This window comes from Pseudomonas sp. B21-041, assembly GCF_024748675.1.
Taxonomy (GTDB): domain Bacteria; phylum Pseudomonadota; class Gammaproteobacteria; order Pseudomonadales; family Pseudomonadaceae; genus Aquipseudomonas; species Aquipseudomonas neuropathica.
On the sequence record NZ_CP087175.1, the window covers coordinates 5,299,045 to 5,400,000 of the forward strand.

General features: G+C 59.2%; 91 protein-coding genes, 4 tRNA genes, 3 rRNA genes, 2 pseudogenes and 1 riboswitch (2 of these 101 cut by a window edge). Of the genes and pseudogenes, 50 read left to right on the top strand and 50 right to left on the bottom strand.

Annotated features, from left to right (window positions below):
• On the bottom strand, nucleotides 1–149 hold the 5' portion of the coding sequence (locus LOY43_RS23495; RefSeq protein ID WP_095050645.1) for an acyl-CoA dehydrogenase family protein. It extends 988 nt beyond the left edge of the window; only the first 149 of its 1,137 coding nucleotides appear in the window; it begins with the start codon at nucleotides 147–149; its stop codon lies beyond the left edge, outside the window.
• 250 nt (nucleotides 150–399) lie between these two features.
• On the opposite strand from LOY43_RS23495, the gene LOY43_RS23500 reads away from it, so the two are divergent.
• Nucleotides 400–1,296 carry a GlxA family transcriptional regulator gene (locus LOY43_RS23500; RefSeq protein ID WP_175555647.1) on the top strand — a complete coding sequence of 299 codons (897 nt, stop codon included), beginning with the start codon at nucleotides 400–402 and terminating at the stop codon, nucleotides 1,294–1,296.
• 196 nt (nucleotides 1,297–1,492) lie between these two features.
• Here the strand turns inward: LOY43_RS23500 and zapE are convergent, their stop codons facing one another.
• The 3 genes from zapE to LOY43_RS23515 all read right to left on the bottom strand — a co-directional run bounded on the left by zapE (nucleotide 1,493) and on the right by LOY43_RS23515 (nucleotide 4,687).
• Nucleotides 1,493–2,587, bottom strand: coding sequence for a cell division protein ZapE (gene zapE, locus LOY43_RS23505; protein ID WP_095050644.1), 1,095 nt, complete (start codon nucleotides 2,585–2,587; stop codon nucleotides 1,493–1,495).
• A gap of 90 nt (nucleotides 2,588–2,677) precedes the next feature.
• Nucleotides 2,678–4,033 (bottom strand): tryptophan--tRNA ligase, encoded by a 1,356-nt coding sequence (locus LOY43_RS23510; RefSeq protein WP_258708808.1) that lies wholly within the window; start codon nucleotides 4,031–4,033, stop codon nucleotides 2,678–2,680.
• 24 nt (nucleotides 4,034–4,057) lie between these two features.
• On the bottom strand, nucleotides 4,058–4,687 hold the full coding sequence (locus LOY43_RS23515) for an alpha/beta hydrolase (protein ID WP_095050667.1): 630 nt from the start codon (nucleotides 4,685–4,687) through the stop codon (nucleotides 4,058–4,060).
• Nucleotides 4,688–4,831: 144 nt separating this feature from the next.
• Here LOY43_RS23515 and LOY43_RS23520 point away from each other — a divergent pair, with 144 nt between their 5' ends.
• On the top strand, nucleotides 4,832–5,266 hold the full coding sequence (locus LOY43_RS23520) for a YhcB family protein (protein ID WP_095050642.1): 435 nt from the start codon (nucleotides 4,832–4,834) through the stop codon (nucleotides 5,264–5,266).
• Between the two features lie 226 nt (nucleotides 5,267–5,492).
• On the opposite strand, the gene LOY43_RS23525 is transcribed toward LOY43_RS23520, so the two are convergent.
• Entirely contained in the window at nucleotides 5,493–6,230 is a 738-nt protein-coding gene (locus tag LOY43_RS23525; RefSeq protein WP_095050641.1) for an OmpA family protein, read from the bottom strand.
• A 117-nt stretch (nucleotides 6,231–6,347) separates the two neighbouring features.
• A complete protein-coding gene (locus tag LOY43_RS23530; protein WP_220556975.1) occupies nucleotides 6,348–6,992 on the bottom strand; it encodes an MBL fold metallo-hydrolase in 645 nt (214 codons plus the stop codon).
• A 116-nt stretch (nucleotides 6,993–7,108) separates the two neighbouring features.
• Between LOY43_RS23530 and LOY43_RS23535 the strand changes: the two genes are divergently transcribed.
• From LOY43_RS23535 to LOY43_RS23545, 3 genes are read left to right on the top strand one after another with little or no spacing between them, the layout of a single operon-like run.
• Nucleotides 7,109–9,037, top strand: coding sequence for a protein kinase domain-containing protein (locus LOY43_RS23535; protein WP_258708809.1), 1,929 nt, complete (start codon nucleotides 7,109–7,111; stop codon nucleotides 9,035–9,037).
• A 24-nt stretch (nucleotides 9,038–9,061) separates the two neighbouring features.
• Complete coding sequence (locus LOY43_RS23540) at nucleotides 9,062–9,736, top strand: VWA domain-containing protein (RefSeq protein WP_095050638.1); 675 nt, start codon at nucleotides 9,062–9,064, stop codon at nucleotides 9,734–9,736.
• Between the two features lie 3 nt (nucleotides 9,737–9,739).
• A complete protein-coding gene (locus LOY43_RS23545) occupies nucleotides 9,740–10,546 on the top strand; it encodes a PP2C family serine/threonine-protein phosphatase (protein ID WP_220556977.1) in 807 nt (268 codons plus the stop codon).
• Between the two features lie 52 nt (nucleotides 10,547–10,598).
• On the opposite strand, the gene LOY43_RS23550 is transcribed toward LOY43_RS23545, so the two are convergent.
• The 5 genes from LOY43_RS23550 to LOY43_RS23570 form a co-directional block, all read right to left on the bottom strand.
• Nucleotides 10,599–13,331: a LuxR C-terminal-related transcriptional regulator gene (locus tag LOY43_RS23550; RefSeq protein ID WP_095125775.1), complete on the bottom strand. Its 2,733-nt coding sequence runs from the start codon at nucleotides 13,329–13,331 to the stop codon at nucleotides 10,599–10,601.
• Between the two features lie 175 nt (nucleotides 13,332–13,506).
• Nucleotides 13,507–14,871 (bottom strand): DUF1329 domain-containing protein, encoded by a 1,365-nt coding sequence (locus LOY43_RS23555; RefSeq protein ID WP_258708810.1) that lies wholly within the window; start codon nucleotides 14,869–14,871, stop codon nucleotides 13,507–13,509.
• A gap of 27 nt (nucleotides 14,872–14,898) precedes the next feature.
• Complete coding sequence (locus tag LOY43_RS23560) at nucleotides 14,899–16,788, bottom strand: DUF1302 domain-containing protein (protein WP_016985157.1); 1,890 nt, start codon at nucleotides 16,786–16,788, stop codon at nucleotides 14,899–14,901.
• Nucleotides 16,789–17,125: 337 nt separating this feature from the next.
• Nucleotides 17,126–18,808 (bottom strand): fatty acid--CoA ligase, encoded by a 1,683-nt coding sequence (locus LOY43_RS23565; RefSeq protein WP_220556978.1) that lies wholly within the window; start codon nucleotides 18,806–18,808, stop codon nucleotides 17,126–17,128.
• Nucleotides 18,809–18,954: 146 nt separating this feature from the next.
• Nucleotides 18,955–20,139, bottom strand: coding sequence for an MFS transporter (locus LOY43_RS23570; protein ID WP_095050633.1), 1,185 nt, complete (start codon nucleotides 20,137–20,139; stop codon nucleotides 18,955–18,957).
• Nucleotides 20,140–20,223: 84 nt separating this feature from the next.
• Here LOY43_RS23570 and LOY43_RS23575 point away from each other — a divergent pair, with 84 nt between their 5' ends.
• On the top strand, nucleotides 20,224–20,988 hold the full coding sequence (locus LOY43_RS23575; protein ID WP_258708811.1) for a helix-turn-helix transcriptional regulator: 765 nt from the start codon (nucleotides 20,224–20,226) through the stop codon (nucleotides 20,986–20,988).
• A gap of 117 nt (nucleotides 20,989–21,105) precedes the next feature.
• Here the strand turns inward: LOY43_RS23575 and LOY43_RS23580 are convergent, their stop codons facing one another.
• Nucleotides 21,106–21,735: a LysE family translocator gene (locus LOY43_RS23580; protein WP_093441294.1), complete on the bottom strand. Its 630-nt coding sequence runs from the start codon at nucleotides 21,733–21,735 to the stop codon at nucleotides 21,106–21,108.
• Between the two features lie 91 nt (nucleotides 21,736–21,826).
• Between LOY43_RS23580 and LOY43_RS23585 the strand changes: the two genes are divergently transcribed.
• The 3 genes from LOY43_RS23585 (at nucleotide 21,827) to LOY43_RS23595 (ending at nucleotide 24,659) form a co-directional block, all read left to right on the top strand.
• Nucleotides 21,827–22,792 (top strand): 2-hydroxyacid dehydrogenase, encoded by a 966-nt coding sequence (locus LOY43_RS23585; protein WP_095050631.1) that lies wholly within the window; start codon nucleotides 21,827–21,829, stop codon nucleotides 22,790–22,792.
• Between the two features lie 32 nt (nucleotides 22,793–22,824).
• Nucleotides 22,825–23,823, top strand: coding sequence for a class I SAM-dependent methyltransferase (locus tag LOY43_RS23590; protein ID WP_095050630.1), 999 nt, complete (start codon nucleotides 22,825–22,827; stop codon nucleotides 23,821–23,823).
• Between the two features lie 40 nt (nucleotides 23,824–23,863).
• Nucleotides 23,864–23,986: riboswitch (yybP-ykoY riboswitch) on the top strand.
• Nucleotides 23,987–24,074: 88 nt separating this feature from the next.
• A complete protein-coding gene (locus LOY43_RS23595; protein ID WP_077574495.1) occupies nucleotides 24,075–24,659 on the top strand; it encodes a TMEM165/GDT1 family protein in 585 nt (194 codons plus the stop codon).
• A 124-nt stretch (nucleotides 24,660–24,783) separates the two neighbouring features.
• Here the strand turns inward: LOY43_RS23595 and LOY43_RS23600 are convergent, their stop codons facing one another.
• Nucleotides 24,784–25,602, bottom strand: coding sequence for a M48 family metallopeptidase (locus tag LOY43_RS23600; RefSeq protein WP_093441307.1), 819 nt, complete (start codon nucleotides 25,600–25,602; stop codon nucleotides 24,784–24,786).
• Nucleotides 25,603–26,953: 1,351 nt separating this feature from the next.
• On the opposite strand from LOY43_RS23600, the pseudogene LOY43_RS28955 reads away from it, so the two are divergent.
• Together LOY43_RS28955 and LOY43_RS28960 are read left to right on the top strand one after the other, a co-directional pair.
• Nucleotides 26,954–27,151, top strand: a pseudogene (locus LOY43_RS28955) (HAMP domain-containing protein); the annotation flags it as partial.
• A 111-nt stretch (nucleotides 27,152–27,262) separates the two neighbouring features.
• Nucleotides 27,263–28,006 carry a methyl-accepting chemotaxis protein gene (locus LOY43_RS28960; protein ID WP_408980847.1) on the top strand — a complete coding sequence of 248 codons (744 nt, stop codon included), beginning with the start codon at nucleotides 27,263–27,265 and terminating at the stop codon, nucleotides 28,004–28,006.
• A 206-nt stretch (nucleotides 28,007–28,212) separates the two neighbouring features.
• On the opposite strand, the gene LOY43_RS23610 is transcribed toward LOY43_RS28960, so the two are convergent.
• From LOY43_RS23610 to LOY43_RS23620, 3 genes are read right to left on the bottom strand one after another with little or no spacing between them, the layout of a single operon-like run.
• Nucleotides 28,213–28,836: an SOS response-associated peptidase gene (locus LOY43_RS23610; RefSeq protein WP_095050627.1), complete on the bottom strand. Its 624-nt coding sequence runs from the start codon at nucleotides 28,834–28,836 to the stop codon at nucleotides 28,213–28,215.
• Between the two features lie 36 nt (nucleotides 28,837–28,872).
• Nucleotides 28,873–29,133, bottom strand: a complete 261-nt coding sequence (locus tag LOY43_RS23615; RefSeq protein WP_007912819.1) for a putative signal transducing protein — start codon at nucleotides 29,131–29,133, stop codon at nucleotides 28,873–28,875.
• Nucleotides 29,134–29,142: 9 nt separating this feature from the next.
• On the bottom strand, nucleotides 29,143–29,325 hold the full coding sequence (locus tag LOY43_RS23620) for a CPXCG motif-containing cysteine-rich protein (protein ID WP_095050626.1): 183 nt from the start codon (nucleotides 29,323–29,325) through the stop codon (nucleotides 29,143–29,145).
• A gap of 142 nt (nucleotides 29,326–29,467) precedes the next feature.
• On the opposite strand from LOY43_RS23620, the gene LOY43_RS23625 reads away from it, so the two are divergent.
• Nucleotides 29,468–30,631, top strand: coding sequence for a 1-acyl-sn-glycerol-3-phosphate acyltransferase (locus tag LOY43_RS23625; protein ID WP_176471301.1), 1,164 nt, complete (start codon nucleotides 29,468–29,470; stop codon nucleotides 30,629–30,631).
• Nucleotides 30,632–30,719: 88 nt separating this feature from the next.
• Here the strand turns inward: LOY43_RS23625 and LOY43_RS23630 are convergent, their stop codons facing one another.
• The gene (locus tag LOY43_RS23630; protein WP_093441332.1) at nucleotides 30,720–30,998 is read right to left on the bottom strand and encodes a hypothetical protein; all 279 of its coding nucleotides are present in this window, start codon (nucleotides 30,996–30,998) and stop codon (nucleotides 30,720–30,722) included.
• A 193-nt stretch (nucleotides 30,999–31,191) separates the two neighbouring features.
• Between LOY43_RS23630 and LOY43_RS23635 the strand changes: the two genes are divergently transcribed.
• Nucleotides 31,192–31,398, top strand: a complete 207-nt coding sequence (locus tag LOY43_RS23635; RefSeq protein WP_095050666.1) for a hypothetical protein — start codon at nucleotides 31,192–31,194, stop codon at nucleotides 31,396–31,398.
• A 314-nt stretch (nucleotides 31,399–31,712) separates the two neighbouring features.
• Here the strand turns inward: LOY43_RS23635 and LOY43_RS23640 are convergent, their stop codons facing one another.
• Nucleotides 31,713–32,297: a YajG family lipoprotein gene (locus tag LOY43_RS23640; RefSeq protein ID WP_007912832.1), complete on the bottom strand. Its 585-nt coding sequence runs from the start codon at nucleotides 32,295–32,297 to the stop codon at nucleotides 31,713–31,715.
• Between the two features lie 204 nt (nucleotides 32,298–32,501).
• On the opposite strand from LOY43_RS23640, the gene LOY43_RS23645 reads away from it, so the two are divergent.
• Entirely contained in the window at nucleotides 32,502–32,735 is a 234-nt protein-coding gene (locus LOY43_RS23645) for a hypothetical protein (protein ID WP_007912834.1), read from the top strand.
• Between the two features lie 710 nt (nucleotides 32,736–33,445).
• Nucleotides 33,446–34,954, top strand: a complete 1,509-nt coding sequence (mqo, locus tag LOY43_RS23650; RefSeq protein WP_095050624.1) for a malate dehydrogenase (quinone) — start codon at nucleotides 33,446–33,448, stop codon at nucleotides 34,952–34,954.
• Between the two features lie 163 nt (nucleotides 34,955–35,117).
• Here the strand turns inward: mqo and LOY43_RS23655 are convergent, their stop codons facing one another.
• The 3 genes from LOY43_RS23655 to LOY43_RS23665 all read right to left on the bottom strand — a co-directional run bounded on the left by LOY43_RS23655 (nucleotide 35,118) and on the right by LOY43_RS23665 (nucleotide 36,668).
• Nucleotides 35,118–35,405, bottom strand: a complete 288-nt coding sequence (locus tag LOY43_RS23655; protein ID WP_095050623.1) for a PA4642 family protein — start codon at nucleotides 35,403–35,405, stop codon at nucleotides 35,118–35,120.
• A gap of 63 nt (nucleotides 35,406–35,468) precedes the next feature.
• Nucleotides 35,469–35,948 carry a hypothetical protein gene (locus tag LOY43_RS23660; protein WP_095125783.1) on the bottom strand — a complete coding sequence of 160 codons (480 nt, stop codon included), beginning with the start codon at nucleotides 35,946–35,948 and terminating at the stop codon, nucleotides 35,469–35,471.
• Nucleotides 35,949–36,110: 162 nt separating this feature from the next.
• Nucleotides 36,111–36,668 carry a hypoxanthine-guanine phosphoribosyltransferase gene (locus tag LOY43_RS23665; protein WP_008086142.1) on the bottom strand — a complete coding sequence of 186 codons (558 nt, stop codon included), beginning with the start codon at nucleotides 36,666–36,668 and terminating at the stop codon, nucleotides 36,111–36,113.
• Nucleotides 36,669–36,832: 164 nt separating this feature from the next.
• On the opposite strand from LOY43_RS23665, the gene upp reads away from it, so the two are divergent.
• Nucleotides 36,833–37,471 carry a uracil phosphoribosyltransferase gene (upp, locus tag LOY43_RS23670; protein ID WP_007912842.1) on the top strand — a complete coding sequence of 213 codons (639 nt, stop codon included), beginning with the start codon at nucleotides 36,833–36,835 and terminating at the stop codon, nucleotides 37,469–37,471.
• Nucleotides 37,472–37,473: 2 nt separating this feature from the next.
• Nucleotides 37,474–38,748 carry a uracil-xanthine permease family protein gene (locus tag LOY43_RS23675; protein WP_077574503.1) on the top strand — a complete coding sequence of 425 codons (1,275 nt, stop codon included), beginning with the start codon at nucleotides 37,474–37,476 and terminating at the stop codon, nucleotides 38,746–38,748.
• Between the two features lie 115 nt (nucleotides 38,749–38,863).
• On the opposite strand, the gene hemH is transcribed toward LOY43_RS23675, so the two are convergent.
• Nucleotides 38,864–39,889 carry a ferrochelatase gene (gene hemH, locus LOY43_RS23680; RefSeq protein ID WP_095050621.1) on the bottom strand — a complete coding sequence of 342 codons (1,026 nt, stop codon included), beginning with the start codon at nucleotides 39,887–39,889 and terminating at the stop codon, nucleotides 38,864–38,866.
• Nucleotides 39,890–39,902: 13 nt separating this feature from the next.
• Complete coding sequence (locus LOY43_RS23685) at nucleotides 39,903–40,805, bottom strand: TIGR01777 family oxidoreductase (protein WP_095125784.1); 903 nt, start codon at nucleotides 40,803–40,805, stop codon at nucleotides 39,903–39,905.
• A 197-nt stretch (nucleotides 40,806–41,002) separates the two neighbouring features.
• Here LOY43_RS23685 and LOY43_RS23690 point away from each other — a divergent pair, with 197 nt between their 5' ends.
• The 12 genes from LOY43_RS23690 (at nucleotide 41,003) to LOY43_RS23745 (ending at nucleotide 51,135) form a co-directional block, all read left to right on the top strand.
• Nucleotides 41,003–41,989, top strand: coding sequence for an NAD(P)/FAD-dependent oxidoreductase (locus tag LOY43_RS23690; RefSeq protein ID WP_095050619.1), 987 nt, complete (start codon nucleotides 41,003–41,005; stop codon nucleotides 41,987–41,989).
• Nucleotides 41,986–42,201, top strand: coding sequence for a TIGR02450 family Trp-rich protein (locus LOY43_RS23695; RefSeq protein WP_093441373.1), 216 nt, complete (start codon nucleotides 41,986–41,988; stop codon nucleotides 42,199–42,201). Before LOY43_RS23690 ends, LOY43_RS23695 begins: the two co-directional genes overlap by 4 nt.
• A gap of 219 nt (nucleotides 42,202–42,420) precedes the next feature.
• Nucleotides 42,421–43,383, top strand: a complete 963-nt coding sequence (locus LOY43_RS23700; protein WP_095050617.1) for a DUF523 and DUF1722 domain-containing protein — start codon at nucleotides 42,421–42,423, stop codon at nucleotides 43,381–43,383.
• Nucleotides 43,383–44,324: a MerR family transcriptional regulator gene (locus LOY43_RS23705; RefSeq protein ID WP_095050616.1), complete on the top strand. Its 942-nt coding sequence runs from the start codon at nucleotides 43,383–43,385 to the stop codon at nucleotides 44,322–44,324. The genes LOY43_RS23700 and LOY43_RS23705 overlap by 1 nt, the downstream gene beginning before the upstream one ends.
• 20 nt (nucleotides 44,325–44,344) lie before the next feature.
• On the top strand, nucleotides 44,345–45,790 hold the full coding sequence (gene phrB / locus LOY43_RS23710; protein WP_177409287.1) for a deoxyribodipyrimidine photo-lyase: 1,446 nt from the start codon (nucleotides 44,345–44,347) through the stop codon (nucleotides 45,788–45,790).
• Nucleotides 45,783–46,205 (top strand): nuclear transport factor 2 family protein, encoded by a 423-nt coding sequence (locus tag LOY43_RS23715; RefSeq protein WP_258708813.1) that lies wholly within the window; start codon nucleotides 45,783–45,785, stop codon nucleotides 46,203–46,205. The genes phrB and LOY43_RS23715 overlap by 8 nt, the downstream gene beginning before the upstream one ends.
• On the top strand, nucleotides 46,202–46,984 hold the full coding sequence (locus tag LOY43_RS23720) for an SDR family oxidoreductase (RefSeq protein ID WP_093441397.1): 783 nt from the start codon (nucleotides 46,202–46,204) through the stop codon (nucleotides 46,982–46,984). The genes LOY43_RS23715 and LOY43_RS23720 overlap by 4 nt, the downstream gene beginning before the upstream one ends.
• Nucleotides 46,981–48,228: an NAD(P)/FAD-dependent oxidoreductase gene (locus tag LOY43_RS23725; protein WP_095050613.1), complete on the top strand. Its 1,248-nt coding sequence runs from the start codon at nucleotides 46,981–46,983 to the stop codon at nucleotides 48,226–48,228. The genes LOY43_RS23720 and LOY43_RS23725 overlap by 4 nt, the downstream gene beginning before the upstream one ends.
• A complete protein-coding gene (locus LOY43_RS23730; RefSeq protein WP_095125790.1) occupies nucleotides 48,225–49,040 on the top strand; it encodes a DUF1365 domain-containing protein in 816 nt (271 codons plus the stop codon). Before LOY43_RS23725 ends, LOY43_RS23730 begins: the two co-directional genes overlap by 4 nt.
• On the top strand, nucleotides 49,027–50,292 hold the full coding sequence (locus LOY43_RS23735; RefSeq protein WP_093441411.1) for a cyclopropane-fatty-acyl-phospholipid synthase family protein: 1,266 nt from the start codon (nucleotides 49,027–49,029) through the stop codon (nucleotides 50,290–50,292). Before LOY43_RS23730 ends, LOY43_RS23735 begins: the two co-directional genes overlap by 14 nt.
• Nucleotides 50,285–50,776 carry a DUF2878 domain-containing protein gene (locus tag LOY43_RS23740; RefSeq protein WP_095050611.1) on the top strand — a complete coding sequence of 164 codons (492 nt, stop codon included), beginning with the start codon at nucleotides 50,285–50,287 and terminating at the stop codon, nucleotides 50,774–50,776. Before LOY43_RS23735 ends, LOY43_RS23740 begins: the two co-directional genes overlap by 8 nt.
• A 53-nt stretch (nucleotides 50,777–50,829) precedes the next feature.
• Nucleotides 50,830–51,135: a YkgJ family cysteine cluster protein gene (locus LOY43_RS23745; protein WP_077574517.1), complete on the top strand. Its 306-nt coding sequence runs from the start codon at nucleotides 50,830–50,832 to the stop codon at nucleotides 51,133–51,135.
• Nucleotides 51,136–51,267: 132 nt separating this feature from the next.
• On the opposite strand, the gene LOY43_RS23750 is transcribed toward LOY43_RS23745, so the two are convergent.
• The 6 genes from LOY43_RS23750 to hemA form a co-directional block, all read right to left on the bottom strand.
• Nucleotides 51,268–51,786, bottom strand: coding sequence for an acyloxyacyl hydrolase (locus LOY43_RS23750; protein WP_095125792.1), 519 nt, complete (start codon nucleotides 51,784–51,786; stop codon nucleotides 51,268–51,270).
• 111 nt (nucleotides 51,787–51,897) lie between these two features.
• The gene (gene murI, locus LOY43_RS23755) at nucleotides 51,898–52,689 is read right to left on the bottom strand and encodes a glutamate racemase (RefSeq protein WP_258708814.1); all 792 of its coding nucleotides are present in this window, start codon (nucleotides 52,687–52,689) and stop codon (nucleotides 51,898–51,900) included.
• Complete coding sequence (locus tag LOY43_RS23760; RefSeq protein ID WP_095125793.1) at nucleotides 52,682–53,437, bottom strand: molybdopterin-synthase adenylyltransferase MoeB; 756 nt, start codon at nucleotides 53,435–53,437, stop codon at nucleotides 52,682–52,684. The genes murI and LOY43_RS23760 overlap by 8 nt, the downstream gene beginning before the upstream one ends.
• On the bottom strand, nucleotides 53,431–54,261 hold the full coding sequence (prmC, locus tag LOY43_RS23765; protein ID WP_095050607.1) for a peptide chain release factor N(5)-glutamine methyltransferase: 831 nt from the start codon (nucleotides 54,259–54,261) through the stop codon (nucleotides 53,431–53,433). The genes LOY43_RS23760 and prmC overlap by 7 nt, the downstream gene beginning before the upstream one ends.
• Nucleotides 54,262–55,344 (bottom strand): peptide chain release factor 1, encoded by a 1,083-nt coding sequence (prfA, locus tag LOY43_RS23770; protein ID WP_095050606.1) that lies wholly within the window; start codon nucleotides 55,342–55,344, stop codon nucleotides 54,262–54,264.
• On the bottom strand, nucleotides 55,341–56,627 hold the full coding sequence (hemA, locus tag LOY43_RS23775; protein ID WP_007951716.1) for a glutamyl-tRNA reductase: 1,287 nt from the start codon (nucleotides 56,625–56,627) through the stop codon (nucleotides 55,341–55,343). Before hemA ends, prfA begins: the two co-directional genes overlap by 4 nt.
• Before the next feature lie 182 nt (nucleotides 56,628–56,809).
• Between hemA and LOY43_RS23780 the strand changes: the two genes are divergently transcribed.
• The 8 genes from LOY43_RS23780 to ychF all read left to right on the top strand — a co-directional run bounded on the left by LOY43_RS23780 (nucleotide 56,810) and on the right by ychF (nucleotide 63,731).
• On the top strand, nucleotides 56,810–58,534 hold the full coding sequence (locus LOY43_RS23780) for a tetratricopeptide repeat protein (RefSeq protein WP_095050605.1): 1,725 nt from the start codon (nucleotides 56,810–56,812) through the stop codon (nucleotides 58,532–58,534).
• A gap of 3 nt (nucleotides 58,535–58,537) precedes the next feature.
• Nucleotides 58,538–59,155 (top strand): lipoprotein insertase outer membrane protein LolB, encoded by a 618-nt coding sequence (lolB, locus tag LOY43_RS23785; RefSeq protein ID WP_095050604.1) that lies wholly within the window; start codon nucleotides 58,538–58,540, stop codon nucleotides 59,153–59,155.
• A 3-nt stretch (nucleotides 59,156–59,158) separates the two neighbouring features.
• A complete protein-coding gene (gene ispE / locus LOY43_RS23790; RefSeq protein ID WP_095050603.1) occupies nucleotides 59,159–60,010 on the top strand; it encodes a 4-(cytidine 5'-diphospho)-2-C-methyl-D-erythritol kinase in 852 nt (283 codons plus the stop codon).
• Between the two features lie 36 nt (nucleotides 60,011–60,046).
• A tRNA-Gln gene (locus LOY43_RS23795) sits at nucleotides 60,047–60,121 on the top strand.
• Nucleotides 60,122–60,166: 45 nt separating this feature from the next.
• The gene (locus LOY43_RS23800; RefSeq protein WP_003171603.1) at nucleotides 60,167–61,108 is read left to right on the top strand and encodes a ribose-phosphate pyrophosphokinase; all 942 of its coding nucleotides are present in this window, start codon (nucleotides 60,167–60,169) and stop codon (nucleotides 61,106–61,108) included.
• A 141-nt stretch (nucleotides 61,109–61,249) separates the two neighbouring features.
• Complete coding sequence (locus LOY43_RS23805; RefSeq protein ID WP_095050602.1) at nucleotides 61,250–61,852, top strand: 50S ribosomal protein L25/general stress protein Ctc; 603 nt, start codon at nucleotides 61,250–61,252, stop codon at nucleotides 61,850–61,852.
• 171 nt (nucleotides 61,853–62,023) lie between these two features.
• The gene (gene pth / locus LOY43_RS23810) at nucleotides 62,024–62,608 is read left to right on the top strand and encodes an aminoacyl-tRNA hydrolase (RefSeq protein WP_008079560.1); all 585 of its coding nucleotides are present in this window, start codon (nucleotides 62,024–62,026) and stop codon (nucleotides 62,606–62,608) included.
• Nucleotides 62,609–62,630: 22 nt separating this feature from the next.
• On the top strand, nucleotides 62,631–63,731 hold the full coding sequence (gene ychF, locus LOY43_RS23815) for a redox-regulated ATPase YchF (protein WP_007912904.1): 1,101 nt from the start codon (nucleotides 62,631–62,633) through the stop codon (nucleotides 63,729–63,731).
• A gap of 182 nt (nucleotides 63,732–63,913) precedes the next feature.
• On the opposite strand, the gene LOY43_RS23820 is transcribed toward ychF, so the two are convergent.
• On the bottom strand, nucleotides 63,914–65,131 hold the full coding sequence (locus tag LOY43_RS23820) for an MFS transporter (RefSeq protein WP_095050601.1): 1,218 nt from the start codon (nucleotides 65,129–65,131) through the stop codon (nucleotides 63,914–63,916).
• Between the two features lie 104 nt (nucleotides 65,132–65,235).
• A complete protein-coding gene (locus LOY43_RS23825; protein WP_156685514.1) occupies nucleotides 65,236–65,373 on the bottom strand; it encodes a hypothetical protein in 138 nt (45 codons plus the stop codon).
• 198 nt (nucleotides 65,374–65,571) lie between these two features.
• On the opposite strand from LOY43_RS23825, the gene LOY43_RS23830 reads away from it, so the two are divergent.
• The gene (locus LOY43_RS23830) at nucleotides 65,572–67,629 is read left to right on the top strand and encodes a methyl-accepting chemotaxis protein (RefSeq protein WP_095050600.1); all 2,058 of its coding nucleotides are present in this window, start codon (nucleotides 65,572–65,574) and stop codon (nucleotides 67,627–67,629) included.
• A 115-nt stretch (nucleotides 67,630–67,744) separates the two neighbouring features.
• Nucleotides 67,745–67,821: transfer RNA gene (locus LOY43_RS23835), tRNA-Met, on the top strand.
• 334 nt (nucleotides 67,822–68,155) lie between these two features.
• Here LOY43_RS23835 and LOY43_RS23840 read toward each other — a convergent pair.
• The 3 genes from LOY43_RS23840 to LOY43_RS23850 form a co-directional block, all read right to left on the bottom strand.
• On the bottom strand, nucleotides 68,156–68,380 hold the full coding sequence (locus tag LOY43_RS23840) for a SymE family type I addiction module toxin (protein WP_034156047.1): 225 nt from the start codon (nucleotides 68,378–68,380) through the stop codon (nucleotides 68,156–68,158).
• 79 nt (nucleotides 68,381–68,459) lie between these two features.
• Nucleotides 68,460–68,852: a helix-turn-helix domain-containing protein gene (locus tag LOY43_RS23845; protein WP_258708815.1), complete on the bottom strand. Its 393-nt coding sequence runs from the start codon at nucleotides 68,850–68,852 to the stop codon at nucleotides 68,460–68,462.
• Nucleotides 68,853–69,042: 190 nt separating this feature from the next.
• A complete protein-coding gene (locus LOY43_RS23850) occupies nucleotides 69,043–70,143 on the bottom strand; it encodes a M14 family metallopeptidase (RefSeq protein ID WP_258708816.1) in 1,101 nt (366 codons plus the stop codon).
• A gap of 259 nt (nucleotides 70,144–70,402) precedes the next feature.
• Here LOY43_RS23850 and ggt point away from each other — a divergent pair, with 259 nt between their 5' ends.
• Complete coding sequence (ggt, locus tag LOY43_RS23855) at nucleotides 70,403–72,235, top strand: gamma-glutamyltransferase (protein ID WP_220556991.1); 1,833 nt, start codon at nucleotides 70,403–70,405, stop codon at nucleotides 72,233–72,235.
• An 80-nt stretch (nucleotides 72,236–72,315) separates the two neighbouring features.
• Here ggt and LOY43_RS23860 read toward each other — a convergent pair whose 3' ends face one another.
• The 5 genes and pseudogenes from LOY43_RS23860 to LOY43_RS23875 all read right to left on the bottom strand — a co-directional run bounded on the left by LOY43_RS23860 (nucleotide 72,316) and on the right by LOY43_RS23875 (nucleotide 76,552).
• Nucleotides 72,316–72,948 carry a LysE family translocator gene (locus LOY43_RS23860; RefSeq protein WP_095050595.1) on the bottom strand — a complete coding sequence of 211 codons (633 nt, stop codon included), beginning with the start codon at nucleotides 72,946–72,948 and terminating at the stop codon, nucleotides 72,316–72,318.
• A gap of 75 nt (nucleotides 72,949–73,023) precedes the next feature.
• Nucleotides 73,024–73,623: a flavin reductase family protein gene (locus LOY43_RS23865; protein WP_095050594.1), complete on the bottom strand. Its 600-nt coding sequence runs from the start codon at nucleotides 73,621–73,623 to the stop codon at nucleotides 73,024–73,026.
• 182 nt (nucleotides 73,624–73,805) lie between these two features.
• Nucleotides 73,806–74,366, bottom strand: a complete 561-nt coding sequence (locus tag LOY43_RS28965; protein ID WP_371748318.1) for a methyl-accepting chemotaxis protein — start codon at nucleotides 74,364–74,366, stop codon at nucleotides 73,806–73,808.
• Nucleotides 74,346–75,263, bottom strand: a pseudogene (locus tag LOY43_RS28970) (PAS domain-containing protein); the annotation flags it as partial. The pseudogene LOY43_RS28970 and the gene LOY43_RS28965, both read right to left, overlap by 21 nt.
• Entirely contained in the window at nucleotides 75,239–76,552 is a 1,314-nt protein-coding gene (locus tag LOY43_RS23875) for an MFS transporter (RefSeq protein ID WP_258708818.1), read from the bottom strand. The pseudogene LOY43_RS28970 and the gene LOY43_RS23875, both read right to left, overlap by 25 nt.
• 348 nt (nucleotides 76,553–76,900) lie before the next feature.
• On the opposite strand from LOY43_RS23875, the gene LOY43_RS23880 reads away from it, so the two are divergent.
• From LOY43_RS23880 to LOY43_RS23905, 6 genes are all read left to right on the top strand, one after another.
• Nucleotides 76,901–78,319 carry a short-chain fatty acid transporter gene (locus tag LOY43_RS23880; RefSeq protein WP_007912940.1) on the top strand — a complete coding sequence of 473 codons (1,419 nt, stop codon included), beginning with the start codon at nucleotides 76,901–76,903 and terminating at the stop codon, nucleotides 78,317–78,319.
• A gap of 188 nt (nucleotides 78,320–78,507) precedes the next feature.
• Nucleotides 78,508–80,205, top strand: coding sequence for a molecular chaperone HscC (locus LOY43_RS23885; RefSeq protein ID WP_095125800.1), 1,698 nt, complete (start codon nucleotides 78,508–78,510; stop codon nucleotides 80,203–80,205).
• A gap of 11 nt (nucleotides 80,206–80,216) precedes the next feature.
• Nucleotides 80,217–81,944, top strand: coding sequence for a J domain-containing protein (locus tag LOY43_RS23890; protein WP_258708819.1), 1,728 nt, complete (start codon nucleotides 80,217–80,219; stop codon nucleotides 81,942–81,944).
• Between the two features lie 98 nt (nucleotides 81,945–82,042).
• Nucleotides 82,043–83,737 carry an acid phosphatase gene (acpA, locus tag LOY43_RS23895; RefSeq protein ID WP_258708820.1) on the top strand — a complete coding sequence of 565 codons (1,695 nt, stop codon included), beginning with the start codon at nucleotides 82,043–82,045 and terminating at the stop codon, nucleotides 83,735–83,737.
• Between the two features lie 119 nt (nucleotides 83,738–83,856).
• Nucleotides 83,857–85,029: a hypothetical protein gene (locus tag LOY43_RS23900; protein ID WP_258708821.1), complete on the top strand. Its 1,173-nt coding sequence runs from the start codon at nucleotides 83,857–83,859 to the stop codon at nucleotides 85,027–85,029.
• 180 nt (nucleotides 85,030–85,209) lie between these two features.
• Complete coding sequence (locus LOY43_RS23905; RefSeq protein WP_095125804.1) at nucleotides 85,210–85,734, top strand: SET domain-containing protein-lysine N-methyltransferase; 525 nt, start codon at nucleotides 85,210–85,212, stop codon at nucleotides 85,732–85,734.
• Between the two features lie 8 nt (nucleotides 85,735–85,742).
• Here LOY43_RS23905 and can read toward each other — a convergent pair whose 3' ends face one another.
• The gene (gene can, locus LOY43_RS23910; RefSeq protein WP_007912954.1) at nucleotides 85,743–86,387 is read right to left on the bottom strand and encodes a carbonate dehydratase; all 645 of its coding nucleotides are present in this window, start codon (nucleotides 86,385–86,387) and stop codon (nucleotides 85,743–85,745) included.
• A gap of 141 nt (nucleotides 86,388–86,528) precedes the next feature.
• On the opposite strand from can, the gene LOY43_RS23915 reads away from it, so the two are divergent.
• Nucleotides 86,529–86,933, top strand: coding sequence for a hypothetical protein (locus tag LOY43_RS23915; protein WP_016983591.1), 405 nt, complete (start codon nucleotides 86,529–86,531; stop codon nucleotides 86,931–86,933).
• Between the two features lie 120 nt (nucleotides 86,934–87,053).
• Here LOY43_RS23915 and rimI read toward each other — a convergent pair whose 3' ends face one another.
• On the bottom strand, nucleotides 87,054–87,506 hold the full coding sequence (gene rimI, locus LOY43_RS23920; RefSeq protein ID WP_007912963.1) for a ribosomal protein S18-alanine N-acetyltransferase: 453 nt from the start codon (nucleotides 87,504–87,506) through the stop codon (nucleotides 87,054–87,056).
• Nucleotides 87,499–88,248 (bottom strand): energy transducer TonB, encoded by a 750-nt coding sequence (locus LOY43_RS23925; RefSeq protein ID WP_093441537.1) that lies wholly within the window; start codon nucleotides 88,246–88,248, stop codon nucleotides 87,499–87,501. Before LOY43_RS23925 ends, rimI begins: the two co-directional genes overlap by 8 nt.
• Before the next feature lie 244 nt (nucleotides 88,249–88,492).
• Between LOY43_RS23925 and mksB the strand changes: the two genes are divergently transcribed.
• From mksB to mksF, 3 genes are read left to right on the top strand one after another with little or no spacing between them, the layout of a single operon-like run.
• Complete coding sequence (gene mksB / locus LOY43_RS23930; RefSeq protein WP_007912967.1) at nucleotides 88,493–89,770, top strand: Mks condensin complex protein MksB; 1,278 nt, start codon at nucleotides 88,493–88,495, stop codon at nucleotides 89,768–89,770.
• Complete coding sequence (gene mksE / locus LOY43_RS23935) at nucleotides 89,760–90,461, top strand: Mks condensin complex protein MksE (RefSeq protein WP_007912968.1); 702 nt, start codon at nucleotides 89,760–89,762, stop codon at nucleotides 90,459–90,461. Before mksB ends, mksE begins: the two co-directional genes overlap by 11 nt.
• Entirely contained in the window at nucleotides 90,458–93,298 is a 2,841-nt protein-coding gene (gene mksF / locus LOY43_RS23940) for an Mks condensin complex protein MksF (RefSeq protein WP_258708822.1), read from the top strand. Before mksE ends, mksF begins: the two co-directional genes overlap by 4 nt.
• 184 nt (nucleotides 93,299–93,482) lie before the next feature.
• On the opposite strand, the gene LOY43_RS23945 is transcribed toward mksF, so the two are convergent.
• From LOY43_RS23945 to LOY43_RS23980, 8 genes are all read right to left on the bottom strand, one after another.
• Nucleotides 93,483–95,786, bottom strand: a complete 2,304-nt coding sequence (locus tag LOY43_RS23945; protein WP_095125807.1) for a PqiB family protein — start codon at nucleotides 95,784–95,786, stop codon at nucleotides 93,483–93,485.
• Nucleotides 95,779–96,402: a paraquat-inducible protein A gene (locus LOY43_RS23950; RefSeq protein ID WP_095050584.1), complete on the bottom strand. Its 624-nt coding sequence runs from the start codon at nucleotides 96,400–96,402 to the stop codon at nucleotides 95,779–95,781. The genes LOY43_RS23945 and LOY43_RS23950 overlap by 8 nt, the downstream gene beginning before the upstream one ends.
• Nucleotides 96,389–97,048 carry a paraquat-inducible protein A gene (locus LOY43_RS23955; RefSeq protein WP_095050583.1) on the bottom strand — a complete coding sequence of 220 codons (660 nt, stop codon included), beginning with the start codon at nucleotides 97,046–97,048 and terminating at the stop codon, nucleotides 96,389–96,391. The genes LOY43_RS23950 and LOY43_RS23955 overlap by 14 nt, the downstream gene beginning before the upstream one ends.
• A 149-nt stretch (nucleotides 97,049–97,197) precedes the next feature.
• A 5S ribosomal RNA gene (gene rrf / locus LOY43_RS23960) occupies nucleotides 97,198–97,313 on the bottom strand.
• Between the two features lie 151 nt (nucleotides 97,314–97,464).
• Nucleotides 97,465–100,358, bottom strand: a 23S ribosomal RNA gene (locus tag LOY43_RS23965).
• Between the two features lie 246 nt (nucleotides 100,359–100,604).
• Nucleotides 100,605–100,680, bottom strand: a tRNA-Ala gene (locus LOY43_RS23970).
• 30 nt (nucleotides 100,681–100,710) lie between these two features.
• Nucleotides 100,711–100,787, bottom strand: a tRNA-Ile gene (locus LOY43_RS23975).
• An 81-nt stretch (nucleotides 100,788–100,868) separates the two neighbouring features.
• A 16S ribosomal RNA gene (locus LOY43_RS23980) occupies nucleotides 100,869–100,956 on the bottom strand (it continues 1,449 nt past the right edge of the window).
• The 16S, 23S and 5S rRNA genes sit together here with 2 tRNA genes alongside, the layout of an rRNA operon.

Consider the following 100,956-nt stretch of genomic DNA (forward strand, 5'->3'; position numbering starts at 1 on the left):
GCCTCCCCGGCCTTGTTCCAGAGTTTGCGGTCGATATGGCCTTGTTTCTCCCATTGCGCATGGAACGGCACCGCCTCTTTTTCGAGGAAGGTGCGGACGCTGTCGCGAAACAATTCGTGCTCGGAGCTGAACAAGGTTCTGGGGATCATGCGGCACCTTTCTTTGTTGTTGGAGGGAGATGGCCTTCAGAGACTAAGCCTCCCCTCTGACACAGGACACTGGACACATCCGACAAAAAATAAGACGATCCAGCCGTCTGGTGACCACTTTCCCTTATAAAAACAAAACAAAAGTTGAATTATGTCCAAGCAAGTCTCCACGCCCTTGCGGCGCGTCAGCATCCTGGCAATCGACCGGGTTTTCGCCTCCACTCTCATGCAAGCCAAGGATTTCTTCCATCTGGCCAGCCTGCGTTATGGCAAACAACTGGGCCACGGCCTGACTCCAGCGTTCGAAACACGCTTGGTCAGCCCCGACGGCAAACCGGTGAACAGCTTCAGTGACGTGGTAATGCCGGTCGACGGTGGCCTGGAAAACGCCGACGTCATTATCCTCCCGGCGTTCTGGGACGATTTCGACACGTTGTGCGGCCGTTATCCGCAAGTGTTGCCCTGGCTGCGTGAACAGCACGCCCGTGGCGCGGTGTTGTGCGGTGAAGCCACCGGGGTGTTCTGGCTGGCCGAGGCCGGCCTGCTCAACGGCAAGGAAGCGACCACCTACTGGCGTTTCTTCAATGCTTTCGCCGAGCGCTTTCCCAAGGTCTATCTCAATCAGGACAAGCACCTGACCGATGCCGACAACTTGTATTGCGCCGGCGGTACCACGTCAGCCTGCGACCTTTACATCTACTTGATCGAGCGTTTCTGTGGGGCCAATGTCGCGCAAGCCGTGGCCCGCGACATTCTCTATGAAGTGCAGCGCAGCTATGCGCCAGGACGCATCGGTTTCGGTGGGCAGAAGCTGCACCAGGACGTGATCATCCTGCAGATCCAGCACTGGCTTGAAGAGCATTTCGCCGACAAGTTCCGCTTCGAAGACGTCGCCCGCGAGCACGGCATGAGCATCCGCAACTTCATGCGCCGCTTCCAGACCGCCACCGGTGACAAGCCACTGCATTACCTGCAACGCCTGCGTATCGAAACCGCCAAGGGCCTGCTGTCCGGCAGCCGCAAGAGCATCAAGACCATCAGTTATGAGGTCGGTTACGATGATGCGAGCTTCTTTGCGCGGCTGTTCCGTCAGCACACCGAGCTGTCGCCGAATCAGTATCGACAGCAGTTTCAGCAGGCGGCATAGCCCCCCGAAGCAAATACAAAACCTGTGGGAGCTGGCTTGCCAGCGATAGCGGTTTGTCAGTGAAATAAATATCACCTGACACGACGCCATCGCTGGCAAGCCAGCTCCCACAGGGATCGCAGTCCGCTCGAATTTTGCTTCAGCGCATAAAAAAGGGCCTGCAATTGCAGGCCCTTTTTCTTTGCCGAAAATCCGCTTAAGGCTTGTGCGCCCGCGATAGGAATTCGTGGGACTGCATTTCCAACAGTCGGCTCAGCGTGCGCTGGAACTCGAAATTCAGACGGCCGCCGGTGTACAGATCCTTCAACTCGACTTCAGCCGAAATGATCAGCTTCACGTTACGGTCGTAGAACTCGTCGACCATGTTGATGAAGCGGCGCGCAATGTCGTCAGTGGTGACGCTCATCTGCTCGACACCGCTGAGCAGCACGGCGTGGAAGATCTTGCCCAGTTCGATGTAGTCGTTCTGGCTACGCGGGCCGTCGCACAGTTCACGGAAATCGAACCACGCCACGTCGTCACATGTGCGCAACGCACGGATCTCGCGGTTTTCGATGATCAGCACATCGTTCTCGACTGCGGCGGTGCACTCCGGCGTCAGCGCGCGGAAGCTCTTGCGCAGGCTTTCGTGAGCAGCTTCGTCGAGCGGATAGTGGAACAGCTCGGCTTGTTCGAGGTGACGCAGACGGTAGTCGACGCCGCTGTCGACGTTGACGATCTCGGTATTCTGCTTGATCAGCGCAATCGCCGGCAGGAAACGCGCACGTTGCAGACCGTCCTTGTACAGGCCGTCCGGAACGATGTTCGAGGTCGCGACCAGGGTCACGCCGTTCTTGAACAGTTCTTCCATCAGCGTGCCGAGGATCATCGCATCGGTGATGTCGGAGACGAAGAATTCATCGAAGCAGATCACCCGCGACTCAGTCGCAAAGCGCTTGGCGATGATGGTCAGCGGGTTTTTCTCGCCGCCGAGGGTTTTCATTTCTTCGTGCACACGCTTCATGAAACGGTGGAAGTGAGTGCGGGTCTTTTCCTTGAACGGCAGTGCTTCGAAGAAGGTGTCGACCAGGTAAGTCTTGCCGCGACCCACGCCGCCCCAGAAATACAGGCCCTTGACCGGCGTCTGATCCTTTTTGCCGAACAGTTTGCTCAGCAGACCCGGCTTGTTCTGATCGGCGGCGATCAGATCCTCGTACAGACGCTGCAAATGACGCACGGCAGTTTCCTGCGCGGCGTCATGGAAGAAGTCCGGGCGTTTCAGATCAGCTTGGTATCGTTCTAGGGGCGTCATAATTCGTTAGCAAGGCAACAAAAACGGGCCGTCACTGTAGCGACGGCCCGTGGGAATGGCAATCGGCCCTTGGTCGGACCGTGCCGCCGATTAGTCCTGAACCGGGGTCAGCGCGACGCGCAGAGCCTCGATGGCCGCATCTCGCGCAGCAGTGTCAGCGAATGCCGGGCTGTCGCCAACGCACTCGCCCTCCAGCCAGACGCTGAAGCTCAGGTCTTCGCTGCGCACGTCCAGCGGCTGGCAGGATTGCAGCTGTTTGGTCACCTGGCCTGCGGCTTTGCCGTCGGCGAAGTTGCGCGATAGCAGCAGTTGCTCGCCATCGGCTGCCAGCAGACGGAAACGGAAACTACCGTCGTCTTCACGGAAACTGACGAAACGCGCGGCTTTCGCGGCTTTCTTCTTCGTGGTCGCGGCGACTTGCACCTGATTGACGAAGGAACGCAGGCCCACGGCTTCACGCAGTTCATTGAGGAACGGCGTTGCCACGGCACGGGCTTTCTTGGCGCCGATTTGCAGGATGTCTTCCAGGTCTGCCGGGCGCTCGATCAACTGGTGATACTTGTCGCGCGCTTCGCCGAGATCGTTGTCGAGCAACTGGAACAGACGGTTCTTCGCCTCGCCCCAACCCAGACCACCGAGCAGTTCGCTGCGGAACTCATCAGCCTGCGCCGGTGTGGCGAAGGCCTGGAACAGGGTGAACAGGTGCGAGTTGTCCGGATCCTTGGCTTCGCCTGGCGCTTTGGAGTCCGTGACGATCCGCGAAATCGCGTCCTTCATCTCTTTGGCGCTGGAGAACAACGGGATGGTGTTGTCATAGCTCTTCGACATCTTGCGACCGTCGAGGCCTGGCAACGTCGCCACGCTTTCTTCAATCAATGCTTCGGGCATGGTGAAGAACTCTTTGCCCTGACCAAACAGATGGTTGAAACGCTGGCCGATGTCGCGGGCCATTTCCACGTGCTGGATCTGGTCACGACCGACCGGCACCTTGTGCGCGTTGAACATCAGGATGTCTGCGGCCATCAACACCGGGTAGCTGTAGAGGCCCATGGTGATGCCGGCGTCCGGGTCTTCACCGGTTTCGACGTTCTTGTCCACCGAAGCCTTGTAAGCGTGCGCACGGTTAAGCAGGCCCTTGGCCGCGACGCAGGTCAGCAGCCAGGTCAGTTCAGGGATTTCCGGGATGTCGGACTGACGGTAGAAGGTCACGCGGTCGACATCGAGGCCACCGGCCAGCCAGGTCGCAGCGATTTCCAGACGCGAGCGCTGGATGCGCAGCGGGTCATCGCATTTGATCAAGGCGTGGTAGTCGGCCAGGAAATAGAACGAATCGGCATTGCTGTCGCGGCTGGCGAGGATCGCCGGGCGGATGGCGCCGGCGTAGTTGCCCAGGTGCGGCGTGCCGGTGGTGGTGATGCCGGTGAGGATACGGGTACGGTTCGTCATGGGTAATCGCTTGTCAGACTGCAATCAATTCGAGAGACGCGGCAGGATCAGATCCTTGAGATCGGTCAACTTGCCATGAAAAAAGTGTCCGCATTCTGCCACTTTCAGCAGCTCATGGGGGCGCTGGAGTTTTTCCGACCAGGCGTAGACCAGTTGCGGATCGATGACTTCGTCGGTTTCCGGCTGGATCACGGTGAGTTCGCCATCTTGTGGCAATTGATCCTGTTCGCTAAGACGCATCACCGCTGGCGCGACCATGAACAGGTGCTTGAGCTGCACGCCTTGGGCTTCGAGACGGCCGCCGAGACTTGCGGCAACAAATCCGCCGAAGGAGAAACCGAACAGGGTCAGTGGCAGATCCGGGTGTTTTTCACGCAGCCATGCAGCGGCAGCCTGAGCATCGTCGACCTCGCCGGTGCCCATGTCGTGGGAACCTTCGCTGGCGCCAACGCCGCGATAGTTGAAGCGCAAGGTGATCAGGCCGGCGTCGCGCGCGGTGCGCTGCAGGGTCGAGACGACCTTGTTGAGCATGGTGCCGCCCTGCACCGGGTTCGGATGGCAGATCAGCGCGATGCCGATTGGCTGCTCGTTATCCAGGTACAGAGACTCAAGTTGACCCACCGGGCCGTCAATCACTACAGGGGTTTCACGCATCAGCAAGGAAGGAACTCCGTGACCTCGAATCGGGTCGACTCGTCTAGCAAATTGTCTGTGCCAATCTATTGCGAGTGAATCGCGGTATACAGCGCAGGTTCGAGCCGTTAACGTAAAGCAAAGCCGTTTATAGAGGAAGGACTCGTGGAACACTCGCTCTTAGTTTGGTTGTTACCGACTCTTGCCCTGGTTGTGGGTGTCGCCATTGGATTCCTGATCGCGCGCGTTGCGCCGAACGCCGCGCCGAGCCGTACGCAGCGTCAACTGGATGATATCCAGGAGCGTTTCGACAGTTATCAAAACGAAGTGGTCACCCACTTCAACAGCACCGCGATGCTGGTCAAGAAGCTGACCCAGAGCTATCAGGAAGTGCAGGATCATCTCGCCGAGGGTGCCAATCGTCTGGCCCTGGACGAGCAGACCCGCCAGCGCCTGATCGCTGCCCTGCACGCTGACGCGGCAGTCACGCCACGTGAACGCCTGACGCCACCGCGCGATCAGGAGCCACCGCGAGACTACGCACCGAAGACCCCGAACTCGCCGGGCATGCTCGATGAGCACTATGGTCTGAAGAAGTAATCAGCCTTCGCTGAAAACAAAAAGCCCCCGGACAGTGATGTGTCCCGGGGGCTTTTTTGTGTCTGTAATCTTCGGTGTTTGTAGCAGCCCCTTCGCGAGCAGGCTCGCTCCCACAGGGGAATGCATTTCAAATGTGGGAGTGAGCCTGCTCGCGATGAGGCCATAACAGGCCAGACAAAAAAATGCCCGATCACAGGACCGGGCATTTCTTCATTCGGGCAAGCGCTTACGGATACTGCTGAACCGTACCCGGCTGCTGTTGCTGCTGACCACCATACTGCTGACCCGGAATCGCCTTCAGGTTGACTTCAACGCGACGGTTCTGCGCCCGGCCATTCACGTCACCGTTACTGGCAACCGGGTTATCCGGGCCGGCACCACGGGCGGAGAGGTTGGCACCGCTGACACCTTGCGAGGTCAGGTAGGTCGCCACGCTCTGCGCACGACGCTGGGACAGGTCCATGTTGTGCTGGCGGCTACCGGTGCTGTCGGTATAGCCAACGATCTCGATCTGGTTCTGGTTGAACTCTTTCAACGAGCCCGCGAGGTTGTTCAGCGGCTGGTAGAAGCTTGGCGCGATGTTCGCCGAATCAGTGGCGAACGTAATGTTGCCCGGCATGATCAGCTTGATCTGATCGCCTTGGCGCTGCACTTCAACGCCAGTGTTGGCCATGCTCGCGCGCAGTTTCTTTTCTTGCTGGTCGGCGTAATAACCGTAACCGGCGGCGGACGCACCCACCACCGCCGCACCGATCAAGGCACCTTTGCCGCGGTTGTCGTGACCGATGGCGGCACCGGCCAGTGCGCCGGCGAGTGCACCGAGGCCGCCGTATTTGGCGGTTTTGCTCATGCCTTGCGAGCCACCGTCGGCCTGGCCCTGATTGTCATACGGGTTAGGCGAGGCGCAGCCGGACAGCAAGGCCACGGCAGTAGCGACAATAATCAAACGACGCGTGGTGAACATGGAGAGCTCCTACTTTTTTTGCATTCTGTGGTGCAGCGGCCACTAAGTAATGGACCTGTGCGGGCGTTGGATCATGACAATGCACAAAAATTCCGCGGAGCACTCGTGACAAAATATTCAGGCGCGCACAAACGGGTTTTCGCGCATTTCATCACCCAGACGCGTATCCGGCCCGTGACCGGTCACCACGGTCGCATCCTCGTCCAGCGTATATAGCCGCTGCTTGATCGAACGCACGATGGTCGCCTGATCGCCGCCCCATAAATCCGTGCGCCCTACCCCGCGACGAAACAACGTGTCGCCGGCTATCAACAGCTTAGCCTCGGAAAACCAAAAGCTCATGGAACCGGGTGTATGTCCCGGCGTGTGCAGGGCAACACCGCAACCGCAGGCCAGTTCCTCATCGTCGCTCAACCAGCGATCTGGCGATGGCACCGGTGTGTAGGGCACACCGAACATCTGGCACTGCATTTCGAGGTTGTCCCAAAGGAATTGGTCCTCCTTGTGCAAATGCAGGGTCGCGCCGGTTTTTTCCTTCATCTGCCCGGAAGCGAGAAAGTGATCGAGGTGCGCGTGGGTGTGAATGATGCTGACGACTTTCAGGCCATGGGCATCAAGGCGCGCCATGATCAGGTCAGGATTACCACCCGGGTCGACGACGATGGCTTTTTTGGTGATCGGGTCGCCGATGATGGTGCAGTTACACTGGAGCGGACCGACGGGAAAGGTTTCGCGGATGAGCGCTGTGTTCGGGGTTTGCATGGTTTTGATCCTGATGCCAGGGCGTGCCACTGCGGTTGTGATGCGCAAAATTGATGGGGTATCCTCGCGCCGTGCCAATTTTGAAACAAGACGGCAGGAAGCCAATGCCCCACTCTATGGAACACGTGCTCGTCGATAAAAGCGTCCTTTTACTGGACCCGGACATTATCAACCGCATTCGCGCCAGGAATGGTTTGCCTTTTATCACCCATTCCGATCTTCTGAAGCTTCAGTCCCTGACCGAGGGAAAAGAGCAGGTCCACCGCAACGCACGGGATTTTTTTCGGTACTTCATCGGCAAACCGTCTCGGCCGCACCGTGCGCTCCCTAAAGGTACAGCGCTGCATCCCGGCGATCTGCTGGCCGAATGCTCGTTCAATGGCCAAGCGATCTTCGCGCTCAAACGCACGACCACGCCACTGGAGCAAAGCCCGTCGGGAGAAGTCGTCGACTTGTGCCGCCATTACGATCTGCTGCTACTGACATGCGACGAATCGCAGCTCGCGCAGTGCAAAGCCGCGCAGGCCAGAGCCCAGCGCTGGACCGGACCGGCACCCTCGCTACCACCTAAAAGTGCACCTGCACCTGCACCTGCACCTGCACCTGCACCGATCGTGCCTTTCGACATGCCGGCAACCCCGCTCCTCACTGCCGACATGGTTATTCGCAACCAAGGTGAACGTGTCGCGCAAGGCTCGGTGGTGACCACCTCGAGCGGTCGTCAATTGACCCTGGATAAAGCCATCAGCGCCGGCGGAGAAGGAACGATCCATGCCGTGGCTGGCAACGCAGAAGTCTGCAAGATCTATCACATTGAAAAACTCACGACCCGGCGCCGCGAGAAAATCAGCCTGATGGTGACGCGTAAAATCGCCGAACCCGGCATTTGTTGGCCGACCGAGCTGGTGTTCAATGCGCAAAAGGAGTTCGTGGGTTATGTCATGCCTCGCGCGGATGGCAGAACACTCCACAGCACGGTATTCGTCAAACAGGTACTGCTGAAGACCTTCGCGAAATGGACGCGGCGTGACCTGGTGAATGTCGCGACCGCCTTTTTGAAACAGGTGCACTATCTGCACTCGCTGAATATCATCGTGGGCGACATCAATCCGATGAACCTGCTCGTGACGGCAGACAGCAACAAGGTCTGGATGGTCGATACCGACAGCTTCCAGATTGGACATTTCCCCTGCGAAGTGGGCACGGTGCCGTTCACCGCGCCGGAAATCCAGGACGAAAAATATGGCGACTACCTGCGCACAAAAAATCACGAGCTGTTCGCCATCGCCACCATGCTGTTCATGATTCTGCTGCCAGGCAAACCACCCTACTCTCAACAGGGTGGCGGAACGGCTTCCGACAACATCAAGAACATGAACTTCCCCTACCGATTCAAAAAGGGCAGCGGCATCGGCCGGGCAAGCGTCGCGCCGGTGGGCGTCTGGCAGCATATCTGGAGTCATTTGCCGTATCCGCTTAAACAGGCATTCAGCAATACTTTCGAAGACAATCAGCGACGCCCCATCGATGACTGGCTAAAACTGCTGACTCAGTACGGCGAAGGGTTACGCAAAGGCAAACATTGCGATGATTTGTTTCCTGCCGCGTTTCATATCAAAGATCCCGTTGAAGACGTCTGTGGCAGTTGCAAAAAGCCCCACAAGGTGGCCAAGGACTGGTTTGAAAAAATGAAGGCGGCAGGCAAGCCGACCATATGCTCGGACTGCCAGAAAACAGCGAAACTGAAAAAACTGGCCAGTGAGAGCCAAAAGAAAATCGAGCAGGCCGGCCAGCGTGCGGCGCCACCTCCGGCGCCCATCGCGCCTCGCCCAACGCCGCCCCCGCCTCCCAAAGTGGCGGCACCGGCACCGAAACGTCCTGCGCCCGCGGCTGCACCTGCAACCGCTCGCCCGACAGCGGCAAGGCCGCCGCAGCAACCGACATCCGCTCGACCGCAACCCTATCGACCATTGCCAGTGCACGCGAGCAATCCGCAAAACATCGTTTTGCGCTGGTTCAAACGACTCTTGAAGCGTTGGCTGTAACGCTCACCCCACAAGGACAATTCCATGCCAGACAACTATCTCCTCAGTCAGGAAGAACTTGCTGAGAACCCGACCACACGCGTACCCGTCTGCCTCGTGCTGGATGTCAGCGGATCAATGGAAGGCGAACCTATTGCAGAACTGCACTCGGGCGTTCAGCAGTTTTTCGAAGCAATCAAGGACGATGAAATAGCGCAATATGCCGCTGAAATCTGCATCGTGACTTTTGGCGGAACAGCGCAGAAAGTCATGGATTTCGGCTCCATCAGCCGTCAGGACGTACCGCCGCTGGTCGCTTCCGGCATGACTCCGATGGGGCACGCCGTGGGCATCGCTCTGGATTTGCTGGAAGCGCGCAAAGAGGATTATCAACAGGCTGGCGTGGATTACTTTCAGCCGTGGATGGTTCTCATGACGGATGGCGAGCCGACCGATGACATTAGCGAAGCAGCCACTCGCGTCAGCGACATGATCAGCAAACGCAAACTGACCGTGTTCCCCATCGCAATCGGTAAAGCCGCGAACGTACAATCGCTGGCTCGATTCTCGCCGTCACGCCCGCCACTGCGCCTCAAAGGCCTGCGCTTCAACGAGTTTTTTGCCTGGCTGAGCAAAAGTGTTTCCCGTGCCTCACAGTCGACACCCGGTGACGCAGTGCCACTGGATATCAAAGGCATCGAAGCCTGGGGACAGGTCTGAGCCATGTCTGACCTCCCAGACTTCACCTGTAAAACCGCTTTCGCGTCGGTCGCGGGGCGCTCGCACCTGAAAACTCAAACACCTTGCCAGGACTATGTCGCGGCAAGAGAGTCCAACGGCGTGACCTGCATAGCCCTGGCTGACGGTGCGGGCTCCAGAGCCCGGTCGGACATTGGCGCCCAGGTCGCGGTCACCGCGACACTCGCCTACGTCTGCAAGAATTTTGAAAGCCTTTGGCAAAATATGGAAAAAATCCATGCGAAGGCAGCCCAGCGTCTGGTCAATCGCTGTCTGGACGCATTCAGGCGCAAATCCGCCAAGCACGGCGGCGACATCAACGATCTGGCGTGCACCCTGTCGTTCGTTGCTTACTCGCAGGGTCGCTACATGGCCGGGCACTTGGGCGATGGTGTCATCGCAAGCATTGATTCGGACGGGCAACTCCAGACTCTCTCGCCTCCAGAAAACGGTGAATACGCCAATACCACCTGGTTTCTGACTGACCCTAAAGCGATATCGAAGCTACGGTTGTACCGCGGCCACATCGACACGCCAACCGGCTTTGCGATCATGAGTGACGGCAGCGCAGAAAGCCTTTATCAAAAATCCAGCGGATTACCTGCACCGGCAGTCAAGACACTGCTGGGGTGGAATGCGACGCTGCCTGGGAAAAAATTCAAAGCTGTGCTGAGCGAGAACCTGCAACAGTCCATCGCCAGCAAAACTAGCGATGATTGCGCCTTGGGCCTGATGTCGATTCTTGAACGTGAGGGGTCGATAAACGGCGTGGACGCTGACGAAGCGAAGTAATCGACAACCTCTGGCCCAAGGTTCGCCTTGCGCCAGAGGCATCCAGCTCCGGTTACTGCAACACCCCCAATTCTTTCGCCCGGGCCACCGCTTGCGTGCGCCGCTCGACCCCCAACTTGCTGTTTATGTGGCTGGCGTGGGTTTTCACGGTATGCAAAGAGATAAACAACTGTTCGCTGATCTCCTGATTCGAACAGCCTTGGGCGATCAGGCGTAGTACCGCCAGTTCGCGGCTGCTGAGTTGCTCAGCCACTGCGCAATCCACAACCGGGCGAGACGTCGCTGGCGGGAAGTGATCAAGCAGTTGCTGTCCTGTGAGCGCCGGCGAAGTCTGCAATTGGCTTCGCAGCCAATTCTCGTGCCCCTTCATCAAGGCATCGAACGGCTGCAGCACGCCTCCGGCGGCTGCTTCCAGCGCCTGACCCAATGCCTTGCGCGCTTCAGGCTCGCGGCCACCTGCCAGCAACAGCGCCACCTTCTGCGTCAACGCCATCACACTGAGCAACTGCCGGCCGGTTTGCTGGCCGTTTTCATGCAACACGTTCAAACGCCCTTCGGCGAGCATCGGTTGCCCCTGAATAATGTCCAGCAACGCCTGTTGCAGTTCCACATGCAGCGGCAGTTGTGGATGGAACTCCGGCGGCGCAGCGGCGCGTTCGCCGGTGTAGGTCTGGCCCAATCGCGCCAGCCACGCTTCGGCCAGATCAGTACGGCCCTGCGCCAGCCATAGTTCACATTTGACCAGCGTGATCATCGCCAGGTAGTAGATCGGCGGCACGTCCCAGATGTGCATCAGGCGTTCGGCTTCGGCGAGTTCGGCAAAAGCCTTGGCGAATTCGCCACTGCTGCCGTCCAGACGAGCGATGACACAATGGCCGATCAATACGCTGATATCGCGACAGGCTCGTGCCTCGCTGATCCCGGCCAACAACCGCACGCGTGCCGCCTGAGGCTGCAAGCGCATGGCCAACAGAAAACCCTCATACAACGTCAGCCGAGCGCGCACCGCGTACAGACGTTGTGGCGACAAACCACGCAGTCGCTCAAGGCCCTGATGGACTTCATCGAGTGCGCGCAGGATTTCGCCACGCGATTGCAACACCCGTGCACGGTCGTAATGGGCCAAAGCTTCGAACAACGGATTGCCGACCCGCTGCGCCAGCTCCAGGGATTCGCGGTTAAGACCGCGTGCACGCCACAGATCGCCATCGGCAATGGCCAGATTGGACAAGGTCGATAGACACATCAGCCGTTGGCCATAACGTTTGGCCGGCAGGCTTTCCAGGGCCTCGGTGCAATATCTGATCGTCAGCTCACGGTGCCCACGCCCTCGAGCGATAATCCCGCTCAACGCCAGCCATTGCGCCAGCATCGACTTTTGCGCGGTAGCGGAAGGCGCCGGCAGGAAACGGCTCAGATGGCTGGACAACTCTTCGGCGGCATCGAGCTGACAGGCCAGCCCCAGCGCCCAGCTGTACAACACGATCAAGCGCGGGGTGCTGATCAACAGGCTGTCTGGCAGGTCCATTTTCCAGCGCAGCAGCATGCCGACGTTTTGCTCGGCCAGCAGTTGCTCCTCCGAGAGGTTCTGTACCAGATTTGCCGCAACATCCAGGTGACCGGCGCGCAACGCCTGCTCCACGGCTTCATCCAGCAGCCCTTGTGCGTTGAACCAGCGACAGGCACGCAGGTGCAGCGTTGCAGTCGGCACCATCGCCTGAGCAATCGGCCGACTGCGCAACAAATCCGAAAATAAATGGTGATAACGATACCAGTGACCGTGCTCGTCCAGCGGCACCAGAAAGACCTGATGGGCCAACAGGAAACGCAGGATCTCGGCGCTGTCGTGGGCTTCGCGAACGGCGTCGCACAACTCGCTGCAAAAGCGTTCCTGGGGGGCGGTGTCGTACAGAAAGGCTTGCACCTCGGCCGGCAGGCAGTCGATGACCTCTTCCAGCAGATAGTCGCGGATCAGCCCTTCCCCCCCGTTCAACGCTTGCGGTAGCGCCGCATCGCTGCCGGCCTCAGACACCGCGAGCAGCCAGAACCGCAAACCGGCGACCCAGCCTTCGCTGCGTTGGATCAGGTTTTCCAGCGCTTCACCGCGCAGCGAACTGCTGTGGCGATCGAGCAAGGTCAGGGCTTCGTCGTGAGTCAGGCGCAGATCCGCTTCATGCAACTCCAGCAACTGCCGTGACAGACGCAAGCGCGCCAGATGCCAGTCCGGACGCTGGCGGCTGGTGACCATCACCAGCAAGCCATCGGGCAAATGGTTGAGGAAAAACTGCAGGCAGCGATCGAGCACCGGGCCTTGCGCAAGATGGTAATCGTCGAGCACCAACAGCAGCGGCGCATCGGGATCGAGGTGCAGGGTCAGTTCATCGAGCAGGCCGTCGAGCCATTCTTCGAAGGCGAAGGGCTGATGGCGTTGGCGCATTTTCAGCAGGCCGAGTGCGCGACTGCCCAGTTGCGGAAAGTAGTCCTGCAAGCCTTCGAGCAGACGTTCGAGAAAGCGCCCCGGGTCGCTGTCGCGAGGACTCAGGCCCAGCCAAAGGCTTTGCCAGTGTGCCGGCAGACTCTGACAGAACTCCACCGCCAGCGAACTCTTGCCAAACCCGGCAGGGGCACTGACCAGCAACAGACGCCCACCGAGCCCGGCCTGCAGGCGCTCGCAAAGGCGTGGTCGCAAGACGTAGCCGTCGGGCAGCGGCGGGCGGAAAAAACGCCCGTCCAGTGCCGCGACGGCAACACTTGCGGGACCCGGAAGTGGGGACAGATCAGTCATGGCCGGCTCTTGTTCGAATTGCTGTTGGCGGCATTGCAGATGTCCGCAGACTAGCCTTAAACGAACCGGTTATGAAGGTTGCTGCTACAAATGGCTACAAAAAGGCTACACGCAAAAAAACGCCCCGAACCAGTCGGGGCGTTTTCACGAGGATGCGGCCTCGGGTTACAGCGGGTTAGCGAACGCCATCCTGACGCAGTGCGGCCGGGGTGAAGTCGCTGGTGGTGGCGGTGAAACCGAAGTCATACGCACTCTTCTCTTCGTTCTTCATGCCCAGTGCCAGATAGCGGCCGGACTGCAAGTCGTAGAGGGTTTCCAGGGCATACCACGGCACTTGCTTGTCGTAGTAGTTCTCGGCATGCGCTTCGGCGACGCGCCACAGTTGGCCGCGACCGTCGTAGTGGTCGATCACCGCTGCTTGCCAGGTGTCTTCATCGATGTAGAAGTCACGTTTGGCGTAGATGTGACGCTGACCTTCTTTCAGGGTGGCAACCACATGCCAGACGCGGCGCAGCTCGTAACGCGCCAGATCCTGGTTGATGTGACCGGCCTTGATGATGTCGGCGTACTTCAGTTTCGGATCGTCGAGCTTGTAGCTGTCGGAGGCGATGTAAATCTCTTTCTTGCCTTCGAGCTTCCAGTCGTAGCGATCCGGCGCACCGTTGAACATGTCGAGGTTGTCGGAGGTACGCAGGCCATCCGCCGCAGTACCCGGACCGTCATAGGACACTTGTGGCGCACGACGCACACGACGCTGGCCGGCGTTGTAGACCCACGCCGAACGTGGTTCCTTCACCTGATCGAGAGTTTCGTGCACCAGCAGCACACCACCGGCCAGACGTGCCGGCGCGGTCACTTTCTGCTTGAAGTAGAACAGGATGTTGCCCGGGTTCGCCGGATCGTAGTCCTTCATCTTGTCGCGGAACACGAACTGATCCTGGAAGTACACCAGGCTGTACGAGCCGTTCGGTTGCGGCGTGGCCTGAGTCACCAGACGAGTCACGCTGCCGCCGCGATAGCGGGTGATGTGGTTCCAGATGACTTCCACACCGGTTTTTGGAATCGGGAACGGTACAGCGGTATCGAAGTTTTCCAGACCGTTGCCGCCGGACACCAGGTTGGTGGTGGTGGCGTTTTTCTTGATCGCTGCGAACACGTCATCCGGCACGGTCGCACCACGATGGGACGGGTAGACCGGCATCTTGAAGGTGTCCGGGTAACGCTTGAACATCGCGTACTGACCTGGCGCCAGCTTGTCCTTGTACTTGTCGACGTCTTTCGCAGTGATGGTGAACAGCGGTTGCTCACTGGCGTATGGATTGGACAGGAAACCCTTGCTGTCGACCGAGCCGGCATTCTTCGGCAGCGGCTTCCACGCCGGGATGGAACCGTCGGCGTTACCGGCCATTTCAGCGCCCATCGGCGTCAGGCTCTTGCCCAGTTTGTCGGCTTCGGCAGCAGGCACGGCGGCCATGACGCCGGTCGCCAGCAGCGACAGGCCCAGAACACCGGCGTGGAACAGACTCTTTGTTATTTTCATAAATTCGTTCGTCCTGAAATGCAGTGCTTAGAAGTTCACACCGAAGCTGAGCGCAACAAAGTCGCGGTCATCCACAGTGGTGTACTTGCCGTCGAAGAAGTTGGTGTACGCCAGGCTCGCGGTGTAGGTGTTCTGGTATTCGGCATCGACGCCCAGGCTGACCGCTTTGCGACCTTCCTCGAAGTTGCCGCCAGGGCCTGGCGAGTAACCGCTGACGTCGTGGGACCAGGCCACGTTCGGCTTGAGGTTCACACCGGCGAAGACGTCGTTGTATTCCCAGATGGCGCGACCGCGGTAGCCCCACGACATCGAGGTGGTGAAGCCGTCGTTGTCGCAATTGCGGCTGCGGTTGTTCTGCGGTGAGCCCGGCCCGGCACCATTGATGGTGCTGGCGTTGAGAATATTGGCGCAGGTATTCACACCGCCAGTGGCCGGCAACTCACCCGGGCCGTACACCGGATCGCGGCCATAGCGCTTGTCGGAACGGCTTTCCAGCCCGCCGACGTAGGTCGCGCCGACTTCGCCGACGAGGGTCAGACGGCTGGCGCCCATGACCTGATCGAAGAAGTGCGTGAACGTGGTCTGGATCTGGGTGATTTCCTTGCGCTCGTAACCGTGCAGATCCTGACCCGGCACGCCATTGAGGATCGAAGCGTTGGTCAGTGCCCCGCCGATCGGACGCACACCGGCGAACAGGATGTCGGTGGAGTTCAGTTGTACCGGCGCGTTCGGACGGTAGCTGATCTCACCGCTCCACGCGGTACCGGTAGGCAGGGTGGTGGAGAAGCTCAGACCGTAGAGGCGAATGTCTTCAGGGTACTCAATGAAGTAATTCGAGTTGCCCGCGACCAGCAATGGCGCAAGTGCCGCAAACGGCCCCGGCAGCGCGCGCGCGGTGTTGTAGACCGATTGCGGAGCACCGGTGGCGCTGAAGATCGGCGCACGGCTGTGGTAGTTCATGAAGTAGGCGCCGAACTCGGTGTCCAGCGGTTCGTACATGTACTTGAAGGACGCGCCCCACTGGCCGCTGTCACGGGCATCACGATCCGGACCGCGGCGCACCAGAACGCCTTCTTCGTTGACGTTGACACCGTTGGCCGCCAACGGCCCCAGGGCGATGGCCGGGATTTGCGAACGCTTGTTCAGCACGCGCAGGTTGTCGTTGCAACCGTCGGCAACGATGTCTGGCTGCGAGAAGAACGTGCCGCAGTTATCGACGACGGTCTGGTCCCATTCCAGCTGATAGAACGCTTCGGCCGAAAGGTTTTCGGTCAGGCTCTGGGACACGTAGAACATGTTGACCGGGATCAGGCCTTCCTTGATCTCGGCGCCCGGACGACGGAACGCGGAAACGTCGATCGGGTTGATCGAGTTGATGCCGCCACCGATGAAGGTACTTTCACCCCAGCTCACCACCTGCTTGCCCAAACGCACGGAGCCCGGCTGATCGGCGATCGCGTAGTTGTGGTAGACAAAGGCGTCGAGGATCTGCCCGCCGGACGACTTGGCGCCCTCTTTGCGGCCCGAATCGCTGATGTCCTTGAACTCGCGGCTTTCGTCCTTGAGTTCGAAGTCGTACCAGTATTTGCCACGGACAAACACGCCGGTGTCGCCGTACTTCAGTTCAAGGTCATGAATGCCCTTGAAGATTTTCGAAAAGGTTTCACCGCTCTTGAAGTTGGCGTGACCGTCATCGGACGTTTGCGACAGGCCGTGGCCGCCGTTGTTGACGCCGATGAGGTTCTTGTTCGGGCTCTGAGTAGACCAACTGGCACCGATCGACAGGGATGAGTCGAACTGGCCTTCGATTTCACCGACGTTGAAACTGACGCCGAATGCGGGCCCGGCGAGCGAAGAGGCAAGACTGACTGCCAGAGGCAGTTTCGCCCGGCGCCAGAACTGGTTTACTGAGGTCATCGACGCTACTCCATGTGCATTATTGTTATGGCAGTGAGTACTTTTAAAAACGCCTGAAGGACCGGGTGCCAGAGACAACCCGAAATCACTCCAAAAATGCATCGCCCCGTTTTGTGCGTGTGCCCCGTTCTTAAAAATCCTTGAGCGGACTATAGCCAGCAGGTGGTACTGCTTGATCCCTCTAAAGTGTGATTTGCAGCTGCCAACCACTCTGGAACAGTCCTTTCGCCAGTCCGACGCATGTCGGCACGGCAAGGATGGCTGATTTTTTCGATTTCACAAGCCAAGCGCTTGCTTGGTGGGTCTGGCGCGCCGGTTTCGGCGCGCCAGCAGACACTCAAAGTGTCGAGAGGAAGGTGCTGTTGTTGGCCTGCCATTCGGTGATGTCGAGGCGGATGCGCTTCTTGTCGAGCTTGCCGACACTGGTCTTGGGAATTTCGGTAACAAGGGCGATCTGACTCGGGATCGCCCACTTGCTCAGGTGCCCCAATTCCACGAACGGCTTGAGGTGTTCCTTGAGCTCGCGTGCCCCGATCACATGCCCTTCACGGATTACCAGCAAGGCAAACGGACGCTCGCCCCACTGCGGATCGGCGATGCCCACCACTGCTACTTCGCGTACCGCAACGTGACGGCTGATCAGGTCTTCGAGATCCAGCGAAGAGATCCACTCGCCGCCGGTCTTGATCACATCCTTGATGCGGTCGCGGATGTCGATCACGCCCATGCTGTCGAGTGTGGCAACGTCGCCGGTGTGCAACCAGCCACCAGCCCAGAGCTCGGCGCCCTTCTGCGGTTCGTTGAAATAGCCTTCGGTGAGCCATGGCGCACGCAGTACCAGTTCGCCCTGGGTCTCGCCGTCGGCCGGGAGAAAGTTACCCTCGGCATCGACAATCGCCGCTTCCACCAGCGGCCCCGGCACGCCGGCCTTGATCCGGTAGGTGGTGCGTTCGTCTTCAGTGCCGGCCATCAACTCATCATTGAGGTGCGCACAGGATACAAGCGGCCCGGTTTCCGACATGCCGTACGCAGCGGTGAGCTGAATACCCCGCGCCTTGGCGGTTTCATACAAGGTGCGATTCAGCGCGCTGCCGCCGATGACAATTTTCCAGCCGCCGAAATCGGTGCCCTGCGCGCCTTTGGCGTTGAGCAGCATTTGCAGGATGGTCGGCACGCAGTGGGAGAAGGTAACCTTCTCCTTGCGCCACAACTCGACGAGAAACTCCGGATCGTAGCGCCCCGGATAAACCTGTTTGAGGCCAAGCATGGTCGCCACATACGGCAGGCCCCAGGCGTGTACATGGAACATCGGTGTGATCGGCATGTACACGTCGTTGGTGCCGAGCAGGCGCACGCTGTCGATCGCGCCCATGATCGTCGACACACCCATGGTGTGGAGGACCAGTTGCCGATGGGTGAAATACACGCCTTTCGGGTTGCCGGTGGTGCCAGTGGTGTAGAAGGTGGTGGCGACCGAGTTTTCGTCGAAGTCCTGGAAGTCGTACTGCGGGCTCGCGGCGGCCAGCAGTTGTTCGTACTCACCGACCAGGTTCGGCAGCTCGGCGGTTTTTTCCGGCAGATCAGTCAGCAGCAGGGTTTTCTCGACCGTGCTCAGGTGCGGTGCGATTGCCTGGTAAAGACCGACGAACTCGCTGTTGACCAGCACAAAGCGGTCCTCGGCGTGGTTCATGGTGTAGAGGATCTGTTCCGGCGACAGGCGCACGTTGATGGTATGAATCACCGCGCCAATCATCGGGATCGCAAACATGCATTCCAGGTAACGATGGCTGTCCCAGTCCATCACCGCCACGGTGTCACCGGCCTTCACACCGGCCGCCGTGAGCACGTTGGCCAACCGCGCCACACGCTCGATCAGGGTCGGGTAGCTATAGCGGATCTGGTCACGGTAAATGATCTCGCGGGTTTTCTCGTAACGGGCGCCGGACATCAGCAGCCGTTTGATCAGCAATGGATACTGGTAGGCCCCATCGGCCGGGGGAATGACGCGAGTCTGCAACATAAGAATCCCTTTTCTGACTGCACGGTGTTGGCGTAGAGATCGGTACTCTAGAACCCTTATACGCCAGCCAAATCAGCCAAAGGAATGATTTGCAAAGCCGTACAAATGCTAGCTTTGCGCCAGCATTTGCCGGTTTTCGCTATTGATCAGGCTGTTTGCCCTACAGCCTCCTCGGAAGGCGTCCGTGGGAATACGACTGCTGCAAGGAAGGTCAAAGCGCCGAAACCCGCAAGAATCAAGTACAGGCCTACAAAACCATGGCGCGGTTCGACATAGGAAATCAGCGGAATCGCCGTCGCACTGGCACCGAACGATAAACAGTAACGCAGGGCGAACACCCGTGATTGCCATTGCGGGGCGACGAAGTTGGCGACCATCGCATCGTTGACGGTGACCTGACCGAAGACCACGAACATGAACGCTGCGCCGAGGGCGATCACCGCCCAGCCGTCGGCATAGGCCAGCGCAAACAGCAGCGGTGCCTGGCACAGCGTCAGGACAATGAACGGCCATTTCAGGCTGAGCCGATGCAACACCCGACCAATGCTCAACTGTGCAACCGCACCAAAGGCATAGGCCAGACTGACCACCACACCAAGGGTTTGCGGCGAGGCAAACAGCTCATGCAAACGCTCCTGAAACAGCTTCGGATAGGTCATGGTGGTGGCGTTGAACACCACGCCGCCAGTGGCCGTCGCCAGCGCCAGCACGCCGAACACCATGAGCATGGAAATACGCTGGCCAGCGGCCCCCTTGAGTGGCGTGTGCGCACGCTTCGGAATCGGCTCTTCACGCACGTGCAAGGCGAAGCCAACCCCCAGCACAATCGCCACTGCGCCCGGTATCAGAAACGCCGAGCGCCAGCCGAATTGCGCCACCAGCAAACCGGTGATCAGCGCCGAAAACGCCACACCCAGATTCCCCCACATACCGTTGATGCCGATTTCCCGGCCGCGATTTTGTGCATAAGCGACCAACATCGCCGTGCCGACCGGGTGATAAATCGCCGCAAAAATACCGATCAGGGTCAGACCGATCACCAGCATGGCCGGGCTGCTGCTCAGGCCAGCGAAAATCGCTGAAGCGCCGATGCCGAAGAAAAATACCAGCATCATCTGCCGCCGACTCCAGTGATCGCCCAGCCAACCAGCGGGTAGCGAACACGCGCCGAAGGCAATGAAGCCGCCCAGTGACAGGCCGATCAGCGTGGCGTAGTCGAGACCGAAGGCCTGCGTCATACCGAGCACGGCGGCGGGAAATATCAGCATGAACATGTGATCGATCACATGGGCGGCGTTGATATAGCGAATGACGTTTCTGGATTGATTCATGGCGGCACGCTTTACGTTGTTGTGTGGCGCTATGCTAAGTTGGCCACAAAGCGCATTCCTGCCAGACAAGTCATCGAATCAGACATGTTGATCAGCCATTTCGAACACGGCCCGGTGAGCGCCTACCCCCGGGATTATCTGGATGGCGCGCACCAGCCGCTGCACCTGCATCGTGAGGCGCAGTTGTTGTATGCCGTCAGCGGGATCATGCGCGTGGTCACGGACTCGGGTGCATGGGTGATTCCGCCAAGTCGCGCGGTGTGGATTCCGCCAGAAGTGGCGCACGAGATTTTCATGAGCGGCGACGTGCAGATGCGCTCGCTGTTCATCGCCCCAGAACTGTCACCCGCCAGCCTGCAACAGTGCTGCGTATTGGCGGTGACGCGGCTGCTGCGCGAGCTGATCCTGCGTGCCGTGCAAGGGCCGCCGCATGCCGACAATCCGCTGATTCAGCAGTTGATGCTGGAAGAGCTCGCCGGTCTGGAAAACCTGCCGCTGCACATTCCGATGCCAACCGACCGGCGTCTGCAAAACATTTGTCTGGCACTGCTGCACACCCCCGATCACACCAATACGCTGGAAGACTGGGCGCAGCAGGTCGGCGCCAGCTCACGCACGCTGTCGCGGCTGTTTCAGCAACAAGTGCAGATGAGTTTCAACGCCTGGCGTCAGCAACTGCGCCTGATGGAAGCCCTGCCGCGCCAGCTCGCTGGGGACAGCGTGCAGCGTGTGGCGCAGGACTTGGGTTACGGCAGCGCACGGGCGTTCAGCGCGATGTTTCGCCGTTTGCTGGGAGAGAATCCCCGCGACTACCTGAACACCCTGAGCAAACTCAGCGAACTTGTGTAAGGCCCTTTGGGAGCGAGCCTGCTCGCGAAAGCGGTCTTTCAGCCACCAATAATGTCGACTGACCCAACGCCTTCGCGAGCAGCCTCGCTCCCACAGATTTAAGTCGCGGTTCTGAGATCAGTGCATCTCGGTGAACGCGATTTTCACGCCGAGAGCGATCAGCACCGCGCCCATGGTGCGGTCGAACCAGTGGCCCATGCGGGCAAAACCGGCACGCACCCGCTGCTGACTAAACAACATCGCCACCAGACAGAACCAAAACGCAGTCGCGACCGCCAGGTAAATCCCGTAACCGGCCTGCACCGCCAGTGGCGTGTGCGGGTTGATCACCACGGTGAATAGCGACAGGAAGAACAGCGTGGCTTTCGGATTCAGACCATTGGTCACGAAGCCTGACGTGAACGCGCCGCGCGCCGTGCGTACGCCGGCCTCTTTGTGCAAGTCATCGGCCACGGCTTTCGCTGGTTGCGCGCGCAATGCCTTGAAGCCGATGTACAGCAAGTAAGCCGCCGCCGCCCATTTCAACGCGTTGAACAACACGATCGATTGCGACACGATCAGGCCGATACCGAGCAGCGAATAACCAACGTGCAGGAAAATCGCCGTGCCCACGCCCAGCGCGGTCCAGGTGCCGGCGCGGCGACCGTGGGTCACGCTCTCGCGCACCACCACGGCGAAGTCCGGGCCGGGGCTGGCGACGGCCAGCAAGTGGATCAGTGCAACGGTCAAGAACTCGGTCCAGTACATGGGGGCTCCTTTCGGCCAAGCGTATCAATTTGTTTCATCTGGTAGGCTCGGCAGATTACGCCCTACGCTCACAGCACGAAAGTTACAGTTGATGACCAACACGCACCGCGCGGTATTCCTTGATCACCCTTCGCTGGATCTCGGCGACCTCGACCTCAGTCCGCTGCGTGAGTGTTTCAGCGATCTGCAGCTTTTCGCCCAGACCTTGCCCGAGCAGGTTGCCGAGCGCCTGCAAGGGGCGACGGTGGCGATCACCAACAAGATCATGATCAACGCTGCCGCCATGGCCGCCAACCCCGCTCTGAAACTGATCCTGATCACCGCCACGGGCACCAACAACGTCGACCTCGTCGCCGCTCGTGCTCAGGGCATCACCGTGTGCAACTGCCAGGGTTACGGCACGCCGTCGGTGGCGCAACACACGATCATGCTGTTGCTCAACCTCGCCACGCGTCTGGCCGATTATCAAAAAGCCGTTGGCGAAGGTCGCTGGCAGCAAGCCAAACAGTTCTGCCTGCTCGACTATCCGATTGTCGAGCTGGAAGGCAAAACCCTCGGCCTGCTCGGTCATGGCGAACTCGGCGGCGCTGTGGCGCGATTGGCCGAAGCGTTCGGCATGCGCGTGTTGCTCGGGCAGATTCCCGGGCGCCCTGCTCGTCCGGATCGTTTGCCGCTGGATGAACTGTTGCCGCAGATCGACGCCCTCACCCTGCACTGCCCGCTGAACGAACACACTCGCCATTTCATCGGTGCTCGCGAGTTGGCGTCGATGAAGCCCGGTGCGTTCGTGGTCAACACCGCGCGTGGCGGTCTGATCGATGAACAGGCGCTGGCCGAAGCCCTGCGCAATGGTCACCTTGGCGGCGCGGCCACCGATGTGTTGAGTGTAGAGCCGCCGACCCAAGGCAATCCGTTGCTCGCGGCGGACATCCCACGCCTGATCGTTACGCCACACAACGCCTGGGGCAGCCGCGAGGCTCGGCAGCGCATCGTCGGCCAATTGACCGAAAACGCTCAGGCGTTCTTCAGCGGTAAGGCGCTGCGGGTCGTCAGTTGATAAACTGCGGCACTTTTTTTTGAGGAGCAGTTATGGATCCGCGCAGTGAAGTACTGCTTCGTCAGCCCGAGTTATTTCAAGGTTCGCTGTTGTTGGCCGGTTTGCCTGCCGACGATTTGCTCGGGCGCCTGCCCAACGCATTTGGCTGGTGCTGGCATGCCGGCGACCAGGCCGCGCTGGACGCACGCTTTGAAGGCCGTAGCCATTTTGGCGTGAACATACCCGAGCGAGAATTCGACAGCGCCGTGGTGTTTCTGCCCAAGTCCAAAGACCTCACCGACTACATCCTCAACGCCCTGGCTTCGCGTCTGGCCGGGCGTGAAGTATTTCTGGTCGGGGAAAAGCGCAGCGGCATCGAAGGCGCATCCAAGCAGCTCAACCCGTTCGGCAAGCCGCGCAAACTCGACAGCGCGCGTCATTGCCAGCTCTGGCAAGTCACCGTGGCTAACGCCCCTGAAGTGAAATCCCTGGAAAGCCTGGCGCAGACCTATGAATTGCCTTTGGCCGAGGGTCCGCTGAAAGTTATCAGCCTGCCGGGCGTGTTCAGCCACGGTCGCCTGGATCGCGGCAGCGCCCTGCTGCTGGAGCATCTGGACAAATTGCCGAGCGGCCATCTGCTCGACTTCGGTTGCGGTGCCGGTGTTCTGGGCGCTGCGGTCAAGCGTCGCTACCCACACAATCAGGTGACCCTGCTTGATGTCGATGCGTTCGCCGCCGCCAGCAGTCGCCTGACATTGGCGGCCAATGGTCTGGAAGCTGAAGTGCTGACTGGCGACGGTATCGATGCCGCGCCGATGGGTTTGAGTGCGATTCTGAGCAATCCACCGTTCCATGTCGGCGTGCACACCGATTATTTCGCAACCGAGAACTTGTTGCGAAAAGCGGCCAAACACCTGAAAAATGGCGGCGAACTGCGCTTGGTGGCGAACAGCTTCCTCAAGTATCAACCGCTGATCGAAGAGCATCTGGGCGTCTGTGCAATCAAGGCCGAAGGCAATGGTTTCCGGATTTACCGGGCCAAGCGCGGCTGAAAATTTGTTCTTGCTCAATCGGATTTGCGAAGGCAGAATCCGCTCCGTCCTAGGGGAGTAGTCTCCCACGAGCGCCAAGCTCGTCCGGCATACGTCAACATACTTGATCCTCAGATCATGGCGTATGCGACCCAAGCGTCCGCAGCAGACGGATCGCAGGGTTTGACAAGACCTATGACACGCACACCTTACCCGGGGCGGGAAGGCTGTACGTGTCATAGCCGTGTCGACCCGCCCCTTAGGAAATCCTGATGCTGGACTCGTTACTCGTTCCCACCGCAATCGTTGCCTTGGCCGAAATCGGCGACAAGACGCAACTGCTCGCGCTGATTCTCGCCGCTCGCTTCCGCAAACCCTGGCCGATCATTGCCGGTATTGTCGCCGCGACCCTGGCCAACCACGCAGCAGCCGGTGCGGTAGGCGCCTGGTTTGGCAGCTTCTTCTCGAATGCCACGCTGCACTGGATTCTCGCCGCAAGCTTTACGGCCACTGCGCTGTGGACACTGGTCCCGGACAAAATGGATGACGATGAAACCAGCACCGCACGCAAGTTCGGGCCGTTCTTGACCACGCTGATTGCGTTTTTCCTCGCAGAAATGGGTGACAAGACTCAGGTCGCGACGGTGATGCTCGCCGCGCAATACCCGGAACTGTGGCTGGTGATTATCGGTACCACGGCGGGCATGTTGATTGCCAACGTGCCGGTGGTGCTGGCAGGTAACTTCGCCGCAGACAAACTGCCACTGACCTTGATCCGTCGCCTCGCCGCTTCGGCATTCATGATTTTGGCGATTGTTGCGGTGTACAAGGCGATGCAGAGCAGTGGCTGGGTTTAATCCTCAGTGAAGGATCGTTCCCACGCTCTGCGTGGGAATGCAGCCGGGGACGCTCTGCGTCCCGCTTGGAACGCGGAGCGTCCCTTGAGGCATTCCCACGCAGAGCGTGGGAACGATCACCGACTCAGGATTTAGGAGCTTTTTCGTACAACGGCATAACCTTCGGAATTGCCGCCTGCAACGAGGCAATCCGGCTGGTCGAAGCCGGGTGAGTGCTCATGAACTCCGGCGGCGAACCTTCCGATGCCTTGCTCATCTTGTTCCACAAAGTGATCGCGGCGTTCGGGTTGTAACCGGCGCGTGCGGCCAGTTCCAGACCGATCAGGTCGGCTTCGTTTTCGTTGGCACGGCTGTTCGGCAGGGTCATGCCGTAGTTGGCCACGGTGTCGGCCAGCGCCAGACTGTCCTGACCCAGACCGAGCAATGCACCTGCGCCCTGCTTGGCCATTTCAATCCCGTACGCCTTGGACATCGCTTCACGACCGTGTTCGCGCAGGGCATGCGCGATTTCATGGCCCATGACCGCAGCGATTTCATCGTCGGTGAGCTTCAGGCTGTCGATCAGCCCGGTGTAGAAAATGATCTTGCCGCCGGGCCCGCAGTTGGCGTTGAGTTCATCACTCTTGATCAGATTGACTTCCCACTGCCATTGCGCCGCATCCGGACGGAAGTTCGGCGCCTGGGCGATCAGGCGGTTGGCAATCGCCTGAACCCGCTTGGCCTCGGGGCTGGTCTTGTCCAGCACACCTTTGCTGGACGCCTCGCCGACGGTCTTCTGATACGACTGCGCATACATCTGGTCGACCTCTTGCGAGGACAGCATGCTGAACATGTACTGCTTGCGCTCCACACCCACGGCACCGCCGCTGGTGGTGTTGACCGATTGACAACCGGCCAGCAACAGCGCTGCGCTCAGTGCACTTACAACCAATGTCTTGTTCATTCAAAAGCTCCCTGAAAACCTGCGCGTATCCTAGGCGGGTAATTGTATCGACGCCAGATACAACGGACGTGTTGCAGCGACTTTCAGACGTTTCCCACCAGAGCTGTCGCAAAAAATTCACAGCGACCGCCAAGTCCCGTGCAACTGCGTCGCGCACTGATCCATTTGCGACATTAGCTTTCAATTGCTCCGGCTCGCACTCATGGCCCAATGCCCGCTGCCGATACATCAGCGCAGACGTCCTCTTGCGTGCGGAGCTCCCATGAAGTTCAAGTCGATCCAGTTTTCCGTCGCCGCCCTGGCCGGCGCCATCGTGCTCAGTGTGGTCGCCGCGCTGGTGCTGTATGCGCTGTTCTCCGGTGCGCGCACGCAAGAAATGGTGCAACAACGCACCCAGGCGCAATTCGAGCAAGTCATCGAACAGCGCCTGACCTCGCTGGCGCAAACCCAGGTCAGCCAGATCCAGCGCGAGCTCGAGGCGCCGCTGCTGATTGCCGGCGGCCTGGTGCGAGTCAACGCCCTGCTCGGCACGCCGGGCGCCGATGGCCAGCCACGCCTGAGCGTCAGCCGCGAGCAACTGATCAGCCTGATCAAAGAAAACGTCGAGAAGAACCCGAAGATTCTCGGCACTTACATCGGCTGGGAAAAGAACGCCCTGGACCACAATGACGCGGCCTACGTCGGCACCAGCGTCGTTGGCATCGATGCCGCCAACGGGCGCTTCCTGCCGTGGTGGTTCCGCAACGATGACGGCACCCTCGGCCTGGACAAACTGGTCGACGTCGACGACCAGAAAACCCTGTCCACCGGCGTGCGCGCCAGCGAGTACTACTTGTGCTCGAAGGAAACGAAGAAAGCCTGCGTGATCGATCCGGCGCCGTACAAGGTCGGCGACAAGATCGTCATGCTCGCCTCCTTTATCGAGCCGATCATGCTTAACGGTGCCTTCCAGGGCATTGTCGGCGCCGACCTGTCGGTGAACTTCATTCAGGAAATGCTCCTCGGCGCCAACCAAAAGCTGTACAGCGGCGCCGGGCAAATGGCCCTGATCGGCGGCAACGGCCGGATCGTCGCGTACACCCAAGACCCGAGCAAATTCGGCGAGAAAGTCAGCGACATCCTCGACGCCGGGCAGACCGCCAACCTGGCCAATCTCAAACGCGGCGAAGTGACTTACTCGGTCAACAAGGACAAGGGCCGCATCGAGTTGTACCTGCCGTTCGGCATCGGTCAGACCGACGCGCGCTGGACGCTGATGCTGCAACTGCCGCTCAACGCCGTGATGGCGGATCTGCAAAAACTGCAGGCCGACCTCGATGCGCAACGCAAATCCGACACCTTCGGCATGGCCATGGTTGGTCTGCTGATCGCCGGCCTCGGCCTGCTGGTGATCTGGCTGGTCGGCCACGGCATCGCCCGACCGCTGAAACAGATGGTCGCGATGCTCAATGACATCGCTCAGGGTGAAGGTGATCTGACCCGACGCTTGAGCAGCGATCGCAGTGATGAACTGGGCTCGATCGCCAAGGGCTTCAACACCTTTTTGGCCAAGTTGCAGGCGATGATCACGCAGGTGGTGACGTCGGTACAGAGCGTCAGCGATTCCTCGGAACACACCGCTGACATCGCCATTCGCACCAACATCGGCATTCAAAAACAAATGGCCGAGATCGATCAGGTCGCCACGGCGGTGCAGGAAATGACCGCCACCGCGCAGGATGTCGCGCGGAACGCGACGCAGGCGGCACAAGCGGCCAGTCATGCCGACCAGGCCGCCAGCCAGGGCATGCAGATTGTCCGCGATACGTCCAATTCGATTGGCGTGCTGGCGCTGGAAATCGGCAAGGCAGTAGATGTGGTACAGACCCTGGCCAAGGACAGCGAGAACATCAACGCCATTCTCACCGCCATTCGCGGCATCGCCGAGCAGACCAACCTGCTGGCCCTGAACGCGGCGATCGAGGCGGCGCGTGCCGGTGAACAGGGTCGTGGGTTTGCCGTGGTGGCCGACGAGGTGCGCAATCTGGCGCAGAAAACCCAGAAAGCCACTGAAGAAATCCAGAGCATGATCCAACAACTGCAACAAGGCACCCGCGATGTCGTGCGGGTCATGGAAGACAGCCAGAACCGCACCGATGAAAGCGTGCAGCATGCGGCGAAAGCGGCTGAGGCGCTGGAAACGATCACCCAGGCGGTTTCGGTGATCAACGACATGAACACGCAGATTGCCAGTGCGGCGGAAGAGCAGAGTGCGGTGGCCGATGACATCAACCGCAATGTGATCAACATCGGGCAAGTGGCCAATGAAGTGGCGGGGGGCGCGGATGAGTCGAGTTCGGCGAGTGCCGATTTGACCAAACTGGCGGAGCAGCAGCGGCGGTTGATCAATCAGTTCAAGGTCTGAAAAGCGAAAAGCCCCTCACCCCAGCCCTCTCCCGGAGGGAGAGGGGGCCGACCGAGTTGTCTCCCGTCATACATCGACCTGAAAAATCGTGGCGATTATGGATTCGGTGAAAAGCTTTCAAGTGGGTGTGTTTCGTCAATATCCCGCGGTCAGTCCCCTCTCCCTCTGGGAGAGGGCTAGGGTGAGGGGCTTTTGATCTGCAGGCTTTAGCCCGGGGTCAAACACTCCGGCCCGTTGAGCTTCGGATCATTGATCAGATTCGCCAACACCCGCTCACGCAGCGCCGCGGGTTCACTGGCCAGCAACCCCTGCAACACATGCAACGGCGTCTCGGGATCGAGCCACGCCGCCTGCCCCGCCTCATCGAGAATCAACGGCCGGCGCTGACTCGACGCCGGCTGAGTAATCACCGCCGTACTCAACCACACCTGTTCCTGCACCGGATAAGCCTCCCAGATCGCCGCGAAAAACAGCGAAGAACCCTCCCCCGGCGTCAGCCAGAACGGCCGCTTGCGCTGGGTCCCGCGCCATTCGTAAAAACCATTCGCCGGTAGCAGGCAACGACGCTGGCGCAGCGCCTCACGAAACATCGGCTGCTCAGCCACGGTTTCCGCCCGGGCATGTGCCGGGGTTTTCGACAGATCGGTCAGCCACGGCGGCGTTAATCCCCAACGGGCGCGGGCCAGGCTGCGCTGGCCATCTTCACTGGCACGCAGCATCAGCACCGAATCATTGGGGGAAATGTTCCACTGCGCCTGCTGATCGGCGGGAAAACCAGGCAGGGCCGCGAAGTCGCGGTTCCAGCGAAACAGGGCATAACGTCCACACATGGGGCAACACGACTCTGAAGTAATACGAAGCTCAGCCTAACAGACCAGCGTCCCGGGGAAGCTCTCCGGTTCATCGCCGGGCAGCGGCAGCGCGGCATTGTACGCGGTGATCAGCTCACGGGCGTATTCGGCCTGATCGTTATCCACAGATAAGCCCAACAGACCGAAGATCGGCAGCTCGCCCGTTCCACCGAGCAAATCGCGGCCAATCAAATGCGCCTCGATGCCTTCGCTGGCGAGCATGCCCTTGAGCATTTCACCTTCCATCAGATTTTCCGGCTCGTAGATTCGCTGCATGGGCGCCCCTTATTCGTTCTCACTGAAAACTTCCAGAAACCAGTCCTCTCCATGGACCTGCAATACGAACGTTATTGGCCGACAACACACCTGACAGTCCTCGATATAGGTCTGATCGCCGGCGGACAAGTCCACCGACGTCTCAACAAGCTCCCCACAATAAGGACATTCGTATTCAGCGGTTTCCAGCATCGCGGTCTCCCAAGTGACTTGTGCGTATAATCGCCGGTCTATTTGCAGGGCTATTTTTGTCTGGCTACTTTTTCAGACCGTGCCCCGCGGGTTTTCGATCAAAACCTTTACTTACCCTAGCCGTTTCCAACAAGAGAGCATGATGGGCGAATTCGATGCCATCCGACCTTACGACGACAGCGAAGTACCTGTGGTACTGGCAAGACTGCTCGGCGACAAGGCGTTTCTAGATATCCTCACCCACTTCCGCTTCCCGCGTTTTGCCGGTGCCTTCGGCTGGATGCTCAAACCACTTATAGCCCATCGGCTACGTCGTGAGTTCGCCGACGTAACTTCGGTGGCGACGTTGCAGGACAAGGTCGAGTCCTACGTCGACCACACCATCGAGCGCGCCACCGATGGCGTGACCTACACCGGTGTCGAGCAATTCAAGTCCGGCAGCGCCTATCTGTTCATCGCCAACCACCGCGATATCGTCATGGACCCGGCCTTCGTCAACTACGCCGTGTACCACGCCGGCCTGCCGACGCCGCGCATCGCGATCGGCGACAACCTGCTGCAGAAGCCGTTTGTCAGCGATCTGATGCGTCTGAACAAGAGCTTCATCGTCCACCGTTCGATCACCGGCCGTCGCGAGAAAATGGCTGCTTATCAGTTGCTGTCGGCGTACATCAACCACTCGATCCGCAACGATTGCGCGTCGATCTGGATCGCTCAGGCTGAAGGCCGGGCGAAGGACGGCGACGACCGCACCGAGTCGGCGATCCTCAAGATGTTCCACATGAGCCGCAAGGACGAGCCGTTCGGCGAAGTCATCCGCTCGCTGAACGTTACCCCGGTGTCGATCAGCTACGAATATGACCCGTGCGACCAGGCCAAGGCTCGCGAGTTGTACATCCGCGCCACCACCGGCACTTACGCGAAAGCGCCGGGCGAAGATGACGTGAGCATCGCCAAAGGCATCACTGGCTACAAGGGCCGGGTGCACGTGAACTTTGCCGCGCCGATTACCGAGCTGTTCGAAGACACCAAGCAATTGGCGATCGAGATGGACAAACAAATTCTCGGTGGCTACCGGTTGTTCCCGGTGCACTACCTGGCGTACGCCCAGTGGGCCGATGCCGATCCGCAGTTGAATGTGCCGAAAGCTGCCGAGGTGTTCCCGGCGGATGAGCTGGCCAAGGCGCAGCAAGAGTGGCAGGAACGCTTGGATGCGTGCCCTGAGGAGCATCGTCCGTATCTGGTGCTGCAATATGCGACGCCGGTGCGTAATCAATACCGGGTCAAGGCTGGGTTGCCGTTGTAAAGCAACGGCAAGATCAAAAGATCGCCGCCTGCGGCAGCTCCTACAGGGGATTCGTGTAGGAGCTGCCGAAGGCGGCGATCTTTTGCTTTTAATAGCGCGTGCTGATCCAGGAGACGATCAGGGCCAGCCCGAGGCAAGCAAAACCAAAACGATAGAAAAACCGGTTCATGCGCAAGGTCGCCCAATCAAGGATTGGTTCGGCATTCGGTTGCGCCTGGCGCTGAGCGGCAATGCTGGCCATCGCACGTTGTTCACGGCGACGAGTGGCGTGCAGCAGCCAACTCCCCGGAAACGCCAACAACAACGCGAGCAAGTTGATCAACTTGGCGGGATGGGCGGTAAACAGCGTCATCAAGTGCAGCGACATCACAGACCTCTATCTGAACCGGTGTGGCAGACGCCAGATCGACGACTGCGGCGCGGATTCTAACCAAACCTGCCGGTTCACCCCCAGTCTTTGCGACAAATAACCTGACAATCGACCGATGGCTGTCCTGTGTCACGGCATCGTCATGTGGATACACCAAGATGCGCGCCTCGAAACGCACATGGAACGCGACATGCTTCACGCTGAAAACCAGGATCGTCTGTACCTCATTAGCCCTTACGACGAGCAACAAAGCCTTGTCGGCAGCCTCGCCTTCAATGTCCAGGATCGCCATTGGCTGGTGTATTGCGCGCTGGGCGGGCATCAGCATGCGGATTTGCCGGAGACGGATTTGTTGACGGGTGTTAGCGTGCTCGACTTTTATTCCCAGGCTGCCTAAAAGCAAAAGCACCCTCACCCTAGCCCTCTCCCGGAGGGAGAGGGGACTGACCGAGGTGTTTTGTCGAGGTACATCGACCTGAAAGTCCGAGGTGAATGTAGATCTCAAGAACAACGCAAATCGACCTGAAACTCCGAGATGAATGCAGATCCCAGGCACAACACAGATCGGCTCCCTTTCCCCCTCGCCCCCTTGGGGGAGAGGGCTGGGGTGAGGGGGATCGATCTCCCATACGACACAAATCCCAAACCTGACACCCACAAAAAAGCCCGAAACCATCACTGGCCCCGGGCTTTTTCACATCCGCCGAAAACTTACTCAGCCAGAACCTGACCCACCGTCGGGTCCTTGAACAGACGCGTCAGCGCATCGCTCAAGACATCGCTGACCAGTTTGGTGTTGGTTTCCTGGTTTGGCGCCATCCCGAAACGCTGGTCCAGCGAGGCACCGTAACGGCCGCTATAACGGCGGTTGGCGTTCTGCACATCGGAGCGGAAGGTTGCGCCAATGGTCGCTTCGGTCACGTACATACCTTCTTTCGGTGACTGATACTTCAGCTCGGCCAGGGTCACGGTCAACTGCGGAGCGTTGGGTGCGTTGTTGGTCGGGGTGAAGCCGAGCAAACGCACGGCGGCTTCAGCCTGAGCCTGCAGCTTCGGCAGGATCTGCTCGCGCTGCACGGTGATGGCGCTGGTTTCCGGGTACAGGCCGCCACGGGTGCCCAAGGTTGGCGACGGACGACCGTCAACCACACGCACGACGACTGGCTGGCCACGGCCGACCGCTGGCAGCTGGGTGGTCAGCTTCGGCTCCGGGCTCAGTTGTTGCGGGCTGTGGGCGCAGCCGGCCAGGGTCAAACCGGCCACAGTGATCAAACCGAACAACAGGCGTTGCAACATGCTCTTCTCTCCAGAATCAGGCACAAACAGGCCGGCAGTATAGCGGTGGGCCACTGCGGGTAACCAGCGCCCGGCAGCGAATACTGAAATGTCTGACAAACCCGTGGGAAAGCGGTTCCTGTCACAGATTATTCACCCGGCATACACGTTCACGTCACGGCGCCTTGGCAACCTTGCAATCAGTCCCCCACAAGGTACTCAATCATGCGTTATCTGATCTCGTTGTTCGCGCCACGCCCGTTGCACCGCAGCTTCGCCCTGCTCGACCGCAATGGCCATTGCCAGGCATTCAAGCAGTGCAGCCTGCAGCCGATGGGCGACGGTTGGGTGGAAATCGAAGAAATCCGCCTCAACTGGTTGCACCAGCCACTGCCCGCCAGCGCCCGCGTCATAGCGTCGCAGCCCCGTGCACGGGTGCAAGCGATGTTGAGCATCTGACCGGATGCCTAATAAAAGTCATTAAACACGAGCAACTGCCCGCATTTCTTCGATACAATCTCCCCCCGATTATAAGGACGTCTCCTGATCGGGCCCCGCAACAGCGTCAATGCGCATGCATCGACACCCAAAATCGCCCACAGAGAGCCGCCCACACAGATCGAGTGAAGTTGGCGCGCTTGCCTGTTCTTCCGGCAAAAACCCCGCTTTTCGCGAATCTGCAGAGCTGTCATGACGCTCGGCCACCGCGTTGTTTTGCCTTTGCGGGCAAGGTGCCAGGCCTGGACAGCCCTTTTTTGAGGTTCACGTCTTCAAAAGAGCGTGAAAAAAACGGGTTTTCACAACTTCACAAGAGTGTGGCGAGCAAATGAAAAGTTTTGCGTCTGAACATGCACCATTAGCGTCTGAAACAGCCCAACGACACAGGACCGGGTATACCTCGAATATCGGAGCCTGAAGCCTGTCCGCTACGGATTTGGTTGCACAAAAACGGATGTCTCGACCATAAGTCGAATTGCCAGCTGCGTGCTGAAATGAGTTCATGGAGCTCTTGAAAGCCAAGCCGCATACATCCGTCGAAGTTGCGAAAAATTGCGAAGATTCGGACATGGCGAACCTGACCATGGATAGCCTGGACATCACTGACCTGTCCCGGAACGCCTGGCAGCCATGCCGACAATTTGGTGCTGCAGATTTTGGAGACGCGTTAAATGGCGCATAACGAAGCAGTCGACGTAGTTCTGGTTGGGGCGGGTATCATGAGTGCCACCCTGGCCGTGCTGCTCAAAGAGCTCGACCCCGCGATCAAGCTGGAAGTCGTCGAGCTGATGGATTCCGGTGCTGCCGAGAGTTCCAACCCATGGAACAACGCCGGCACCGGTCACGCTGGCCTTTGCGAGCTGAACTACACGCCGCAAGCCGCCGATGGCACCGTCGACATCAAGAAAGCCGTGCACATCAACACCCAGTTTGAGGTGTCGAAGCAGTTCTGGTCGTACCTGACCAAGAAAGGCACGTTCGGCTCGTGCAAATCCTTTATCAGCCCGGTGCCGCACCTGAGTTTCGTTCAGGGCGACAAAGGCGTTTCCTTCCTCAAGGAACGTTTCGACGTCCTGCACAAGCATCACGCCTTCTCCGACATGGAGTACACCGAGGACAAGGCCAAGATGGCCGAGTGGATGCCGCTGATGATGCCGGGCCGCTCGCCGGACGAAGTCCTCGCTGCCACTCGCGTGATGAACGGTACCGACGTCAACTTCGGCGCCCTGACCAATCAGTTGCTCAAGCACCTGACCAGCGCTCCCGACACTCAAGTCAAATACTGCAAGCGCGTTACCGGCCTCAAGCGTAACGGCGCTGGCTGGACCGTCAGCATCAAGGACGTCAACAGCGGCAGCAGCCGTGAAGTCGACGCCAAGTTCGTTTTCCTCGGTGCGGGCGGCGCGGCGCTGCCATTGCTGCAGGCCTCGGGCATCGAAGAAAGCAAAGGCTTCGGCGGCTTCCCGATCAGCGGCCAGTGGCTGCGTTGCGACAACCCGGAAGTGGTCAAGCATCACCAGGCCAAGGTGTACAGCCAGGCCGCGGTGGGTTCGCCACCGATGTCGGTGCCGCACCTGGACACCCGCGTGGTCGACGGCAAGAAATCCCTGCTGTTCGGGCCATACGCCGGTTTCACCACCAAGTTCCTCAAGCACGGCTCCTTCATGGACCTGCCGCTGTCGGTTCGCGCCGGCAACATCGGGCCGATGCTGGCCGTGGCGAAAAACAACATGGACCTGACCAAGTACCTGGTCAGCGAAGTGATGCAATCGATGGAGCAGCGTCTGGATTCCCTGCGCCGCTTCTACCCTGAGGCGAAAGCCGAAGACTGGCGCCTGGAAGTGGCCGGCCAACGGGTACAGATCATCAAGAAAGACCCGAAAAAGGGAGGCATCCTGCAGTTCGGTACCGAACTGGTGTCGGCCAAGGACGGCTCCCTCGCCGCCCTGCTCGGCGCTTCGCCAGGCGCGTCGGTGACCGTTTCGATCATGCTGGAACTGATCGAGAAGTGCTTCCCGGCCAAGGCCAAGGGTGAGTGGGCTGGCAAACTGGCGGAGATCTTCCCGGCCCGTGAAAAGGTCCTGGAAACTGATGCTGCGCTGTATCGCAAGATCAACACGCAGAACAACATCGCGCTGGAACTGGTTGAAGAAAGCAGCGAAACCCCAAGCTACGCTTGATCTTGCCGCATAAAAAAACGCCCCGTACTCAGTGAGTGCGGGGCGTTTTTTTATGGCCTTGAAAAGCAAAAGATCGTCCGATCGCGGCCCGAGCCTTCGGCAGCTCCTACAGGGTAAACACAAACTCTCTGTAGGAGTTGCCGCAGGCTGCGATCTTTTGATCTTAGCTGCGGGCCTTGTCGATCAGCCCGATGTACTCGGCCGCGTTGCGCTGATCCTTGATCTGAGCAACGAACGTCTGACCGTGCTCGTCCTTGCCATCCACGTCATAACCGGCGGCAACGAAGAACGTCAGAAACCGCTCGAAATCATCAATGCGCAGGCCACGGTAAGCCTTGATCAGTTTGTGCAGCGACGGCGAAGTGGCGTCGACCGGCTCAAAATCGAGGAACAGCTTGATCTGCTCATCGCCGATCTCGTCACCAATCACTTGTTTTTTATCTTTACGCATTGCCGACTCCAGCTCGCAGACATTACACGGGGCGGGCAGTTTACCCCTGCCCGGCCGCCCGGCTCAACGCGATCGCACCGCCCCGGTGTGCAAATCGGCCCAGATATGGCCATTGGCGTAACTGAGGAACTGCACATACATAGTGTCGTTGCGCAGCAGATCGATGATCACGCGGTATTGGGCCTGTGGATAAAACAGTGTGAGGGTTTTGCTCTTGTCGTCATAAACCGGCTTTTTCAGGCTTTTGCTTTCACCGTCGAAATTGACCAACACCTGAGTAATGGTCGCGCCTTTGTTGAGGGATTTGCCCTTGAGGCGAATCATCAATGGAGACGTGACCGGAATCGGTTGTTGATTGGACTGGCGTTGCGCGCCGACGACCACAGAATAATCAGTGACCTGCAGCAATTGCTGCTGCTCGGGCTCGGCATCGCGCACGGTCAGATCGTCCGGCGGCAGGAATTGACTGTGCATCGGCGCGGCGGAAAGAGGCAGGCAGAAGATCAAGGAAAACGCGGCGAGGCTGCGGATCAAGAGGCGCATGACAGGCTCCGGAAGGCGGGGCCGAGCACTCTAGCATGGGTATCGTGCAAACAAATGTAGGAGTGAGCCTGCTCGCGATAGCGGTCTGTCAGCAACGTTGATGTTGGCTGATACGACGCTATCGCGAGCAGGCTCACTCCTACAGGGGGTAGTGCTGGGTTCTTACATGCCTTTAACGGCAAAGATCCCGTTGGCGTTGCGCCAGTAGCCTTTGTAGTCCATGCCGTAACCGAAGATGTAGCGGTCGATGCACGGCAGGCCGACGAAATCGGCTTTCAGGTCTGGACGCGCCTTGCGGTCGTGATCCTTGTCGATCAGAACGGCGGTGTGCACTTTGCGCGCACCGGCGTGTTTGCAAAAGTCGATGATCGCGCCGAGGGTGTGACCTTCATCGAGGATGTCGTCGATGATCAGCACGTCGCGGTCGATGAACGAAACTTCCGGCTTGGCTTTCCAGAACAGGTCGCCGCCGCTGGTTTCGTTGCGATAACGGGTCGCGTGCAGGTAGGAGGCTTCCAGCGGGAACTGCAGATGCGTCAGCAGTTTGCCGGAGAAAATCAGCCCGCCGTTCATCACGCAGAACACTACCGGATTGCTGTCAGCCAGTTGTTCGTTGATTTGTGCACCGACGCGGGCGATGGCGGCCTCGACTTCAGCTTCGGTGTACAGGCAGTCAGCCTCTCGCATGATTTGACGGATATGCTCGAGATCAGCGGACATGGCGCTCTCCAGGGGGGGGATGTTTTCGGAAAAGCGGGCAAAGGTACGCATCCATTGAGGCCGAATCAAGCCTTTATGGACTAACGTACAGAATGTCCTATAGGACATCACCCTCGGATAGATTAATCTAGGCCGGTTTTTTTGCCCGCCGCCGGAGTTTTTCCATGCCCATCCTCGAGATCCGCCATCCGCTGATCCGTCATAAACTCGGCCTGATGCGCCGCGCCGATATCAGCACCAAGAACTTCCGTGAGCTCGCTCAGGAAGTCGGCGCCCTGTTGACCTATGAAGCTACAAAAGATTTGCCGCTGGAGTCCTACGATATTGCAGGCTGGTGCGGCACCGTGTCGGTCGAGAAGATCGCCGGCAAGAAGATCACCGTCGTGCCGATCCTGCGCGCCGGCATCGGCATGCTCGAAGGCGTGCTGAGCCTGATCCCGGGTGCCAAGGTTTCCGCTGTGGGCGTTGCCCGCAACGAAGAAACCCTGCAAGCGCACACTTATCTGGAAAAACTGGTTCCGGAAATCGACGAACGGTTGGCGATGATCATCGACCCGATGCTCGCTACCGGCAGCTCGATGGTGGCGACCATTGATCTGTTGAAGAAAGCCGGCTGCAAAGACATCCGCGCCATGGTGCTGGTGGCCGCGCCGGAAGGTATTGCCGCTGTAGAAAAGGCTCACCCGGACGTGACCATCTACACCGCGTCCATCGATGAGCGCTTGAACGAGCACGGTTACATCATCCCAGGACTTGGCGACGCCGGTGACAAGATCTTCGGCACCAAGCAGAAGGACGCGTGACCATGCAGCAAGAGTTCAACGATCCGCTCTGGCGTACGGTGTTGTCCGGCGCCCAGATGCTGTTCGTGGCTTTCGGCGCCCTGGTGCTGATGCCGCTGATCACGGGCCTGGACCCGAACGTGGCACTGTTTACCGCAGGTCTTGGGACGATCCTGTTCCAGATCGTCACCGGGCGTCAGGTGCCGGTGTTTTTGGCGTCGAGCTTCGCTTTCATCACCCCGATCATTCTCGCCAAGGGCCAGTTCGGCCTCGCCGCGACCATGGGCGGTGTGATGGCGGCCGGTTTCGTCTACACCTTCCTCGGTCTTGCCGTGAAGATCAAAGGCACCGGATTTATCGACCGCTTGCTGCCACCGGTGGTGATTGGTCCAGTGATCATTTCCATCGGCCTGGCCATGGCGCCGATTGCCGCGAACATGGCGATGGGCAAGGCTGGCGACGGTTCTGAACTGATCCATTACCAGACCGCGATGCTGATCTCGATGCCGGCATTGCTGACCACATTGATCGTGGCGGTGTTCGGTAAAGGCATCTTCCGCCTGGTGCCGATCATTTCCGGCGTGCTGGTCGGTTTTGCCATGGCGTTCTATTTCGGTGTCGTTGATACCGCGAAGATTGCCGCAGCGCCATGGTTTGCGATCCCGCACTTCACCGCGCCGGAATTCAACTGGCAGGCGATTCTGTTCATCGTTCCAGTGGCATTGGCTCCGGCCATTGAACACATCGGTGGCGTGATTGCCGTCGGTAGCGTGACCGGTCGCGACTATCTGAAGAAGCCCGGCCTGCATCGCACCCTGCTCGGTGACGGCATTGCCACCACCGCCGCCGGTCTGTTCGGCGGCCCGCCAAACACCACCTACGCGGAAGTGACTGGCGCAGTGATGCTGACCAAGAACTACAACCCGAAAATCATGACCTGGGCGGCGATCTTCGCTATCAGCCTGGCGTTCATTGGCAAGTTCGGCGCGCTGCTGCAGAGCATTCCGGTGCCGGTGATGGGCGGGATTCTGTGCTTGCTGTTCGGCTCGATCGCGGCGGTGGGGATGAACACCCTGATCCGTCACAAGATCGATCTGGGCGAGGCGCGCAATCTGGTGATCGTGTCGGTGACGCTGGTGTTCGGCATTGGCGGTGTGCTGGTCGGCACCGGCACCGGTCCAGACGACTTCGGCCTCAAAGGCATCGCGTTGTGCGCGGTGGTGGCGATTGCGCTGAACCTGATTCTGCCGGGCAATGATGGCTGGAAGAACAAGAAGGCGGATGAGCCGCTGATCTAAGCCTTTAGATCTGATCGTTCCCACGCTCTGCGTGGGAATGCCTCTAGGGACGCTCTGCGTCCAGTGACGCGGAGCGTCACGGGCTGCATTCCCACGCGGAGCGTGGGAACGATCATCACAGGGCCAGCGGCGCTCTTTCGCAGAGGGTTGCCAACGCCTTAGCCCATTGCCGGTCGTCATTCAGGCACGGCACCAGCACCAACTCTTCGCCCCCCGCTTCGCGGAACTGTTCCTTGCCGCGATCACCAATCTCTTCCAGCGTCTCGATGCAATCGGCGACAAACGCCGGGCACATCACCAGTATTTTCTTCACGCCGCTTTTCGCCAGCTCATCCAGCCGTGCCTCGGTGTAGGGTTCGATCCACTTGGCCCGGCCCAGACGCGACTGAAACGATACCGACCATTTGCCATCCGGCAGGCCCATGCGCTCAGCGAACAACGCCGCAGTACGCAGGCATTGCGCGCGATAACAGGTCGCCAATACCGCAGGCGAGGCGTTCTTGCAGCAGTCTTCATTCTTGAAGCAATGATTGCCGGTCGGATCGAGTTTGGTCAGGTGCCGCTCAGGCAGACCGTGGAAGCTCAGCAGCAAGTGATCGTAATCCTGCTGCAGATGCGGCCGGGCGCTTTCGACCAGCGCATCCAGGTATTCCGGCTGATCGTAGAACGGCTGCAGTACCGACAGTTGCACGTCGAGTTTCTTTTCGCGGATCACCCGCTTGGCTTCTTCGATCACTGTGGTCGTGGTGCTGTCGGCGAACTGTGGATACAGCGGTGCCAGCGTGATGCGCTTGTGCCCCGCCGCCACCAGTTTCAGCAGGCAGGTTTCAATCGACGGCTCACCATAACGCATCGCCAGCTCCACTGGCCCCTGCTTCCATTGCGCCTTCATCTGCTCTTGCAGGCGCCGGCTGAGCACCACCAGCGGTGAACCTTCGTCCCACCAGATCGACGCATAGGCGTGGGCCGACTGCTCCGGGCGCTTGATCAGGATCAGCGACACCAGCAAACGCCGCACCGGCCACGGCAGGTCGATCACGTACGGGTCCATCAGGAATTGATTGAGGTAGCGGCGCACATCGGCCACTGAGGTTGAGGCCGGGGAACCCAGGTTGACCAGAAGCAAGGCGTGATCGGTCATGCAACGTCCTATTTCAGAGGCGGCTGGAAAGATCGTCCAGGGCCGCGCGTAAATCCGTGAACTGGAAAGTGAAACCCGCTTCCAGCAAGCGTGCCGGCATAGCCTTCTGGCCGCCGAGCAACAGCAATGACATCTCACCGAGGCCGACCTTCAGCGCCAGGGTCGGCATCGGCATGAACGCCGGGCGGTGCAACACGCTGCCCAGTGTCTTGGCAAATTCGCGATTGCGCACAGGTTTCGGCGCGCACGCATTATAAGGACCACTGGCCTGATCACGATGCAGAAGAAAATCAATCAGGGCGATTTGATCGTTGATATGAATCCACGGCATCCACTGCCGGCCATTGCCCAAAGGCCCGCCGAGCCCGAGTTTGAACGGCAACAGCAAGCGCGACAAAAAGCCGCCCTCGGCCGACAGCACCAGACCCGTTCGCACCAGCACCACGCGAATGCCTTGTGTCTCGGCACGCTGTGCGGTTTCCTCCCAGGCAATACACAACTGACTGGCGAAGTCGTCGATCACCGGCGGCGAATCTTCAGTCAATTCGCGCTCACCGCCATCGCCATACCAGCCAATGGCTGATCCGGAGATCAGCAACGCTGGTTTCTGCGCGCGCGTGTCGAGCCAGGTCAACAGGGTTTCCGTGAGCGTGATACGGCTGCTCCACAGCAACGCTTTGCGTCGATGGGTCCACGGCCGATCGGCAATCGGCGCCCCGGCCAGATTGATGATCGCGTCCACAGGCTCTTCGCCAAGGTCTTCCAGACGCGCAATACCCCGCACCTGCGCACCACAGATTTTCGCGACTTTCTCCGGTTTGCGGCTCCACACCGTCAAGCGATGCCCCTGCTCCAACCAGTATCGGCAGAGCGCACGTCCGATCAAACCAGTACCGCCGGTCAGCAATATGTGCATGACATCTTCCTCGCGTGGCGTTTAACCCGGATCACTAGTCTATTTTTAAAAGCAGGGATCTTTTCTATCGGGCAGGCTCTATTGTTTAACCATAGGCCAAGCTGTCAGATCGAGAACGCTAGAAGTTATACCAAAAAACAAAATTGTACAGGTTTCATCCACGGCGTAGTCTGTACAGAAAGGTAAACGAGGCCCCTATGACTGTACCTATCGCAATCATCGGCACCGGCATCGCCGGACTTTCCGCCGCCCAGGCTCTGACAGAGACCGGGCATACCGTGCAATTGTTCGATAAAAGTCGCGGCAGCGGCGGGCGCATGTCGAGCAAACGCAGCGACGCCGGTTCACTGGACATGGGCGCGCAATATTTCACCGCGCGTGATCGGCGCTTCGTCACCGAAGTGCAGCGCTGGCAAAGCCTGGGCTGGGTCGCCGAGTGGACACCGCAGCTCTACACGTATCAGGGCGGGCAACTGAATCTGTCGCCGGACGAGCAGACGCGCTGGGTCGGGACGCCACGCATGAGCGCCATCACTCGTGGACTGCTCGATGGCTTGGAAGTGCACTTTGCCTGCCGCATCACCGAGGTCTTTCGCGGTGAAGAACACTGGCATCTGCAGGACGCCGAAGGCTTCACCCATGGCCCGTTCAGCCACGTGGTGATCGCCACGCCGGCCCCTCAAGCGACAGCCTTGCTGGCCGCAGCCCCGAAACTTGCCGGGGCCGCCGCCGGGGTGAAAATGGACCCGACCTGGGCTGTCGCCCTCGCCTTCGACACACCGCTGGATACGCCCATTGAAGGCTGCTTCGTGCAGGACAGTCCGCTCGACTGGCTGGCACGCAACCGCAGCAAGCCCGGACGTGACAACAGCCTCGACACTTGGGTGCTGCATGCGAGCAGCGCGTGGAGCCGGCAGCACATCGATCTGTCCAAGGAAGCTGTGATCGAGCAACTGCACGGTGCTTTTGCCGAATTGCTGCACAGCGCCATGCCCGCGCCAACCTTCAGCCTCGCCCACCGCTGGCTCTACGCACGTCCGGCGACGGGCCACGAATGGGGGACCCTGGCCGATGCCGATCTGGGTTTGTATGCTTGCGGCGACTGGTGCCTGTCCGGGCGCGTCGAAGGCGCTTGGCTCAGTGGCCAGGAAGCTGCGCGACGCTTGCACGAACACCTGCAATGAACCGCATCAATCCGCGTAAATTGCTGCTGTCGAAATGGACAGCAGCCCACCCGCAGAACCGTGAAAAACACTTTCTGGTGACAGAGTTGTTTCGCGACGAGGAAGGCACGGTGCTGGAAGTTGAGTTGCAGGCGGTGTTGACCCAGCGTGCGGAGCGACTCGATTGGCAGACACTACAAAACAACGCTGAATGGCTGCAGGGCTGGAAGTAAATACCGTCCCCTGTGGGAGCGAGCTTGCTCGCGAAAACGGTGTGTCAATCAATGAATTTGTTGAATGTTAATCCGTATTCGCGAGCAAGCTCGCTCCCACAATGAACCGCGCTCAACCGAAAAAGTTATACAAACCATTTGACTTGTACACCCATGAATCTATGCTGAGCAAAGTTGTACAGAGATCAACCTCTGTACAGGTATGGATTCGAGGTGCCCATGTCTGACTCTTGCGCAGCCAAACCCAAAATCGCCATCAGCGCCTGCCTGCTGGGCGCCGAGGTGCGCTACAACGGTGGACACAAGGAATCCCGCCTGTGCAGCCGCACCCTCACCGAACATTTCGATTTCGTCCCAGTGTGTCCGGAAGTCGCGATCGGTATGGGCATCCCGCGCGAGCCGATCCGCCTTGTCGGCGAGGCCGAGCATCCGCAAGCGGTCGGCACGGTAAACCCGTCGATCAACGTCACTCAGCCATTGGCCGAGTACGGCACAAAAATGGCCGCCGAGCTGAATGACATCTGCGGCTACATCTTCATGCAGCAGTCGCCGTCCTGCGGCCTCGAACGGGTCAAGGTCTACCACGCCAACGGCGCCCCGGTGAACGGCGGCGGGCGCGGGATTTACGCCCAGGCGTTCTGCGCACAGCACCCGGATCTGCCCGTGGAAGAAGCCGGGCGCCTCAACGATCCGGTACTGCGTGAGAACTTCATCACCCGTGTGTTCGCCTACAGCGAATGGCAACAGGTCCTCGCCAATGGCCTGAGCCGTCGCGCCCTCACCGAATTCCATTCGCGCTACAAATACTTGCTGATGGCGCACAACCCACTGCAATACAAAACGCTGGGCAAGTTGTTGGGCAATATGGCCGACACCGATCCCGCCGAACTCGGCCCGCGCTATTTCAGCGAACTGATGGCCGCCCTGAAGAAATGTGCCACGCGCGGCACTCACAGCAATGTCCTGCTGCACATCAGCGGTTATCTGAAGCAGGCGATCAGCGCCGAAGACAAACAGGAAATGCAACACGTCATCGGCCAATACCGCCAGGGCATCGTGCCGCTGGTGGTGCCGTTGACGTTGCTCAAGCATCACTTTCGCCTCCATCCGGATTCCTACATCGCGCAACAGGTTTACCTGCAACCGCACCCGGAAAACCTCAGCCTGCGAAACGCAATCTAATGAACGACAAAATGGATACCAGCGCCCAGGAAGACCTTGGCGCGGATTTTAAGAAAGCCCTCGACGAGGGCTGGCTACCGATTCGCGAAGTCGCGCGGCAGACCGGCGTCAACGCGATCACCCTGCGCGCGTGGGAGCGCCGCTACGGGTTGGTCGTGCCACAACGCACGCCAAAGGGCCACCGACTATATTCGGCCGAACATGTGCAGCAAATCCTGACCATCCTCACCTGGCTTAATCGTGGTGTTGCCGTCAGTCAGGTCAAGCCGCTGCTCGACGCACCACAGGCGTTCAGCGAATCGGTGGAAAACGACTGGCAGCATTTGCGCCAGACATTGCTGGCGGCCGTCACGCAGCTCAATGAACGCAGCCTCGACGACAGCGTCAATCAGGCCATGGCGCTCTACCCGCCACGCACGCTGTGCGAGCAATTGCTGATGCCGCTGCTGGCGGAACTGGAGCAGCGCTGGCAAGGCCAGTTCGGCGCGCAGATGGAGCGGGTGTTCTTTTATTCGTGGCTACGCAGCAAATTCGGCACACGCATCTACCATAACAATCGTCAGCTACATGGCGCCCCGCTGTTGTTGATCAATCACTCCGACCTGCCACTGGAACCTCATCTGTGGCTGTGCGCGTGGCTGATCAGCAGCGCCGATTGTCCGGTGCAAGTGTTTGACTGGCCGCTGCCGGCCACCGAACTGGCGCTGGCGGTCGAACACCTGCAGGCCCGTGGCGTACTGCTGTATTCCAGCAAAGCCATGAACCTTGCGCAGTTGCCCAAGCTGCTGAACGGAGTCAGTTGCCCAAAAATGCTGGTCGGACCAACGGTATGCATCCACCACGCCGAGTTGTCCGTAAAAACCTCCGAGATGGCTGATGTGTTCCTGGCGGAAGACGCGCTTCTTGCGCACCAGGAACTCGTTCAGCGCGGGCTGATTTAATGGACGCCGTGAGTGCCGACATGCAATTGATCTGGCTGCGCAGCGACTTGCGCCAACATGACAACACCGCCCTCGCGGCCGCCGCAGCGCGCGGCCCGACGGTCGCCGTGTACCTGTTGAGTCCGCAGCAGTGGCTGGAACATGACGATGCGCCGTGCAAGGTCGACTTCTGGTTGCGCAACCTCGATGAGCTGAGCAAAAGCCTCGCCGCGTTGAATATTCCGTTGCTGATCCGTACTGCCGCGCATTGGGATCAAGCCCCAGCGGAACTGCTCAAGCTCTGTCGGCAACTGAAGATTGAAGCCGTCCACGTCAACGAAGAATATGGCGTCCATGAAAGCCGTCGCGATGCAGCGGTGGCGGACATGCTGAAGGCTGAGGGCATCACGTTTCACAGCTACCTTGATCAGTTGCTGTTCAAACCCGGCAGCGTGCTGACCAAGACCGAGAGTTACTTCAAGGTGTTCAGCCAGTTCCGCAAAGTCTGTTATGAACGCTTGCACCGCTCGATGCCTGCGTTGGTCAAGGCACCAGGCAAACAGGCAAAACTTGCCATCGACAGCGACCTGATTCCCGACTCCGTCAAAGGCTTCGCCACACCGAGCCAAACCCTGCGCGATCTGTGGCCGGCTGGCGAACAGGAAGCCCGGCGCCGTCTCGACACCTTCACCGACGCGCAGATCGACTACTACCAAAGCGAACGCGACTTCCCGGCCAAGCCCGGCACCAGTCAGCTCTCGGCATACCTCGCTGCCGGGGTGATTTCGCCGCGCCAATGCCTGCACGCCGCCCTGCAAAGCAATCAGGGCGAGTTCGAGAGCGGCAAGGTCGGTGCGGTTACCTGGATCAACGAGCTGCTGTGGCGCGAATTCTACAAGCATATTCTGGTCGGCTATCCACGGGTCTCGCGGCACCGCGCGTTTCGCCCGGAAACCGAAGCGCTGGCCTGGCGTGATGCACCGGACGATCTCGCCGCGTGGCAAGAGGCGCGCACCGGTCTGCCGATTATCGACGCGGCCATGCGCCAATTGCTCGAAACCGGCTGGATGCACAATCGCCTGCGCATGATCGTGGCGATGTTCCTGACCAAAAACCTGCTGATCGACTGGCGCGAAGGCGAGCGTTTTTTCATGCGTCACCTGATTGATGGCGACTTGGCGGCGAACAACGGCGGCTGGCAATGGAGCTCGTCGACGGGCACCGATTCGGCTCCGTACTTCCGCATCTTCAATCCGTTGAGCCAGTCGGAAAAGTTCGACAGCGAAGGCCTGTTCATCAAGCACTGGCTACCGGAACTGGCGGCTCTCAACAAGAAAGAAGTGCACAACCCGGCCGACGTCGGTGGTTTGTTCGGCGTGGCGGACTACCCGTCGCCGATCGTCAACCTCAGCACTTCGCGCCAGCGCGCATTGGCCGCCTTCAAGAACCTGCCTTCGCGTACGTCTTCCGGAGGCGATGATGAGTGAATTCCTGCGCCGCTTCGCCCGGCAATTTTCAGCGTTGAACAAAGACAACCTGCAAAACCTCGGCGAGCTGTACAGCGATGACATTGACTTCACCGACCCACTGCACGAGGTGCAAGGGTTGGCGCAATTGCGCGACTACTTCGGCGAGCTGTACGCCAACGTCAGCGAACTGCGCTTCGATTTTCATGGTTTCGACCAGATCGGCGACTGCGAAGGCTACCTGCGTTGGGTCATGAGTTATCGCCATCCGCGCCTGGCGGGTGGCCGTGTGATTCGTGTCAGCGGCTGCTCGCACCTGCTTTGGCACGACAAGGTTTATCGCCATCGGGATTATTTCGATGCCGGGGCGCTGCTGTATGAACACTTGCCAGTATTGGGCCGGGTCATCGCCTGGCTGAAAAGGAGAATGGGATGAGTCGTACACCTCCACGGCGCTATTGGTTGACCGGGGCCAGCAGTGGCATCGGCGCGGCGCTGGCTGAAGAGATCCTGAAAACCGGTGCGCACCTGGCGGTCAGTTCCCGTCAGATCGCCCCGCTCAAGGTCTTGTCGCAACGCTATCCGGGGCAAGTTCTGGTGGTGCCGGGGGACCTGACCAACAGCCAGACGGTTCGCGAAATCGGCGAGCAGATCGCCACGGATTGGGGTTCGCTGGATTCGGTGATTCTCAACGCCGGCACCTGCGAGTACGTCGATGCCAAGCAGTTCGACGCCTCGATCATCGAGCATGTGGTGCGCACCAACCTGCTCGCCAGCAGCTACTGCATCGAGGCCGCGCTGCCGCTGCTGCGCAAAGGCACCGCGCCGCATCTGATCGGCGTGGCCAGTTCGGTCACCTACCTGCCGCTGCCACGGGCCGAAGCCTACGGCGCCTCGAAGGCCGGATTGCGTTACCTGTTCGAATCGCTGCGCATCGATCTGGCCGACGAAGGCATTGAAGTCACCGTGGTCAGCCCCGGTTTTGTGGAAACACCGCTGACCGCGAAAAACGATTTCCCCATGCCGTTGAGCTGGCCTGTGGATAAAGCCGCGCGGCACATCTTCGCCAAGCTCAAAGATCGGCCATTGGAAATCGCCTTCCCGGCGCTGTTCATGGCCGCGCTGTGGCCGCTGTCGAAGCTGCCGGCACGCGTGCAACTGGCCATCGGCAAGCGCATGGTGCGCAAGTCGCCTCCGCTGACGGATCCGACATGAAAATTGCCATCGTCGGCAGCGGCATCGCCGGGCTTACCTGCGCTTACCTGCTCAATCGCCGCCATGAAGTGACGGTGTTCGAGGCGGGCGACTGGGTCGGTGGCCACACGCACACGGTAGACGTCACCGTCGCAGGGCAGCCCTACGCCGTGGACACCGGCTTCATCGTGTTCAATGACTGGACCTACCCGAACTTTATCCGCCTCCTCGGCCAGCTTGGCGTGGCGTTCAAACCGACCGAAATGAGTTTTTCGGTAACCGACCCGGACACCGGCCTGGAATACAACGGCAACAACCTCAACAGCCTCTTCGCCCAGCGCAGCAATCTGTTGTCGCCGGGGTTCTGGGGCATGTTGCGCGACATCCTGCGCTTCAATAAAGAAGCCCAGCGTGACCTCGTCGAACTGCGCATTGCCGCCGACACCACCCTCGACGAATACCTCAAGGCCGGCGGCTACGGCGAACGTTTCATCCTGCATTACATCGTGCCGATGGGTTCGGCGATCTGGTCGATGCCGATGGCGGAAATGCTCAACTTCCCCCTGCAGTTTTTTGTGCGGTTCTTCAAGAATCACGGGCTGTTGTCAGTCAGTGATCGGCCGCAATGGCAAGTCATCGAAGGCGGCTCGAGTGCTTACATCGCGCCACTGACGGCCGCGTTCAAGGACAGGATTCGGCTCAATTGTCCGGTCACCCGGGTCGATCGCGATGTGCATGGCGTAGTTATCCACAGCCCGGCAGGCCTCGAGCATTTTGATCGGGTGGTGTTCGCCTGTCACAGTGACCAGGCGCTGAAACTGCTGGCGGTGCCCAGCGAAGCCGAACGCGCGATCCTCGGTGCCCTGCCCTACGCCGACAACGAAGTAGTGCTGCACACCGACACGCGTTTGCTGCCAACGCGCAAACTTGCCTGGGCCAGCTGGAACTATCGACTCAGCGGCGCTGGCCATACTCACGCCGCCGTCACCTACGACATGAACATTCTGCAGGGCATTCAGAGCGACACCACGTTCTGCGTCAGCCTCAATCAGAGTGCCGGCATCAGCCCCGACAAAGTGCTTGCCCGCTACACCTACGCCCACCCGCAGTTCAGCCTCGCGGCCGTGGCCGCGCAGCAGCGCTGGGGCGAGCTGGATGGCGCGCAACACACACATTATTGCGGCGCCTATTGGGCCAACGGTTTCCATGAGGACGGTGTCGTCAGCGCCTTGCGCGTGGCCGCCGCGTTCGGGGAAAGCTTATGAACAGCGCCCTGTATAGCGGCTGGATCGGCCATCGGCGTTTTTCGCCGCGCCGCCATGAATTCCGTTACCGGATCGGCTTGCTCTACCTCGATCTCAGCGAACAGGACGCCGTGCTTGCACTGTCGCCGCTGGCCGGACGCAGTCGCTTTGCGCCGTTTTCATTTCGCGAGACTGACTACCTGAAGACCTTTACCGGCCGTGGCATACGCCTGATCGATGCCGTACGCCAGCAGGTCGGCATCGCCATCGGCCACGAACCGCAAGGCTCGATCTGCCTGCTGACCCAGGCGCGCAGTTGGGGGCTGTCGTTCAACCCGGTGAGTTTCTTTTACTGCCATGAGGCGGACGGGCAACTGGCGGCGATCGTCTGTGAAGTCACCAACACGCCGTGGGGCGAGCGCTATCACTATGTGTTGCCGGCGCGCCCGCCGGTCAATCTGCAGGATTTCCATCAGCACTTTGCCGTGGCCAAAGCCTTTCACGTTTCGCCGTTTCTGCCGCGCGATCTCGAATACCGCATGAGCTTCAGCCCCGCCGCGCAAAAACTCGGCGTGCACATGGCTGACTGGCAGGGCGAGCACAAACTGTTCGACGCGACGCTCAATCTGCAACGCGAAAGCCTCGACCGGCGCAGCCTGCATCGTTACCTGCGGCGCTTTCCGTGGATGACCGCGAAAACCGCCCTGGCCATTTACTGGCAAGCGCTGCGACTGCTGCTCAAACGCGCACCGATTTTTGCTCATCAGACTGCCGACGGCAGTTTTCAAACAGCCACTGTGCCTCCCAAGGAGCACCGCCATGAAATCCTCTAGTCTGTCGGTCAGTCGGCTCAGCACCAACGGTTTGACCGGGTCGCTGCTGCGCCGTGGCGTGCTGCGCCAATTGGCTCAGTTGAAAAACGGGCAACTGTTGGTGGTCGAGGACGGCGAACGCCTGATGTTCGGTACCCCGGGCAGTGCTTTGCTCGGGGAAATCCATGTGCTCGATCCGGCCGTCTGGGGCATGGTTGCCGGGAACGGTTCGATTGGCGCCGGCGAGGCCTTTATCCACGGCTACTGGAGTTCGCCGGATCTGACGGCCGTGGTCCGCGTGTTCGTCAGCAACCTCGACGTGCTCGATGCCATGGAGGGCGGTCTGGCCCGTCTCAGCCGGCCGTTGGTGCAAGGTCTGCACTGGCTCAACCGCAACACGCGCAAGGGTTCGCAGAAGAACATCGCCGCGCACTACGACCTTGGCAACGATCTGTTCGAGCAGTTTCTCGACCCGACCATGATGTATTCGGCGGCGCAGTTCCTGACCCCGGAAGACAGCCTCGAACAGGCACAACTGAACAAACTGGAGCGGATCTGTCAGAAGCTCGCGCTGCAACCCAGCGACCATTTGCTGGAGATCGGCACCGGCTGGGGCAGCATGGCGCTGTATGCCGCGCAACATTATGGCTGCCGCGTGACCACCACGACCCTGTCGAAAGAGCAGTACGCGTTTACCGCGCAACGCATCGAACAACTGGGTTTGCAGGATCGCGTCACGCTGTTGCTCAAGGACTACCGCGACCTGACCGGCGAATACGACAAACTGGTGTCGATCGAGATGATCGAAGCCGTCGGCCACCGCTTCCTGCCGACCTACTTCAAACAGTGCGCGCAGTTGCTCAAGAGCAACGGCCTGATGTTGATCCAGGCGATCACCATCCGCGAGCAGCGTTACGAACAGGCCAAGCGCGGCGTCGATTTCATCCAGCGCTACATCTTCCCCGGCGGCGCCCTGCCCTGCGTGCAGAAAATGCTCGAAGTGGTCGGCCGCGACACCGACATGAACCTGCTGCACATGGAAGATTTCGGCCTGCACTACGCCCGCACCCTGCGCCTGTGGCACGAGAACTTCCGCCGCGCCCATGGCCGCTTGAGCGAACTGGGCTATGACGATTATTTCCTGCGGCTGTGGGAGTTTTACCTGTGTTACTGCGAGGGCGGTTTCCTCGAACGCACCATCGGCACCGCGCAGTTGCTACTGGCCAAACCCGCCGCAATGACTGCGCCGCTGCTCGGACGCTTCGATGCTTGAGCGTGTCGCCAATGCCGTACTGTTCCAGATCGGCTGGCTGACTTGCGTGCTCGGCGGCAACAGCCTGTGGTTGCTGGTCGCGCTGGCGGTGCTGGTGATCCATCTGTGCTGGGTCAGCAGTTGGGCGGCTGAGGGGCGTTTGATCCTCAGCGTGGTGATTGTCGGCACCGCTGTCGACAGTGTGTTGCGCGGTGCCGGGGTGTTCGCGTTTCAGGATCAGTCGCCGCTAATTCCGTTGTGGCTGATGTTGCTCTGGGCGTTGTTGGCGACCACCTTGCGCCATTGCCTGGCTTGGAGCGCGCGGCCCTGGTGGCTGGCGAGCTTACTCGGCGCTGTCGGCGGCGCGCTGTCGTATTACGCTGGCGGGCGCCTGGCCGGGGTGCAATTTCCCTATGGCGAACTGCCGACGCTGATCGGTATCGGCCTGCTCTGGGCGCTGCTGTTTCCGTTGCTGCATACGATGGCTCGGCGGCTGGCGCACTGAGCGTCTGTCAGACCTTTCACACGTGTGCCGGCCACTGCCTTACACTGCCGACCATGAAGACCATTCCACACCAACAAATCACGGAACCGGCGGTCACTTGCTCGACCTGCGCGGCGTGTTGTTGCCAGCTCGAAGTGATGCTGATCACCGACACTGGCGTGCCTGATCGCTTTATCGATACCGATGAGTGGGGCGGCGAAGTGATGCTGCGTCTGGATGACGGCTGGTGCGCGGCGCTGGATCGCGACACGATGATGTGCACGATCTATGAGAAGCGTCCGCTGATTTGCCGCGAGTTCGAGATGGGCGCGCCGGAGTGCATTGAAGAACGCAAAGGCATCACGACTGCCTACCGCTGATCACAAGAACACCCCAAAACAAATGTAGGAGTGAGCCTGCTCGCGATAGCGGTCTTTCATTCAACATCTTCGTTGAACATGAAACAGCTTTCGCGAGCAGGCTCGCTCCCACAGGGGTCAAGCGTTTAGCCGTTAGAGCGGCATCGTGTAATGCAGCGAGTAACTTTCTACACCGTCGTTGTCACTGGCCAGACCGGCGTTGGAATAGTGTGTCGCACGAATCCCGACTTCATGCCCGCCATTGAAACGCAGACCAAAACCGAAACGGTCTTCGAACTGGAAAGAGCCGCCGAGATTATTGGATTCGTACTTGGTATTGGAGAACGCGGCTACGCCGATCCCCGCCTCGACATACGGTTTGACCGATTCACCGGCAAACTCATAAACAAATACCGGCGAGAACGACAGGCTGTTGTTACTGGAGGTCTTGTCACCTTCCCAGTAAGTGTAAGCCCCGCTCCAGTAACCGGTCAGGCGACCGACGTCACTTTGCAGCCAGCTCTTGTCCCAGTCGAAATTCATGCCCAAGCGGTACGTCATGGTCGAGTCGCTGGTGGCCCCCACCGCAAACTCAACACCTGCCGCTTGTGCAGTAATACTTTGCCCCATCAGTGCGGCCGCAATCGCGGCCAAGCAGAATAGTCGCTTCACGTTGAAACTTCCTTTTCCGGAACGATCGTTTGGTTTCTAGATAACTCTTCGCTATAGAAGCTGGCGCCTACTTAGAAGTTCAGCTGATTTTTTAGTTATTTCACAATTTTTTTACAAGTCGAAGTTTTGCACTTCGCCAGAGTTTTGTCCGAGCAGTGGCAGGATGTTTTTGAAGTACTCAGGATCGGCGCTGGTCCAGAATCTGACCGGTTGGTTCGGGCCGACAGCGAGCAAATCGCGCTCCGCCAAAAGCCGCTGAAGTTGCCGCGCCACAGCAGCGCCAGTATCGATCAGGCTAATGTCCGCGGGGATCATCGACTTGAGCATCGGCTTGAGAAAGGGATAGTGGGTGCAGCCCAAAATGATCGTGTCGCAACCGCTGGCCAACAGTGGCTCGACATACCCTTGCAGCAACTGGCGCAACTCGGCGCTGTGCAGATCGCCGCTTTCAATCAGCTCGACCAGACCGGGACATGGCTGAGTAATCACGCGCACGTCGGTGGCAAAGCGATCAAGCAGTGCGGCGAACTTGGCGCTCTGCAACGTGCCGGTGGTGGCGAGCACACCGACCACTCCGCTGCGGGTCGCGGCAGCGGCAGGTTTGACCGCAGGCTCCATGCCGACAAGCGGCCAGTCAGGGAAATCACGGCGTAGATCGGCGACACCCGCGACCGTCGCAGTATTGCACGCGATGACCAAGGCCTTGGCGCCTTGCTCGCGGAAAAACCCGGCCATCACGCTGCAGCGCTGGCGAATGAATTCAGGGGTTTTCTCACCGTAGGGAATGTGCCCGCAATCAGCGACATAGAGCAGCGATTCATTGGGTAGCAAACGCTGGATTTCCGCCAGCACCGACAAGCCGCCGACGCCGGAGTCGAACACGCCGATCGGCGCTTCACGCATGGCGCGGACCACAGACGCTGCAACCCGGATCGCGTTTGACCCGCAACTCGCGGAAACGCGAACCGAGGGCATCGATCAACAACAAGCGCCCCACCAGTGGTTCGCCAAAACCGACCAAAACCTTCAAGGCTTCCAGTGCTTGCAGGCTGCCAACCAGGCCGACCAGCGGCCCGACCACACCGGCTTCGCTGCAAGTCAGTTCGGCTTCGCTGCCGTGCCCATATAAACAGTGGTAACACGGACTCTCGGCACGACGCGGGTCGAACACCGACAACTGCCCTTCCAGCCGAATCGCCGCGCCACTGACCAAAGGTTTGCACGCCGCCACACACGCGGCGTTGACCGCTTCGCGGGTGGAAAAATTATCGGAACAGTCGAGCACCAGATCCACCGCCGCCACGGCAGCAGCGAGAGAATCCTCGTCCAGTGCCTGACGATGAGCGATCAGTTGGATTTCTGGATTGATCGCCGTCAAACGCTTGAGCGCCGAGTCGACCTTGCTCATACCGACGCTGTCGGTGTCGTGAATAATCTGGCGTTGCAGGTTGGTCAGATCGACCGTGTCGAAATCCGCCAGATGCAATTCACCGACACCCGCCGCCGCGAGATACAAGGCAACCGGTGCACCGAGACCGCCGAGGCCGACGATCAACACGCGACTGTCCTTGAGCTTCAGTTGCCCATCGATGTCGATGTGTTGCAGCAGAATCTGCCGGCTGTAGCGCAGCAATTCCTGATCATTCAGCACGGCAGGCGCCCCAGACTGATGCGTTGATGGCCGCCCAGATCGGTGCGGCTGTGGACCTCTTCAAAACCGCGCGTGAGCAGCAAATCGCGCACGGCTTCGGCTTGATCATAGCCGTGTTCGAGCATCAGCCAGCCAGCGGCCTCCAGATGTTCCGGAGCCTGCGCGACGATCAAACGCAGATCGTCGAGTCCATCCTCACCGGCAACCAGCGCACTGGCCGGTTCGAAGCGCACATCGCCCTCGACCAGATGCGGATCGGCCGCAGCGATGTACGGCGGATTGCTGATGATCAACTGGAAACGCTGACCTTCCAGCGCGCTGAACCAATGACTGCTCAGCACCGTGGCGTTGTTCAAATGCAGACGCTGACGATTGCGTTCGGCCAAGGCCACGGCTTCGAGTACGCGATCCACGGCAGTGACTTTCCACGCCGGACGTTCGCTGGCCAAGGCCAACGCAATTGCGCCACTGCCAGTGCCGAGGTCGAGCACTTTGGCCGGCGTCGCGGGGAGCAACTCCAGCGCCGCTTCCACCAGCAATTCAGTGTCAGGACGCGGAATCAGCGTGTGCGGCGCGACTTCAAGATCGAGTTTCCAGAAGCCCTGCTGCCCGAGAATATAAGCCACCGGTTCACCGCTACGGCGGCGTTGCAAGTACTCGGCAAAAGTCAGCGCCGCTTCGCTCGGCACGATGCGCTCGGGCCAGGTGTGCAGAAAACTGCGCGATTTGCCCAGTGCAGCGGCGAGAAGCAACTCGGCATCCAGACGCGCAGTCGGTGAATCCGGCAATTCCGCGGCACGCAACAGGCTGGCAATGATGGTCATTTATTCACCTATCGCTGCGAGTTGGTCAGCCTGGTATTCGGCCAGCAATGGCTCGATCACCGCTTCAACGCCACCGGCAAGAATTTCGTCAAGGGAGTACAGGGTCAGGTTGACGCGATGGTCAGTGACCCGGCCCTGAGCAAAGTTGTAGGTACGAATTCGCTCGGAACGGTCGCCCGAGCCAACCAGCAATTTACGCTCGCTGGCGATCGCGTTGGCCGCCGCTGCGGTTTGCTGATCGTTGAGTTTGGCCGACAGCCAGGCCATCGCCCGAGCGCGGTTCTTGTGCTGGGAACGTTCTTCCTGACACTCGACGACAGTGCCGGTCGGTATGTGCGTGATGCGGATCGCCGAGTCGGTGGTGTTAACGTGCTGACCGCCGGCCCCGGAGGAGCGGAACGTATCGACGCGCAAATCCGCCGGGTTGATCTCGATGGCTTCGCGCTCGTCCGGCTCGGGCAATACCGCCACGGTGCAGGCCGAGGTGTGGATACGGCCCTGTGATTCGGTAGCAGGCACGCGCTGTACGCGGTGCGCACCGGATTCGAATTTCAGCTTGCCGTAAACGTTGTCGCCTTCGATGCGGGCGATGACTTCTTTATAGCCACCGTGTTCGCCTTCGTTTTCCGACAGGATCTCGACACGCCAGCCGCGCCGCTCGGCGTAACGCGAGTACATGCGGAACAGGTCGCCGGAAAAGATCGCCGCCTCGTCGCCACCGGTGCCGGCACGGATTTCGAGAAAGACGTTACGGCCGTCGTTGGGATCCTTGGGCAGCAACATGCGTTGCAGGTCGGCTTCCAGGGTGATCAGCAATTCCTTGGCTTCGCGGACTTCTTCCACGGCCATTTCACGCATGTCCGGGTCGCTGTCCTTGAGCAGCGCCTGCGCGCCTTCAAGATCGCTTTGTACGCTGAGCAGCTTTTTATAGCCTTGTACCACCGGCTCAAGTTCGGCGTATTCCTTGGAATAAGCGCGGAATTTGGCCTGATCGGCAATGACTTCGCCGTCGCCGAGCAGCGCGGTCAGTTCCTCGAAACGGTCCTGGAGGATGTCCAGCTTATTGAGCAGTGACGCTTTCATTGCGGTTTTTTATCCGAAAAGCTATCCGGTGAGCCCTCGAGGGCAAAGAGTTCCTGGGCCATGGCCAGCGCATCGAGGCGGCCTTCGGCAGAAAGCTTTTTCAGTTGCACACTGGGCGCATGCAACAGTTTATTGGTCAGGCCACGGGCCAGTTGTCCGAGCACGTCTTCGGCGTTGCCGCCATTGGCCAGCAGGCGCAGGGCTTTTTGCAGCTCCTCGTCGCGCAGGCGTTCGCTTTGTTGACGATAGGCCTTGAGCACGTCGACCGCCGCCAGTTCGCGCAGGCGCACCATGAAATCGTCAGCACCGACCGAGACCATCTCTTCGGCGGCTTGCGCTGCGCCTTGGCGGCTCTTGAGGTTTTCGGCGACCACTTCGTGGAGATCGTCAACGCTGTAGAGGTAAACGTCGTCCAACTCGCCGACTTCCGGCTCGATATCCCGGGGAACGGCGATGTCGACCATAAAGATCGGTTTGTGCTTGCGCAGTTTCAATGCGCTTTCCACCGCGCCCTTGCCAAGAATCGGCAACTGACTGGCGGTTGAACTGATGACGATATCGCTGCGCACCAGTTCGGCCGGGATGTCCGAGAGCAACACCGCGTGAGCACCGAACTGCTCGGCCAGCAGACTGGCCCGTTCCAGAGTGCGGTTGGCAACGACGATGCGCTTGACGCCCAGTTCGTGCAAATGGCGGGCGACCAAAGTGATGGTCTCGCCGGCGCCGATCAACAAAGCCTGACTGCGCTGCAAATCACTGAAAATCTGCTTGGCCAGGCTGACGGCGGCAAACGCCACTGATACCGGGTTTTCACCGATGGCGGTGTCGGTGCGTACCTGTTTGGCGGCATTGAAGGTTGCCTGAAACAGCCGCCCCAGCAGCGGCCCGATGGTGCCGGCCTCGCGGGCCACGGCGTAGGCCGATTTCATTTGACCGAGAATTTGCGGCTCGCCCAGCACCAGCGAGTCGAGCCCGGAGGCGACGCGCATCATGTGACGAACTGCCGCATCATCTTCATGCACATAAGCACTCGCGCGCAGCTCATCGAGGCTTAAATGGTGATAGTCGGCCAGCCAGCGCAGCACGATATCGGCCGAAAGCTGATCCTGTTCTATATAAAGCTCACTGCGATTGCAGGTGGAGAGGATCGCAGCTTCGCGGCTGTCGGTCAGTCGGCAGAGCTGCTGCAAGGCCTCCACCAGCTGTTCAGGAGTAAAAGCCACGCGCTCGCGGACGTCTACTGAAGCAGTCTTGTGGTTGATACCGAGTGCAAGGAAGGCCATTCAAGGTCGCTGATGGTGACGTGAAGCCGGCAATTGTCCACCTTCGAAAGATTCAGAACAACTACCGCTGACTATTGTCCCAATCGTCAGCCCCTATAATGGGCACAATTGAGTCTCGGTTATGTTTGGCCGAAGGCTTGTGTCATGATGATCCGACCGCAGGTTAGTCGTCCTCTTCCTATATGAATAGATCTTCCGCGTTGCTCCTCGCTTTTGTCTTCCTCAGCGGCTGCCAGGCCTTGGCGCCCGTTTCGCCGGACGGTACGCCTTCGGTCGAAGACACCACGCCCGCGCCTGAAAAGCCCAAGGTTTACAGCTCGTTCAGCGAGGAAACCGTTTTCAGCCTGTTGAGCGCCGAACTCGCCGGCCAGCGCAATCGTTTCGACATTGCCCTGGATAACTACGTAACCCAGGCCATCAACACCCAGGATCCGGGTGTCTCCGAGCGTGCGTTCCGTATCGCCGAATATCTGGGCGCCGATCAACCGGCCCTCGATACCGCGCTGATCTGGGCGAAAAACGCCCCGGACGACCTCGAAGCGCAACGCGCCGCGGCCGTGCAACTGGCGCGTGCCGGGCGTTATGACGACTCGATGGTCTATATGGAGAAAGTCCTGCAGGGTAAGGGCGATACCCATTTCGACTTCCTCGCGCTGTCGGCCGCCGATACCGATCAGGAAACCCGTAACGGCCTGATGAAAAGTTTCGACCGTTTGTTGCAGCGCCATCCGAACAACAGCCAGCTGATTTTCGGCAAGGCCCTGTTGTTGCAACAGGACGGCGACAACAAAGCCGCACTGGCATTGCTCGAAGACCACCCGCCGGAAGAAGGCGAGATCGCCCCGATTCTGCTGCGCGCGCGCCTGCTGCAATTGCTGAACCGTGGCGACGAAGCGCTGCCCCTGCTGCAAAAAAGCATCAAGAAGTACCCGGACGACAAACGCCTGCGCCTGACTTACGCGCGCATGCTGGTTGAGCAAGACCGCATGGACGACGCCAAGGCCGAGTTTTCCAGTCTGGTTCAGCAATACCCGGAAGACGACGAACTGCGTTACTCGCTGGCCTTGGTCTGCCTGGAAGCCAAGGCCTGGGACGAGGCCAAGGGTTATCTGGAAGATTTGATCGCCCGCGAAAGTCACGTCGATTCGGCGCACCTGAACCTCGGTCGCATCGCTGAAGAGCGCAACGACCCGCAAGGCGCCCTTATCGAATACGCCCAGGTTGGCCCGGGCAATGATTATCTGCCGGCGCAATTGCGTCAGGCCGATATCTTGATGAACAACGGCAAGACCGCTGAAGCGCAGAGCAAACTCGCCGCCCAGCGCGACGAGCAACCGGATTACGCGATTCAGCTCTATCTGATCGAATCGGAAACCCTGTCGGCCAACAAACAGGACGACAAGGCCTGGAAAGTATTGCAACACGCCTTGCAGCAATACCCGGACGACCTGAATCTGCTCTACACCCGGGCGATGCTCGCGGAAAAACGCAATGATCTGGCACAGATGGAAAAAGACCTGCGCCTGATCATCAAGCGCGATCCGGACAACGCCATGGCGCTTAACGCGCTCGGCTACACCTTGTCCGACCGCACCACACGCTACGCTGAAGCGAAAGCGCTGATCGAGCAGGCGCACCAGATCAATCCGGAAGACCCAGCCGTACTCGACAGCCTCGGCTGGGTGAATTACCGCCTGGGCAATCTGGATGACGCCGAGAAATATCTGCGTCAGGCGCTGGAGCGCTTCCCTGATCACGAGGTCGCCGCGCACCTCGGTGAAGTGTTGTGGACCAAGGGCAACCAGCGTGAAGCCAAACAAATCTGGGGCAAATTCCTCAAGGATCAGCCCGACAGCACCATTCTGCGCAGCACCATCAAGCGCCTGACCGGATCCGAGACTCTCTAACCCATGTTTTCGCGCCACGTTATTGTTTTCAGCTTCATCGCCCTGCTCGCCGGCTGCTCGGGTTTTGGTACCCGCGAATCGGTCGAGGGCCACGGCAGTCCGGCTCAATGGGCCGCTAACAAACAACAGCTGACCGGCCTTGATGGCTGGCAGATCGACGGCAAGATTGGCATCCGCGCGCCGAAAGATTCCGGTAGCGGCACGCTCTTCTGGCTGCAACGTCAGGACTATTACGACATTCGCCTGTCCGGCCCGCTGGGTCGTGGCGCCGCGCGACTGACCGGGCGTCCGGGCAAAGTGTCGCTGGAAGTCGCGAATCAGGGGCGCTACGAATCGCAGTCCCCGGAAGCCTTGCTCGAAGAACAGCTTGGCTGGAAACTGCCGGTGTCGAATCTGGCCTGGTGGGTGCGTGGCCTGCCCGCTCCAGACAGCAAAAGTCGCCTGAACCTGGACGCCGACAGCCGTCTGGCCAACCTGGAACAGGATGGCTGGAAGGTCGAATACACCGCTTACACCGAACAAAACGGTTACTGGTTGCCCGAGCGCATCAAACTGCACGGCACTGACCTCGACGTGACGCTGGTGATCAAGACCTGGCAACCGCGCAAGTTGGGGCAGTAACCCATGACCGCTGCACGCCTGACCCTGCCGTCGCCGGCCAAACTCAACCTGATGCTGCACATTCTCGGTCGCCGTGAAGACGGTTATCACGAGTTGCAGACGCTGTTTCAGTTTGTCGATTACGGCGATGAAATCACTTTTGCCGTGCGTGATGACGGTGTGATTCAACTGCACACCGAGTTCGCCGGCGTGCCGCATGACAGCAACCTGATCGTGCGTGCAGCAAAAATGCTCCAGCAACAGTCCGGTTGCACGCTCGGCATCGATATCTGGATTGATAAAGTCCTGCCCATGGGCGGCGGCATCGGTGGCGGCAGTTCGAACGCGGCGACGACTTTGCTCGGCCTTAATCATTTGTGGCAGTTGAGCTGGGATGAAGATCGCCTGGCCGCACTGGGCCTTTCGCTGGGGGCCGACGTACCGGTTTTCGTCCGTGGCCACGCGGCGTTTGCCGAGGGCGTGGGCGAGAAACTCACCCCCGTGGATCCCGAAGAACCGTGGTATCTGGTGCTCGTGCCGCAAGTCTCTGTAAGTACGGCAGAAATTTTTTCCGATCCTTTGTTGACACGTAACACGCCGCCCATTAAAGTGCGCCCCGTTCCCGAGGGAAACAGTCGAAATGACTGCTTGCCGGTGGTTGCAAGGCGTTATCCAGAAGTACGTAACGCATTGGATTTGTTAGGTAAATTTACCGAAGCAAAGCTCACCGGAACTGGAAGTTGTGTGTTTGGGGGCTTCCCAAGCAAAGCTGAAGCTGATAAAGTCTCGGCCCTTCTGACAGAGACCCTTACAGGGTTTGTAGCCAAAGGCAGCAACGTTTCGATGTTGCACCGCAAGCTGCAAAGTCTGCTCTAAAGGAACCAAGTGCACGGCACTTGATGCAACAGATACAGGGGCGTCGCCAAGCGGTAAGGCAGCAGGTTTTGATCCTGCCATGCGTTGGTTCGAATCCAGCCGCCCCTGCCATTTTCTATACTCATCCAGGTTACCCTCAGCCTCTAGGTACTGCGCGTGTCCAAGATGATGGTCTTTACGGGGAATGCTAACCCCGATCTGGCTCGGCGTGTTGTACGTCAGCTGCATATCCCTCTCGGTGACATCTCTGTCGGTAAGTTCTCCGACGGCGAAATTACTGCCGAGATCAATGAAAACGTTCGCGGTAAAGACGTTTTCATTATTCAGCCGACTTGCGCCCCGACCAACGATAACCTGATGGAACTGGTAGTGATGGCTGATGCCTTCCGCCGCTCCTCGGCTACTCGTATCACTGCTGTTATTCCTTATTTTGGTTATGCCCGTCAGGATCGCCGTCCGCGTTCCGCACGTGTGGCTATCAGCGCGAAAGTCGTTGCTGACATGCTTACCGTAGTCGGCATCGACCGTGTTCTCACGGTTGATCTGCATGCTGACCAGATTCAGGGTTTCTTCGATATTCCGGTAGATAACATCTACGGCTCCCCGGTTCTGGTGGATGACATTGAAGATCAGCGCTTCGAAAACCTGATGATCGTATCCCCGGACATTGGTGGCGTCGTGCGTGCACGTGCCGTTGCCAAATCCCTGGGCGTGGATCTCGGGATCATCGACAAACGCCGTGAGAAAGCCAATCACTCTGAAGTGATGCATATCATCGGTGATGTCGAAGGGCGTACCTGCATTCTGGTCGATGACATGGTCGATACCGCCGGCACTCTGTGCCACGCGGCCAAGGCCCTGAAAGAGCATGGCGCAGCCAAGGTCTTTGCCTACTGCACACACCCTGTGCTGTCGGGTCGGGCCATCGAGAATATCGAAAATTCCGTGCTGGACGAGCTGGTGGTGACTAACACCATCCCGCTGTCCGCTGCAGCACAAGCCTGTGCACGTATCCGTCAACTGGATATCGCACCGGTTGTTGCCGAAGCGGTTCGCCGCATCAGCAATGAAGAATCGATCAGCGCGATGTTCCGTTAAGGGCCCTGCCCTTCTCGAAATGTCTCGTTGACGAAAAGCGCCCCGCCCCGGCATTCCTGCCGGGGCGGGGCTTTTTTGCCCATACCGTGTTCGGCGCTGGTCGCAAACGCCACTCGGTCATGGCTATTTTGGAGATACAAAATGAACGATTTTACTCTGAATGCTGAAGTGCGTTCCGACCTGGGGAAAGGTGCGAGCCGCCGCCTGCGTCGTCTCGCCGCTCTGGTTCCAGCTGTTGTTTACGGTGGCGAAAAAGCCCCTGAATCCATCAGCATGCTGGCCAAAGAAGTTGCCAAACTGCTCGAAAACGAAGCTGCCTACAGCCACGTTATCGAACTGAACGTTGGCGGCAAAAAGCAGAACGTCATCATCAAAGCTCTGCAACGTCACCCGTCCAAGGGTCACGTTCTGCACGCTGACTTCGTACGCGTCGTAGCCGGTCAGAAACTGACCGCTATCGTGCCTGTGCACTTTGTTGGTGAAGAAGCTCCGATCAAGAAAGGCGGCGAGATCTCGCACGTCCTGAACGAAATCGAAGTAACTTGCCTGCCGAAAGATCTGCCTGAGTTCATCGAAGTCGACCTGTCGGCTCTGGAAATCGGCGCAATCGTCCACCTGTCCGACCTCAAAGCCCCTAAAGGCGTTGAGTTCGTTGCACTGGCTCACGGTGACGACAAAGCTGTTGCAAACGTACACGCTCCACGCGTTGCTCCAGAAGCTACCGAAGAAGGCGCAGCAGAGTAATTCACTCTGTTTAGCCTGAGTGAGCAAGTAACATCGCGGACTGGAACGTAGCGAGAAAGCGGGCGAGAACGCGGAGTTTACATCCATGGTAAATGAGCATTTTTCGTCCACTTTCGCCGCTTTGCCTGATTGCGGCGATGTTACTCACTACTCAAAGGAAGGGCCCCTATCGTGACTGCCATCAAACTGATCGTTGGCCTGGGTAATCCAGGCGCCGAATACGACCAGACCCGGCATAACGCAGGGGCCCTTTTTGTTGAGCGTATCGCCCACGCACAGAATGTGAATCTTGTGGCCGATCGCAAATATTTTGGCCTGACCGGGCGCTATTCGCATCAGGGTCAGGATGTTCGTCTGCTGATTCCCACCACTTACATGAACCGCAGCGGCCAGGCCGTGGCGGCACTCGCCGGTTTCTTCCGCATCAAGCCTGAAGAAATTCTGGTGGCGCATGACGAACTCGACTTGCCTCCGGGCGTTGCCAAGCTCAAACAGGGCGGCGGCCATGGCGGTCACAACGGGTTGCGCGACATCATTGCGCAACTGGGCAATCAGAATACGTTCTACCGCCTGCGGCTTGGCATTGGCCACCCGGGCGTCGCCAGTATGGTTTCAAATTTCGTCCTGGGTCGTGCGCCACGCGCCGAACAGGAAAAACTCGATGCCAGCATCGACTTTGCCCTCGGCGTGCTGCCGGATATCCTCGCCGGTGAATGGAACCGCGCGATGAAAAACCTGCACAGCCAGAAGGCCTGACTCTACTCCGAGGGGAAACACCATGGGATTCAATTGCGGCATCGTCGGCCTGCCTAACGTCGGCAAGTCCACCCTGTTCAACGCCCTGACCAAATCCGGTATCGCGGCCGAGAACTTCCCCTTCTGCACCATCGAGCCGAACAGCGGCATCGTGCCGATGCCGGATCCGCGTCTGGAAGCACTGGCGGCCATCGTCAATCCGAAGCGCATCCTGCCGACCACCATGGAATTCGTCGACATCGCGGGCCTGGTGGCCGGCGCCTCGAAAGGTGAAGGCCTGGGCAACAAGTTCCTCGCCAACATCCGCGAGACCGACGCCATCGCTCACGTGGTGCGCTGCTTCGAAGACGAAAACGTGATCCACGTTTCCAACAGCGTCGACCCGAAACGCGACATCGAAATCATCGACCTGGAACTGATCTTCGCCGACCTCGACAGCTGCGAGAAGCAACTGCAGAAAGTTGCGCGCAACGCCAAGGGCGGTGACAAGGATGCAGTCGTTCAGAAAGCATTGCTTGAGCAACTGATCGCGCACTTCACCGAAGCCAAACCGGCGCGCAGCCTGATGAAGAACATGAGCGCTGACGAAAAGGCCGTGATCAAGGGCTTCCACCTGCTGACCACCAAACCGGTCATGTACATCGCCAACGTTGCTGAAGACGGTTTCGAGAACAACCCGCACCTGGACGTGGTTCGCGCCATCGCCGAAGAAGAAGGCGCGATGGTCGTTCCGGTCTGCAACAAGATCGAAGCTGAAATCGCCGAGCTCGATGACGGCGAAGAGAAGGACATGTTCCTCGAGGCCCTGGGCCTGGAAGAGCCTGGCCTGAACCGCGTGATCCGCGCCGGTTACGAAATGCTGCACCTGCAGACCTACTTCACCGCCGGTGTCGAAGAAGTCCGCGCCTGGACCGTCAAAGTCGGTGCCACCGCACCTCAGGCTGCCGGCGTGATCCACACCGACTTCGAGAAAGGCTTCATCCGTGCCGAAGTCATCGCCTACAACGACTTCATCCAGTACAAGGGCGAAGCCGGTACCAAAGAAGCCGGTAAATGGCGCCTGGAAGGCAAGGATTACATCGTCAAGGACGGCGACGTGATGCACTTCCGCTTCAACGTGTAAGCGTTACGCCCAAGAAAAAGCCGCGTTTGATACGCGGCTTTTTTGTGCCTGAAATTTATGCCTCAACACATTCCCCCTGTAGGAGTGAGCCTGCTCGCGATAGCGTTCTATCAGCTACAGATGTGCTGACTGACACACCGCTATCGCGAGCAGGCTCACTCCTACAATGGGAAATGCGTGAATCAGGCCTTTTTGGTACGCGGCAAGAAGATTGCCAACACGCCAAACAACGGCAGGAACGAGCAGAGGAAATACACGTACTCAATCCCGTGAATATCCGCCAGGTGCCCCAGCAACGCCGCGCCAATCCCGCCAAAACCAAACATCAAACCGAAGAACACCCCGGCAATCATCCCGACATTGCCCGGCACCAATTCCTGCGCGTACACCACAATCGCCGAGAACGCCGAAGCCAGAATGAAGCCGATCACCACGCTGAGAACGGTCGTCCAGAACAGATCGACGTGAGGCATCAGCAGCGTGAACGGCGCGACGCCGAGGATCGAGAACCAGATCACCGCCTTACGCCCGATCTTGTCGCCGATCGGCCCGCCAAAGAACGTGCCCGCCGCCACCGCACCGAGGAACAGGAACAGGTGCAACTGCGAACTGGCCACCGACAGGTCGAACTTCTCGATCAGGTAGAACGTGAAATAGCTCGTGAGGCTGGCCATGTAGAAATACTTGGAGAACACCAACAGCCCCAGCACCACCAACGCACTGGTCACCCTGCCCTTCGACAGCCCGTGAGTCGCTGCCTGACCGGCCTTGAGCTTGAACAGGTTCAAGTGATGGGCGTACCAGCGACTGATGCGGTACAGCACGAATAACGCAAACACCGCGAACAAGCCGAACCACGCCACGTTGGCCTGACCGAACGGAATGATGATCGCCGCCGCCAGCAACGGACCGAACGCGGAGCCGGCGTTACCGCCGACCTGGAAGGTCGATTGCGCCAGACCAAAGCGTCCGCCCGAGGCGAGTCGTGCGATCCGCGAGGCTTCGGGGTGGAACGTCGAGGAACCGATACCGATGAGCGCCGCCGCCAGCAGAATCAAGGGGAAGCTGCCAACCATCGACATCATCACGATGCCAATCAACGTGCAAATCGACCCCGCCGGCAACAGCCAGGGTTTCGGATGCCGATCGGTGTGATAACCGACCCACGGCTGCAACAAAGATGCGGTCAGCTGAAAGGTCAGAGTAATCAGGCCGACCTGAGTAAAGGTCAGGCCGTAATTGGCCTTGAGCATCGGGTAGATCGACGGCAATACCGACTGGATCAGGTCGTTGATCAAATGCGCCAGCGCCACCGCGCCGATGATACGCATCACCAATGGGCTGCTTTGCGGAGCAGCGGGCGCCGAGGCAGCGGCGGTCTGAACGTTGCTGATAGCCATGAAAGTTTCCGGACAGCAGATGGGTGCACGCAGGCAGGTGCGTCAATGTGCCATTTTTCGGTGCGCCAGCGCCATCCCCTTAGCCAGCTAACTAACCAACTGAATCACAGATCAATTCCTGTCGGAGCTGCCGCAGGCTGCGATCTTTTGATCTTGATCTTAAAAACAAAGATCAAAAGATCGCAGCCTGCGTCAGCTCCTACAGGGGCAGGGTGTTCGGCAAGGTGATAGCGCAACGCCATGGTCTGAATCTTGCCTTGTTTCATCCCTTGAACGCGGGCGCCTTACAAAGGCGACCGACATTGGGAAGTTTCGCTACAGAGCCGGCCTACAGAGCGGGCGAGAGTGAACTTTCGAGGCCTTTTAGCAGGGCACAACATCAACGTCGAACGACCGCGATGCACGCCAATGGTGCGTGGTGTCCAGAGGAGTCATGAGGCATGCAGGCTTTCCTTTCACCGGGGATCAAATTGCTGGGGCGGTTTGGCTTCGCAGGTAAATTCCAGTTGTTGTTTCTGCTGTTCATTCTGCCGTTGGCCGGCAGCCTGTTGATGATTGGCCAGGACTATCGCGACAAACTCAATCTGATTTCCGGCGAACGTGCCGGCGTGCGTCAGTTGCTCGCGCTGGATGCGCTGGACAACCTGCTCGCCGCCCAACGTGACCGCGCCGCGCGTTGGCGCGCCACGGAAACCAATCGCCAACCGACGCCGGCCACCCTCGCCGCCATGGGCGCATTCGACGCGGTGCAACCGGCGGTTCTGCAAGCCACCACCGATTTAGGCGCTGCGCTGAAAAATGAAGGCGCCGAGGGGGAAACACTCACCCGCTATCAAGCGCTGCAAACCGCGCTCAACGGCCTGGACTCGAAAAGCCTCAGCGGTGTCGGTTGGTGGCCGGACGGTTACGACCGTTTCACCAACGCCCTCAGCGCCCTGCAAGCGTTGCGCGAGCAGATCGTCATGGACAATCGCCTGACCCTCGCGCCGTGGCTGGAAACCTATCTGCTCACGCAGATCTCCACGCAACACGCCCCGGACCTGATCGAACGCGTTGGACGCCTTGCCGCCGTCGGCCAGGCCTCGGTCGTCTCCGGCCAATTCACCCTGCAAAGCCGTTTGCAGTTGCGCGACCTGCGCAGCCGCATCGGTGACGCCCGCGAGCAACTGGTCAAAACGGCCACGCTGCTCGAAGCACGTCTGCCGCAAGATCAGCAGAGCTGGGCCAGCCAATACCACGACAGCCTCAAAAACCTCGACAGCGGTCTGAAGGTGTTGGACGACGGCGTGTTCGGCGGCTCTATCAATCTCAAACCCGAAGAGTTCGAACGCAGCCTCGATGCGCTGCTGACCGACCTAGCCGCACTGCGCCAGCAATCGCTGGTGTCGCTGGATCAACGACTCGATGCCTACCACAGCTCGGCGATTCGTCAGTTCATCATCGTCGCGGCGATTTTCGGCTGCCTGCTGCTCGCGGCGTTGTACCTGTTTGTCTGCCTGCAAGCCTCGATCCGTCGCAGCGCCAGCGGCATCACCCTACTCGCCGAAGCCCTGCGCGATGGCAATCTGAGTTTGCAAGTGCCGGTCGTGGGTCGTGATGAACTCGCGGCGATCAGCACTGCACTCAACGTGGCCGTGGTGCAACTGCGTAGCAGCATGCTTGGCGTCGATCACGAGACTTCGCAACTGAGCAGCGCCGTGCGCAGTCTCAACGAGCATTCCAGCGGCGCCCTCAGCGAAGTCGAGGCGCAACAGTTGCAGATCAGCCAGATCGCCGCTGCTGCCACGCAATTGGCCGCGACCTCGCAAGGCGTGGCGCAAAGCTGCGAACAGGCCTCCGGCAGCGCTCAGCACACCCGGCGCATTGCCGCTGACAGCAGCCGCGATAGCCAACGCACTACGGCAAGTATTCAGCAGCTCAATCAGCGTTTGAACGAAACTGCAGCGGCACTCGGTCGGGTCAGTGAACAAGGTCAGCAGATTCAATTGGTGGTCGACACCATTCGCGGTGTTGCCGAACAGACCAACCTGCTCGCGCTCAACGCAGCCATTGAAGCCGCACGCGCCGGTGAACAGGGTCGCGGCTTTGCCGTGGTCGCCGACGAGGTGCGCAGCCTGTCGCAACGTACACAGTCGTCAACTGCGCAGATCGCCGGTACGGTCGACAGTTTGCGCGCAACGGTCAACGAAGCCGTGAGTTTGATGGAAGCTGCCTGCGGCCAGGCGCAAACCGATGCCGAGTCAGTCACCGGTCTCGGTGAACGTTTGGGTGAAATCGCCAGCGCCGTGCAAAGCGTTACCGACACGTTGGCGCAGATCGCCACGGCGGTTGAGGAACAGGCGAGCACCGCCGACGAAGTCAGCGGCAATATCCAGCAGGTCGATCAGGCGGCCGTGCGTCTGCTCGAAGGCGCACGCGCGGTGAACCTTGCGGCGGATACCCTGAGTCGGGGCAGCCACGCCTTGAGCGCCAATACGGCAAGATTTCAGCTGCGTTGATGCCCCGCCCGGCCCGGATTTTCCGGGCTGGAGGATAAGCGGTTGAAAATAAGAAGAAATATTTTAAATTTACGCTTGACGCTTTTCCATTTCAGGGGAATAATGCGCGCCACTTGGCTACATAGCTCAGTTGGTTAGAGCATAGCATTCATAATGCTGGGGTCCGGGGTTCAAGTCCCTGTGTAGCCACCAAGTACTAAAAACGGCTTACCGAAAGGTAGGCCGTTTTTTTATGCCTGCAATAATCCCCCCTCCGGCTCCCCACCTACAGAAGGCCTTTCTTCAGCCCTTTCGATTGGATCAGTGCTTACAGTTTGCACTTCGCCTTTTTTCACATAAGCCAATATCAAATTCAAGATAATGCCTTCCTCACAATCAGGCTTTTAGCCAAGTAATACCGGCCTCGCCCGCCACAAAATTCAAGATAATCAAAAGCGCTATTTGAGAAAAAACGCCGCTATCCCTTGAGGGTTAGCGGCGTTTTTTCCTACGCAAATAGCGTTGCGGCTTTACTCGGACGATTCATCTATTCCGCTGTAATCACCAGACACCCTTTCATCACACGCACTTTGACGTTCTCGTTCACCTCGAATCCCGCCTGCCGCAACCACAGCCCGCGAAGCCTGATCCAGGGCACCGGTTTGGCGGGGCTGTAGGATTTTTCCTTTGTGTGGACGGGGTAAAAATCAGCGGCGATTTTCAGCCGGCGTTCAGTGATGGGGGTTGATGACGTATGATTGGTTTTAGCCATGATTAGCTCCTGTCTAGCTGCTTTTGGTTAGCGGGGCCAGGGTGTTCGTGCACCTTGGTTCCGCGTTCTTTGGGTTACTTCAAACTTCTTTTTCTTCGTTGCTCGTTTTGGTCGCTGCCTGCGCGATCAGCGCGTCGAGCATCTGCGCAATGACCTTCTGTTGGACCTTCGAAAGTTCATTGATGGACTGCAGCCGTCGATACCACGTCGAGGTCAAGCTGCGTCTGGGCCTCTCCGTGTACGAGGGAACGCCGAGCAGGTCTTCAACAGGCACGCGAAGCGCAAATGCCATCTTCACCAGTGTCGTCACCGGCATGCTGCGAGTGCCCTCCTCGTAGCCCTGAAAGGTTTGCCGGGAAAGACCTAAAGCCCGTGCAAACCGAGTCTGTGTTATCTCGTGAACTGTGCGTAAGTGAGCAATGCGACTGCCCATCGCCACCAGAAAATCGCGGTCCTCATTGGAAAAACTCATGACAATGGCCGACTGAACATAGAGTTGAATGGCAACGGACTCATCCTTTTCATCTGAAATCCATCCTGGAAAAAACGATAAAAACCATCCTCAGGTAAGGGCGCGTAAGTTGTCGACCTGAAAAATCTGTAGGAAAAATGCAGAGCAACCGCCAAGTTGCGGCGAGGTACTACAGGCGCGAAATGCCTTTTCAGCAAGCCAACGCCGACAACCCTTTCGCCCAGATTTGCCGAGTGCGCAAACCGACCATCGCCCGCCAATCCGGATCAGTTGGATAGAACTGCTCAAGCAGATTCAGTTTGATCTCGCGCCCTATCGCATCCAGCGGATCACCGTGCAAATGCAGCCACTGGTCATCACGCAAATGCCGATGCACATCCGGCCCCGGATACGTCCCGCACTCGATCACGAACGGCATCAATTGCACGTCCGGCAATGCATTAAGCAACGCCTGTGAGGTGTAACCGGTGGCAGTCGCGGCCACTCCGGTTTCGCTCAAGGTGTCGGCGCCGGTGTGCAGGGTGTAAAGCCAAGAGCCATAAATTGCCTGGGCCTGCGCGAGTGCCGGGTAAGGCGCCTGGGTGATGGTCAGCAACATCGGATGACCGTACTCGCCGGCGCCGGTGTGCAGGTCAAAACACATCACGGTTTCAGCGCCAGCCAGATGCGTTTTGATGATTTGGTGCAAGGTGCGATTCGACCAGCTCGGCGCGCGGCCGCCGTAAAACAGTCCGTCGGGATGGCTGTGTTGACCACCCTCGACAATCGACATCACCGCCGGCCAGCCGTGTTCGTTGATTTGCGCATCGAGCAAGGCATCCGCACGTTGGCGCTCGGGGCCGTGCAAATCGGTGCAGGCGTAGATTTCATGCAGTGCGGCGTATGCGCGGTTATCCGGTAGCGGCCCGGTGAAATCCAGATGATTGCGGTTGAGGTCGATGTTGTCTTCGTTGACCCGGCGCAACCACGCCGTGCCCCATGGGTTGATCAGGTGAACCATGACCACCGCGACATCCTTGGGCAGCGAACCAGGTTCGAAGGTTTTCAGCCATTCGATCTGGCAGTCCGAGCCGTAATAGCCCTCGACACCGTGCGTACCGCTGAGCGCTACCAGTCGGCGTTTGGCCTGTGGATCGCCGAGCACGGCGACGTCGGTGCTCAGGGGTTCGCCAAAGGGGCCGCAGCGCGGATGTGTGTAGGAAGTGAGCGTGGCGCCGGCGGCATTGGCGGCGGCGATGAACTGTTCGCGTTGATCGCGGTAGCTGGATTCGGTGGGGAACTCGCTGTGCATATCGGTCTCTTGTTGATCTTGTAATTGTAGGAGTGAGCCTGCTCGCGATAGCGTTATCACATTCAACATCATTGCTGACTGACCCACCGCTATCGCGAGCGGGCTCACTCCTACAGGGGACGTGTGCGGTCGGTCGATTGCGGTTGACCCTAGCGAACATCCGCCCTGAAAAGAAAGACAAAAATGCCCATCGGTTTGCGTCGCGACCGAGCGGTCGATAAAGTCCCTGAGACTTTTATCCCACGGACGGAGAGCCCGCGTGTTTTCAGCCTTGCCCTTGAGCCGCTTTCGCCTGCCAGCCCTGACGCTGATCATCAGCGCCCTGACCCTCACCGCGTGCAACGCCCCGCCCTCCTCGACTTTGCCGCTGGCCCCGGAAGCCGCTTCCGGTTTCCGCACCGACCTGCAAACCCGTCACGCCAGCAAACACATGGCTGCCGCTGCCAATCCTCTGGCTGCTGAGGCCGGTCGCGAAATGCTGCGTCAAGGCGGTTCGGCGATTGATGCGGCGATTGCGATGCAAGCGGTGCTGACCCTGGTTGAGCCGCAGTCTTCCGGGATCGGCGGCGGCGCAATGATCGTGTTGTGGGACGGTAAACAAGTGCGCACGTATGACGGCCGCGAAACCGCACCGGCCGGCGCGACCGAAAAGCTGTTCTTGCGTGCCGATGGCCAGCCGATGTCGTTCCCTCAGGCGCAGATCGGCGGTCGCTCGGTCGGTACACCGGGCGTGTTGCGCGCGCTGGAGATGGCACATAAACAACACGGTCGCCTGCCGTGGGCCAAGCTGTTTGAACCGGCGATTAAACTGTCCGAGCAAGGCTTTGCCATTTCGCCGCGCCTGCATTCGCTGCTGGAATCAGATCCAGTCATTCGCCAGTCGCAGGACATGGCCAAGTATTTCCTGAACGCCGATGGCAGCGTCAAAGCCGTCGGCACGCGCCTGCAAAACCCGGCTCTGGCCGCAGTGCTCAAACGCATCGCCAACGAAGGTGCGGACGCACTGTACAAAGGCCCAATCGCCGAAGAAATCGTCGCCAAAGTGCAAGGCCACGCCAACCCCGGCAGCCTGTCGCTGAACGATCTGCAGCGCTATCAGGCCAAGGAACGCGCGCCGCTGTGCACCGACTACAAACGCTGGCAGGTCTGCGGCATGCCGCCACCGTCGTCGGGCGGGATCGCCGTGGCGCAGATTCTCGGCACGTTGCAGGCGCTGGAAACCCGCGATCCACGTCTTTCGCTGACACCGCTCAAACCGCTGAAGACCGATAAACCGGCCGGCATTGAACCGGATCCGCAGGCCGTGCATTTGATCGCCGAGGCCGAACGTCTGGCCTACGCCGACCGCGCGCAATACGTCGCCGACACCGACTTCGTGCCGGTGCCGATCAAAGGCCTGGTCGACCCGGGTTATCTGGCCAGCCGCGCCAGCCTGATAGGCGAACGCAGCATGGGCAGCGCCAAACCGGGCACGCCACCGGGTCTGCAGGTCGCCTACGCCCCGGACCGTTCGCCGCTGCGCATCTCCACCTCGCAAGTGGTCGCGGTGGATGACCTCGGCGGCGCTGTGTCGATGACCACCACCATCGAAGCCGCGTTCGGCTCGCACCTGATGGTTCAGGGTTTTCTGCTGAACAACCAGATGACCGACTTCTCGTTCATCCCTGAAGAGAACGGGCAGAAAGTCGCCAACCGCGTCGAACCGGGCAAACGCCCGCGTTCGTCGATGGCGCCAACGCTGATCTTCGATCGCCACAGCGGCGAATTCGTCGCCACGGTCGGCTCGCCGGGCGGTTCGCAAATCATCGAATACGTGGCGAAAACCACCGTCGGCCTGCTCGACTGGAACCTCGACCCGCAAAGCGCCATCAGCCTGCCCAACTTCGGCAGCCGCAATGGCCCGACCGAATTGGAACAAGGCCAGTTCAGCCCGGCGCTGATTCAGGCGCTGAAAGACAAAGGGCATGCGGTAAATGAAATCGACATGACCAGCGGCACCCAGGCCATCGTGCGGGTCAAGAATGCGCAGGGGAAAGCGTCGTTGGAGGGGGGCGCGGATCCACGGCGTGAGGGGGAAGCGCTGGGGGATTGAGGCTAGGACGCAAACAAAAAAGGCTTACCGCGAGGTAGGCCTTTTGTTTGCAACTGATTTAACTCGGGACATTCCCCGGCTCAGCGATTAGCCACCAGATGCACCCCAAACAACAGATAGCATCCGCCCGCGAAGCGATCCAGCCATTGTCGCGAACGCTCATACACACCGGCGATCCGCCGACTGGCGAAGAACAGCGCCACGCAGCAATACCAACTGAACGACAACGTCGCCATGGTCAGCACCGCCAGCGCCAGCATCAGTGGCGGGATGTGAGCCGGCATGGCGGTGGCGAAGATGGTGGCGACGAACAGTGCGGATTTGGGATTGGTCATGTTGCCCAGAAAGCCCCGTCCGTAAGCGCCAAGCAACGTTTGCTCCGAGGTATCGAGCGTGCCTGGGACTATCGGCGCCTTGCGCTTGAACTGCTTGAGCCCGAGATAGATCAGGTAGCAACCACCGGCAATCTTGAAGCTCAAGTACAACGTTGGTGCGGCGCTGAACAGCGACTGAATGCCCAGGCCACCCGCCAGCCCCCACAACACGGTTCCGCTGGCCACGCCGAGCGCCGCGACTACACCGTGTCGGCGGGAGCGGCTGACCGCGAGTTGCGCGATGTTGAAGAAGTTCGGGCCGGGCGTGACCACGGCCACCGTCCACAACAGGGCCAACGACAGCAACGGCGCCAGATAACTTGAAAGGGAAAGATCCATGGGGCATGCGCCTGATCGGTTCGACGATGCCCTCTACCTTGCAACATCCGGTAATGTTTTGCCATCAGCCTTTATTCAGACCGCTAACGTCTTACCATCCACCGCATCACCGATCTTGAGGAAATGCCCACCCGCCACGTGGTGCAACGTGCGCAAACCATCGTGCCCTTCGAAATGCCAGCGCCCGTCGCTGAACACACGCTCATCGGCATGGGCGGCGATGACTTCGGCGAGAAACAGGTCGTACTGCTCGTGATTGCGCGGCTCCGGGAGCAAACGGCATTCCAGCCAAGCGACGCAGCCGTCTAGCAAAGGTGCTTCGACTTGTTCGCCATTGAAGGTCTGTAAACCGTAAGCCTGAAATTTGTCTTGTCCCTGGGTTTGGGTGATGTCCAGACCCGACGTATTGCCGACGGTTTGCACGATGTCAGCCTGATTGACGCACGGGACGTTGAGCACGAAGGTGCCGGACGCTTCGAGCAACTGGCGGGTCCAGGTGGATTTGTCGAGGACAACGGCGACTTTCGGCGGTTCGAAATCCAGCGGCATCGCCCAGGCGGCAGCCATGATGTTGCGCTGGCCGTCGTGGGCGGCGCTGACCAGCACGGTCGGCCCGTGGTTGAGCAAACGGTAGGCTTTGTTCAGGGGCACCGGGCGGCGGTGGGAATCGCTCATGGGAATCTGCTCCGGGGAAAAGGAGCCGATTGTAGCGCCAGCATCGAAATACAGGCAGGTGAAAACTCTGTAGGAGCTGCGGCACGCTGCGATCTTTTGATCTTGATGTTGATCCTCGGAGTCAAGATCAAAAGATCGCAGCCTCGTTTCACTCGACAGCTCCTACAGAGGTTGTGTGCAGGTCAGTGGGAGAGTTGATTGGCAAACTGGCCCACTGCGTTGACGACCTTCTGCGCACCGTCCTGAATCTCGACAATCACTGTGCCCGCCTCTGCCGCCAGCGCCAGCCCTTGTTCAGCCTGAAGCTTGCCGTCGGTCATCAGGGCCACGGCATTGCGTGCCATTTCCTGGTTCTGCCGCACCACGGTGACGATCTCTTCAGTCGCCTGACTGGTGCGCGACGCCAGTTGCCGCACTTCGTCAGCCACCACCGCAAAGCCTCGGCCCTGCTCGCCGGCACGGGCCGCTTCGATGGCAGCATTGAGCGCCAGCAGGTTGGTCTGTTCGGCAATGCCGCTGATGGTTTTGACGATGGTGCCGATCACCTGCGACTGCTCGTTCAGCGCTTCGATACCCTCACCGGCGGCCTGCATGTGCCGCGACAGATCACGCATTACGTTTACTGCTTCAGTCACCACCGTGGTACCGCGCTGGGCGGTGCTGTCGGTTTGCTGCGAAGTGCTGTAGGCAATGCTCGCCGCGTCGGCGACGGCTTGCTCGCGGTTGACCTGATCGGTGATCACCGTGGCGAACTTCACCACTTTGTACAGCTTGTTGTTGGCATCGACCACCGGGTTGTAGGACGCCTCCAGCCACACCGTACGACCATGGCTGTCGACACGTTTGAAGCGCTCGGCCACGAACTCGCCATTGTTCAGACGACGCCAGAAATTCTGGTACTCGGCGCTGTTGTATTCCTCCGGCGTGCAGAACATGCGGTGATGTTTGCCCTTGATCTGCGCCAGGCTGTAACCCATGCCGCTGAGAAAGCGATCGTTGGCGTTGAGCACATTACCGTTGAGGTCGAACTCGATTACCGCCGTCGAACGCACCAGCGCACCGATCAGGTTTTCGTGTTCACGCGAGGCTTCGATGGTGCGGGTCAGGTCGCTGGCGTAAAGCGAAATGTGCTTGATCCGCCCGTCCGAAGAACGCACCGGTTGCACGATGGAACGCAGCCACGCCTCCTCACCATTGCCGCGCAACAGGCGCACGGCACCGGCGAAATGCTCGCCGCGGGTCATGGCGTTTTTGAAGCGGTGATGGAATTCGTCGGTCTTTACGTGGGCCGGGACGATATCTTCAATCGCTCGACCGATCAGGTCCTGGCTCTTGTAGAACATCTCGGTGAGGAAGTTCTGGTTGACCGATTGAATGCGCCCGTCAGCTTCTAGGCACAGCACCAGCATCTCGCTTTCCAGGCTTTCCTTCACCTGCACAAGGCTGGAGAGTTCTTCACGAAGAGCGGTCAGCTCTTGCTTCAGGCGTTTGTTGAACATGGGGAAGTACCGATGGGCAGGATAGAAAGCGGGATACAGCCTAGCCATCGGCCTTGAAAAGCTTTTCTGAAGAGCGTTTGCGACCCGTCGGTCAAAAATAGTTCGAGCGAACGCTGTCAGGCAGCTCCGGCCACCTGACATTGTCCTGTGCGCGGCATTCGCGCGCCAAAATACGCTGCCGTCAATAGCCCCACAACGCCCATCACCGCGCAGAACATCACACAGACCCACGGGCTCCACGGCATCAGACCGATCAGCAACAGCGGTGTAATGCTCGCCCACGCCGCGTAGGCAATGTTGTAGGTGAAGGAAATGCCGGACACGCGGATACGCGCAGGGAACAAGCCGACCATCACTGATGGCACAGCGCCGACGACACCGCACGCCAGACCAGCAATGGCATACGCAATGCCAATCCACTCGCCACCGCTGATCAGGCAGCCATAAAGCACACCGATACCCAATGGCAGCAGCAGACTGTAGAGCATGACCGTGCGCCAGGCACCGAGGCGATCAACCAACAGACCGGCAATCACACAGCCGATATTGAGGAAGACGATGCCCAACGCGCTGAGGGCGAAGGTGTGGCTGGCGGTCATGCCGAAGGTTTTCTGCATCATGGTCGGGGTGATGACGACGAACACCACTACCGCCGAAGTCAGCACGCAGGTCAGCAACATCGCTGGCAGCATCGCCAGTCGATGTTCGCGCAACACCGTACGCAGCGGCAGTTCGACCCGCGCCTCGCGTTGCGCCTCCATGGCCATGAACACCGGTGTTTCGCTCAACCAGCGCCGCAGGTAAACGCCGATCACGCCGAACACACCACCGAGCAGGAACGGATAACGCCAGGCGTAATCGAGGATTTCCGCCGGGGTGAAGACTTGCGCGAGGAACGTCGCGGTCAGCGCGCCGATCAGATAACCGAAGGTCAGCCCGGCCTGCAAAAAGCCCAACGCGTAACCACGATGGCCGGCCGGTGCGTGCTCGGCGACAAACACCCAGGCACTCGGCACCTCCCCGCCGACCGCCGCGCCCTGCAGGATGCGCAGCGCCAGCAACAGCAGCGGCGCGAAATAACCGATCTGGGCATAAGTCGGCATGGTCCCGATCAGCAGGCACGGCAGCGCCATCATCAGGATGCTCAGGCTGAAGACTTTCTTGCGCCCGAGTTTGTCGGCGAAATGCGCCATCAGAATCCCGCCCAGCGGCCGCGCCAAATAACCGGTGACGAAAATCCCGAAGCTTTGCAGCAGGCGCAACCATTCGGGCATTTCCGGCGGGAAGAACAACTGGCTGAGGGTCAGGGCGAAGAATACGAAAATGATGAAATCGTAAATCTCCAGCGCCCCGCCAAGGGCCGCAAGGCCGAGGGTCTTGTAGTCGGAACGGCTGAACGGCACGGGTTTGGCCGTGGTTTGGGCGGTCATGGCAAAGAACTCTGGCAGGCAAAAAACCAAGGCGCCCATGGTCTACGTAAATGGGCTGGTGGACAACCCGTTAGACCATAGTCCCGGTTTTGCAAAAGCTGCTCACAAAGCATTGGCAGTTGAATTACTGTTAATGCCTGTCCAGCGGGCCGACGCCAGCACCGATCAATCGCAGTGAACCTCATGTGGGAGCGAGCCTGCTCGCGAAAGTGTCAGTTCAGGCAACCTCAATGTCGAATGTGCCGACCTCTTCGCGAGCAGGCTCGCTCCCACAGGGATCTCTGTGTTGTGGAGATCGGCGAGCGTTCCCGCGGACCACAATAACCATAAAAATCCGAGGTACTTCCTGTGGCCGTTGATATCGAAGATAGCCGCTCTGCGCGCTTTGCCCTGCGCTGTTCAAGCTTTGCCGAACGCTGGTTTCCCGACTCCTGGGTATTCGCCGCGCTGGCCGTGATCATCGTCGCCCTGGCCACCCTGGCCATGGGCGCGAAACCCACCGATGCGGCGATGGCGTTCGGCGACGGGTTCTGGAGCCTGATCCCGTTCACCATGCAAATGGCCTTCGTGGTAATCGGCGGCTACGTAGTCGCCAGCTCGCCGCCCGCCGTGAAACTGATTGATCGCTTGGCGCGTATCCCGAAAAACGGCCGTTCTGCCGTGGCGTGGGTTGCGTTGATCTCAATGGTCGCGTCGTTGCTCAACTGGGGCCTGTCGCTGGTATTCGGCGGTTTGCTGGTCCGCGCCCTCGCCCGCCGCACCGATCTGAAAATGGATTACCGCGCCGCCGGCGCCGCTGCCTATCTGGGCCTTGGCGCGGTGTGGGCGCTGGGTTTGTCGTCGTCGGCCGCGCAGTTGCAAGCCAACCCCGCCAGCCTGCCGCCGTCGATCCTGTCGATCACCGGGGTGATTCCGTTCACCGAAACGATTTTCCTCTGGCAGTCCGGCGTGATGCTGCTGGCGCTGATCGTGATCTCGATCATCATCGCTTACGCCACCGCCCCCGGGCCGAACTCAGCGCGCGACGCCAAGGCCTGTGGCATCGACCCGGCCTTCAACCTGCCACCGCTGCAACCGCGTACGCGTCCGGGTGAATGGCTGGAACACAGCCCGCTGCTGATCATCGTGCTGGTACTGTTGGCGGCGGGATGGCTGTTCCATGAGTTTTCAACCAAACCGGCGATCACCGCGATTTCCGGGCTGAACACCTATAACTTCCTGTTCATCATGCTCGGCGCCTTGCTGCACTGGCGGCCGCGCAGTTTCCTTGATGCCGTCGCCCGCGCCGTGCCGACCACCACCGGCGTGTTGATCCAGTTCCCGCTGTACGGCTCGATCGCCGCGCTGATGACCACGGTCAAAGGCACGGACGCGCAAACCCTGGCGCACCACATCTCAACGTTCTTCGTCAGCATCGCCTCCCACGACACTTATGCACTGTTGATGGGCGTGTACTCGGCGATTCTCGGTTTCTTCATTCCATCCGGTGGCGGCAAGTGGATTATCGAGGCGCCGTACGTGATGCAGGTCGCCAATGATCTGCAGTACCACCTCGGCTGGGCAGTGCAGATCTACAACGCGGCCGAAGCGCTGCCGAACCTGATTAACCCGTTCTACATGCTGCCGCTGCTCGGCGTACTCGGGCTGAAAGCGCGAGATCTGATCGGATTCTCCTTTGTGCAATTGCTGGTGCACACGCCGCTGGTGCTGCTGTTGCTGTGGGCGTTGGGGACGACGCTGGCGTATACGCCGCCAGTGATGCCTTAACCCAAGCGGGGCGCAGTCATGATGGCCGCGCCCCACACTTTTCTCCTGAAACAGCCCTGTGTCGGGCTGCCTGTCGCAAATAATGGCTCAGAGCCATCATCCTGCTTTACCGCATCGCTCCCTCGGTAATATTCTGCGCGCCCATAAATGTTTCCATTTTTTACCAAGCGCAAAGGGAGTTCGTTGCAATGATCGTAGGGATTGACCTGGGAACCACCAACAGCCTGGTCGCCGTCTGGCGTGGCGATGCCACCGAGTTGGTGCCCAATGCCCTGGGTCAGTTCCTGACACCGAGCGTTGTCGGCCTGGATGATCAGGGCCGGATTCTGGTGGGTCAGGCGGCGCGTGAGCGTCTGCACACGCATCCGCGCCTGACCGCGTCGCTGTTCAAGCGCCACATGGGCAGCGCCACGCAAACGTATCTGGCCGACAAAGCGTTTCGCCCGGAAGAGCTGTCCGCGCTGGTGCTCAAGAGTCTGAAAGAAGACGTTGAACGCGCCTATGGCGAAACCGTCACCGAAGCCGTGATCAGCGTCCCGGCCTACTTCAGCGACGCTCAACGCAAAGCCACGCGCATCGCCGGCGAACTGGCCGGGCTGAAGGTCGAGAAGCTGATCAACGAACCAACCGCCGCTGCCCTCGCCTATGGACTGCACCAGCGCGACAAGGAAACTTCGTTCCTGGTCTTCGACCTCGGTGGCGGCACGTTCGACGTGTCGATTCTGGAGCTGTTCGAAGGGGTCATGGAAGTGCGCGCCAGCGCCGGTGACAACTTCCTCGGTGGCGAAGACTTCGACACCGTGCTGCTGGAGCACTTCATCAGTCAGCACCGTTCGGCCGCCGACTTCCCTGAGCGCAGCAGCGTCATCCAGCCGCTGCGTCGCGAGGCCGAACGCGTGCGCAAGGCGCTGGGCCAGGACGACAGCGCCGAATTCCGCTTGCAGCTCGGTGAGCGGCAGTGGACGCAAACCATCACCCAGCAACAGTTGGCAACGCTGTACATGCCGCTGCTCGAACGCCTGCGTGCGCCGATTGAGCGGGCGCTGCGCGATGCGCGCATCCGCGTCAGCGATCTGGACGAAATTCTGTTGGTCGGCGGCACCACGCGCATGCCGCTGGTGCGCAAACTCGCTGCTGGGCTGTTCGGCCGCTTCCCGTCGATCACCCTCGACCCGGATCAGGTCGTGGCACAGGGCGCGGCGATTCAAGCGGCACTCAAGGCTCGCGCTGCAGCGCTGGAAGAAGTGGTGTTGACCGATGTCTGCTCCTACACGCTGGGCATCGAGACCTCCACACAGGTCGGCCGCAACTATGAGAGCGGCCACTACCTGCCGATCATCGAGCGCAACAGCATCGTCCCGGTCAGTCGGGTGAAAACCGTGTACACGCTGCACGACAATCAGGAGCAAGTGATCGTACGGATCTTTCAGGGCGAAAGCCGCCTGGTCAAAGACAACGTGGCACTCGGCGAACTGGACATCAAGGTGCCGAAACGCAAAGCCGGCGAAGTCGCTCTCGATGTGCGTTTCACCTACGACAACAACGGCCTGCTCGAAGCCCAGGTAAAGATTCCCCTGACCGGGCAACAGCATTCGCTGGTCATCGAGAACAACCCGGGCGTGCTCTCGCCCGAGGAGATCCAGCAACGCCTGCAGAACCTGGCACAGCTGAAAATTCATCCGCGCGAGCAGCAGGTCAACACGCTGTTGACTGCACGTCTGGAGCGCCTCTATCAGGAAAGCTTGGGCGATATGCGTGATCTGATGGGCGATTGGGCCAAGCAATTCCAGATCGCGCTCGACTCTCAGGATGAGCGCCAGATCCGTGAAGTGCGCACCGACTTGAGCCGACGCCTGAGCGAACTTGATCGCACTCCGTGGCAATAAGGAGCCTGGCCATGGATTGCTGGTCGGTGCTGCACCTGCACGATGAAGCCGAAGCCCGCGACATTAAACGCGCCTATGCGCGTCTACTGAAAACCTTCCGTCCCGATGAGGATGCCGAAGGTTTCCAGCGCTTGCGCGAAGCCTACGAACAAGCGCTGGCGATTGCCCGGTGGCGCCTTGAAAACGCTGAGCCTGCGGACGAAGAAGACGTCGCCGTGGCCACGGCTTCCAGCGCCTTTGCCGCACAGGCACTCGATGCTGCGCTGGCAAACAACCACAGCCACCTGCAAAACACCGCGTGGGATTTTGCCGATCTCGACTTTCCGCCCGTCAACCCGGCAGCCCCCGAGCCTTTTGCGCCGCCGGCGAAGGATGATGTTTTGCCTGTCGAGCCACTGACGGCGGCCACGGACACAGAGGCGTATGCGCTTGAAGCGCAGGCCGCACGGCAACTGCTTGAGGGGCTGTCGCCCGAAAATCTCGACGAGCGTTGGGATCAGGCGCAACAGCAAGGCTGCGCCAAGGCCTTCGAAAGGCTGTTACTGCAGTTGTGTTTTGAACAGGCACAACTGCGCAGCCCGGTGCTGAACTGGGCCGTCGAGCAACTTGGATGGTTGGGGCCGTGGCAGGACGTGTTGATGAATGATCGTCAGCATGAGGTTCTCGCCGAGAATCTGATGGCCGACTATCGAGACAACCTGCAAGCGCTGCTCGAAGGCCAGAGCGAGCGCGAATTCCTCAACGTGCTCAAACGCTACAGCGCCCAACCGTGGTTGCAGGTTTTCGATCGCCGCGAACAATGGCAGCAAACCCTGCTGCACTTGCTCAATGACAGCGAGTGGAGTGTGCCGCTGTTCGACCGCATCGGCCAACTGTTCGGCTGGGATCACAACAAAGGCCTGCACCCGCAACCGAACTGGCTTTGGGACACGTTGATCGAACGCTGCGATCAGGAAAGTTTCTACGACAATCTGCGCGCCAAGGCGGAAAGCGACCGGATATCGGCGGCCGACGTTCAGGCGGCGCATCTGTTGATCAACCCGCTCAAGCCCCTGCAGCAAAAGAAGGTGACAGACGTCTTTGGGAGGGATGAATGGAAGGCCTGTTACGAACTCTCGAATAAACTCAAATGGCGTTTTCCCGACCTGCTCGCCCGGTTGCCCTACGCCGATGTTTTCTTCTGGCGGCGTTTCCTTCCACGTCCCATCGCCGCCGAAACCTGGGTGCGGTTATGGACCGCGATTGCCTTGGCGCTGTGCCTGTTCTATCTGCCGTCCCCACAAAAAACCGCTATGGACCTCGTCTTCATTCCGATGATATTTGCCTGCGTGCCGGTCTGGTTTTTTCGCATTGCACTGAGTTGGTGGGTGGTGCTCACGGCCCACGTGGTCCTGCCGGACCTTTGGCTCACCGAGTGGCTGATTCCACGTAAATGGAACCCGTACACGCGATGGCTGGTGATACGCCACGGGGTTCCGCAGGGGGTCATGCTGCTGCTGTTTTCGCTGCTGCTCGGCCCGCTGGGGGCGCTCACTTACGTTGGCACGATCCTGATCGGGCGGGTAGACAAACGCCGTATCGGTTCGCTCGATCCAGTGCTGAGCAGCCGCCGCCCTTGGCTGACCGCGCTGCACTGGGCGCATTTCAGTCCGCTGCAATTGCTGTTTCTGGTGGTGATGATTGCGATCATGGCGGCCAGCCGACTCGGTTACTCGCTCACTCAATTCATGCCTGGCTAATCCTGCTGCCCCCGCAAGACCTGTCACCCAACCGTCACATTGCCTTGCTAGCGTCCGCCCGAAACATACTGAAACAATTAAGCAAAACGGGCTGAACGATGAAAGACGACACAGACGGTACTGACGCACCCGCATCCAATCACCCCACCGACACCAGTCGCCGTCGCTTCCTCGGCGGCGTCGCGGTGCTCGGTGTCGGTGCCACGCTGGCCGGGTGTGGCAGCGCCAGCGATCAACCGGGCAAACCGGCCGAGCGCCCGCTGACGCCCGCCGAGCTGGACAAAGCCCTGCGCGATCAGGTGAAAACCGTGGTGGTGATCTACGCCGAGAACCGCAGTTTCAATAACCTGTTCGGTGATTTCCCCGGTGTCGAAAAGCCGCTAACCGCGCTCAAGCCCGGCGACTATCAACAACGTGATCGCGACGGCTCGCTGCTGCAAACCCTGCCTCCAGTCTGGGGCGGTGTGCTGCAGATCGGCCCGCAAACCCTTGATGGCGTGACTTACCCCAACGCCACGCAGTTTCAGCAAAACCTGCCCAACGCACCGTTCGCCCTCAAAGGACCGACCGGCGAGGACTTGCCGTTCGGTCTGGTGACCCGCGACTTGTGGCACGTGTTCTATCAGAACCAAATGCAGATCAATGGCGGCAAGAACGATGGCTTCGTCGCCTGGGCCGACTCCGGTGGCTTGACCATGGGCCACTACGCCCAGAGCCGCTATTCCCTGCGCCTGTGGGATGTCGCTCAGGAATTCGTGCTGTGCGACAACTTCTTCCAGGGCGCTTTCGGAGGCTCGTTCCTCAACCACCAATACCTGATCAGCGCCACCGCGCCGTTCTATCCTGACGCGGCCAATTCAGTGGCCAAATCGCAGATCGCCGCGCTGCAAAGCGATGATCCGAGCGACCCGCGCCTCAAGCCGCTTGAGCAATCGCCGGCCAGCGCCATGAGTGGCCCGCCGCAGTTCGGCCCGAGCGCACTGACCCCGGACGGCTTCGGCGTCAACACCCTCGCCCCGCCCTACTGGCCGACGTGGATTCGCGACCCTGAGCGCCCGGCGTATTCCAAAGCGGATCTGCCCAACGTGATGGTGCCGCAGACCCACGAACACATCGGCGACAAGCTATCGAAAAAGCACATTGACTGGGCATGGTATGCCGGCGCGTGGCAGGCGACGCTGGATCAGTACAAGGATTCCGGCGGCATTCCGAAAATCCCCAACTTCCAGTATCACCATCAGCCGTTCAACTACTTCAAGCAACAAGGCCCGGAGAACCCCGACGAGCGCAATAAACGCCTGCGCGACGCTGGCCTGGGCGATGAGTCGAGCAGCAACAAATTCTTCGCCGATGCCGAAGCGGGCAAGTTGCCGGCGGTGAGCTTCTACAAACCCCAGGGCAACCTGAACATGCACGCCGGTTATGCCGACGTGGCGTCCGGGGATCGGCACATCGTGCGTGCGCTGAAGGTGCTGCGTGAAAGTCCGCAATGGCAAAACATGGTGGTGATCGTCACGGTCGACGAGAACGGCGGCTGGTGGGATCACGTCGCGCCGCCCAAGGGCGACCGCTGGGGGCCGGGCTCACGAGTACCGGCGCTGGTGGTGTCGCCGTTTGCACGCAGGGGCACGGTGGATCATACGGTCTACGACACGGCATCGATCCTGCGGTTGATCACCCGTGTCTTCCAGTTGGAAACGCTCAACGGTCTCAAACAACGCGACGAAGCGATGATTGCCCGGGGTCAGCAACCCATGGGCGATTTGACCAACGCCCTGCATTTTCCGGCCTGAAAACCAGCCCTGCGAGTTTGCGCAAAAATCTGCCAATGACGGCTTCTCTGTCAAACGCGGCTGATCCACTATGAGGCGCCCCCGACACGCGGGGAACCCACGCTGAAAAGGATCTGAGCATGTTCAAACTCCCAGGACTCTCACTTGCCGCGCTGACGCTGAGCGCGGCCGCCCACGCCGATGTCGATCTGAAACTGGGCAGCACCGAACGCGTTACCCGCCTGTTCGCTTACCCCAACAATTGCAGCGTAATCTGCTTCCGCAACTGGACGCTGGAACAGACCGTCGCCCATTACCTGAGCCAGAGCGTGCAACGCGATGGTTATGCCGATGCCAAGGTGTTGGTAAAAACCGATAACGGCCAGCTCTACGCCGAAATCACCGGCGTGCCAAAGGATTACGACAAACCGCTGTCGGCGCTGCTGGACGCGGGCGATCTGGCCTACACCGGCGCCAGCAAGCTCAATGCCGATGGCAAATGGGCCTACAGCTGGTATCTGTTCCTGCCGCTGGGCATGGCTTTGGAAAACCGTAAAAGTGTCGAATTGCTGCACTTCCCGCCGGATTACTCGCTGACCCAAGCGCAAGATTATTTGCGTTCGAACACCACCGATCGTTGGGCGACTCTGCTGACTGACAATGGCATTCCTGCCGAGCAGACGCCGGCCTATCAAACCATCATCGATATCGCCCCGATCGCTGCGCCGTCCAATGCTGGCAGTGATCTGGAAGGCGTGTATGACTACTTCAAGGACTACCAGACCACCCTGGTCAAACAGTTCAGCCAGACCGCCAGCGGCACGACGCTGCCGATGGTCGCGTTCGGCGCGCCGGTGCGTAACTGGATCAAGCAGCAATACGGGCCAACCGTGAATGTCTTGGGCCTGGCGACGATCAGCCCGAGCGAAGGCGTGAAAGTGCCGGTGCTGGGTTCCAACCACCCGAGTTATATCTGGTACGCCGCTGACCCGAAAAGCTACACCGGCGACGACGCACAGGCCAAGGCTGATGCTGCAGGTCTGAAAGTCATGGGCCAGGATTTGAGCGCGGCCTGCTGGCAGGCGGGCATGGGCAGTAAACCAGGCAGCGATGCACAGGCCACGCTCAACAGTTGCACACAGACGTGGCAGGTGACGCAGAAGGTCAAAACCTGCGAGTTGTTCTACACCTCGATCCGCAACCTGACCCCGGAACAGGCCGTCGCCAAGTGCGCGACCACCCCGATCAAGGCCCAACTGAAGCAATTGCAGGCACCGCTGCCTGCCACCGCCGTTCCCGCCCCGCATCTGTAATCGCTTGAAGCGCTCCCGTGTCAGCCAATGCTGACGCGGGAAAGCGTCTAACTCTCCTGTCAGATCTGACAGTAGACCAGCTATACCTAATACGACACGATTGGATCCAAACAGAAGTGCTGCAGCACTGACAGGACGTCACCCCCAGGAAGTCGCAAAACCTTTGCGGCAAGGACTGTTATGAATATCCACGCCATGGCGCAATCGGCGCCACGCGATACTGAAGGTATTTACCCCTTCGCCGGTTTGCCGGTGCGACTGGGGTTTCCCGCCAGTGCCGATTTCGAAATCATCCACGATGCGCACGCCAGCCCTATGGGGGTCGCGGCGCGGCGTGAGTTTCTGCAAAGCCATCGGATGTGCCGGGTGTCAGGGCAACTACTGCCCTATCGCTGCCGACAGACCCGACAGATGCTGACGGGCATCCACATTTACGATCCGCGCTTTTGCGGTTTGATCGAACACGCCTGCGACCCCAACGTGTTTCTCGACATGAGCGAGCTGTGGTTGTGGGCGTTGAAAGATATCCACAGGGGGGAGCGGCTGACCATGGACTACGCCGCCACCGAAGACAAACTGCTGCATCAGTTTGCCTGCGGCTGCGGAGCCAAACGCTGTCGAGGGTGGATCACCGGTTACGACGAACCGCCCAGCATCGAGGGCCAGCACTTTTTACAGCGCTGGCGGCACTCGGGTTTGCGCTGAAAGGCCGTTTACAACGCGCCAACCGGACGCAAACGGTATTGCGGCGGCAATTGCTCGAAACCACTGATGGTGGTGTTCAGGCTTTTCCAGCGACCGTCCTTGATGCCGTAGATGCAACCGTGGATCGACAGGCTCTGCCCGCGATGCCAGGCGTTCTGGATGATGCTGGTGTGGGCGACGTTAGCCACTTGCTGGATCACGTTGAGTTCGCACATGCGATCAACCTGCTCTTCTTCGGTCGGTAACTTGGCCAGTTCTTCACGTTTTTCGTAGTACAGATCGCGGATCGAACGCAGCCAGCCGTCGATCAGACCGAACTGACGATCCTGCATCGAGGCGCGTACACCGCCGCAGCCGTAGTGGCCGGTGACGAGAATGTGTTTAACCTTGAGCACATCGACCGCGTACTGGATCACCGACAGGCAATTGAGGTCGGTGTGCAGCACCACGTTGGCAACGTTGCGGTGCACGAACAGATCACCCGGCAGCATGCCGACGATCTCGTTGGCCGGTACACGTGCGTCGGAACAGCCGATCCACAGATATTCCGGCGTTTGCTGGCGCGCCAACTTGGCGAAGAAATCCGGGTCTTCCTTGGTGATCGCGTCAGCCCAACGCTCGTTGTTATCAATCAGGTCTTGTAAGTCATGCATGCTGTAAGGCCTCAAGAAAGATGCGCTGGTATGACAGACGACCACCCGTCGGGGTCACGCCGTCACCGCAAGTGATTTCATTGGAATTCTCGTGTGCCCGGTGAGTCCACCTAAGTAAGGCCCACAGTATGAGGAATTGCCATGACTGATTCACGACGCCCTTACGATGCGGTGCAACCGGAGCCCATCGATGATAACGAAGACCGCATGGGTTCGGTGCATGAGCTGGATTTCGATGAAGACGAACCCAGTGCGAAAATCGGTGATGAGATTCCCGAGCGTGAACGCGAGCAGTTGATGCCGCGTGAACGGGTGCGCGAGGCGGGTATGACCGGGGCTTCAGTCAGTGATCATGAACCCACCGACGATGACCTCAGTCCAGAAACGCTGATTCATGAAGATGGCGCGCGGGATGCCGAAGAGGCCGGGGAAGGCAATCAGGCCGATTGGGATCTGAGCATCGTCGATGAAGATGACATTGGCGGTGGCAATGGGCTGGATGAGGCGGAGCTGGCGCGGCGCGATCCGCTGGATGGCAACCGTTGATCACTTGAGCTGAAACTCGGTCCCTGTAGGAGCTGCCGAAGGCTGCGATCTTTTGATCTTGTTCCGTAACATCAAAAATAAAATCAAAAGATCGCAGCCTTCGGCAGCTCCTACAGGTAATCAGTCAACCAGGGTGCAGGCCATGACCACGGCATCTTCACGCCCACCCACCGCCGGATAATAATCCCGACGCCGGCCAATCTCGTTGAAGCCATAACGTTCATACAACTTGAACGCGCCCGTATTGCTGTCACGCACTTCCAGAAAACATTCTCGCGCAGAAGCCGCATACGCCCGCGACATCAGATGCTCAAGCAACGTCAGCCCCAGCCCACGCCCCTGATTTTCCGGTTTGACGGTAATGTTGAGCAGGTGCGCCTCATCGAGAATGATCTGCACCACCCCGTGGCCAACCTGTTGCTCACCTTCGAACATCAGCCATATCTGGTATTTACCCAGGCCGTCGAGAAAAATCCCCCGGGTCCACGGGTGGCTGTACGCGGCGTACTCGATTTTCAGCACGGTTTCCAGATCCGCCTCGGTCATCGGGCGGAACGATACAGCGTCACTCATTCGATTCTTTCCAGCGCGCCATCAGCCGACGCATGGCTTGCCACACAGCGGCCTTGCGCTGTGGCTCTTCCATTAACAATTCCAGACCGGGAATGGCCCAGGCCGAGCCCAGACCTTCGATCTGCAACTCACGATTGAACGCTTCGGCATCCGCTTCACCGGCAAAACGCACCGCCGGAAGGCCGATCAGCCACAGACAGGCGCAGGGTGCGGCTTCCATTTGCACGGAAAGGAAACCCTGAACGAAATCACGCGCCGCCTCCGGGCCTTGATCCATGGTGCCGCGATTGAGCCACGGCCAGCGCACCGGCTCACCGACGATTTGCGGCGCATCCGGCAGACCGGCGGCGCGCAGCATGTCTTTCAGCAGCAAATAGGCGGGATCACGGCTCTGGAACGGTTCGCCTGTGGGTAACTCGACCAGCAGCAGGCATCGCCCGGCGCGCAGTAATTGCAGGGCGAAACGCGGTGGTGGCACCGGTGCCGGTTTGGCGACGACTGGCGTGTCGTCGGCCTCTTCTACCGGTTTGGCACCGGTGCGGGTACTCGCCAACGACGGCCGCGGTACTTCGATTTTCGGCCGTTCGACCGGACGAGCGGCAGCCGTTTGCTCCGGCGCATCGGCTTGCGGCGCGGACACAACCGGCGCTTCTACCTCCGGCTCGGGCATGTCCAGCAGCTCGGGCCGCGACGGTGCGGCGAAGGGCAATTCGGTGCGCGGCAGCCAGTTGACCACCTGCATGGCGTTCAAATAGGCGCGGCGGCGGGACTCGATTAGCAAGGGTCGGCCACTTGTGGATAACTGAAGTGCGCTGATTCTACCGCCCTTCGTTCAAGATCGCCCGTTGTAGATCGATACTCTTTCACGAGGCGCTTTACCCACGCTCTTTATACAAAGAATGCGACAGCCCGTCCCGAGAGTGAATCGCATCCTTCGTGATGCAGTACAATCGCCGCTTTTCATTGCCAACCAGCCGGGCATTCCGATGATCGAACCCAAGCGCGTCTTGCGCGCCCTCGCTGAACACTGGGCACTGCTTGAGCCACTGTGTGAGCACTTCGACCAAGGCACATTGAGCCTCAACGAACTGCGCTCGCAACTGGCCGCCCAACAACTGGACAGCACGCCGCAGGACATCACCAGCCTGCTCGACGTGTGGATTCGCCTCGATATCCTGATTCCGGTGGCGAAAAGCCCGAACCGTTTCGAGCTGAACGCACAGATTCACGATTTCCTCGCTTATCTGCGTCGCGAGCACCGACTGGGCCTGTGCCTGGAAATCGAAGCCTATTTGCGTCACCTCGAACGTCTGGCCGGGTATATCCAGGACGCATTCGAAGTCCGCGATGGCCACGACCTCGCCCGCCAGTTGCGCCTGCTCGACATGCGCGTGCGCGACGTACTGAAGAAGCTCGACAACGACGAACAGGCGCTGGTCGCCGTCGCAGAACGCGCGAAGACCAGCGATCGGCAGATTCCATTGCGTCAGCGTTACGCCGAAGTACTGGCGACGTGGGACGAATACGTCGAGCCGATGATCGATCTGGTAAACGCCGACGGCGCCTTCGAACAAGGCGTGCGCAAGGTCGAAACTGTATTGCTGAAGATGCTCAGCGAACAGCAACGCCTCGGCCATCTGGTCGACGACGACATGCTGCTGCGCACCCACGCACGCATCCTCGAGATGCAGACCAGCGCCCAACTGACGTTGCGTCACGCCCGCGAACTGCTGCTGCCGCTGCGTGAAGAAGCGCGCCGGCACAACGCCGTTACCCGTGGCGCCGCGTTGGCCCTGGCCGCCATTCGGCGTAAAGGCATCGACGCCGTGCCGCAAGCCGCGATGCCGCTGTTCACCCGCCCGCAAAGCACCTTCCTCGGCAGCGCCAGTCAGGTCGAAGCCTACGTCTATGCGTTGGCGCGTTTCGAGCCAAAACCGGCGCGTTTCCCCAAGGCGCACAAGACCCAGAAGGGCGAAGCCCCACGCGCGCCCCGCACCGTGCGCGAGATGGTCGACCGCTGCGAAGAAGCCTTGCCGATGCCGGATCTGATGACCTGGCTGCTCGAGCAGGAACCGGACGGCGCCACCGACGAATTGCTCTACTGGTTCTCGCGCCTGTCGCGGGAAAAGCGCTTCAAGCGTGAGCGTCTGGAACGCCGCGAATACCACACTCACGAGCACCAGGTCAGCCTGCGCTCCTTCGCCCTGCTCTCGGCCAGCGACAGCGCCGCCGAGAATTCTGCGAGCATCCCCAATGCATCTTGATCTTTCCGAACTGTCGCAACTCGCGCCGATCTTCCGCGAGCTGTTCAAGGGTTACCACGTCAGCCGCCGCGATCCGGAGCTGTACGCGCAATTGTCGAACTTCCAGGATCAATACCGCACGCTGTTCAAGGCGCTGGGTTTTGAACTGGTTTGCGATACCCGAGGTTTCTACTACTTTGTGCCGGACATGGCCGCTGCGGCGGTAAACAAGACTGCGCAGCGTCTGGCGCTATTCACCTTTATCCTCGTCGAGCATCTGGCCGATCAGGGCCGCGACCCGATCGCCGTGCTCGATGGCGGCAGCCTCGGCCGTGAAGAACTGCCATCGCTGCTGGAGAAGTACCGCGACCTGTTCATTCAGGCCGAAGTGCAGACCGTTGAAGAGCTCGAAGAAAAGATCATGCGCCGCATGACTCAACTCGGCTTTGCCAGCGAAGAAAACGGCGTGTACCGCTTCCTGCCGCCGATGCACCGCTTCCTCGACGTGTGCCTGTCGGTGCAGCAGGACCGCGATCTGGCGGCCAGCGTGCACAGCGTTCTGCCGTTGCCGGCGCCAGTGCTGATTGATGAAGCGGCGGAAGCCAAATTCCTCGAAACCGACGACCCGCTCGATCTCTCCGAATTTGAGGAAGAGAGCGAAGAAGATGCATTGGCCCGCGCCATTGCCGAAGAACAGGAGTCCGACGCATGAGCCAGGAACGCTACGGCATCCGCCGCTTTGCCCTTTTGAACACCGCCGGTTACAGCCTCGGCCTGTTCCCGCTGGAAGAACCGCTGTCGGTTTACGGCGCGAACAACCTCGGTAAATCGGCGTCGATCAACGCCTTGCAGTTCCCGATTCTGGCGCGCATGTCGGACATGAGTTTCGGCAAATACAGCCTGGAACAATCGCGGCGCTTCTACTTCGCTTCCGACACCAGCTACATCCTTGTCGAAGTGAACCTGCCCCACGGCCCGCACGTGATCGGCGTGGTCGGTCGCGGCCCGGGCGGTGGTTTCGGTCACCAGTTCTTTGCCTATGCCGGCAAACTCGATCTGGCGCATTACCAGAAGAACGACACCTGCCTGCGCCAGAAAGAGCTGTTCAGCAACCTTGAGAAAGAAGGCCTGAAAGCCTACGAACTCAAGCCGGACGAACTGCGTCGTTTGCTGGTTGGCGGTCACACGTCGATCCCGCTCGACCTGACGCTGATCCCGCTGCGCTCCACCAGCGAGCAGAGCCTGAAGACCTTCCGCGCGCTGTTCATCAACCTGCTGCACATGCGCGAAATCACTGCGGCCAAGTTGAAGCAGTTGTTCCTCGACGCCTTCGAACACAGCCTGCGTTCCGGCAGCGTCGATTACATCGCCGCATGTGAAGAAGCCTTCCGCGATGTGCGGCGCATGGAACAGGACTACAACTCGCTGGTCGCGGCCGGCCCGCTGGTTGAGGCCTTGGCCAACGGCGTGAAACAGCGCGACATACTGCGCGGCAAACTGCATCGCCTGTCGCCGCTGCTCGACTCGTTGCTCGGCACCTGGTCGGACTACGCCAGTGCGCGCAAAGAAGAGCTGACCATCCAGGCCGATCACTATCGTGGCGAGCAGGACAGTCTGCAAAACGATCAGCGCGGCGGCACTCAGGAACTGATGCGTCTGGAGCGGGAGATTTCCGGCATCCAGCGCTGGCTCGGCGAATTGTCGGTACTGAAGAATCGCTTCGCCCTGGTCGATGACGTCAAAGTGCTCGAGCAACAATTGCTCGCGGCCAAGGATGCGCACGACGAACTGGCCGGTGCCTTGGCGCAATCCCGTCAGTTCAGCGCTGAAGATCTGGAAGAGCGCGTGCGCGATCTGGAAAAACGCCTGAAGTCGGTGAAACAGCAACTCGATCACGCCGACAACAACAGCTACGCCCGCCTGCGCGAAGAGTTCTCGCAGCAGGACGTCGAGCGTTTGATGCGCCTGTTCAACAGCGCGCTGTTCAGTCTGCCGCTGGGCGAACACGGCATTACCCTCGACGAAGATGGCGAGTGGGTCAAATCCGTTGAGCTGATTCTCGATGGCTTCAAAGGCGAGCGTTTTGAAGTGCCTGGCCTGTCGATCGACATCTCGCACATCGAGCCGCCGGCGCTGCAAGCCTTGGCTGACCGTGCCGCGCTGCGCGATCAGAAAGAGCGTCTGGAAAAAGAGCTCAAGCAACTCAAGACTCAACAGGCTGTAGCCGCCGACCGCGCCGCGAGCAAAACCCAGACCGAAGCGCTGTACCAGCAAGTGCTGGACGCGCAGAAGGCGCTGGAAGATTTCCGCCGCACCCAGACTCTGAGTGCCGAGGAAGGCGACAAGCTCGAGCAACTGGCGCAGATGGAAGGCGCCCAGGACGAACTCAAGCGTTCCAGCGATGCGTTCACCGAGCGCGTCCAGCAACTGTCGGCCAAGCTGCAACTGGTCGGCCGGCAGATCGCCGACATGGAAGCCAAGCAACGCACCCTCGACGACGCGCTGCGCCGTCGTCAGCTGCTGCCGGCGGATCTGCCGTTCGGTACGCCGTTCATGGATCCGGTCGACGATTCGATGGACAACCTATTGCCACTGCTCAACGACTATCAGGACAGCTGGCAAGGCTTGCTTCGCGCCGATGGCCAGATCGAAGCGCTGTATGCGCAAGTACGTCTGAAAGGCGTGGCCAAGTTCGACAGCGAAGACGACATGGAGCGCCGCCTGTCGCTGCTGATCAACGCTTACGCGCACCGTACCGATGAGGCGCTGACCCTGGGCAAGGCCCGTCGCGCGGCGGTCACCGACATCGCCCGGACCCTGCGCAACATTCGCAGCGACTACGACAGCCTCGAGCATCAACTGGCGCTGTTCAACCGCGAGATCAACAAGCGTCAGGTCTCCAACCTGCAGAGCTTCCGCATCGTCCTCGCGCCGAACAAGGAAGCGCTCAAGCACATCGACCAGATCATCCACAGCGCCGGTCAGTACGAAGAAGGCGAAACCCTGTCGGTGTTCGATCTCAGCCAGAGCGCCGAGCAGGACAACAAGAACGAAGAAGCCAAGGAATACCTGGCGCGGCTGGTGGCGGCAAACCACAACCAACTCGGCCTCAAGGACTTGTTCGAACTGGCCTTCGAGATCACCAAGGTCAACGGCCAGCCAGTGATCCACACCGACATCGATGGCGCGGCGTCCAACGGTACGACCATGACCATCAAGGCGCTGACCAACATGTATTTGTTGCTGCACTTGATGGACCGCGATCAGGCCGGTCGCGTACGTCTGCCGTATTACCTCGATGAGGCGGCGGACATCGACGAGAAGAACCAGGCCGCACTGCTGGAAACCAGTCTGCAACTGGGTTTCGTGCCGATTCTGGCGAGTGTGAAGCCGCAGGTCTGCGCCAGTGTCGCGATCGACCTGGAAGGCGGCAGCGGCCCGGCGGGCATTTACATCGATGATGCGGACTGGAAGTACATCCGTCGCCATGATGTGGTCAAGGCAACGCTGAATGTTGAAGCGGATGAACCGGAGCTGGATGCGGTTTGATCGGCATTAACTGAAGGCAATAAAAAGGGCCGCGATCTGTTTGGATCGCGGCCCTTTTTTATGGCTTGGGGTTTGTGCTGATTTTGCGTGCCCTATCGCGAGTAGGCTCACTCCTACAGTTGGAATGCGTTCCCCTGTAGGCCGTGAGCCTGCTCGCGATGGCGCCACTTCAGACACCATAGAATCACTTACCGAGGGAAATCTTCGGCGCCCACGTCAGCCACTCATCCTCAAACTTGTCGAACAACGGGAACGTCTGCTCAGCCCGCGCCGGGTTACCCATGCGCTCGCCATCCGGCGTTGCGAAGGCAATCCCACCCTGAATCGCCGTCTCCAGCGACTCGGTGCGCACCGTCAGCCCATTGAACAAACCGATATCAAACCCGACACCACTGGTGTTCCAGAACCGGCTCCCGCTGCGCACCAACGGTGCGTATTTCGGCTCGATCAGAATGTGCACCAACACTCGATCAGCGGTCTGACCCAGTTCATAACCGGTGACTTTGCCCACGGTAATTTCACGGTAAGTCACTGGCACACCCGGTTTCAGCGAACCACGACGGGCCGCGCTCAAGACCAGACTCAGACCCGCCTCTTGCTTGGTCACTTCCGGCGCATTGGCTAGCGCCACGAAGTTCTTCTGCGGCCCCAGACTCTTCGCCGCCGGTTGCACTTCTATGTATTTTCCGGTCACCAGGGTTTCCAGATTTTCTGTCTTGATCAGGCCCAGCTCAGGTTTGACCACCCAGAATTGGCTGCCGACCCGGGCGATCTTCTCCGGCACTTCGGTAATCCGCGCCGTGAGGATCACCGATTGCAGATCATCGGTCAGATCGACACTTTCGATCTTGCCGACATCCAGTCCCTTGAAGCGCACCGGGGTGCCACTGCGCAGACCATCAGCGCGATCGACTTTGATCGTCACCACCGCGCCTTTCTGATTCGCCTCATCATGGTTGGCGAACAGGCGGAAACGTGGAATACGCTTCTGCAACGGCGCCTTGGCCTGCGGTGTTTCAAAAGCGATGCCACCGGCCATCAGGGTCTGCAGCGATTCGCTCTTCACTTGAATGCCGCCGGTCAGTCCGCCGGTCAGCGTGATGCCGCTGACATTCCAGAAGCGCGTCGACGCATTGACCAGGTTTTCGTATTCCTTTTCGATGTGAACACCGATGACCAGTTGCTTGCGGGTCTTGGAGAACTGGTAGCTCTGCACCGAACCGACCTTGACCTGCTTGTACAAAATCGGACTGCCAACATCGATGGAGCCAAGGACATCGGTGAACAACACCAGGTGCAGCCCCGGCGAACGCAGATCCAGCGGCGGCGCCTTCGGCCGAGCCTCGAACTCGCGTTTCGGCGCAGCGCCCTTGTCACCCGGGCGCACGGCGATGTAGTTACCTTTCACCAGCGCTTCCAGCCCGGTGATACCGGCCAGAGAAATCGACGGTTTGACCACCCAGAACTGGGTGCCGTCGACCAGATAGTCTTCGGCCAACGGATCAAGAGTCAGCTCGGCAGTGGCGCTGTTCAGATCGGGGTCGACCTTCAATGCTTTCAGGTTGCCGACCTGAATGCCTTTGTACATCACCGGCGTGCGGCCAGCCTGCAGGCCTTCGAAGTCGCTGAGTTTGACCTTCACCCGGATCCCGGCCGCAGCAGCATCGAAATCTTCGTAGAGACGGAACGGCAGGCTTGGATCGGTCGGCGGGCTGTCCTTGCGGTTCTCCGGCGTAGCGAAGGCGATGCCGCCGGCGACGATGCTGGCCAGCGATTCGCTGCGCACTTTCACCCCGGACAGGTTGGCGTCGATGCTGATGCCGCTGGCGTTCCAGAAACGCGTGTGTTTGCGCACCAGTTTGGCGTAGGTCGGCTCAATGAAGACTTTCAGCTCAACGGTGCTTTGATCTTCCGAAAGCACGTAGCTTTTGATCTGGCCAACCTTGATCTGTTTGTAGAACACCGGGCTGCCACGATTCAGCGAACCGAGACGATCCGCCTTGATGGTCAGATGCAGGCCGGGTTTGGCATCCGACAGCGGCGGCTCTTCGGCAAGCGCCTTGAACTTGCGCGTCGGTTCCCCTTCGCCGGGGCTGATGGCCACGTAGTTACCCGAGACCAGGGTTTCCAGACCGGTGATGCCGGCCAGCGTCACGCTCGGTTTGACCAGCCAGAAACGCGTGCTGGTCTTGAGGTATTGCTCGACGTCTTTGTTCATCTCGACGGTGGCGATCACGCCTTTGGAGTTGCCTTCGTCGTCGAGCTTGAGCGCCTTGACCTTACCGACCGGCATGCCTTTGTACATGACCTCGGTCTTGTTGGCCTGAATACCTTCGCCACTCTCGAAGCGGATCTGAATTTCGATCCCGGTCTCGGAATAGGCACGCCAGCCAAGCCAGCCGCCGATGATCAGCGCGATCAGAGGCAGTACCCAAATGGCAGACCAGTTCGAAGCCGGTCGAGTTTTCGCTACGGGCAAATCAGTCATGGTCGTCGTCCGACTCCGTGTTATCCCAAATCAGTCGGGGATCGAAAGTTACTGCGGCGAGCATCGTCAGAATCACCACACTGGCGAAGGCGATGGCGCCAAGATTGGCTTCGACACTGGCAAGCCGGCCGAAGTTGACGACCGCCACGAGAATGGCGATCACAAAAATATCGAGCATCGACCAGCGGCCAATAAACTCGATAAAACGGTACATCCAGATGCGCTGACGGGCGGACAGCGGCTGACGTCGTTGCACCGAAAACAGCAGCAGCGCGATGCCCACCAGTTTGAAGGTCGGCACCAGAATACTGGCGATAAACACCACCGCAGCAATCGGAATCATGCCGTGCTGCACCAACTGGATCACGCCGGACATGATAGTGCTCGGATCACCCTGCCCCAAAGAACTGACAGTCATGATCGGCAAGACATTGGCCGGTATATAGATGATCGCTGCCGTGATCAGCAGTGCCCAGGTGCGGGTGAGGCTGTTTGGCCTGCGAGCGTGGACCAATGCACCACAGCGGGTGCAGGTTTGCTCGTCGGTGTCCGCTTCCTGCCTGTTCAACTCATGACATTCGGTACAGACCAGAATGCCCGCATCAATCGCCCGCATGAGCATCTTCCCCTGATAGCGCCTGCCAGATCTGATGCGGTGACATCACCACCTCCAGCCATACCTGCACTAATAACAAGCTAATGAAACACGCTAGGCCGAGACCGACGGTGATGGCCGCCATGTCCGCCAGTTTGACGATCGCCACCAGTACGCCCATGAGGTAGACCTCGAGCATTCCCCAGTCTTTGAGGTGGTGATAAATACGGTAAAGCAACAAACCGTAACTGCGACCGACATCGAAGCGGATCGTTAGCAAGACGAATAACTGGCACAGCAACTTCAACAGCGGAATGGCCATGCTGCACAGGAATACGACGATCGAAACACCCTGCATGTCCGTGTTGAACAAGCCGAGCACGCCGCTCCAGACCGTATCCTGCGAAGACTGTCCGAGGATATTGAGTTGCATGATGGGTAAAAAGTTTGCCGGGATGTACAGCAGCAATGCTGCAATCACCAAGGCAAGGCTGCGCTGCACCACGTTATGGCGGTGGGCATACAACTCGTAACCGCAGCGTGGGCAGAGGGCTTTTTCGCCATGGGCAAGTTGTGGCTTGCGCATCAGCAGGTCGCACTCGTGACAGGCCACCAAGTCTTCCAGCGGTAAATCTGACAGCCCGGGGGCGTCAACCGACTCTGACATAAAGGCTCTGGCTCCGAATAAGGTGGGGCTATTCTAGTGTTCTGATTCGAAAATAACTGTGCAAATTTGTTCGTTGTCGCGAGTAAAAAACTTTCCCGCGGGCAAAACAAAACCCCAACTGCTTTCGCAATTGGGGTTTCGGAATTTAATCTTGACGATGACCTACTCTCACATGGGGAAACCCCACACTACCATCGGCGATGCATCGTTTCACTGCTGAGTTCGGGATGGGATCAGGTGGTTCCAACGCTCTATGGTCGTCAAGAAATTCGGGTACTGAGTCGTGGCCAAATGGCCTCGCTTCAGCAAATTGGGTATGTGATAGCTTTCGGTGTTTGTGAACATCGAACTTTCGGTTCGTTTCGTCTTCACACACCGCAATCTGGTCTCTTCGACGCAAATTGCTTGGGTGTTATATGGTCAAGCCTCACGGGCAATTAGTATTGGTTAGCTCAACGCCTCACAGCGCTTACACACCCAACCTATCAACGTCGTAGTCTTCGACGGCCCTTCAGGGAACTCAAGGTTCCAGTGAGATCTCATCTTGAGGCAAGTTTCCCGCTTAGATGCTTTCAGCGGTTATCTTTCCCGAACATAGCTACCCGGCAATGCCACTGGCGTGACAACCGGAACACCAGAGGTTCGTCCACTCCGGTCCTCTCGTACTAGGAGCAGCCCCTCTCAAATCTCAAACGTCCACGGCAGATAGGGACCGAACTGTCTCACGACGTTCTAAACCCAGCTCGCGTACCACTTTAAATGGCGAACAGCCATACCCTTGGGACCGGCTTCAGCCCCAGGATGTGATGAGCCGACATCGAGGTGCCAAACACCGCCGTCGATATGAACTCTTGGGCGGTATCAGCCTGTTATCCCCGGAGTACCTTTTATCCGTTGAGCGATGGCCCTTCCATACAGAACCACCGGATCACTAAGACCTACTTTCGTACCTGCTCGACGTGTCTGTCTCGCAGTCAAGCGCGCTTTTGCCTTTATACTCTACGACCGATTTCCGACCGGTCTGAGCGCACCTTCGTACTCCTCCGTTACTCTTTAGGAGGAGACCGCCCCAGTCAAACTACCCACCATACACTGTCCTCGATCCGGATAACGGACCTGAGTTAGAACCTCAAAGTTGCCAGGGTGGTATTTCAAGGATGGCTCCACGCGAACTGGCGTCCACGCTTCAAAGCCTCCCACCTATCCTACACAAGCAAATTCAAAGTCCAGTGCAAAGCTATAGTAAAGGTTCACGGGGTCTTTCCGTCTAGCCGCGGATACACTGCATCTTCACAGCGATTTCAATTTCACTGAGTCTCGGGTGGAGACAGCGCCGCCATCGTTACGCCATTCGTGCAGGTCGGAACTTACCCGACAAGGAATTTCGCTACCTTAGGACCGTTATAGTTACGGCCGCCGTTTACCGGGGCTTCGATCAAGAGCTTCGCGTTAGCTAACCCCATCAATTAACCTTCCGGCACCGGGCAGGCGTCACACCCTATACGTCCACTTTCGTGTTTGCAGAGTGCTGTGTTTTTAATAAACAGTCGCAGCGGCCTGGTATCTTCGACCGGCATGAGCTTACGGAGCAAGTCCTTCACCCTCACCGGCGCACCTTCTCCCGAAGTTACGGTGCCATTTTGCCTAGTTCCTTCACCCGAGTTCTCTCAAGCGCCTTGGTATTCTCTACCCAACCACCTGTGTCGGTTTGGGGTACGGTTCCTGGTTACCTGAAGCTTAGAAGCTTTTCTTGGAAGCATGGCATCAACCACTTCGTGTTCTAAAAGAACACTCGTCATCAGCTCTCGGCCTTAAGATCCCGGATTTACCTAAGATCTCAGCCTACCACCTTAAACTTGGACAACCAACGCCAAGCTGGCCTAGCCTTCTCCGTCCCTCCATCGCAATAACCAGAAGTACAGGAATATTAACCTGTTTTCCATCGACTACGCTTTTCAGCCTCGCCTTAGGGACCGACTAACCCTGCGTCGATTAACGTTGCGCAGGAAACCTTGGTCTTTCGGCGTGGGTGTTTTTCACACCCATTGTCGTTACTCATGTCAGCATTCGCACTTCTGATACCTCCAGCAAGCTTCTCAACTCACCTTCACAGGCTTACAGAACGCTCCTCTACCGCATCACCCGAAGGTGATACCCGTAGCTTCGGTGTATGGTTTGAGCCCCGTTACATCTTCCGCGCAGGCCGACTCGACTAGTGAGCTATTACGCTTTCTTTAAAGGGTGGCTGCTTCTAAGCCAACCTCCTAGCTGTCTAAGCCTTCCCACATCGTTTCCCACTTAACCATAACTTTGGGACCTTAGCTGACGGTCTGGGTTGTTTCCCTTTTCACGACGGACGTTAGCACCCGCCGTGTGTCTCCCATGCTCGGCACTTGTAGGTATTCGGAGTTTGCATCGGTTTGGTAAGTCGGGATGACCCCCTAGCCGAAACAGTGCTCTACCCCCTACAGTGATACATGAGGCGCTACCTAAATAGCTTTCGAGGAGAACCAGCTATCTCCGAGCTTGATTAGCCTTTCACTCCGATCCACAGGTCATCCGCTAACTTTTCAACGGTAGTCGGTTCGGTCCTCCAGTTAGTGTTACCCAACCTTCAACCTGCCCATGGATAGATCGCCCGGTTTCGGGTCTATTCCCAGCGACTAGACGCCCTATTAAGACTCGCTTTCGCTACGCCTCCCCTATTCGGTTAAGCTCGCCACTGAAAATAAGTCGCTGACCCATTATACAAAAGGTACGCAGTCACCCAACAAAGTGGGCTCCCACTGCTTGTACGCATACGGTTTCAGGATCTATTTCACTCCCCTCTCCGGGGTTCTTTTCGCCTTTCCCTCACGGTACTAGTTCACTATCGGTCAGTCAGTAGTATTTAGCCTTGGAGGATGGTCCCCCCATATTCAGACAAAGTTTCTCGTGCTCCGTCCTACTCGATTTCATGACTAAGAGATTTTCGCGTACAGGGCTATCACCCACTATGGCCGCACTTTCCAGAGCGTTCCGCTAATCTCAAAGCCACTTAAGGGCTAGTCCCCGTTCGCTCGCCACTACTAAGGGAATCTCGGTTGATTTCTTTTCCTCAGGGTACTTAGATGTTTCAGTTCCCCTGGTTCGCCTCTTGCACCTATGTATTCAGTACAAGATAACCATCTTATGATGGCTGGGTTCCCCCATTCAGACATCTCCGGATCAAAGTCTGTTTGCCGACTCCCCGAAGCTTTTCGCAGGCTACCACGTCTTTCATCGCCTCTGACTGCCAAGGCATCCACCGTATGCGCTTCTTCACTTGACCATATAACCCCAAGCAATCTGGTTATACTGTGAAGACGACATTCGCCGAAAATTCGAATTTCTCAACTAAGAGAACTCACAAATTTTACCTTAGCCTGATCCGTTACCAGTGAAAGTAACGTTCAGTCTATCTTTCTATCACATACCCAAATTTTTAAAGAACGAACTAGTCAAAGACTAGAAATCAACATTCACCATCATCATGATGGAATGCTCATTTCTAAGCTTTATACAAGAGAAGCAGTAGTGGTGGAGCCAAACGGGATCGAACCGTTGACCTCCTGCGTGCAAGGCAGGCGCTCTCCCAGCTGAGCTATGGCCCCGTATTTCTACAGGCGTTTCCCACACAAAATTGGTGGGTCTGGGCAGATTCGAACTGCCGACCTCACCCTTATCAGGGGTGCGCTCTAACCAACTGAGCTACAGACCCAATTTCGGGCTGCTTCTTTCGTCTTCTTCAATGAATCAAGCAATTCGTGTGGGAACTTATGGAGCAGCTGATGTCGTCGATTAAGGAGGTGATCCAGCCGCAGGTTCCCCTACGGCTACCTTGTTACGACTTCACCCCAGTCATGAATCACACCGTGGTAACCGTCCTC

Excerpts from the sequence above, each read along its gene's own strand:
- LOY43_RS23660 (WP_095125783.1), bottom strand. The coding sequence starts at position 35,948 with ATGCGCCTCTTGATCCGCAGCCTCGCCGCGTTTTCCTTGATCTTCTGC.
- LOY43_RS23955 (WP_095050583.1), bottom strand. The coding sequence starts at position 97,048 with ATGTCAGAGTCGGTTGACGCCCCCGGGCTGTCAGATTTACCGCTGGAA.
- mksE (WP_007912968.1), top strand. The coding sequence starts at position 89,760 with ATGCATCTTGATCTTTCCGAACTGTCGCAACTCGCGCCGATCTTCCGC.
- LOY43_RS23530 (WP_220556975.1), bottom strand. The coding sequence starts at position 6,992 with ATGCAAACCCCGAACACAGCGCTCATCCGCGAAACCTTTCCCGTCGGT.
- upp (WP_007912842.1), top strand. The coding sequence starts at position 36,833 with ATGCCCATCCTCGAGATCCGCCATCCGCTGATCCGTCATAAACTCGGC.
- rimI (WP_007912963.1), bottom strand. The coding sequence starts at position 87,506 with ATGAGTGACGCTGTATCGTTCCGCCCGATGACCGAGGCGGATCTGGAA.
- hemA (WP_007951716.1), bottom strand. The coding sequence starts at position 56,627 with ATGGCCTTCCTTGCACTCGGTATCAACCACAAGACTGCTTCAGTAGAC.
- LOY43_RS23820 (WP_095050601.1), bottom strand. The coding sequence starts at position 65,131 with ATGGCTATCAGCAACGTTCAGACCGCCGCTGCCTCGGCGCCCGCTGCT.
- LOY43_RS23830 (WP_095050600.1), top strand. The coding sequence starts at position 65,572 with ATGCAGGCTTTCCTTTCACCGGGGATCAAATTGCTGGGGCGGTTTGGC.
- LOY43_RS23705 (WP_095050616.1), top strand. The coding sequence starts at position 43,383 with ATGAACGACAAAATGGATACCAGCGCCCAGGAAGACCTTGGCGCGGAT.
- can (WP_007912954.1), bottom strand. The coding sequence starts at position 86,387 with ATGCATGACTTACAAGACCTGATTGATAACAACGAGCGTTGGGCTGAC.
- LOY43_RS23665 (WP_008086142.1), bottom strand. The coding sequence starts at position 36,668 with ATGTCCGCTGATCTCGAGCATATCCGTCAAATCATGCGAGAGGCTGAC.
- LOY43_RS23635 (WP_095050666.1), top strand. The coding sequence starts at position 31,192 with ATGCTTCACGCTGAAAACCAGGATCGTCTGTACCTCATTAGCCCTTAC.
- LOY43_RS23950 (WP_095050584.1), bottom strand. The coding sequence starts at position 96,402 with ATGCGGGCGATTGATGCGGGCATTCTGGTCTGTACCGAATGTCATGAG.
- mqo (WP_095050624.1), top strand. The coding sequence starts at position 33,446 with ATGGCGCATAACGAAGCAGTCGACGTAGTTCTGGTTGGGGCGGGTATC.
- murI (WP_258708814.1), bottom strand. The coding sequence starts at position 52,689 with ATGCGTGAAGCGCCGATCGGCGTGTTCGACTCCGGCGTCGGCGGCTTG.
- LOY43_RS23745 (WP_077574517.1), top strand. The coding sequence starts at position 50,830 with ATGAAGACCATTCCACACCAACAAATCACGGAACCGGCGGTCACTTGC.
- LOY43_RS23850 (WP_258708816.1), bottom strand. The coding sequence starts at position 70,143 with ATGCACAGCGAGTTCCCCACCGAATCCAGCTACCGCGATCAACGCGAA.
- LOY43_RS23725 (WP_095050613.1), top strand. The coding sequence starts at position 46,981 with ATGAAAATTGCCATCGTCGGCAGCGGCATCGCCGGGCTTACCTGCGCT.
- LOY43_RS23525 (WP_095050641.1), bottom strand. The coding sequence starts at position 6,230 with ATGTTCACCACGCGTCGTTTGATTATTGTCGCTACTGCCGTGGCCTTG.
- zapE (WP_095050644.1), bottom strand. The coding sequence starts at position 2,587 with ATGACGCCCCTAGAACGATACCAAGCTGATCTGAAACGCCCGGACTTC.
- lolB (WP_095050604.1), top strand. The coding sequence starts at position 58,538 with ATGTTTTCGCGCCACGTTATTGTTTTCAGCTTCATCGCCCTGCTCGCC.
- LOY43_RS23715 (WP_258708813.1), top strand. The coding sequence starts at position 45,783 with ATGAGTGAATTCCTGCGCCGCTTCGCCCGGCAATTTTCAGCGTTGAAC.
- hemH (WP_095050621.1), bottom strand. The coding sequence starts at position 39,889 with ATGACCGATCACGCCTTGCTTCTGGTCAACCTGGGTTCCCCGGCCTCA.
- LOY43_RS23720 (WP_093441397.1), top strand. The coding sequence starts at position 46,202 with ATGAGTCGTACACCTCCACGGCGCTATTGGTTGACCGGGGCCAGCAGT.
- LOY43_RS23840 (WP_034156047.1), bottom strand. The coding sequence starts at position 68,380 with ATGGCTAAAACCAATCATACGTCATCAACCCCCATCACTGAACGCCGG.
- mksF (WP_258708822.1), top strand. The coding sequence starts at position 90,458 with ATGAGCCAGGAACGCTACGGCATCCGCCGCTTTGCCCTTTTGAACACC.
- LOY43_RS23695 (WP_093441373.1), top strand. The coding sequence starts at position 41,986 with ATGAACCGCATCAATCCGCGTAAATTGCTGCTGTCGAAATGGACAGCA.
- LOY43_RS23875 (WP_258708818.1), bottom strand. The coding sequence starts at position 76,552 with ATGACCGCCCAAACCACGGCCAAACCCGTGCCGTTCAGCCGTTCCGAC.
- LOY43_RS23600 (WP_093441307.1), bottom strand. The coding sequence starts at position 25,602 with ATGAACAAGACATTGGTTGTAAGTGCACTGAGCGCAGCGCTGTTGCTG.
- LOY43_RS23590 (WP_095050630.1), top strand. The coding sequence starts at position 22,825 with ATGGATCCGCGCAGTGAAGTACTGCTTCGTCAGCCCGAGTTATTTCAA.
- prfA (WP_095050606.1), bottom strand. The coding sequence starts at position 55,344 with ATGAAAGCGTCACTGCTCAATAAGCTGGACATCCTCCAGGACCGTTTC.
- mksB (WP_007912967.1), top strand. The coding sequence starts at position 88,493 with ATGATCGAACCCAAGCGCGTCTTGCGCGCCCTCGCTGAACACTGGGCA.
- LOY43_RS23885 (WP_095125800.1), top strand. The coding sequence starts at position 78,508 with ATGATCGTAGGGATTGACCTGGGAACCACCAACAGCCTGGTCGCCGTC.
- LOY43_RS23620 (WP_095050626.1), bottom strand. The coding sequence starts at position 29,325 with ATGCTGGAAACCGCTGAATACGAATGTCCTTATTGTGGGGAGCTTGTT.
- LOY43_RS23645 (WP_007912834.1), top strand. The coding sequence starts at position 32,502 with ATGCGTTATCTGATCTCGTTGTTCGCGCCACGCCCGTTGCACCGCAGC.
- LOY43_RS23690 (WP_095050619.1), top strand. The coding sequence starts at position 41,003 with ATGACTGTACCTATCGCAATCATCGGCACCGGCATCGCCGGACTTTCC.
- LOY43_RS23780 (WP_095050605.1), top strand. The coding sequence starts at position 56,810 with ATGAATAGATCTTCCGCGTTGCTCCTCGCTTTTGTCTTCCTCAGCGGC.
- LOY43_RS23890 (WP_258708819.1), top strand. The coding sequence starts at position 80,217 with ATGGATTGCTGGTCGGTGCTGCACCTGCACGATGAAGCCGAAGCCCGC.
- LOY43_RS23685 (WP_095125784.1), bottom strand. The coding sequence starts at position 40,805 with ATGCACATATTGCTGACCGGCGGTACTGGTTTGATCGGACGTGCGCTC.
- LOY43_RS23585 (WP_095050631.1), top strand. The coding sequence starts at position 21,827 with ATGACCAACACGCACCGCGCGGTATTCCTTGATCACCCTTCGCTGGAT.
- LOY43_RS23615 (WP_007912819.1), bottom strand. The coding sequence starts at position 29,133 with ATGCAGCGAATCTACGAGCCGGAAAATCTGATGGAAGGTGAAATGCTC.
- LOY43_RS23610 (WP_095050627.1), bottom strand. The coding sequence starts at position 28,836 with ATGTGTGGACGTTATGCCCTGTTTCGCTGGAACCGCGACTTCGCGGCC.
- LOY43_RS23730 (WP_095125790.1), top strand. The coding sequence starts at position 48,225 with ATGAACAGCGCCCTGTATAGCGGCTGGATCGGCCATCGGCGTTTTTCG.
- LOY43_RS23945 (WP_095125807.1), bottom strand. The coding sequence starts at position 95,786 with ATGACTGATTTGCCCGTAGCGAAAACTCGACCGGCTTCGAACTGGTCT.
- ispE (WP_095050603.1), top strand. The coding sequence starts at position 59,159 with ATGACCGCTGCACGCCTGACCCTGCCGTCGCCGGCCAAACTCAACCTG.
- LOY43_RS23545 (WP_220556977.1), top strand. The coding sequence starts at position 9,740 with ATGTCTGACCTCCCAGACTTCACCTGTAAAACCGCTTTCGCGTCGGTC.
- LOY43_RS23560 (WP_016985157.1), bottom strand. The coding sequence starts at position 16,788 with ATGACCTCAGTAAACCAGTTCTGGCGCCGGGCGAAACTGCCTCTGGCA.
- acpA (WP_258708820.1), top strand. The coding sequence starts at position 82,043 with ATGAAAGACGACACAGACGGTACTGACGCACCCGCATCCAATCACCCC.
- LOY43_RS23570 (WP_095050633.1), bottom strand. The coding sequence starts at position 20,139 with ATGAATCAATCCAGAAACGTCATTCGCTATATCAACGCCGCCCATGTG.
- LOY43_RS23825 (WP_156685514.1), bottom strand. The coding sequence starts at position 65,373 with ATGGCGTTGCGCTATCACCTTGCCGAACACCCTGCCCCTGTAGGAGCT.
- LOY43_RS23575 (WP_258708811.1), top strand. The coding sequence starts at position 20,224 with ATGTTGATCAGCCATTTCGAACACGGCCCGGTGAGCGCCTACCCCCGG.
- LOY43_RS23565 (WP_220556978.1), bottom strand. The coding sequence starts at position 18,808 with ATGTTGCAGACTCGCGTCATTCCCCCGGCCGATGGGGCCTACCAGTAT.
- LOY43_RS23540 (WP_095050638.1), top strand. The coding sequence starts at position 9,062 with ATGCCAGACAACTATCTCCTCAGTCAGGAAGAACTTGCTGAGAACCCG.
- LOY43_RS23675 (WP_077574503.1), top strand. The coding sequence starts at position 37,474 with ATGCAGCAAGAGTTCAACGATCCGCTCTGGCGTACGGTGTTGTCCGGC.
- LOY43_RS23515 (WP_095050667.1), bottom strand. The coding sequence starts at position 4,687 with ATGCGTGAAACCCCTGTAGTGATTGACGGCCCGGTGGGTCAACTTGAG.
- LOY43_RS23510 (WP_258708808.1), bottom strand. The coding sequence starts at position 4,033 with ATGACGAACCGTACCCGTATCCTCACCGGCATCACCACCACCGGCACG.
- LOY43_RS23915 (WP_016983591.1), top strand. The coding sequence starts at position 86,529 with ATGACTGATTCACGACGCCCTTACGATGCGGTGCAACCGGAGCCCATC.
- LOY43_RS23805 (WP_095050602.1), top strand. The coding sequence starts at position 61,250 with ATGAACGATTTTACTCTGAATGCTGAAGTGCGTTCCGACCTGGGGAAA.
- LOY43_RS23630 (WP_093441332.1), bottom strand. The coding sequence starts at position 30,998 with ATGTCGCTGCACTTGATGACGCTGTTTACCGCCCATCCCGCCAAGTTG.
- LOY43_RS23580 (WP_093441294.1), bottom strand. The coding sequence starts at position 21,735 with ATGTACTGGACCGAGTTCTTGACCGTTGCACTGATCCACTTGCTGGCC.
- LOY43_RS23625 (WP_176471301.1), top strand. The coding sequence starts at position 29,468 with ATGGGCGAATTCGATGCCATCCGACCTTACGACGACAGCGAAGTACCT.
- prmC (WP_095050607.1), bottom strand. The coding sequence starts at position 54,261 with ATGACCATCATTGCCAGCCTGTTGCGTGCCGCGGAATTGCCGGATTCA.
- LOY43_RS23655 (WP_095050623.1), bottom strand. The coding sequence starts at position 35,405 with ATGCGTAAAGATAAAAAACAAGTGATTGGTGACGAGATCGGCGATGAG.
- LOY43_RS23900 (WP_258708821.1), top strand. The coding sequence starts at position 83,857 with ATGTTCAAACTCCCAGGACTCTCACTTGCCGCGCTGACGCTGAGCGCG.
- ychF (WP_007912904.1), top strand. The coding sequence starts at position 62,631 with ATGGGATTCAATTGCGGCATCGTCGGCCTGCCTAACGTCGGCAAGTCC.
- LOY43_RS23555 (WP_258708810.1), bottom strand. The coding sequence starts at position 14,871 with ATGAAAATAACAAAGAGTCTGTTCCACGCCGGTGTTCTGGGCCTGTCG.
- LOY43_RS23535 (WP_258708809.1), top strand. The coding sequence starts at position 7,109 with ATGGAACACGTGCTCGTCGATAAAAGCGTCCTTTTACTGGACCCGGAC.
- LOY43_RS23700 (WP_095050617.1), top strand. The coding sequence starts at position 42,421 with ATGTCTGACTCTTGCGCAGCCAAACCCAAAATCGCCATCAGCGCCTGC.
- LOY43_RS23860 (WP_095050595.1), bottom strand. The coding sequence starts at position 72,948 with ATGGATCTTTCCCTTTCAAGTTATCTGGCGCCGTTGCTGTCGTTGGCC.
- LOY43_RS23925 (WP_093441537.1), bottom strand. The coding sequence starts at position 88,248 with ATGCAGGTGGTCAACTGGCTGCCGCGCACCGAATTGCCCTTCGCCGCA.
- LOY43_RS28960 (WP_408980847.1), top strand. The coding sequence starts at position 27,263 with ATGGCCGAGATCGATCAGGTCGCCACGGCGGTGCAGGAAATGACCGCC.
- LOY43_RS23905 (WP_095125804.1), top strand. The coding sequence starts at position 85,210 with ATGAATATCCACGCCATGGCGCAATCGGCGCCACGCGATACTGAAGGT.
- LOY43_RS23865 (WP_095050594.1), bottom strand. The coding sequence starts at position 73,623 with ATGAGCGATTCCCACCGCCGCCCGGTGCCCCTGAACAAAGCCTACCGT.
- LOY43_RS23735 (WP_093441411.1), top strand. The coding sequence starts at position 49,027 with ATGAAATCCTCTAGTCTGTCGGTCAGTCGGCTCAGCACCAACGGTTTG.
- LOY43_RS23740 (WP_095050611.1), top strand. The coding sequence starts at position 50,285 with ATGCTTGAGCGTGTCGCCAATGCCGTACTGTTCCAGATCGGCTGGCTG.
- LOY43_RS23845 (WP_258708815.1), bottom strand. The coding sequence starts at position 68,852 with ATGAGTTTTTCCAATGAGGACCGCGATTTTCTGGTGGCGATGGGCAGT.
- phrB (WP_177409287.1), top strand. The coding sequence starts at position 44,345 with ATGCAATTGATCTGGCTGCGCAGCGACTTGCGCCAACATGACAACACC.
- LOY43_RS23550 (WP_095125775.1), bottom strand. The coding sequence starts at position 13,331 with ATGACTGATCTGTCCCCACTTCCGGGTCCCGCAAGTGTTGCCGTCGCG.
- LOY43_RS23595 (WP_077574495.1), top strand. The coding sequence starts at position 24,075 with ATGCTGGACTCGTTACTCGTTCCCACCGCAATCGTTGCCTTGGCCGAA.
- LOY43_RS23640 (WP_007912832.1), bottom strand. The coding sequence starts at position 32,297 with ATGTTGCAACGCCTGTTGTTCGGTTTGATCACTGTGGCCGGTTTGACC.